This is a genomic window from Microbispora sitophila, from assembly GCF_014892245.1.
GTDB lineage: Bacteria > Actinomycetota > Actinomycetes > Streptosporangiales > Streptosporangiaceae > Microbispora > Microbispora siamensis.
This window is the reverse complement of record NZ_JADBGC010000008.1, coordinates 210,978-325,537: the sequence shown is the minus strand read 5'-3', so window position 1 is coordinate 325,537 and position 114,560 is coordinate 210,978. Positions and strand designations below refer to the sequence as shown.

The window sequence follows — 114,560 nt, the reverse complement described above, 5'->3', positions numbered from 1 at the left end:
CGAGGAGTTCCTCCTCGGCGTACTCGCCCAGCCGCGCGTCGTCCACGGCCGCGAGCGCCTCGACGGTCTCGGACGCCATGCGCTCCAGAGCCGGCCCCTCGTCGTCCCCCACGACCGTCTCGGTGTCGCCGAACTCGCTGAGGTCGCGCCCGCTGAGTTCGGCGACCAGCGTGTCGAGCTCGTCGAGCCACCCCTTGCAGTCCACGTACGGCAGGTCGGCCGCCCCCGGTCCGGCGGACAGGGCACGCCGGGCGGACCCGTCGGAATCGGCGGTGAAGTAGTCGACCAGGACACCCATGGCCGATCACCTTAACGCCGGAGCGCTGCCGTGTCAGCGGCCGCGTCAGCACGGCAACGGCCCGGTATCAGAGCGGTCGGCGATGGTTGATCCCATGAACGGATCAGCGATCGCGGCCTCAAGCCCGGGCGAGATCCCCTCGGGCGACCCGACCTGAGCAATCCGGACATCCGGGGCGCCGCGAGGAACGCAATCCACCCCGTTCAGTCGGATTCGTGACAGCTTCGAAGGAGCACACCACCATGTCCATCACCCTCACCGACCAGGACACGCACACCCTGCGCACCGCCGCGTGGGGCGCCGTCTCGCTGATGGCCGCCGCCGGTGCCGCCGGCTCGCCCCACAAGATCGCTACCGAGGGCTCCATCGCCCTGACCTCCGCGACCGGCCTGGTCGGGCACGTGCTCACCAAGGCACCCAAGGGTGTGAACGGCAAATCCACGGCCGCACTCGCCGACCAGGTGCTGCCGGCCCTGACGGCATCCATGAGTCTGCTCAAGAAGCAGGCTCCGGCAGAGGCCGACAACTTCCGCCGCACCGTCCTCGTCGCCGTCGAAGCAGCGACCCGACCGCAGAAGGGCGAGCCCAGTCCCACCATGGCCGAGATGGCCCGCAAGATCACCGAGTCCCTCGACGCCGCTTGACGGATGTCGACCTACGCCGGCGACGGCTTGTCACGGGGTCCTCACCGGACCCCGTGACCCGGCGGGTCATCCGTCCGTCATGGGCGCAAGGTCACACGAGGGTGTAACCGGCTTCCTCTACGGCCTTGCGCACGGCGTCGTCGGCGACGTCGCCGGAGACGTCGAGGCGGCCGCTGCCGAGGTCGACCTCGACGCCGGTGACGCCGGGGATCTCGCCGACCTCCTCCTTGACCGAGCTCACGCAGTGGCCGCAGGTCATGCCCTGCACGGTGTACGTCTTGACGCTCATGGCGCTCTCCATTTCCGGGAGAAGGGGATTCATGCGGTGCGGCCGACGATCTCGCGGACCGAGCCGTAGCCGTGCCGTCGCAGCCTGCGGGCGAGCTGCCGGTTGATCCGGGACGGCCACAGGGGGCCCTCGTAGATCAGGCCGGTGTATCCCTGCACGAGGGTGGCGCCGGCCAGCAGCCGCTCCCAGACGTCGTCGACGTCCTCGACGCCGCCGACCGAGACGAGCGTGAGCCGGTCGCCGGCCTTCTGGCGCAGGCGGCGCAGCACCTCCAGCGAGCGGGCCTTGAGCGGCTGTCCGGACAGACCGCCCGCCTCGGTGCTCGCGACGCCCTCACGGCTGATCGTGGTGTTGGTCGCGATGACGCCCGCCAGCCCGAGATCGGCGGCGAGCTCGGCCACGGCGTCCACATCCTCGTCCGCCAGGTCCGGCGCGATCTTCACGAGCAGCGGGGTGCGGCCGGCCGCCTCCTTCACCGCCGACAGCAGCGGGCGCAGGCGGTCCACGGCCTGCAGGTCGCGCAGGCCCGGGGTGTTGGGCGAGCTCACGTTGACCACGAGGTAGTCGGCGAGCGGCGCGAGCCTGCGGGCGCTGTCCACGTAGTCGCGCACGGCCTCGGACTCGGGCACCACCTTGGTCTTGCCGATGTTGACGCCGACCACGGCCGGGATGTGCCGCACCCTGCCCAGCCGCTTGGCGGCGGCCGCCGCCCCGGCGTTGTTGAAGCCCATCCGGTTGATGATCGCCCGGCTCTCGGGCAGGCGGAACAGCCGCGGCCGGGGGTTGCCGGGCTGGGCGTGCGCGGTGATCGTGCCGACCTCGACGTACCCGAACCCGAGCGCCGACAGCGGCTCGGCGCATCCGGCGTCCTTGTCGAACCCGGCGGCGAGCCCGAACGGCGAGGCGAAGTGGACGCCGAACGCCTGGACGCGCAGCGATTCCGCCCTCGGCGCGAGCAGCCGGTGCAGCAGCCGCACGAGGGGCGGGAACATCCCGAGCAGGCGGAGCAGCCTGATCGTGAGGTGGTGGACGGCCTCCGCGTCGAAGCGGCTCAGGACCTGCGTGAACACGAGTCGATACATCACGGCAAGACTATCGCCCGGTCACGGCCCACCTCGGCCCGCCGCCGTACGTTCGCTCAGTTGGGCCGAGGACGGGCCTCGGCCGTGGGCTGAGGCAGCGGCACGTGCGACGCCGTACGGATGGACAGCCCGGAGTCGAAGCCCAGCAGCCGCAGCAGCCTCAGCACCTGCCGAGAGGGGCGGACGAAGGTCACGTCGCCGCCCCACTCGTGCACGCGCGCGTCGGCCCACAGCAGACTCCGCGCGCCCGCGCAGTCGAGGAAGCCGACTCCGGCCAGGTCGACCTCGACGTGCCCCGGCCGGTAGGTCCCCAGCACCTGCCGCAGGCAGGCATGGAGCTCCGGCACCCCCGACACGTCGAGGTCGCCGTCCACGGCAATCCGGATGCCGGTCTCAGACGACGTGGTCTGGATTCGCAACATTCCTCTGGCCCTGCTCGCCCAGCAGTTCGGCCGCGAGCTCGGATACCTTCCGTCTGCTGTCCCTGGCCTGCTTGCGCAGTCCGGTGAACGCCTGCGATGCCGTCAGATCGTGCTTGCCCATGAGATAGCCGATGGCCCGCTCGATCACGACGCGGTAGTCCAGGGCGTACTGGAGCTGGTCGGCGAGCACCGCCTTCTCGTCCGCCTCCATCGACGCCACGAGGACCTGCTCGATCACGTGGGCGTACGCGTGGAGGGCCTGGGTGTCGCTCTCCTGCCACTCGTGCGGCGCGTCCTGGTAGACGTTCAGGGTGCCCACGGGCACACCGCCGAGCCGGATCGGCACTCCCGCCACCCCGCGCACCTCGGGGTGCAGCAGTTCACGCAGGGCCGGCCACCGACGGTCGGTCCGCACGTCGACGGTCGTCACCGCGGTGTCGCCCACGTACGCCGCGACACACGGGCCCTGGCCCGTCACCGCCTGAGCGCGTTCTAGACTGCGGCCACGCTCGTCGGTGGCGAAGAGGTAGCGAAGTGTGCGGTCCTCCTCGGCGAACATCAGGCCGGCGCCGGAATATCCGAAAAGCCGATCGACCACTTGGACGATGCGCTCAAGGTGGTGCACGATCCCGGTCGCCGACCTGTCCTTCTGCAGGCGTCGCAGGCTGGCGACAAGAGCCTCAGGATCGATATGGGTCATTCCGTATCCTCTCGTGAACCTCACCTCGCACCGCCATGGCCTGGGGGAGAGGCACCGATTCGGCCATCACAACTGCCCGGAGGGGGCCCGATCAGTCCTGATCTCTGCCAGGACCTGAAGAACGATGACCATCAGCTCGCCGAGACGGGAACCCGCCTCCGCCTCCGTGCGGTCCCAGACCCGCCCGTCCCGGGCGTAGAAGTCCAGGACCCCGATCAGCTCGGAGTCCTCGATGAGCGGAACGGAGAGGACGGCCCGGACCGGCGGGGCGTGGACGGCCACGTGCGGGAACCCCATGGGCCTCGCGGCGTGCAGATCGGGGATCGCGACGAGGCCGCCGCTGGCGGCGCTCTCGATGGCGGGACCGTCGCCCACGGACTCCTGGGCGAACTCCAGCAGTACGCCGTCGTCGTCGGTCGCCCCGATCGCGCGGAGGCGGTCCTGGCCGTCGAGCAGCATCAACGCGGCGCCGTCGACCCCGAACAGGTCGGCCATGCCGGTGAGGACGTTCTCGAGAACAGACGCGTCCGATGTCATCGCGAGCCCACTTTCAAACGATCAAGCGGCCGCGGACACAGGGCGGAGTGCCCCTAAGCCTAGTGGGCTCCGAGCAGTGGTAGCCAGGCGATCCACCAGGGTTGCCGACACGGTTGGCCGGCCGGGCGGGAAGGACATGAGAAATCCGCCCTCCCGCAGCGGGAAGGCGGATCGGAAACAGGCCAGGAAACGGGGTTATTCGCCCCAGAACGCGTCGACCTCGTACTGGTCGCGGCTGTGCAGCCACGACTCGGCGATCCTGCCGTCGCGCATGGTGATCACGTGTGCGAGGTTGTTCTCCGGCGGCACCTCACGGTCCGGCCGCGTCGCGGTGTACGTCGCGAGCGCGACGGCCGCCTCGTCGTCGGCGAGGACGCGGTGGACGTGCAGCTTGAGCGTCCCCTGGCTGAGCGCGGCGGCCTTGACCACGAAACCGATCACGGCCTCCCGCCCGGCGTAGTCGCCGGTGTTCGCGCTGCGCGGGCCGGGACCTGCTCGAGCGCAGCGTGGAGGACCACGTGCGGGGGCTGGAGTCGCTGCTGGCACTGCTGTCGCCGGACGAGCGCGAGCAGTTGTCGGCCCTGCTCGCCCGGCTGCTGCACAGCATGGCCGCACTCCGGAACTAGCGCTTGGCCTTCTTGCCTTCGGGGGTGACGGCGTACCACTCGCCGCCGAAGTCCTTCAGGTCCTGGCCGAGCACGTCCCCCGCCTTCTGGTCCTTCGCGTAGTAGTAGAGCGGGTGCTTGTTGTAGGTCACCTGCATGGTGCCGTCCTCCCGGTGGAGCGTCCCGAGCAGGTTCGCGTGCACGCCCGTACCGGCCTGGGGCGCGCCGGCGGTGAGCACGGGCGGCCACGCGGCGGCGCACGCCTGGGTGCAGGCGGAGGCGCCGCCCTTGTCCTTCGTGAACAGGTACACCGTGCGGCCCTCCAGGCCGACCAGCACGCTGCCGAGCGAGGTGGGCGCCGCGTCGATGCGCGCGGGCCCCGTGGGGGACGCCTGGACGGGAGAGGTCGGCGACGCGGAGTATCCGGTGGCGGACGGCGTCGCCCCCGAGGGGTGCTCGGAGGGCTCGGGCGTCTGCGACTCGTTGAGCTGGTCGTTGGCGACGCGGCTGGCGTCGTCGCCGGCACCGCCGCATCCGGCGGCCAGCAGGCTGATCGCGACCGCGCCGGCATACAGCAGTTTCCTCATGTTCGGCCTCCTGGGAAGTGAGCGAGTCGGCTCCCAGGACACACGTGGCGACGGCAGCCCCGCCGCCAGGACGCGAAGATCCGGGACAGGCCTTTGCCGTTTCGTGGGTTCCGCCTCACGGACCTCTCGCCGCCCTCGGGGCGAATCAGCGACGGCTGCGGATGAACCGCCAGATTCGGGGAAATCGGAGTAAGCCGTACGGGCGCGGCGGTGCGCCCCGACACGCGAACCGATCGCGGGGAGGTGCCGAGGTCACCGGCGCGTGCGATGCGATGCTGAGGCTGCGACGCCCGCCGGCGCGGCCGTCCGGCCCGCGGGGGGCGACGTTCCTGGCGAACCGCCCCCCTTCGCCCGATCTCGCGACAGACAAGGAGCGTCCGGATGGCCGAGCGCACGCAACCACCCACCGCGGAACCGCCCATCGTGGGATCGGCCGAACTGAGGCGCCGCCTCGGCCGTACGGGAGTGTGGCTGTCCTCTCTGGCGGCGATCCCGGCGGCAGGGGCCAGGAAGGCCGCGGCGGAGATCGAGGAGCTCGGATACCCGGCACTGTGGATCGGTGAGACCCCGGCCGGGCGGGAGGCGTTCACGCACGCCGCGCTGTTGCTGTCGGCCACCGGGCGGCTGCACGTGGCCACGGGCATCGCCAACATCTACGGCCGCGACCCCGTCGCCGCCGCCAACGGTGCCGCGACCCTCGCGGAGGCGTGGGACCAGCGGTTCGTGCTCGGCCTCGGCGTCAGCCACAAGCCGCTGGTCGCTCCTCGCGGCCACGACTACTCCGCGCCGCTCGAGTACATGCGGGACTATCTCGACGGGATGGACCGGGCGTCGATCGAGGTGCCGCAGGCGGAGACGCCGCCCCGGGTGCTCGCGGCGCTCCGGCACCGGATGCTCGAACTGGCGGCGCGGCGCGCGCAGGGAGCGCACACCTACTTCGTGCCGCCCGAGCACACCGTGAAGGCCCGCGAGATCCTCGGCCCGGACCCGGTCCTCGCCCCGGAGCAGGCCGTGGTGATCGAGACGGACCCGGGCCGCGCACGGGAGATCGCCCGCGAGTACGCCGCCATGTACCTCTCCCTGCCCAACTACACCAACAACCTGCGCGAACTGGGCTTCTCCGAGGACGACTTCGCGGGCGGGGGCAGCGACCGGCTCATCGACGCGATCGTGGCCTGGGGCGACCCGGAGACGATCGCCGAGCGGGTACGCGCCCACCACGACGCGGGGGCCGACCACGTGTGCGTCCAGCCGCTCGCGGACTCGGTGGGCACACAGATCGAGCACCTTCGGCTGCTGGCCCCCGCCCTCTTGGGGTGACGGCGTGACCGCGGCGACTCCCGGGCGGGGGCGCGGAGACCATGGCGGGCAGAACGGGCAAGGGCAGGACCCGCTGACCCCGCCGGACCCGACGGGCCTGGAGGCGTGGATACGCCAGGTCCTCGGCCTGGCCGGCGCCCGGGCGTCCACGTTCACCCCGCCCCTGCCGTCGACCCCGTCCGTCGACCCGGAGGACGCGGGCGGACCGGACCCCGGCACGAACGCGAAGTAGCCCGAGCAGGCCGGCCGGGAGGTCAGGCCGCCTGACGCACCTGCTCGGCCAGCCGTTCGAGGCTGTCGTCCAGCGCCTGCTCCACCGCCTCGGCCGGGGGCGCGTGCCGCTCGTCGAAGAAGGACAGGTGGACCGTCACGTCGCTGCTGTCGTCGTCGATGCCGGCGACCTGCAGCCATCCGGCGTACCGGTCCACGTCACGGGTGCCCCACTCCATCCGCAGCTGGTCCTGCTCGGCCCGCAGCAGCGCGCGTTCGTCCTGTCCCGTCTCGTCCTCGTGGACGGTGACCGCGGGCGGCTCCTCGGCGTGTACGTGCAGCTCACGGGGCATCCAGAGATCGAGTTTGCCGACGTCGCACGCCTGGCGGAACACCTGGTCGGCCGGCGCGGGCATCCTGCGGGACCGCTCGAACTCGGTCATGGTCCGTCACTCCTCCCTCTGTCGACGTAGGGAGCCCCTACCCGCCGCGCTCCGGTCCATCCTCCGTCTCGCCACGCGAGGCCGTGCAGCGGGCACCCCCTCCCCGGGCTGATGCGCACGGCGGCGTAGGGTCCGGTGCATGACCGATCATTACGATGTCGTGGTCCTCGGCGCCGGGCCGGGCGGCTACACCGCCGCGGTCCGTTCGGCCCAGCTCGGGCTCAGCACGGCGGTCGTCGAGGAGCGCTACTGGGGCGGTGTCTGCCTCAACGTGGGCTGCATCCCCTCCAAGGCCCTGCTGCGCAACGCCGAACTCGCCCACATCCTGACGAACGAGACCAAGACGTTCGGCATCCAGACGGACGGCCCGATCACGCTCGACTACGGCGCGGCCTTCCGCCGCAGCCGCCAGGTCGCGGACGGGCGTGTCAAGGGCGTCCACTACCTGATGAAGAAGAACGGCATCACCGAGTACGACGGCCGCGGCACCTTCATCGGCCCGAACGCCATGGAGGTGCGTGGCGCGGACGGCTCGGTGCGCACGGTGACGTTCGACCACTGCATCATCGCGGCCGGGGCGACGACCCGCCTGCTGCCGGGGACGTCCCTGTCCGAGCGCGTGGTGACGTACGAGGAGCAGATCCTCAGCGAGACGTTGCCGGGAAGCGTGATCATCGCGGGCGCCGGCGCGATCGGCGTCGAGTTCGCGTACGTGCTGCACAACTACGGCGTGAAGGTCACGATCGTCGAGTTCCTCGACCGGATGGTCCCGCTGGAGGACCAGGAGGTGTCGGCGGAGCTGGCCCGGCGCTACCGGCGGCTCGGCATCGAGGTGCTGACCTCCACCCGGGTCGAGTCGATCGACGACAGCGGCGAGAAGGTGCGGGTCACGGTCTCCAGGAACGGCGAGACCTCCGTGCTGGAGGCCGACAAGGTGCTGCAGGCCATCGGCTTCCAGCCGCGCGTCGAGGGATACGGCCTGGAGAACACCGGCGTACGGCTGACCGAGCGGGGCGCGATCGCCGTGGACGGCCGCTGCCGCACCAACGTGCCGCACATCTTCGCCATCGGGGACGTCACCGCGAAGCTCATGCTGGCCCACGCCGCCGAGTCGATGGGCATCATCGCCGCCGAGACGATCGCGGACGCGGAGACGATGGAGCTCGACTACGTGATGATCCCCCGGGCCACCTACTGCCAGCCGCAGATCGCGAGCTTCGGCTACACCGAGGCCCAGGCGCGTGAGCAGGGCTTCGACGTCAAGGTGGTCAAGTTCCCGTTCACGGCCAACGGCAAGGCACACGGCCTGGGCGACCCGGGCGGGTTCGTCAAGGTCCTCAGTGACGCGAAGTACGGCGAGATCCTCGGCGCCCACCTCATCGGGCCCGAAGTGACCGAGCTGCTGCCCGAGCTGACCCTGGCCCAGCAGTGGGACCTCACCGTGCACGAGGTGGCGCGCAACGTCCACGCCCACCCGACCCTGGGCGAGGCGGTGAAGGAGGCGATCCACGGCCTGGCCGGCCACATGATCAACATGTGACGGTGGCGGGCGGTCAGCGCCCGGTGGGCGGGCCGTCAGCGCCGGGGGCGACGCTCCTCCCGTGGCCGCGACACCACGCGGCCGCCGAGCCAGAGGAGCGAACATGACGACCCCATCGGTTCTGATCTCCGGCGCGAGCATCGCCGGGCCCGCCGTCGCCTACTGGCTGCGTAGGCACGGCTTCGCCCCCACGGTGGTCGAGCGGGCCCCGGCCCTGCGCGAGGGCGGCCAGGCGGTCGACTTCCGGGGGGCGGTCCACATGAGCGTGCTGCGGCGGATGGGCGTCCTGGACGAGATCCGCCGCCTGCGCACCGATCCCGGCCCGCTGCGGGTGGTCGACTGGCGCGGCGAACAGGTCGTCGCGCTGCCCGCGGAGTTCACCGGCGGCGAGGTGGAGATCCTGCGCGGTGACCTCGCCCGCGTGCTGTACGACCGGACCAGGGACGACGTGGAGTACGTCTTCGGCGACTCCATCGCGTCCATGACCGAGACCCCGGACGGCGTGGAGGTGACCTTCGAGCGCGGGGCGCCACGGACGTTCGACCTCGTGATCGGCGCGGACGGCCTGCACTCGAACGTGCGGCGGCTTGCCTTCGGCCCCGAGACGCGGTTCGTGCGGCCGTCCGGCTACCACGTCGCGATCTTCAGCGCGCCCGACCGCCTGGGGCTCGGCCGCGACACGCTGCTCTACAACGAACCCGGCCGCGGGGTGGCGGCTGCGGGCGCCAGGGACGGGGCGACCGCCGGGGTGATGTGCGTCTTCCGGGCCCCGGGCCTGGACTTCGACCACCGCGACGTGGCACAGCAGAAGAAGATCGTCCTGAACGAGTACGCGGGAGCGGGCTGGGAGGTCTCCCGGCTGCTCGAGGCCGTCCCGGACGCGTCCGACTTCTACTTCGACTCGATCAGCCTCGTCCACATGGACCACTACACCAGCGGGCGGATCGCGCTGCTCGGCGACGCCGGCTACGGCGCCACCTGTGGCGGCATGGGGGCGGGCATGGCCGTCGTGGCCGCGTACGTGCTGGCGGGCGAACTCGCCGCCGCCCGCGGCGACCACCGTGCCGCGTTCCCCGAGTACGAGCGGCTGATCAGGGGGTTCGCCAAGGCGTGCCAGCGGGTCGCGGGCAACGCGGGCTCGTTCCTCGCCCCGGCGACGCGGGGCGCGATCCGGCGGCGCAATCTGGCCTACCGGGTGCTCACCGCCGGACCGCTGATGCGCGTGCTCGACAAGATGAGCACCAAGGCGGCCACCTCGATAACACTCAAGGACTATGCGGCCTGAAATGCGGAAATGCCGATTACCGAACAGGCATTCGGCTTGCGCGACTATTCACTAGGAAACACTTCCCACGGCGTCGATGAATGGTCGGCTACGCTGGGAATCAGGCCGTGCGCGAAACGCCGTGGCCGCGTACGGGCGAACAATGCGAGGGCGGCCCGATGGCGAGGGACGACGCGAATAACACCGGCTCCCCGGTCGGCGCGAACACTCTGATGGCCCTCATGCGTGAACTGGTCTTCCCGCCGTGTGTGATCGAACGTTCCTCGGTGGTGCCGCAGGACGTCACCCGGCGCGAGAACGACGCGGAGCACTCCTTCGCCCTGGGTCTGGTCGCGGTCTGTCTCGCCCCGCTGATCGACCCGGCCCTGGACCCGGGCAGGATCGCGAGGTACGCGCTGGTCCACGATTTGCCCGAGGTCCACGCGGGGGACGTGTCGGTCTACGCCGACCCGGCGGAACGGGAGAAGAAGGCCGTACGCGAGGAGGAGGCACGGGAGATCATCACCCGCGACTTCGGCGGGACGTTCCCCTGGCTCGTCGAGGACCTGTACGGCTACAAGGCGCAGCACGATCCGGAGAGCAGGTTCGTCTACGCGCTGGACAAGCTGCTCCCCCACGTCAACGTGCTGCTGGCCGACCACCACCCGCTGCGGCCGAGCTGGGCGGCCTACAAGCACACCGAGATCACGGCCAGGCGGAAGATCCGCATGAGCTGCCCGGCACTGCTGCCGTTGTTCGACGAGCTGTGCCGGGAGTTCGCTCGGCGCCCGCACCTGTTCTCCGGTGGGGTGTCACCTGGCGTGGGAGATGACGATGTTCGCGACGGCGAGCAGCGCCGCTCCGCAGACGGCGCACAGCACCCTCAGTGGCAGGCCGGCGCCCGGCCCGAGCACGGCGGGCAGGGCGACGAGGAAGGCCCCGGCCGCGCTGGCCGACACCCGCGTGAGGAGGCGCGACCGCGAGCGCCGCACGACCACAGGAAACCCGGCGCTCGTCGTCAGTGAGTCGCCTCCCGGCATCGGGCCCGCCCGGGTGTCGACGGCCAGCGTGATCCCGACCCGCGCGAGCGCGTCGAAGCCCAGCATCTCGGGCCGCAGCCAGAACTCCACGGTGTCGTATCGCGACGCCACGTCGTAGGAGTCGTCGGACGCGATCTTCAGGAAGGTGCCGTCGGTCGCGCAGACGAGCCGCTTCGCGGTCGGCGTGTAGCCGTCGGAGTAGAAGCTGACCCGCATCTTCACCGAGTCGCCGTCGCTCAGGTGCAGCCGGCCCTCGGCGTCGAGCCTGCCCGTCCTGTCCTTGTTGAGCAGCGGTTCCTCGGTGCGGACGAAGTAGGAGGACCTGTAGGTGGGATGCCGGGCGAGCCGCCGGGCCACCCCGAGCCACAGGATGGGGTCGTCGCCCTGCTGCTCGTGCAGGTGGAGGTCGGGGAAGCGGGTGGTGGCCGGATACCAGCGCCCGCCGTTGGCCTCCGCCAGCCTGTCCACGAACCAGCCGCCCTTGGCCCTGATCTCCGCCTCGGCCAGCGGAAACTCCTCCAGGTTCGCGTAGTCGTCCACCCGCAGCCGGAACACGGCCATGTCGGCCACGCAGGCGGTCGTCACGACCGTGGCGAAGCGCACGGGCACGACGAACGGCTCCGCGTCGGGCGACTCCCGGTCGGCCAGGAAGGCCACGAGGCACCGCCGGCCGACGGCGGAGCCGTTCGCGATCGCCTGTTGCAGCGCGCCCGCCACGTAGTCGGTCTCGTACCGGAACTGGATGATCGCCCCTCTGGGCAAGGCCAGCGCCCTCAGGACGTCCTCCGCGTACCGCCGCCTGCTGTCGGACGACAGCAGCAGCACCGAGGGCCGGACCCCGGTCATGTCCGCGATCATGTCCGCCCCTCTTCCATGCCACGCAGGCGGTCCTCGAGCGCGAGGAAGCGCGGCCACACCCGGTCCCTCGGCAGTTCGTCGAGGCGCAGGCTCGCCGCGGTCTCGTACCGCAGCCCCCGCTCCGCCAGCGCCCGGTGCTCGCCCAGGATGATCGGCTCGCGTACGCCGTCCGACTGGTCGCCGGTCAGGTCGATGACGAACCGCCGGGGGTCGTGGGCCGGGCCGATCTCGACCCAGCAGTGGTGGCTGACGTCCTCGGCGTCGTCGCGGCCGACGCGCAGCCTCCCGTAGCAGTAGACGGGTTCGAGCAGCAGGTCGGTGCGGAGCCTGCGGGCGAGCCAGACGGAGGTGACGCCGCACTGGCCCCGGGGGTCGCCCGCGGCGACCGGTGACTCCTGATAGCGCGGATGCACCGTGCGGTCCGACCAGCAGGACTCCAGCATGCGGCGGTAGCCGAGCAGGCGCTCCGTCCACTGTGGCGAGGTGAAGTCGGCGTCGACGGGTCTCACGTGGTCGCCGCCCGAGTGGGTCCGGCGCGACACCCTGATCAGGCCCTCGATCGCGCCGACGCTGCGCTTCGCGGCGGAGGTGGCGCCGAGGACCATGAGCACGTTGTCCGGGGTGTCCAGGAGTTGCGGCACCGACTCCCCGGACATCCGGCGTGTCTGGAAAAGGCCTTTGTCGTCGTAGCGGTAGGCCACGGGCGACAGGGCGATCGGCCTGAATCCCGACGCGAGAAACGAGGTGCCGTCGAAACCGAGCATGGGGTTGTATGCCGTGATGACATAATCCCCGGCATTTTTCGCCCTGATCTCCCGGACCGCGCGGGCGATCGTCAGGCTCATGAGGTTCGCCGGAATTCCCGCCAGCCCGTGCATTCTTGTCAGAACCATTATCCGGCCGGGATTCACGTCCAGCCCGTGCCCGGTGAGCGCGTCCAGGACGTACTGGCGGTCGCACCGCGAGAAGGCGACGTATGTGATCGGCATCGTCGCGCCCGGCAGGAAGAGCCCGAACTGGAGGACGGTGTCGGCCCTCTCACTGTGCAGGTAGTGCAGTCTCGACTGGACCAGATGGCCGACGCCGGGCTTGACCTCGGCGAAGCGCAGGCAGGTACGGTAGCCGTCGCCGAACGACAGGCTCAGGTCGCGGTGCGCCTTGTTCACGTTGAGGAGGACGGAGGCATGGGCCTGGTACGCCGCGTCCTCCGCGGACTGGCGCACCTGAGCCGCCCGGACGACGGCCTGCAGCCGTATCTCCTCGTACACCTTGTCCGGAGACCAGCCGGCGATGGTCGGCCTGCTCAACCGGGGCAGGTGCAGTCTTACCTGGATCTCCAGGGTCCGGAGGTCGACTCCGACCGTCTCGGCGTCCGCGCGGATGCGCGTCCCCATCGCGCCGACGAAGGTCTCGACATCCGGATCACGAAGCCCGTCCACTCGCGCGCCCTCGCTTCGCGCTTTTTCCCTTCGCAGCGTACGCGTGGTCTGGGGCACTTCTTCTCCCGCAATCCGCGAGAATCTTGTCAGTGACGCCGTCAAGGATAGAACTCGAAGCGCACCCTGTCAGGGCGCTCGCCGAGTTGGTATCGCCTTATATCGGGCCCAAGCCGCAATTACGGCCACTTTTTCATTGGATCCTGGAAGGCGGTGGATAGAGGGCCGCAAGATCATGCGCTGCCGCCGCCATCTCGCGCCGCAGCTCGACCGGTTCCAGGGCCTCCACCTCGGCCCCGAGCTTGAGGAACTCCGTCCGCGCGTGCGTCATCGACTCGATGGGCACGGTGGCGGTGATCCACCCCCGCTCGTCCGGCGGGCCCGCCGTCTCGTCCACCGCGCGGGCGACGGCCGAGCTCATGACCTCCGTGAGCCGCTCCCGGCCCCGCGGCGACAGCCGGATCACCGCGTGGCCGCGGAACAGCCGCGACCGGAAGCCGGCCAGGTGCTCGTGCCAGTGTCCCGCCAGGTCGAAGCCTTCCGGGCGCTCGAACGTCTCGCCGGTCACCGTGAGCGCGAGGATCTGGCCGACGCGGTAGGTCCGCAACGCGCCGTCGCACCGCGCCACGAGATACCACTTCCCCGCCTTCAGGACCAGCCCGTACGGCTCCAGCCTCCGCTCGACCTCGCAGGGCTCCACCCATCGGCGGTAACGGATCCGGACGACCCGGGCGTTCCAGACGGCCTCGGCGACCTCCCGTAAATACGGCGACCGGTCGCCTTCGTAGTACCAGCCGGGCGCGTCGAGATGGAAGTGCTCCCGCACCCGCCGCGCCTCCTCCCGCAGACCGGCCGGGAGCGCGGCCTCGATCTTCAGCTCCGCCGCGGCCAGCAGAGCGCCGAGGCCGAGGTCGGCGGCCGGTCCCGGCAGCCCGGACAGGAACAGCGCCCCGGCCTCCCGCTCGGTCAGGCCGGTGAGCCGGGTGCGGAAGCCGTCCATCAGGCGATAGCCGCCCTCGTGCCCGGCCTCGCCGTACAAGGGGATGCCCGCGGCGTGCAGCGACTCGACGTCCCGGTAGATCGTGCGGACGCTGACCTCCAGTTCGTCGGCGAGCTGCCTGGCCGTCATCCGGCCGCGCGACTGCAGCAGCAGGAGGATCGACAACAGGCGGGAGGCGCGCACAGCACCAGCATTCCACTGCCATGCTTCCACTGCCAGAAGGTGTCAGTGAAGCGGTCCTACCGTTCCCGTCATGGCTTTCGCGGAGAAACTGCTCTTCGTGCCGCCCCCGATCCAGGTGAGCGGCTACCACGTCAAGCGTTACCACGTCACCGCCGACCCGGCCGGGATCGACCCCGAGGTCGAGAAGGCGGCGTACGCCGTCCTGCCCGAGTTGCTGCCCGAACCGGACGGCACGCCCCCGGCCGCCTTCGTCGTCCTGCACAAGGGCGGGGACGACGGGGCCTACATCAACGCCTACACCTGGGCGTGGGACAACGCCCTGCACTACGGCAACGCGGTGGCCGGTCAGCCCGCGCTGGGCTGCCCCGACCGGGATCCCACCCACTTCATCCGACCGGAACGCCCGCTCATCGGCTGCGTCTGGGAGCTGCCGCCGATCCTGCACGAACGCGACGCGTGGGTGCGGCACCTGCTCGCCCCCGACCGCCCCGACCTCGACGCCTACCTCGCCGACACGCTGCCCGAGGGCACGACGGGAGACCGCCGATGAAAGAACCACGGGCCCGGCGAGCGCACTGATCAGGGGCGACGTCCCGCTCACTTGACCAGGAGATCGCCGCGGTCGATCGTCGGGGCCTGGCCTCACGAACCGGTCCCCCTTCGACACCGGAGTGATCGATGCGCAGAGCCCTGGCCGTTCCGCTCGCCGCGTTCCTGGCCGCCTCCCTGCTCGCGGCGGCGGACCCCGCCCAGAGTCCGCCGCCCGCTCCACCGGGACAGGCCGGCGCCGTCGAGATCACGGTGAACGCGAACGCCGGGCTCGGCACCCTCCACGAGGCGGCGTACGGCGCCAACGCCGCCGTCTGGGACCCGCACATGAACGACCCGGAGGTGGCGCGGCTGTACAAGCGGGCGCACATCGCCGCGGTGCGGTACCCCGGCGGGTCGTACGGCGACCTCTACCACTGGGAGACCCACACGGCGCCGGGCGGGACCGTGGCCCCGGGCACGGGTTTCGACCAGTTCATGGGCACGGTCAGGGCGGCAGGCGCGCAGGCCGTGGTGATCGCGAACTACGGCACCGGCACTCCGGAGGAGGCCGCCGGGTGGGTCCGGTACGCCAACGTGACCAAGAAGTACGGCGTGAAGTTCTGGGAGGTCGGCAACGAGCTCTACGGCAACGGCCACTACGGGGCCACCTGGGAGGCCGACGACCACCCGGACAAGAGCCCCGCGGCGTACGCCCGCACCACGCTCGAGTTCGCCCGCGCGATGAAGGCCGTCGATCCCACGATCAAGGTCGGGGCGGTGCTCACGATCCCCGGGAGCTGGCCGGACGGCGTGGTCGCCGCCGGTGACTCGGCCAGCTGGAACCACACGGTCATCCCGGTGGTGGCACCCGAGATCGACTTCTTCACCGTGCACTGGTATCCGGGTACGAGCATCCCGGATACCAGTGGCGACGTCGTCGGGCTGCTGGCCTCTCCGCCGGGGCTCGCCGAGATGCTGGCCCAGGTGCGGGCCGACGTCGCCGCCCTGGGCGGGCGCGACGTTCCGCTCGCGCTGACCGAGGTCGCCTCCAACATCGGGCGCAACACACACGCGGCCGGGCTGTTCGCCGCCGACACCTACCTGACCGCGCTGGAGAACGGCGTCTTCACCGTGGACTGGTTCGACACCCACAACGCGGTGGAGAAGGTCGGCACGATCGACGGCGAGACCGACTATCAGGACATCGGCTTCCTGTCGCTCGGCCAGTGCGCCGACGGCGTCTGCGAGCCCCCGCTCAACACGCCGTTCCCCTCCTATCACGGCATCGAGATCCTCCACACGGCCGCCGGACCGGGGGACGGCCTGGTCAGGGCTGCCTCGGACCAGCCGAAGGTGGCCGTGCACGCCGTACGGCAGGCCGGCGGCGACCTGGCCGTCGTGATGATCAACAGAGACCCGGCCACCGCCTACCCCGTGCGACTCCGCTACACCGGGTTCACCCCCTCCGGCCGGGCCCCGGTGACGTACGCCTTCACCCGGGGGGCCACCGGGATCGTCCGCGCCGAGCAGGGCGACGCGTACGCCCGGACGCTTCCGCCGTACTCGATCACCACGATGACCGTGCGGGCGGCGAGGGGCCCGAAGCCCGCACCCGCCCCGGGCACGCCGACGGCGCGCGGCACAGCGGACGGTGTCACCGTGAGCTGGCCCCCAGCCGGTCGCAAGGCGGACGGGTACGAGGTGTACCGCCAGACGGGCGCGGACACCGTCCTGCTGGGCACGACCCGGGGCACCTCGCTGACGCTGCGCGACCTGGAGCCCGGCGCCTCCTACACGGTCAACGTGCTGGCCAGGGACCGGACCGGGCGGCTGTCGCGGCCGTCCGCGCCGGTGACCTTCACCGCCCCCACGCCGCCGGACAGCACCTGCGCGGTCCGCTACCGGGTGACGCAGGGCTGGGGGCGGGGCTTCACCGCCGAGGTGACGGTCGCCAACCGCGGCGCGGCCGACGTGGCGGATGGGGCGCTGACGTTCCGGTTCCCGGTGGCCGGGGAGCGGGTCTCCAGCGGATGGGGCGGCACGTGGACAACTGAGGGGACGTCCGAGGGCCGGGACGTGCGGGTCGTCCCGGGTGGGCAAGCAGGTGAGCAGACCAGGACGATCCCGGCAGGTGGTTCGGTCACCGTCGGGTTCGTCGGCGCCAACGAGGGGGCCTATCCCTCTCCCACCGTGTTCCGCCTGAACGGCACGATCTGCTCGACGCTGTGACGGTTTTCTTTGGGCGACCATGGAGTTGTCTTGCACGCGGCCGAATGCAGCGTTTGTGGGCCGAATGAGAGACTTCTGAGCAAGCGCCTGCCATGTCAGGCGCAAACCCCGCGGCCCATCGCCAGAAAAAGCCGCCCGGTGTGGTAACGGCGAAACCGCTGGAAGCCCGCCCTCCTCGCCGCGAAGGCCGAGGAGGGCGGAGCCCCCATCAAGGGAGCGCGATTGCGGTGGGAGCGCGGCAGCCGAGGCCGCCCTCCGGGGGCCCGTATCCCCCGCCGCCGGGTGTCTCGATCTCCAGCACGTCGCCCGGCTCCACCCGGACCGAGTCGCATCCCGCGAGGTGGACGACCTCTCCGTCCGCGCGCCGCACCCGGTTGACGCCCAGAGCGCCGGGGGCGCCGCCGGCCATGCCGTACGGCGGCACGCGGCGGTGACCGGACAGCACGCTGACCGTCATCGGCTCGCGGAACCGGATGCGGCGCACCGCCCCGTCCCCGCCGCGCCACCGTCCGGCGCCGCCGCTGCCGCGCCGGATGGAGAACTCCTCGAGCAGCACGGGGAACCGCCATTCCAGCACCTCGGGGTCGGTCAGCCGGGAGTTCGTCATGTGGGTCTGCACCGCCGCCGCCCCGTCGAATCCGTCCCCCGCCCCGGACCCCGAGGCGACGGTCTCGTAGTACTGGCGGCGTTCGTCGCCGAAGCTGACGTTGTTCATCGTCCCCGACCCCTCGGCCTGGACGCCCAGCGCGGCGTAGATCGCGCCGGTGACGGCCTGCGAGGTCTCGACGTTGCCGGCGACCACGGCCGCGGGGTACGCCGGGGCCAGCATCGACCCCTCCGGAATGACGACGCGCAGGGGCCGCAGGCAGCCGTCGTTGAGCGGGATCTCGTCGGCCACCAGGGTGCGGAAGACGTACAGCACGGCGGCGGTGACCACGGCCGACGGCGCGTTGAGGTTGGTGCCCAGCTGGGGCGAGGTGCCGGTGAAGTCGATCGTGGCGGTGCGGCGGGCGCGGTCCACCGAGACGCGCACCGCGATCACGGCGCCGGAGTCGGTCTCGTAGCGGTAGCGGCCCTCGCTGAGGGCGTCGATCACCGCGCGGACCGCGCTCTCGGCGTTGTCCTGCACGTGCCGCATGTAGGCCCGCACGACGTCGAGGCCGAAGTGGCCGATCATCGCGCCGACCTCCTCGACGCCCTTGGCGTTCGCGGCGATCTGCGCGCGCAGGTCGGCCAGGTTGGTCGCGGGGTCCCTGGACGGGTACGGCCCCTCGGTGAGCAGCCGCCACGTCTCCTTCTCGCGCAGGCCGTCGCGGTCCGCCAGCAGCCGGCAGTCGAACAGCACGCCCTCCTCGTGCACGCTCCTGCTTCCGGCGGGCATCGAGCCGGGCGTCAGCCCGCCGATCTCCGCGTGGTGGCCGCGGGAGGCCACGAAGAACAGGATCTCCCGGCCCGCGTCGTGGAAGACGGGGGTGACGACCGTGATGTCCGGCAGGTGGGTGCCGCCGTGGTAGGGGTCGTTGATCGCGTACACGTCGCCCGGCCGCATCCCGCCGCCCCGGCGGCGGACCACCTCCTTGACGCTCGCGCCCATCGACCCGAGGTGCACCGGGATGTGCGGCGCGTTGGCGATGAGGTCGCCGCCCGAGTCGAACAGCGCGCAGGAGAAGTCGAGCCGCTCCCGGATGTTCACCGACTGCGCGGTGGACCCCAGCCGGGCGCCCATCTGCTCGGCGACGGACATGAAGAGGTTGTTGAAGACCTCCAGCATCACGGGGTCGGCCTCGGTGGTCACACCGGCGGCCCGGGGGCGCGCCCGCACCCGTTCCAGGAGCAGGTGCCCGTACCGCGTCACCCCGGCCCGCCAGCCGTCGTCGACCACCGTGGTCGCGTCGGCCTCGGCCACGATCGCCGGGCCGCCGAGCGTGTCGCCGGGGCGCAGCCGTTCCCGCCGGTAGAGCGGCACCTCGCGCCACGCGCCGCCCGTGTACATCCGTACGGTGTCCACCGGCCGCCCCTCGGCGGCGCCGGATCCGGAGGCGAGGCCGGAGAGGTCGGGCTGCTCGGTCAGGCCCACCGCCTCGACGGAGACCGCCTCCGCGACCAGCGGCCGGTCCATGAGGAAGGAGTACGTCCGCAGGTGGGCGGCCTCGAACGCCGTCACCATCGCCTCCGTCCCGGCCAGGTCCACCGGCAGCGGCGTGTCGGTGCCGTCGTAGCGCAGCCGCACCCGCCTGCTCACCCGGATCCGCCCGGCCGGCACCCCCTCGTCCGACAGCTCGCGGCGTGCCGCCGCCTCCAGGGCGTCGGCGAGACCGGTCAGGCGCCGCGCCGCGGCGGGCTCCAGCCGGGCCTCGACCGACTGCTCCCGCATCACGGTGGTGTCGGCCAGCCCGATGCCCAGGGCGGACAGCACGCCCGCCATCGGCGGCACCAGCACGGTGCGGATGCCGAGCGCGTCGGCCACCGCGCAGGCGTGCTGCCCTCCGGCGCCGCCGAACGTGATGAGGGCGTATTCGGTGACGTCACGGCCCTTCCGCACGGAGATCTGCTTGATCGCGTTGGCGATGTTCTCGACCGCGACCCGCAGGTAGCCCTCGGCGACCTGCTCGGGGTCGCGCTCGTCGCCGGTCCGCGCGCGGATGTCCGCGGCCGCCTCGGTGAACCGCCGCCGCACCTCGCCGGTGTCGAGCGGCAGGTCGCCGTGCGGGCCGAAGACCTCGGGGAAGTGGCCGGGCTGGACGCGGCCGAGCATCACGTTGGCGTCGGTGAGGCACAGCGGGCCGCCGTTGCGGTAGCAGGCCGGGCCGGGGTCGGCCCCCGCGGAGTCCGGGCCGACCCGGTAGCGCCCGCCGTCGAAACGCAGGACGGACCCGCCGCCCGCCGCCACCGTGTGAATGGCGATCATCGGTGCGGACAGCCGCACACCGGCCACCTGGGTCTGGACCACCCGCTCGTACACGCCCGCGTAGTGGGACACGTCGGTCGAGGTGCCGCCCATGTCGAAGCCGATCACCTTGTCGAAACCGGCCAGCCGGGACATGCGCGCCATGCCGACGATGCCGCCGGCCGGCCCGGACAGGATCGCGTCCTTGCCGCGGAAGTGCCCGGCCTCCGCCAGCCCGCCGTTCGACTGCATGAACATCAGCCGTACGCCGGGCAGTTGCCGGGCCACCGCCTCGACGTACCGGCGCAGGACGGGCGAGAGGTAGGCGTCGACCACGGTGGTGTCGCCGCGCGGCACCAGCTTCATCAGCGGGCTGACCTCGCTGGAGCACGACACCTGGGCGAAGCCCGTGCGCCTGGCCAGGCTCCCGATCGCCCGTTCGTGCGCCGGGTGCAGGTGGCTGTGCAGGCAGACCACCGCGACCGCGCGGACGCCCTCCTCGCGGAGGCGCCGCAATCGCGGCGCGAGGCCGTGGAGGTCGGGCGGCCGGAGCACCACGCCGTCGGCGGTGATCCGCTCGTCCACCTCGGTCACGCACTCGTACAGCATCTCCGGCAGCACGATCCGCCGGTCGAAGATGCGCGGCCGGTTCTGGTAGCCGATGCGCAGCGCGTCGGCGAACCCCTTGGTGATCACCAGCGCCGTACGCTCGCCCCGGCGTTCCAGCAGGGCGTTGGTGGCGACCGTGGTGCCCATCCGCACCGACTCGATCCGCTCGACCGGGATCGGCTCGCCCGCCTGGACGCCCAGCAGGGCGCGGATGCCCGCCACCGCCGCGTCGGGGTAGCGCGCCGGGTTCTCCGACAGGAGCTTGCGTGTCACCAGCCGCCCGTCCGGGCGCCGGGCGACGACGTCGGTGAACGTCCCGCCGCGGTCCACCCAGAACTGCCACCGGCCTCCAGGCATGGGACCCCCCTCCGCACGCCCGTACATCCCTTGTATCAGGGCCGCACGCCCCGGGCTTAACAGGGAGACACATCACCACATGCCGGACATATCATCGAGTGCCGTTTCCCGGATCACACCGGACCGGCGTGAGGGGAAGGTGGTCCCGGCAGTGATGTCCGTGCCGAGCGTGGAGCGCAATAGGGGCATCGGTGCCCTCGTCACCGGCAACCTGCTCGGCGGCGTCGCGGTCGCCTCCGGCATCGCGGTCGGCGGGCTGCTCCTGGAGCGGCTGGGCGGCACGTCCGTCGCGGGGCTCGGCCAGGCCGCGAGCGTGCTCGGCGCGGCGGTCGCCGCGGTGCCGCTGGCCGGGGTCGCGGCCCGGCACGGGCGGCGCCGTTCGCTCGCCCTCGGGTACGCGATCGCCGTGCTCGGCGGCGTGCTGATCGTCACGGCCGCCGTCGTCGCACAACTCGCCGTGCTGCTGGCCGGACTGGCCATGTTCGGCGTCGGGCAGGCGGTGAACCTGCAGTCCCGGTACGCCGCCGCGGACGGCGCGGCCCCGGGCGCCCGGGCCAGGGCGATGTCGATCGTCATCTGGGCGACCACGATCGGGTCCGTGGCCGGCCCCAACCTCAGCGAGGTCGCCGACCGGTTCGGCCGGTGGCTCGGGCTGCCCGGCCTCGCCGGTCCCTACGTGTTCTCGGTCGTGTCCTTCGCCCTGGCGGGCGCGGTGGTGGCGGTGTTCCTCCGGCCCGCCGTACGGTCGTCCGCGCCGGCCGGCAACGAGGCGGACAAGAGCCGCCGTACGGTGGGAGCGGTGGCGGCGCTGCGCTGGGCGGCGGCCGACCCGGCGGCGCGGTTCGCGGTCGTGCTCATCGCGGTGGCGCACGCGATGATGGTCATGGTCATGGTGATGACGCCGCTGCACATGCAGCACCACGGCATGTCACTGCAGCTCGTGGGCGTGGTGATCAGCCTGCACGTGCTCGGCATGTACGCCCTCAGCCCGGTCTTCGGGTGGCTGGCCGACCGGATCGGCGCGATCCGCACGGCGTGCGCCGGGATGCTGATGCTCGGGGCGGCCGTCGTGCTCGGCTTCGTGGCCGCGTCCGCCTCGGAGGGCAGCACCCTCACCGCGCTCGCGCTGATCGTGCTCGGCGTCGGCTGGTCGGCGTCGATGATCTCCGCGTCGGCGCTGCTCGCCGGCACCGCCGCGGACCACGTCCGGGTGCCGCTGCAGGGCGCCACCGACGCCGGCATGAACTACGCGGGCGCCGCGGCGGCCGCGCTGGCCGGGCCGATCCTCGCCGCCGGCGGCTTCCGCGCGGTCAACGTCGCGGCGGCGGTCATCCTGGTGCCCGCCGTCGCGACGGCGGTCGCCGCCCTGCGCCGGGGCCGGGCGACCGGGGACGAGGCGGGGGACGAGGCGGGGGACGACGGGCACCGCCCGCAGGCCGCCCATCCTGTCGACACCGGCTCAGGGTGATCGGGAGGTCCCGGCTCAAGACGAAGTCCGGCCGAAACTGACGAAAGGGCCCTCCCGCCGTCGTCTCAGCCTCGGGCGAGGGCCGCGTGCGCCGGCTCGGACTCGCTCTCGGCCCCGGTGGCGGCGAGAAGCTTGGCGGCCAGCGGCAGGGTGCCCGCGAGTTGGACCAGCGCACCCGCCACCGTGACCGCGGGATTGAACTCCCCGCTGGAAAGGACGAACCCGGCCACCAGGAGAGGGGCCGTCCAGCGCGGCAAGACGCCGGTACGCAGGATCGCGGCGGCCTGCGTGACCAGGCCGATCACGGCCGACGCCAGCATGGGCAGCATGACCCCACCGAACCATGCCGAGCCCTGGTATCTCTCGTATGCCGCGACCGCCTCGGCGACTGCTCCGCCTTCGGGCGCCAGGCCCAGCACGACCGGTCTCATGCCCGACACGACCAGCCCGAGCGCGCCGGACAGGGCGAGCAGCAGCCCGGAGATCGTCCCTGCCAGCGGCGCCCGTTCGCGTAGCACCCGCATCACCGCCAGGCCGCCGGGGATGGAACTGCCGACGAAGATCATGTAGAGCAGAGTGCCGAGAGCGTAGCCGTCCCGGTCGGCGGCCACCTGGCCGAGGTAGTCCGCCGCCGCGGTCCGGGGCAGGCCGACCGTGTCGGCCAGGTGCCACACCAGTGCGGCGAACGGGCCGGCGACGACCGCCGCCGCGAGCAGGTAGGGCTTGCGGGAGGTGGAGGACGTGCTCATGGGTTGGTGCTCCTTCTTGACGTGCGACCCGTCTGGCCGCACTCGAACACTGGCGCGGCCGTGTCCCGGGCGGCCTGAGCACGCAGTCGCCAACTACAAGAAGGACGATTTGTCCCATGCGGACGGGACATCAGATAACGGACAATTCCCCTTGTGCGTTCGCGTCTGGTGCTGACCGGGGAGTGGGTCGCGGGAGCCGCGGCGGCGGCGACCCTGGCCGGGTTCGGGCTACGGCTGCGGTCATCCGCGGGGTTCTCCGACGACTACTGGCTGTGGATCTCGGTGACCGCTCTGGTGTACGGCCCGCCCGGCGCGTTCCTGATCCGGCGCGGCCGGACGGTCCTTGGCCGGCTCTTCGTCGCGGTGAGCGCGAGCGCCGCGACCGGCGCCCTCGCGGCGGAGTACGCCGCCACGGCGGCCGTGCTCGGCTGGCCCGGCCATCTGACCGTGCTCTGGCTGTCGGTCTGGAGCTGGCTTCCCGCATACGCGATCGTGGCGGCCGTCGTTCCCTACTGGCTGCCGTCAGGCGAGCGGCCGGTGGGGGTGTTCCGCCCCCTCATGTACACCGGGTGCGTCGCCGTGGTGACGGGGTCGGCCGCCTGGGCACTGCTGCCCTGGGAGCACAGCGACGATCCGGCGCTGGCCGAAAGCGGCCTTGTCAACCCCCTGGGGGTCGCGGGCGCGGAGGCGCTCCTTCCGGTCAGCCTGATCCTGATCGCCGTCGCGGCGCTGGGCGGGCTCGCCTCCCTGGGCGTACGCCTGCGCCGGGCTGAGGGTGACAGGCGCGGCCAGTTGGCGTGGGTCGCCACGGGAATGGCGGGCACCCTGCTCCTTCTGGCCGCTGCCCAGGCGGTGCCTGCGCGCGGCTCGGGTGTGCTGCTGGCGGCGTCCGCCGTACCGTTGCCGGTCTCCGTGCTGGCGGCGATCCAGCGGTACCGGCTGTGGGACATGGAGATCGTGCTGCGCCGCGGGCTGGTCTGGTCGCTCATGTCGGCCGAGATCGCCGTCTGCTACACGGTCGTCGTCGCGCTGCTCGGGGATCTGCTCGGCCGCACTGTCGGCGCTCCCCTCGTCGCCGCGGCGGTGGTCGCCGTCAGCGTGGCTCCTTTCAACCGGCTGTTGCAGCGGGGAGTTCGGCGGCTGCTGTACGGCGACGCGGCTGATCCGTACGACGCGCTGGGGCGGCTGGGGGCGACACTGGAGACGGCGGCGGCCCCCGCCGAGGCACTGCAGCGGCTGGCCGGGGACGTCGCCAGGATCCTGCGGGTGCCGGCCGTGTGGGTGCTGGTCCTCGACGGGCCGCAGTCCCGCCACGGCGACGATCTCGGCGCCGATCCTGTGCGAGTGCCGCTTGTGCACGCCGGAGAGGCGGTGGGAGAGCTCCTGCTGACCCGGCCGCGCGCCGGGGAGTTCCGCCCCGCCGAGGCCCGGCTGCTGCACGTGCTGGCCCGGCAGGCGGGCGCGACGGCGCACGCCGCCCGGCTCGCCTCGGACCTGGACCGGTCACGTCGGGCGCTGGTCGCCGCGCGCGCCGAGGAACGCCGCCGGCTGCGCCGGGACCTGCACGACCATCTCGGACCGAGCCTGTCGGCCGTTCAGCTGCAACTGGAGACCGTCCGCGACCTCGTGACCACCGACCCGGCCGGGGCGGGTGAACTGGCCGACCGATGCGCCGCGTGGCTGGCCGGCGCCGTGAGCGACGTCCGCAGGATCGTGGACGGCCTCGGCCCGTCCGCCCTCGACGACCTGGGCCTGGCCGAGGCGCTGCGCGCACAGGCGGCGGCCTTCGACCGCCCCGGCCTCGCCGTCCGGCTACGCCTGCCCGAGCAGGGCCTGCCCCCGCTTCCGGCCGCCACCGAGGCGGCGGCTCTGCGCATCGTGGGCGAGGCGCTGGCCAACACCGCCCGGCACGCACGTGCCAGCGGCTGCGACATCGACGTGGCGCTGTCGCCCGACGCGCTGCACTTCACCGTACGGGACGACGGCGTCGGCATGGCCGGCTCCGGCCCGGGGTGGCGAGCGGGCGTCGGCCTGGAGTCGATGACGGAGGCCGCCGCCCAGCTTGATGGGAAATGCGAGATTCTTGCCCCGGTGGACGGCGGCACCGAGATCCGCGTGCGGCTGCCGAGAGTCGAGGTGTGAGATGCGCGTGCTGATCGTGGACGATCACCCCATGTACCGCGAGGGGCTGATCGCGGCGCTGTCCGGCCGTCCCGACGTCACGGTCGTGGGCGAGGCGGGTGACGGGGCGGCCGCCGTCGAGCTGGCGGTCCGGCTCACGCCCGACATCGTCCTGATGGACCTGCACATGCCGGTCATGAACGGCGTTGAGGCCACCGGGAGGCTGCGGGCAGAGCTTCCGGGCGTCGCCGTCGTGGTGCTGACGATGCTGGAGTCCGACGAGTCGCTGGCGGCGGCCGTACGGGCGGGCGCCCGCGGCTATCTTCTCAAGGGGGCGGGCCGGGCCGAGATCCTGCGGGCGCTCGAGGCATGCGGGGACGGCGGCGCCTACTTCGGCCCGAACGCCGCCCGGGCACTCGCCGGGCTCGTCGGCGCCGAAACCCGGCGGCCCGTGGCCAACCCGGTCCTGCCCGAGCTCACCGAGCGCGAGGTGGAGATCCTCGACCTGATGGCACGCGGGCTGTCCAACGCCGCCATCGCCTCCCGGCTCTACGTCTCCGACAAGACGGTCCGCAACTACGTGAGCGCGGTGTACGGCAAGCTCGGGGTGAGCGACCGCGCCGCCGCAGTGGCCCGCGCCAGGGACGCCGGGCTCGGCGCCGGCCTTCCCGGCCGGCGCTGAGCCTCGCCGAACGGGATCAGGACTCCCGCTTCGGGATGATCCGCTTGACCGCCACCGCGGCCGAAACCAGCGTGAACAGGCCCAGGGCGATCCAGAGCGCGTTCCAGCCCATGAACGGGGCGGTCAGCGCCGCACCGCCGAAGCCCGCCGCGACGCCCCCGATGGGTGGGTTGTTGTACATGTTTACCATTTCCTTTCCCGACGCCATGCGGCGTCCCAGAAGGCTTTCGCCTGTGCGATCTGCAGGAAGACGTCAAAGATCATTTCGACGAACAGCAGGGCGGCGACGGCCATCTGCCTGCCGCCCCTACTCCGTACGGTCACGATCCGCTCGACCATGAAGACGCCCGTCACCGCCATCCAGAGCGGATGGAAGTTGAGCGTGCCCGTGACCGCGATCGACCAGGCCGTGGCGCCCAGGTACGCGAAGATCACAATGATCCCGATCAGCGACAGCAGCTGACGGCCCCAGTAGGGCAACGTGACCCGCGTCCAGCCGTAGTCGGTGAGGTTCTCCAGCGCCCCTCGCTTCCACCGCAGCCGCTGCTTGAACAGGTCCTTCCAGGTCTCCATGACCTCGGTGGTGAGCGTGCACTCCGCGGGACACAGGATGCGGAACCTCAGGTGCAGCAGCGCCAGGGTGAGCTCGTTGTCCTCGGTCAGGACGCGCACGTCGTACACCTGGTCACGGCCGGGGAGCCGGCCGCTGCGGCGGGCCCTGACGACCTCCTTGAGCGCGAGCGCGCGAAAGAGCGTCGCCGTCCCGGTGAGCACCAGCGCCTTTCCGTGCAGCCGCCGCACGTCCCGGGCGTAGCGCGCGTACTCGTTGCGTTGGAACATGCCCACCATGCCGCCGCCCGGCTTGCCGGTGAAGGTGCCTCCCACCGCGGCCAGTTCGCCGGTGGCCAGCCGGAGGACGGCGTGGTGGATGAAACCGGGATCGAGCGCCGAGTCCGCGTCCATGACCAGCACGGCGTGCCGGGATCCCAGCTGGGGCAGCAGGACCTCGAGCACCTGGTTGAGCGCGCCCGCCTTCTTATGGCGGTTGCCGACCGTCCTGATCACCTCGGCGCCGTGCGCGCGTGCGATGTCCGCGGTCCTGTCGGTGCAGTTGTCCGCGATCACGATGACGCGGTTGGGCCTGCGCCGCTGACCGTGCAGCGACGTCATCGTCTCGGCGATCTGGTCCTCTTCGTTGTGCGCCGGGACCAGCACGGTGACGTGCATGCGCGAGGGATCGACCTCCGGGAGGTCCCGCTTGCCGTCGGCGCCCTTCGCGGCCCGATGCCGGCCCGTGCCGGCCTCCGCGGGGTTTCCCGGGTGGACCGGCGTGACAGCGTGCCCGCCGCGCCCGATCTCCGGCGGCCTGGGCAGAGTTTCTGACTGAACCACTTGAAACCCGTCCAGCTCCCAGCAAACCGCCGCATTGTGGTGACTACTTCCAAGAGGTTACACGCGTGATGGGAGTGACCGGTTGACATCAAAGAGACATAAGATGTGCCGTGAGATTTCAGTACGGGAACGGTGATGAAATGGGCAGGTCGGCTGTCGCCGTCCTACTGAACCTGTCCGCGGTCACCGTCGCCGTCACGGTCGCCGCCGGGTGCTCCGGCGACCCTCAAGCGGCGCCGCCCGCGCCTCCCGCCAGCGCCTCCACTCCCCGGGCGCATCCGAAGGCCACCGCGCGCGCCCTGTCGTCGTCACCGCCGGTCATGCTGGAGATTCCGAAGATCGGGGTGCGGACCACGCTGATGACGCTCGGCAAGAATCCGGACGGGACGCTGGAGGTCCCGCCCCTCGACAGGGTCGACGAGGCCGGGTGGTATCGCCTCGGTCCGTCGCCGGGCTCGCCCGGTCCCGCGGTCATCGCCGGTCACGTCGACTCGAAGAAGGGGCCCGGCGTCTTCTTCCGGCTCGGGGACCTGCGGCCGGGCGACACGGTGAGGATCTCCAGGAAGGACCGCACCCAGGTGATCTTCGAGGTGGACTCCCTGGAGAGCGTGCCGAAGGACCGCTTCCCCACCCGAAAGGTCTACGGGATGGTGAAGTTCCCCGGCCTGCGCCTCATCACCTGCGGCGGGGCCTTCGACACCGCCAGTGGCCACTACCGCGACAACATCATCGTCTACGCCCACCTCGTCGCCGGACGCCGCCCGCAGGCCCGTTGATCAACCGCGGGGGATGGCCGCATCATCGTGAGGGCGTCCGCGGCTCTCACCTGAGCCGCCGGGCCACCCGGGTCGGAGACGAAAAGGGAGTGCGGGCATGCGGTTCGAGACCGGCGTCGACATCGACGCCTCCGCGGATCGGGTCTGGCGGGTCATGACGGACGTCGCCGGATGGCCCGAGTTCACCCCGACGATGACCACGGTCGAGCCCCTCGGCGACGGCCCGCTGGCCCTCGGCGTCCGGGTGCGGATCAAGCAGCCGGGGCTTCCCCCGATGGTCTGGCAGGTGACGGAGTTCACCGACGGCAGGTCCTTCGCCTGGCGGGCGACCGGCGGGGGCGTCACCACGGTCGCGACGCACCTGCTCACGCCCCGGGAGGGCGGGGCGTCGGTCCTGCTCGGGATCGACCAGTCCGGACCGCTCGCGCCGCTGATGAGCCTGCTGATCGGTGGCCGGACCCGCAGGTACGTACGCACGGAGGCGGAGAGCCTCAAACGGCGCTGCGAGTCCGGCGACACGGTGTGAGCAGGTGGGCCGGAGTCCGGGGACCCCGGCCCACGCGGGTGACTACCGGGCCGGGTAGTCCGTGACGTACTGCGGCGCGCCGACCTTGGTCGTGTCGGCCGCGTCGCCGACGCCGTTGACGACGTGGTCGATCGTCCCGGCGTTGAGGTTGACCGTCATGATGTGGTGCAGCTTCACGCCCGGGGTCTGCGGGACCTCGAAGCCGTTCTCGGTGTGGATCTGCGGGTTGTTCTGGTTGAAGACGTAGACGCCCGCGCCGTAGAGGTTGTGCCTCTTCACGCGGTCGCCGACCTTGTAACCGGCGTAGCCCTCCACGGAGCCGTTCATCCAGTCGGCCTGCGTGGGCGGGTCGTACGGCAGCTCGTTCTGGTAGAGGATCGTCGTGCCGTCCTCGCCGTTCCAGACCGTGTTGTAGCGCTGGAAGTGCTCGACGAACAGGCCGGTCGCCGTCACGTGGTCGCCGTTGATGACGGCGCCGTAGCGGCCGATGTTGGTGTTCCAGCGCTGCGTGTCGGTGAGGCCCTCGACGCCGTGGTCGGCGCGCCACACCCACGTGTGGTCGATGAGCACGTTGTCGCTGTCGACCTCGAGAGCGGTCTCGGTCTTGCCGACGTGCGGGCCGCCGACCCGGAAGTACACGTCGGACAGCGTCGTCGGGTTGTCCGCCGAGGTCCGGTGGCCGCCGTGCTCACTGCCCACCCGCAGCAGGGCGGGGGACTTCTGGAGACCCGCGTCGACGGTGACTCCGGCGACGACCACGCCGGGGACGTCGGCGACGTCGAGCGGGACCGCGCCGCGTACGGCGGTGAGGGTGGCGTGCCCGAGCCCGAGGACCACCGTGTCGGGGCGCTTGACCTCGATGCTCCGCGCGATGTCGTACACGCCGGGCGTGAGCAGCAGGTTCTTGCCGCGCGCGAGCTGGCTGTTGATGACCTGCACCGAGTCGGACGGCTTCGCGACGTAGAAGTCCGACAGCGGCAGCGTGCGGCCCGGCGTCATGCCGTTCGCCCACGAGACGCCGCGCGTGTTCTTCCTGGCGGCGGGCACGCGGACGTTGAGCCTGCCCTCCGCGTCGGCGTACAGGTAGGGCTTTTCCCGACTGACCGGGGTGTTCTCCACGGTGGTGTAGGGCGGGTTCGGGAACCCGGACTCGTCCGGCGCGCCGACGACGCCCGAGAAGACCTGGTTCCACACGGCGTTGGACCATCCGGCGACCTCGGTGTTCCGGGTCAGCCACTGCTGCTGGGAGCCGTTGGTGACGGACGGCAGCCGGGAGTCGGCGATGAAGCCGCCGCTGGCGTATTGCGGGCCGGCGGTGCAGTAGTCCATCAGCGACAGGGTGCCGCCGCTGACGTTGAGGCGGCGCATGGAGACCGCCTGGGAGACGGCCCAGAAGTTCGCCGACTGGCGGCAGCCGTCCTGGCCCGCCGCGTTGATGTTGATCGACAGGTTCGACAGCGTGCGCCAGAAGTTGACGAGCGCGAGGCAGTTGCCGGTGCCGTTGTTCTCCAGGCAGCGGTTGTAGACCTCGACCTTGCCGTTGATGACGACGTCGGTGGGCGAGGCGCCCAGGCCGGCGATCTCGGTGTAATAGCCGACCTTGATCTGGAGCGGGTGCTCGGCGGTGCCGTACGTGCCGGGCTTGAAGAGGTAGGCGTGGCGCTCGGTGCCCATCTCGTTGTCGACCTGCGCCGTGTGCGCCGCGTCCAGGGTCGCCTGGATCTGGTCGACCGGCATGCTCGGGTCGAAGACGGTGACGTTGGGCCCGAGGTCGGGGGCGCCTCCGTGGTTCCCGTGGTTTCCGGAGGCCGAGGCCGGGGCCGGTGCGGCGGCGGTGGCGGCCGTCGTTCCCGCCGTCACGACGGCGGTCGTGAGCACGAGACCGAACGTGAACGCCCGGCCGATCAGCCGGCGGCCGGAGCGCCGCCTCGTGGGACTCCCAGTTCCAGGAGTCCCAGTGCCAGGAGTCAGGGTCGTCATACGGTTCGTCCTTTCCGCTGCGTACACAGCCGAGAGAGCGCTCTCTCGCGGGCCCGCGCTTGTATCAAGCCCTGAAAAAATGCGTGGGACGTTTGTACCGCGCGAACCGGCCCCGGCGCCATCCCTTGATTTTCCGCAGGCGACTCCTCCGAGACACCGAACCGCCCCGGAGCGGTCGTGCTCCGGGGCGGTCCAGCGCTCGGATCAGGCGGTCTCCCTGACGAACTCGGCGTGCGCCGCGGCCAGGCGGCCGCCGACCTCGGCCGTACTGACCAGCACGGACATGTTCGCCCTGGACGACCGGCCCTCGGTGGCCGCGTCCACCGCGCGCATCAGATACTTGGTGATCGCGTTGCCGCGGACGCCGTCCCGCTCGGCGGCGGCCATCGCATCGGCGATGGCGGCGTCCACCTCGGACGCGTCGATCGCGTCCTCCTCCCGCACCGGCGTGGTGATGAGGAACGAGCTGTTGTTGCCCAGCGCCCAGTGGTTCTCCACCGCCCGGGCGATCACCCGCTCGTCGTCCAGCCGCTGCGGGCTGCGGATGCCGCTGGAGACGCAGTAGAACGCGGGGAAGTCGTCCGACCGGTACGACACCACCGGCACGCAGTGGGTCTCCAGATACTCCATCGTCAGGTTCAGGTCGAGGATGCTCTTGGCCCCGGCGCAGACGACGGCCACCTTCGACCGGGTGAACTGGATCAGGTCGGAGGAGACGTCCATCGTCTTCTCCGCGCCCCGGTGCACACCGCCGATGCCGGCCGACGAGAAGAACGGGATGCCGGCCAGCTCGGCCGCCACCACCGAGCTGGCCACGGTCAGCGCGCCGAGTCCGCCCTGGGCCAGGATCACCGGCAGGTCCCGGCTGCTGACCTTGGGGATGCCGGGCGTCGAGGCGAACCGCTCGACGTCCTCGTCGGTCATGCCGACCTTGATCTGCCCGCCTTCGACGCAGATCGTGGCCGGGACGGCGCCGCCCGCGCGGACCGCGTCCTCGACCTTCCGCGCGGTCGCGGCGTTGTCCGGATAGGGCAGGCCGTGGGTGATGACGTTCGACTCCAGCGCCACCACCGGCCGGCCCTCGGCGAGTGCGTCCGCGACCTCCTCGCTGTACACCAGCGGGACGCGTCCATGCTCCCGGGTCATCGTCGCCCCTCAGTTCGCGGCCGGGCCGTAGTTCGGCAGCTTGTTCAGCTTGTGCTTCTGGTTGAGGATCTCCGGGATGTAGACCTTCTCGTCCCACAGCTCCTTCGCGACCGGCTCCAGGATGATCGACACCGAGCCCTCCTCACAGCCGAAGGCGCTCGTCATCGCCTTGGTCACCGCGGCGACCAGGTCGGAGTGCTGCTGCTCGGTGAGGGGGACCGGGAAGTGCTTGATGCTGACGTGCGGCATGATGATCTCCTTACGGTGGGTCCCGAGACGATCCCTGATGGCTCCGACCAGCTCGTCGATCTCCGGATCCCTGAGCAGGCCGTAGTGATCGGCTTCCAGGTCGACGACGACCGGGGCCGTCGCCGAATAGCCGCTGCTGTTCTCCAGGAACGAGTAGTCGTCGCCCCTGGCCTTGAAGATGGTGATCGGTGCGTCGATCCGCCGCCGGGCCAGCTCGCGGAAGGTGTAGCTGAACTCGAAGGTCTCCCCCACCACCCGCATGATCCGGCGTACGAGGTCGATGTCCAGATCGGGGAAGCTGCGGTGGATGAAGGCGGCGAAGCTCTCCTCGTCCACGGCCTCGGCCAGGCACCGCTCCAGCAGCGGCCCCGTGATCGTGCCGGCGAAGACCGAGAAGAGGATCGTCACGTACGCCTTGTTGCCGAAGCCTGCCTCGCGCTCGTGCTCCGACGTGCCCGCCAGGTGGACCTTCGGCGAGCCCGGCGCGATCAGGAACAGGTGCTCCACCCGCTCACCGGCCTGCTCCAGCTGGTAGGCGGCCTCGAACGCGACGCGCGCGCCGAACGAGTATCCCCACAGCGTGTACGGACCCGACGGCTGCAGCCGCCGGATCGCCTTGACGTCCTCGGCCGCCATCTCGCCGATGGTCGCGTACGGGACCTCCTCGGGGTTGATCCCGTACGCTTGGATCCCGTAGAAGGGCTGAGTGGCGCCCATCCTGGCGGCCAGCGTGCGCAGGTTCATCGTGTAGCCGCCGAGGCCGGGCCAGCAGTAGACGGGCCGGCCCGCGCCCTCCCGCTGCAACGGCACGAGCCGGGAGCACGCCTCGGACTCGCGTCCGTCGACCCGCCGGGCGAGCTTCTCGATCGTGGGGCACTCGAACAGCACCTGGAGGGGCAGCGAGCCGCAGAACTCGCGGTTGATCTTGTTGATCAGCCCGACGGCGATGAGCGAGTTGCCGCCGGAGGCGAAGAAGTCGTCCTGCACCGAGACGGTCTCCCGCTTCATCGCCTTCTTCCACAGCTCGGCGATCCGGCGCTCGGTCGTGGTCCGCGGCGCGATGTACGGCCGGTCGGCGTTGTCCACGTTCGTCGCGTCGGACTCGGCCAGGGCCCTGACGTCGATCTTCCCGTTCGCCGTGAACGGGAGCCGGTCCAGCACGACGACCTTGTTGGGGATCATGTAGTCCGGCAGGAAGTTGATCAGGTCGTCCCTGATCATCTCCGCCGGTCCCTTCATGTGGACCGAGTCCTCCTTCATCCCCTCGCTCAACCGCTGCTCGTCGCTCACGCGGCCGCCGATGAAGAAGTAGGACGGGCCGGTGGGCCGGCCGAGCTCGCGGAGGATTCCGTCGATCCGGCGCGCCGAGGGCAGGTCGTCGCCGGACTTCGAGCTGTATCCGGACGACATGAACCCGATGTTCACGTCGTTCATCGACAGGCGCTGCAGCGTGCGTCCCAGGTCGATGTAGCGCAGCCAGTCCTCGTCGTTCCTGCTGATCACCGAGATGCCGAGGCTCGACCGGTCGTAGACCTGCTGGTTGATCGCGATGACCTGCTTCTTGAGGATGAGCTCGTCGGAGATCAGCCGCAGCCGGCCGTTCTCGTAGGCGTACTGCCCCGCCCGCAGGTCGGCGATCTTCCCGGGGTGCGCCTGGACGTAGAGGTCGATCTCGTCCGGGCGCGGCCCGGCGTACGGGACCAGCTCGAACGTGCCGAGGTAGTAGTCCTCGGCGGCGCAGTCCAGGTGGTCCTTCGTGGCCGGCGCGTATTCCAGGGCCCTGATGTCCAGGCCGTACTCGGGCAGCACCTTCTCGAACAGCCCGATCATGTGGCCGGTCTCGATCTCCAGGACCTCGCGGATGTTGTTCTTGTAGACCGGCTCTATCGCCCGCTTCTTGCCGACGAAGTGCAGCCTCACCCGCGGCTCCGCTCCCCCGGCGGCCGGCCCGACCAGCACGAGCCGGTGGTGCACGGGGTGGTGGTAGTAGAAGCCCGGCCGCAGGTCGCCGATCCCGTTGATCTCGAGGTAGAGCTGGGTCGCGTACAACGCCCCCGGCGAGGCGTACGCGTACTTCGGCAGCAGGCGTTCCTCGCTGAGGTGCTGGCCGAAGTAGCGCAGGATCTCGCCGAGCTCCTCCAGGCCGACGGTGTCGAGGCCGCGGGGGTCCGCGCCCGCGGGCTTCCTGGCCAGCAGCTTCAGGATGTCGCCCCGGCCGAGCTCCCCGCCCTCGTAGAACCGGTAGGTCTTGCGGGCGAACGCCAGGCCGCGTTGCCGCGCGGTCGCCTGCTTGCCCGGCAGGTCGATCACCGGCCTGCCGTCGAGCTCCGCGGCGTCCCGGACGCCGGGGTTGGACAACTGCGTCCTGACCTGGAGCCTGCTCGCCTTGGACTGGTGGTGCGCGCCGTGGTTGCCCTGGTCCATCAGCGCCGCTTCCTTGGGATTCAGCTCCACGCAGGCGATCAGGTTCTGGAACCCCGTGCGCGGGTCGTTCTTGACGATGACCGCGGCGTGCTTGACCCAGTCGTGGGTCTCGATGGCCAGCTTGATCTCGTCCAGCTCGACCCGGAATCCGCGCAGCTTGACCTGGTTGTCCGCGCGGCCGACGAACTGGACGGTGCCGTCGGCGTTCCAGTACGCGAGGTCGCCGGTCTTGAACAGCCTGCCCTCGCCGAGCGGGTTGTCCACGAACCGCTCGGCGGTCAGCTCGGGCTTGTGCAGGTAGCCGCGGGCGACCTGGACGCCTCCGATGAACAGCTCGCCGATCTCGCCGACGGCCACCGGCGCCCCGGCCAGATCGAGGATGTGGTACTCGGTGTGGTCGACCGGCGCCCCGATCGAGATCGCGTTCGGGCCCTCGTCGACGGTCGCCCGGTCCACGGTGTACGCCGACGAGTTGATCGTGCACTCGGTGGGGCCGTACAGGTTGACCAGCGCGCACCCGGACATGGTGTCGAGGAAGCTCGTCGCCAGCGTCTTGGACAGGACCTCGCCGCCGGTGAAGACCTGCGTGAGCGAGGTGCAGCTCTGCAGTTCCTCGGTGTCCAGCAGCGCCGTCAGCAGCGTCGGAACGCACTGCAGCGTGGTGACGTCGTGCGTCCTGATGACGTCGATCAGCCGCTCGGCGTCCCGGTAGACCCCGGGCGGGCCGACGACGACCACGGAGCCGCAGACCGGCGCGAGGATCTCCCACTGCGCCGCGTCGAAGCTCATCGGCGTCTTCTGCACGATGACCTTGTCCTGGTCGATCCCGTAGGCGGCCCGCAGCCACCGCATCTGGCTGACGATGCTGCGGTGCTCGATCATCACGCCCTTCGGCTTGCCGGTGCTGCCGGAGGTGTAGATGACGTACGCGAGGTTGCCGGGACGCAGGCCCGGGTGACGATCGGGGTGGCGGCCGGGGTGCCGGTCGCCTCCGGGCGAACCCGCGAACCCTTCCGCGTCCTTCAGGGTGACGATCCGCGTCCCGGCGGGCGCCAGCTCGGTCAGCCTGCCCACGAGCTCGTCCTGCGTGACGACGACCCGCACGCCGGCGTCCTCGATCATGTAGCGGAGGCGCTCTTCGGGATATTCGGGGGACAGCGGCAGGTAGGCGCCGCCGGCCCGCAGGATTCCCCACACGCCGACCATCAGGTCGATCGACGGCTCGACGAAGAGCCCCACACACTCGTCGAGGTCCACGCCGAGCTCCCGCAGGTGCCCCCCGAGGGCCGCGCCGCCCTCCGCGAGCTCGCGGAAGGTCAGCCGCCGCTCTCCGCAGACGACCGCCGTGGCGCCCGGGCGCAACCGGGCCTGAGCGTCGAGCAGATCGGGAAGACAGGTGTCCTCCGGTGGTTCCCGTCTCGCTTCAACGGCTGGAGTGGTGATCATTTCCTCCCCCTGCGATGGGCGGACAAGGGTTACTGGGAAACCGCGGCCCTCGGCGCCGTCACCCGTTTCCCGCGCTCCCCCGCGGGTGACCGGCCTGGGCTGCGCCGCAAGCCGGTCGGGCCTACCGCCGGGCCGGCGGGATGTGCACAGCCTGTGGAAGAGGCCACGTGAAACCCTGGGGTGGATTCGTCCCGGGGGCTGTCGCCGGTGAAGCAGGAAAGGTCCGACCGGCGACGGCTGGAGTCCCCTCCCCTCATGGAGGGGAGGATGTCAGCGCGTGACGTCCGTACCGAAGTACCGGTCGCCGAAGTCGCCGATGCCGGGGATCATGTAGGCGTTCTCGTTCAGCCGTTCCTCGATGGCCGAGGTGACGATCCGCAGGTTGGGGTGACGCGCGTGGACCGCGTCGATGCCCTCCGGCGCCGACAGCAGGGTGACGAAGACGATGTCGTCCTCCGCGACCCCGTGGTCGAGCAGCACCTCGATGGCGGCCAGCGCGGTCCCGCCGGTGGCGAGCATCGGGTCCAGCAGCAGCACGCTCCTGCGGTCGATGTCCGCGGGCAGCGCGGAGTAGTACAGCCGCGGCAGCTTCGTCACCTTGTCCCGCTGGATGAGGATCTTGCCGATCCGCACTCCCGGCGACATCGCCCGCAGCTCGGACTCCATGCTCTCCCCGGCGCGCAGGACGGACACCCCGCAGATCGGCAGGGCCGGCCGCAGGCCGTGGTAGGTGCGCCCCACCGGGGTCTGCACGTCGAACGGCTCGAACGGCAGGAGGTCCAGGGCCGTCTCGATGAGCTGGCGGATGATCCGGCCCGACGTGGTGACGAAACGCTCCAGGTCGGCGTCCCGGTCGCGGATGATCGTGTGCAGCGCCCGCAGCTGCCTGGTCTGCGGCAGCAGATGTACGGTGCCGGTGGCCTGCGCCGTCGTGATGGTCATGCCTTCTCACCCGCCTCCAGCTGGGCGAAGGCCCTGCGGGCCTCCTGGACGAACTTCCGCACCTTCAGCCGGTCCTTGCGGCGGGTCACCGGGTCCTCCAGACCGGTGTGCGCGTCGACGGCGGCCGGGCGGACCTCGGTGATCGCGGCGGCGACGTTGTCGGGGTTCAGCCCGCCGGCGAGCATCAGCGGCTTGGGCGAGATGCGGACCAGTTCGGCGCTGATCGACCAGTCGTGCAGCAGTCCGGTGGCGCCCTTGGCACCGGTGGCCGGGTTGAAGGTGTCGGTGATGAACATGTCGACCCACTCGGCCGCCTCGTCCACGATCGCGGCCAGCTCGTCGAGGTTGTCCTGCTTGACCACGAGGCTCTTGAGCACGTACAGGTCGGGGGCGATGCGCCGCAGCTTCCGCAGTTCCTCGCCCGTCACGTCGCCGTGCAGCTGGATCGCGGTGACGCCCAGCTCCTCGCAGAATTCCTTGATCTCCTCGGCGTCGGTCAAGTAGGTGATCACGACGCCCCTGTGCTCCGGCTGGATCTCCTTGACGATCGCCGCGGCGTCCTCCTCGGACAGGTCCTCGTTCTTCGCCGGCAGCCGCAAGGCGAAGCCGAGCCAGTCCGCCCCTTCCTCGCGGATCAGGTCCGCCTCGGCCTGGTCGATGACACCGGCCACCTGAATCAGTCCCTGCATGTTGACCCGCCTTTCGAACCGGCCTGAGCGGCCTCGGTCGGAAACGAATTGCAAACGGCCACGAACGATGGCATTGAACAGCTCGCGACAGTGCGGCCTTTCGAGAGGGAATTCGCAACGGCGCGAATACTCCGGGCCTGCGAGGCCTATTCAGAATTCGCGTCGGCGGGCTTTTCCCACAACCCCTAGCAGCCCCACAGCATGCCAGGACGATCCGGGGCACCTTTGGACTTTTCGGGTGCCCCCGGCGCGAGCACGGCAGAGACGGCCGGCAACCCCACATGACCCCTATCGACAAAGGGCCCGTCCCGAGTCGTGCGCGACTCTCGTTGACCCGCCGGGAAACGTGTAACTAGCCTCCGTTTCTGAGTGCCCCGACGAGCACGCGCGAGAAACGGCGGTGGTGAGAATGCACCACGAGCAATCGCTTTCCCCGGGTGATTCGCCGGCACGGTTCCCGGCCCCCGGGCACCGCGACCCCCGCGTCTCGCGCCCGCTCCCGCCGCCCGGATGCCGCCACCGGCCGGCGCGTCTCGAACCCGGCCGGCCTCCCGTCTGGCGGATCTCTTAGCACTAAGGTAATGTCTCTTAGTGCTAAGCGACTTCGCCTACCGCTCGTCCACGGCCGCCGGGGCCGATCGGCACCAGAGCACGACCCGACCGACGCACGACGTCAGTTCTCGCCTGCCCGACCGGGCCCACGCGCACAGGAGGAACCAGATGACAGTCATCGAGTCCGTCTCCGCCGGGACCGGCAAACCGGATCGCGTCCCCCTCAAGAACTGGCTCGCGGTGATCGCCGTCGCGCTGGGGACCTTCCTGGTGGTCACCGTCGAGAACCTGCCCATGGGCCTGCTCACGGCCATCGGGGGCGGCCTGCACGTCTCCGACGGCGAAGTCGGCCTGATGGTGACCGTGTCCGGCCTGGTCGCCGCCGTCACCGCGCCGCTGCTGCCCGTGGCGATCCGCGGGCTGGACCGGCGGGTGGTCCTGCTCGGCCTGATCCTGCTGGCGCTGGTGGCCAACGTCGTGTCCGCGGTGACCCCGTCGTACGCCGTGCTGATGGTGGCCCGGCTGTTCGTGGGCGTCAGCATCGGCGGATCCTGGGCGCTCGCCGGGGGTCTCGGCGTCCGGCTGGTCCCCGAGGCGCACGTCGCCAGGGCCACCTCGTTGATCTTCTTCGGCGCCATGGCCGCCAACGTCCTCGGTGTCCCCGCGGGCACGCTCGTCGGCGAGCTCACCGGCTGGCGCGTCGCGTTCGGCGTGGTCGCCGCGGTCGCGCTCCTGCTGGTGATCGCGCTGGCCGTGCTGCTGCCGAAGATGCCGGCGTCCGAGCCCGTCCGGCTGCGCACGCTGGGCGAGCAACTGCGCACACCCGCCGTCCGGGTCGGTGTCGCCGCCACCTTCCTGCTGGTGTCCGGGCACTACGGCGCCTTCACGTTCGTCAGCCCGATCCTGCAGGACGTCTCCGGGGTCGGCGCGGCGTTCGTCGGCCCGCTGCTGCTGGCGTACGGCGTGGCCGGGATGGCCGGCAACCTCATCGCCGGCTCGTGGGCGGGCCGCAACGTCCGCGGCACGATCGTCGCGGTCAGCGTCGCGCTCGCGGTCATCCTGGCGGCGTTCCCGTTCCTCGGCGGCAACGCGGTCACCGGGTCGATCCTGTTGATCGCGTGGGGGTTCGCGTTCGGCGGCCTGCCGGTGAGCGTGCAGACCTGGATCATCAAGGCGGCGCCGCAGGGCATCGAGGCCGCCACGGGGTTGAACACCTGCATGTTCAACCTCGCGATCGCGCTGGGAGCGCTGTTCGCCAGCCTCATCGTCGGGGCGGTCACCGTGACCGGCGTGCTGTGGGTCGCGGCGGGGCTCGTGATCCTGACGTCGCTGGTGGTGTCCGGCGCCAGGCGGGCCTAGGAAGCCCGCTCGTCGCCCAGTGACATCAGCAGTTGCCTGAGGGTCTCGGCCAGGTTCTCCCGCTGGGCGGGGGTGAGCCCGGCGAGCAGGCGCCGTTCGGTGTCCACGTGGTCGGGCAGCGCCCGGTCGATGAGCTCGCGACCGGCGTCGGTCAGATCGACGTGGACACCACGGCCGTCGATGTCACTGGGCGTCCGCGTCACCAGGCCCCGCGCCTCCAGCCGGTCGAGGCGCTGGGTGACCGCCCCCGAGGTGATCATGGCCGAGCGCATCAGCTCCGCCGGGGCCTGCCGACCGCCGCGGCGGAGGGTGGCCAGGACGTCGAACGACGAGGGGTCCAGGTCGTGCTCGGCGAACGTGCGGCGCAGCTCGTTGTTGACGAGCTGCGTCAGCCTCGACAGCCGGCCGAAGACCGCCATCGGGGACACGTCCAGGTCAGGGCGGGCGTCGGCCCACTGCTGCAGGACGTGGTCCACATGATCGGGCACACCGCAAGATTACCGCCCGCGGCACCCCCGCAATCGAGAGGAAGAAGCAGAGGCATGCGCATCACAGTGTTCGGGGCGACCGGGAACGTGGGCAGACGCGTCGTCGCCGAGGCCGTGTCCCGCGGACACGAGGTGACCGGAGTGGCCCGCAATCCGGTGCGCCTCGCCGGACTGCCCGGCGAGGCGCGCGTCCGCGTCGGCGACGCGACCGACGTGGACGACGTCGTCGCGCTGACCACCGGGCAGGACCTGGTGATCACCGCGACCTGCCCGGCGCCCGGCGACGAGAGCCAGCTGGTCACGGTCGCCACCACGCTGCTCACGGCGTGCGCCAAGACCGGCGTACGCCTGCTGCTCGTCGGCGGCGCGGGCAGCCTCACCGTCGAGGGCGGCGGCCGCCTGATGGACCAGGCGGGCTATCCGTCCTTCCTGCTGCCGATCGCGGCCGCGTGCGTCGACCAGCTGGCGGCCTGCCGGGCGAACACCGTCGTGGACTGGGCCTACCTGAGCCCGGCCGATCTGCTCGTCCCCGGTGAGCGGACCGGCCAGTACCGGGTGGGCGGCGACGAGCTGGTGGTCGACGCCGACGGCGAATCCCGGATCTCGATCGAGGACCTCGCGGTGGCGTTGCTGGACGAGGCCGAACAACCGCGCCACCACCGGACCCGTTTCACCGTCGCGTACTGATTTCCGGCAGACCACGGCTCGGCCGGGCGGACGGAAATCGACGAAGAGCGAAATCCGCCCGCCTTCGAGATCACTTCGTGATTCGAAGGCGGCAGGATTTCTGTCCCGTGCCGCGAATCAGGGAGCGATATGAAGCGCCTCAATGTGCTTGCCGTTCTGTTCGGTATGCTCGCCGCGCTGTTGGCCGGTGCCGGTGCCGCTCATGCCGCTTCCTCCGCCGACCCGGTCCACGCTCTCCGGCAGCAGTTCGCGGCGGGGCGAGGGGTTCTGGTTTCCGAGACCGCCCGGACGAGCATTTCGGGAGACAAGCAGACCTACATCCGCCGGACCACCGGCAGGATCGGATTCGGAAAGTCCGGAGTAGTCGGCTACGACCTCACCTCCCGGGGGGTGATCACCCCCGGTCTCCAGGCCGCCCTGCCCGCTGAAGAGCTGGAAGCGATGCGCACTCCCTTTCGCGCGGTCAACGTGGGCCGCTATACCTACGTCCAGGGTTTCCAATGGGGTCCGATGCCGGAGGGCAAGACCTGGGTCACGTTCGGCAAGGACAACCCGTCCTGGCAGGACTACGGCCAGCGCGGCGACCAGCTCATCGACGTCCTCAGCCCGGCGAGGCTCAGGTTCGTGATCTCGAAGGCCTCTTCCCTCCGCTCCGGCGAGTATCGCGGCACCCTCAAGACGCAGAACCTGTACAGCGAGCCGGGTGCTTTCAATCCGGAAAATCACACGGTTTCGTTCAGGTTGTTCGTCGACAAGGCCGGGTTGCCCGTCCGCCTGATCACGCGGTACTCCTCGAAGGAGGAGGACTACACCCGCGACGGCGAGTGGGTCAGCAGGATTCACCGGAACGTGGTGGACACCCGATACCGATGGCACGCGAACGTGAAGATCACGGCGCCGCCGGCATCCGCCATCGTGGAATTCAACGACCTGCCGGCGAACCGGCAGCCGAACTTCGGAATCCCGCTGGTGATTCACCCGGATGACAGAGCCGTCGCCGAATAGGCCCTCCCGAAGGGGCCCATGCCGTGGAACGATTCGCGGAGACCCCCATCGTGAAAGGTCGCGGGATGCGGGCTACCACGGACGCCGACGTACGCCGGGTGTTCGACCGGATGGCGGACAGGTACGACGATCAGATGCTGGCCTGGGAGCGCCGCCTGTTCCCGGGCAGCCGGGAGTGGGCCGTCCGACAGGCGCGCGGTCACGTCGTGGAGATCGCCGTCGGCACCGGGCTCAACCTCCCCCTGTACGGCGCCGGCACCACGGTCGTCGGGATCGAGCTGTCCGGGCCCATGCTGGAACTGGCGCGACGGCGGGTGGCGCAGGCCGGCCTCGGTGAGCGGGTGGAACTGCGGCAGGGCGACGTGCAGCGCCTGGACCTGCCCGACGGCGTCGCCGACACGGTGCTGTCCACGTTCACGATGTGCACCATCCCGGATCCGCCGGCCGCGGCACGTGAGGCCTACCGCGTGCTCAAGCCCGGCGGGCGGTTCGTGCTGGCCGAGCACGGGCCGTCGAGCAACCCGGTCATCCGGGCCGGGATGCGGCTGCTGGAACCGCTGTTCGTGCGGTTCGAAGCCGACTACCTCACCCGCGATCCCCGGCCCTACCTCGAGCAGGCCGGTTTCGCGATCGAGTCGGTGACGCGGACGACACGCGGGATCGGCTTCCGGGTGCTGGCCGTCCGGCCCTGACCCGACGTACGCCCGCCGGCGGCCACGGCCGCGCGCCGAGGATGCGCCAGGGAGTGTCTAGTCGAGCCAGAGCACGATGCCGGTCATGCCGTTGAGCACGGCGGCGGCACCCGCCCGGACGGCGCGCCCGGCGCGCTCGGGGGTGAAGCTGGCGGGATCGTACGCCGAGGACATGCCGAGCCCCTCGCCGCGGAACGACGCACCGGTCCAGTCGGCGGCGGTGACGTTCTCCGTGGGCTCGGCCAGCTCCGCGCCGACCACGAGGAACTGCTGGTCGAGGTGGTTGGGGGTGACCAGGGCCAGGGGGTCGACGAGGTCGTCGCCGGCGCTGACGATGAGGTCGGGCTTCATGCCGATCGCTTTGCCGATGGTCGGCACGAACTGGTCGGGCCGCGTGGCCGTGAGGGTCCTGAGGCTGACGCGCTCCTCCTCGGCCCACGCCGTCACCGCGCTCACCAGCGTCGTGGTCTGGCGGTCCTCTCCCGCGGTGAGCAGCACCACGCGGTAGCCCTCCGGCGGACGAACCCCGTTCCAGGAGCCGGGCCTGGGCGTGATCGTCGACTCAGGGGCGGGTGACGCGGCCGGGAAGAAGCCCGGGCCGGGGGTGCCGACTGCGGTGGGCTTCGCGTGCGGCCGGGACCAGTCGTCACCGGAGCCGCATCCGCCGGCCAGCAGGGCGGTCGCGACTGCCGCGGCCAGTGTGCAGGCAGGCAGAAGCCGAGAGCGCATGGGGATCGTCCTTCGGGGCGCCGGGAAGTGCGCCTATTTCCTACCGCATGATCTGCGGCTTTCGGCGCCGAGGCCGTCTCCGCCGGGTGTGGTTCCTCGACGGTTCTCATCCGAGATACCGCTCGTTCATCTCAATCGAGCAGATTTCGTACGCCAAAGCCGAAAAGGAGTCATATGTCCCCCGCCGCTCGGCGTCGTGTCTGTGCTGTCATCGCCGCCGCAGCCGTGGCCGTCCTGTTCAGTGCCCTCTTCGCTCTGCTGGGTGCCCTGCCCGCCCTCGCTCACGGGTTCACCTCGACGGTTTACGTCGACCTCGTCTCGCCCCAGACCGGGCACGTCCGCACCGAGCTCCAACTGGAGTACGACCTGCTCGTCGTCTCCGCCGCCGACTACGAGAAGGACGACCCGCTCTTCAAAGCCGGCACCGCGGCGTTCGAGGCCGGTGACGCGGCACAGCAGGCCGCCGCGCTCGACGCCCACGCCGGCTCGGTCGTCGCGTACGTCACCGAACGCTTCGGCGTCACCGCCGGGGGCACGGCGTGCGCCCCGGTCAGGGACGGCGGCTTCACGATCGGGCGCCGCGAGGGCGTCCCGTACGCACGGCTGATCCTCGACTACCGGTGCCCGAAGTCCGCCGAAGCGCACGAGGTGCGCAGCGCGCTGTTCTCCGGTTCGGAGGGGTACGTGCGCGACAGCAAGACGATCGTCACCTACGACCTCGACCTCAAGTCCGGAAGCACCGCCCTCGACGCTCAGCATCGGTCGTTCTCCACGCAGCAGTCCTGGTTCGAGCGGTTCTGGGAGTTCTTCCGGCTCGGAGCCGAGCACCTGCTCGGCGGTCTCGACCACATCCTGTTCCTGCTGGCGCTCATCGCGGGGTCACGCCGCCTGCGCGAGATCGTGCTGGCGGCGACGACCTTCACACTGGCCCACTCGGTGACCTTCGTCCTCGCCGCCCTCGGCCTCGTGGAGGTGCCGGCGTCGTTCGTCGAGCCCGTCATCGCCCTCTCGATCGCGGTCGTCGCGGGCTGGCATCTGTGGCGGATCTGGCGACGCCGTTCGCACGCCACAGATCTGGAGACGGCCGGTCACGGCCGCCTCGGCCTGGACCGCGCGGGCTGGACGCGGCTCGCGGTGGTCTTCTGCTTCGGCCTCGTGCACGGTCTCGGCTTCGCCGCGGCACTGGGCATCGACCAGGCCTGGTCGTGGACGCTGCTGTGGTCGCTGCTCGTCTTCAACGTGGGCATCGAGGTCGTCCAGCTGGCGATCATCGTCGCCGTCTTCCCGCTGCTCGCCCTGCTGCGTCACCGCGGGCCGATCGCGGGGCTGTGGACGACCGGGGCGATCGCGGCGGGTGTGTCCGCGATGGGCCTGGTGTGGTTCGTGCAACGCGTTCTCGGATTCTGAGATCACGCCACAACTTCCGGCAAGCGCAACGGCCCGCCTGCCCCACGTTCATCTTCGCGACACCGGATGCCGAAATCGTGCAAACCGCTCCAATACCCCCAAATGGATGGAAAGCAATGAAGCTCGACAAGGGGACTCAGGGCCCCGGGCTCGTCCTGCGCCGGGTGGCCATGACCGCCACCGCGGCGGCCCTCAGTGCCACCGCCGTGTTCGGCGGCGGCCTGGCGACCGCGGCCCACGCCGACAGCGCGACGCTCACCGGGATCGTCCTCGGCGTGGGCGCCGACGAGACGCAGCGCGTCGTGTCGTGGTACTCCTCGGCCGGCACCGCGCAGGTGGTCCAGGTCGCGCCGACGTCCAAGGTCGTCGACGGCCGGTTCCCCGCGAACGCCGTCACCTTCCCGGCCACGGTCACCGCGAACGTCGTCAACGGCGGCTACAACGCGCACGCCACGATCGACAGCCTGAAGCAGAACACCGCGTACTCCTACCGGGTCGGCGCCGAGGGCAACTGGTCCCCGGCGTACTCCTTCACGACCCAGGACTTCAACGGCAACAACCTCGACTTCCTGTTCTTCGGCGACCCGCAGATCGGCTCGTCCGGCAACGTGGCGAAGGACGGCGCCGGGTGGGAGGACACCCTGAACGTCGCCCTCGCCGCCAACCCGAAGGCCGAGCTGCTGGTCTCCGGCGGCGACCAGGTCGAGTCGGCCAACACCGAGACGCAGTGGAACGCGTTCCTCGCGTCCGACAAGCTGCGCCAGTACCCCTGGGCCGCCACCATCGGCAACCACGACGTCGGCGGCAAGGCGTACGAGCAGCACTTCTGGACGCCGAACACCGACCGTTCCGCGCCGTACTACAACGGCAGCGCGACGACCCGGTCGGGCGGCGACTACTGGTTCACGTACAAGAACATCCTGTTCATCGACATCAACAGCAACGCGTACGCCAGCGGCTCCGACGCCGCGCACATCGCCTACATCACCGATGTCGTCAACAAGCACGGCGCCGGCGCCAAGCACACGGTGCTCATCTACCACCACGCGATCTACTCGCCGGCCAGCCACGCGAACGACGGCGACAACAAGGTGCGCCGTCAGGACTTCCCGACGGCCTTTTCGAAGCTCGGTGTCGACCTGGTCCTGCAGGGTCACGACCACAGCTACTCCCGCAGCTACGTGATCAAGAACGGCCAGAAGGCGAACAAGGACGAGCAGCCCGGCGCCACCGAGGTGTCCAAGGGCCCGGGCGGCGTCATCTACGTGACGGCGAACTCGGCCTCGGGTTCGAAGTACTACGACCTCACCGCTCCGGACACGACGAAGGACCCGAACTACGGTCCCGACCCGCTGAACCCCAAGAGCCACTGGGCCAACTCGGTCGAGAACCAGGAGCACGTCCGTACGTACGTGCGGGTCCAGGTGCGCGGGAACAAGCTCGTCGTCGAGAACCTCCGCAGCGGCACCTGCGCCGCCCCGAACGCCGCGGTGGAGCTGGGCCAGGAGTCCTGGTGCGGCCCGGACAGCGGCGTCGGCGCCGCCCAGCCGGTCGGCTCCACCGTCGACAAGGTTGTGATCCACACGAACGAGGGCAAGGCCGGCGAGGAGGACAAGCAGGCCGCGTCCGAGTCCGACTGGCTCCAGTAGACGACCGCGGGGACGCGGGGTCCGTCACGACGGGTTGATCCGGCCCCGCTCCCCATTGAGGTGGGCGCCGCGAAATGGACGCCGTGGGGTGGACACCCGTCGGGCGCCCACCCCACGGCACGTCGTCCACACCGCCGCTTCCACGACCACCCGAGGACGATGCACATGCACCCGCCAAGACCGCGTACGACAACCGCAGCAGGCTCCCTCGCCCGGGCCGTCGTCGTGGCGCTGCTCGCGGCGTTCGGCCTGCTCGGAGCGGGGACGGGCCCCGCCGCGGCGGCGGACGGCGAGGTCACCTGGACGGTCGCGACGGCCTCCGGCGACTTCGGGTCCGACCGGCGGAACTACAGCTACACGCTGGACCCGGGCGGGCGGGTCGAGGACGGTCTCGTGGTGGCCAACCACGGCACGACGCCGCTCCACCTGAGCGTGTACGCCGCGGACGCGTTCACCACCGGACAGGGCCGGCTCGACCTGCTCGGCCAGGACGCGAAGTCGACCGGGGTGGGTGCGTGGGTCCACCCGGACCGGCCCGACGTGACGGTCCGGCCCGGAGAGTCGGCCGAGGTGCCGTTCACGGTCGCGCTTCCGGACGACGCCGCGCCCGGCGAGTACATGGGCGGCATCGTCACCTCGCCGGCCCTGTCCGGCGCGCCGGACGGGCGGCGTCTCGGCATCCGGATCCGCCTGCGCGTGGGCGGAGAACTCAAGCCGAGCCTTTCCGTGCAGGACCTGGAGGTGCGCTATTCCGGCACGCCCAATCCGCTCGGCACGGGCGACGCCACCGTCACCTACACGATCCGCAACGACGGCAACAGCATTCTCACCGCTCGTCAGGCGGTGTCCCTGTCCGGCCCCTTCGGGCGCTGGGACGCCCGTGCGGGACACATCGACGACTCGCCCCCACTGCTCCCGGGCGACACCTGGAAGGTCTCCGTACCGGTCCGCGGAGTGACTCCCGCGCTGCGCCTGACGGGGACGGTCACGCTCGTCCCGCTGCTCACCGACGCGGCGGGCTCGGTCGCCCCGCTCGCCGCCGTCGAGAGCACCGCGCACGCGTGGACCATCCCCTGGGCGCTGCTGCTCCTCCTCGTCGTCCTCTGCGGGCTCGTCGTCTCGGCGCTGTGGCACGCCGGCTTCTCAGAGTGGTTCCGGGGCGGTCTCGCGAAGAGGCGTGACTGTCTTCCTCGGTGACAGGCCGGTGTGCGCGCCGGCGAAGGCCAGGATGTCCACGGTCAGGGCGCGTTCCTTGCTCGCGGGCGAGGCGGCGTGGGCGGTGTCGGGTTCCCTGCGCATGAGGATCGGCCGGTCGCTGCTGGTCGCGTGTTGGAGGGCCGCGCACATCTTGGCGACATGGGCCTCTCCGGTCTGCAGGTCGGTCACCGCGCCGGTGAAGAGGAAGGCCGGGTAGGGGGTCCCGGGCGTGACGTTGTGATAGGGGGAGTACGCCAGGAGCCACTGGAGTTGTTCGGGCCGGGAAGCGCTGCCGAATTCGTCGGTCCACGTGCACCCCAGGCCGAACTGCTCGTAGCGCACCATGTCACACAGCGGGCCTTCGGCGATGACCGCGGCGTACAGGTCCGGTCGCCGCATGGCGGCGGCGGTGACCAGGAGACCACCGGCCGATTGGCCGTATATCGCCAGTTGGTCGCGGGTGGTCCGGCCTGTCTCGATGAGCCAGGCCGCGGCGTCGTTGAAGTCGCTGATCGCGCGGTGTTTGTGTGGTCCTCGGCCGGCGTCGTGCCAGCGTTGGCCTTCCTCGCCGCCTCCGCGTACGCAGGCGACCGCGTAGGTGCCACCGGCGCCCACCCATGCGGCCGCCAGGGGGAAGTACCACGGGCGCATCGGCATGCCGAAGCTGCCGTAGCCGTACAGGAGGGTGGGACGCGGCCCCCGGTGTTCCTCGTCCGGAGTGAACAGGAACAGCGTGATCTCGGTGCCGTCACCGGCGCGGCAGCGCGCGGCGCGGCTGCGGATCTGCGGAGTACGCCCCGCTGTCGCGGCGCCGGCTTCCTGTTCCGTCGTGCCGAGTACGGCGTCGTAGCGATGGATGGTGGGAGGCGTGGTGGCGTCGCAGTAGCTGAACCACGCCTGGTGCCCGTGGGGGACGCTCGTGCGCAGGGAGGACACGACGCCCGCGCCGGGAAGGGGCAGCGCGCCGAGCGGCCGGCCGTCGGCCAGGTCGTGCAGTGTCAGGGCGGAGGTGCCGTGGCGGGCGCGCGCCACCAGCAGGAGGGGCCGCGCAAGCGCCGGGCCGTCCAGGACCAGGCACTCGTCCAGGGGAGCCTCAGGGTCTTCGGCTATCAGCGTGCGCCAGGCGGCCGGGTCGGTGTCGTGCCCGTCCGCCACGCAGACGCGGCCGCACGGGGCCCGGTAGTCGGTGACGAGCAGCAGGGTGCCGTCCGCGAGGAAGCGGGGAAGGACACGGGCGCCGATGGCGCCTCCGTCCACGACCTTGACGAAGCACGGAGCTTCCGGATCGACGAGTTCCGCCACGTACACGTCGTTCTGCGCGGCGGGTCCGGCCATCGCGGTGACGGCCAGACGACGGCCGTCCGCGCTGACCGTGAGCCCGTAATAGTGGTCGGGGGTGTCCTCGCCGCCGAACACCACCGCGTCGGCCTGCCAGGGCGTTCCGAGCCGGTGCAACCGCACGCGCCGGTGCAGGCGCATGTCGTCCGGGGCCAGTTCCTCGTCAGGGACTCGGCTGACGTAGTAGAACGCGTCCCCTCCCGGCAGCCAGGCGAGCGAGGTGTTGCGGGCGCGCGGCAACGGTCCGTCCACCACCTCGCCGGTACGGACGTCCAGCACCACGATGTCGCTGCCGGGTTGCTCGGCGACCTCCATCTGCACGGCCACACGTTCGCCCTCGCGGGACGGCCACCAGGCGTACAGCCCGGTGTGGCCGGACGGATCGATCTCCACGGGATCGACCAGCACTCGCCTGTTTCCCTGGGCGTCGACGACGAGCAGACGCCGCTGCTCGTCCCCACGGAGTTGCTCGGTGAGGAACATGAGCGAGCCCCGCACCATCGGAGGCTCCGACACGCCGAAGGAGGACGCCTCGTCCACCAGAGACGCCCAGGATTCCTTCTCACGCCATTCGTCGCGACAGTCGCGGAAGAGACGATCCTGGGCCGCGGCCCAGTCCCGCACGCGCGCGTCATCGCCGTCTTCCATCCACCGGTACGGATCGGACACCGGGAATCCGAACAGGTCCTCCACGACATCGCTGCGCCGAGCGGCAGGGTAGAACAATCGCGCCATGAAAGCCTCCCCGCCTCTGAATACGTCCCGCAACAGGTCGAGGCACTGCGGCCTTGATGCGCCGCAGTACCTCGATTCACTCAGCTACGACTCGCCGCGGAGAATGTCCGCCTGCCAGCCGCGTACGCCGCCGATGCGGGCAGCGGGAGTGGAATCGCGATACGGCAGGTATCCAGTCATGTCAGCCTCCTGGATCCATCGACTCACCCGGTATGGGCGATTACGACGGCAACCGTCCCCGCGCCCGGGATCGATAAACACCTCCGCCACTGCGGTGGTGGGCGCCGATCCTCCCAATTGACGGCAGCACGGACAAAACTTCGGGCAAGACAAACAGGCATACCGGAATGCCACACCAAGATTGATTTCTGCGCGCAAGTAATTCGACGTTTCTCGAGGGTAGATCCAAGGGCTGACATCTCGCGGCCGACAGCAATACGGCCCGGCGGGGGCGCGGCCCCGGCCGGTGACGAAGCGGGATGCCTGCGCGAGGACCACCTCGACCTCGGCGTACGCCTGTACGGCGCGAGGAGCGCTCGGACGAGGTGGTCCCGGGGAGAGCGAGGACTTCGCCCTTCTGCCATCGACTCGTCCCGCAGTGACCACATGAAGGGGTGCGGGCGAAGATCAGCAGTAGTCGAAGTAGACCTGCTTGACGATGCTCTCGCGGACGCGGTTCCGGGCGTTCTCGGCGAGGCTGGAGGAGTTGGATATCGCGGTGACAGTGAAGTTGATCTTGGCAAAGGTGTTGGGGTTGTAGCTGGTCTGAGCCGGGGCGAAGGAGACCTCGACGGTGGTGGTGCCATCGGTGCCGAGGACGGCGTTCGGCGGGTTGTAGGCGACGGCATAGCCGTAGCGGCGCAACGCGCCCTGGGCGAACGAGCGAGCGTCCTTGTAGCACATGGTCTTGGTGAAATAGCCCGAGTGCCAGGCCAGCGGAGCGGCGGACGTCGTGGTGGCGGTGGTCGCGGCGGAGGCGGTGCTCGCCGTGGCGGCGGAGGCCGGGATGATCGCCGAGGAGGCCACGGCGATCGCGGCGAAGGTCAGGCCCAGTCGGGTCCTGCGCGTGATGTTCGTCATCTTTCCTCGTCCCTTCCAATCGATGTGCGCCGCCGGGAGCCGGTGGCGATTCTTCCTCACCTGCGCGGAAATGGTTCCGCACGGAGAAATAACGGCTGTTTCCGCAAGACCGTCGTACGTCCACATCCGCCCGACTTCTCGGTGCCGGTTCCGATCGGCCTTCGCACGACCAGTTGTAGGCCCGGCTTCTTGCAATGCGCTTTCATCCTGGATACGGCCTGCTGTAAGGCGAATCTGCTTCCATCCGGATCGCGGCCGGAACAAGAAGAGGCGGCATCGCGTTCCGGCCGCGGACGCGGCGAGCCGAGGGCGGAAGTCGACGCCGGGGATACGGACGAGGGCGGCGCGGAGCCGAGTCACCAGGGGAAAGAACCATGGCGCCCGCGGCCGATGCCGCGGGCGCCATGGTTTCCGAGTCACTGTGGAGGCCGGGCTCCCTCCGGCCGATACCTCACGGAGTGACGGTCACCTGGACCGCCGGGGCCGAGCCGACCTGGACGTCCAGGGTGATGGACTTACACACCGTCTTCTTCGCCGAGCAGATCCGGCGCGCTCAGCAGAACGGCGAGGCGCCGGCCGATCTGGACCCCGAGCGGGAGGCGGTGATCCTGTTCGCCATCACCCAGGGACTGGTCAACCCCACGCTGATCGGCCACTACACCGAGGAGGCCGTCGTCGAGGCCGGCGACCGCCACCTGAACCGCATATTCCGCGTCCGGTAACGCCCTGGCATCGAGCGCAAGCTCGCTCAAATGCCTCGGGAGCAAGACACGTTGTTCCGCAGCCGCTGGTGATCTCCCCTTTCAGTCGCGCCGCGGTCACGCGAGCCTGATCATCATGTGCCGGACGCGGCGAAGACCGGGTCGCGCACCATGAACACGTCCACCTCGTCCTCGCTCTCGACCGTGAACCCATGCCGCTCGTACAGTCGCCGGGCCGAACTGCCCCGCAGCACGTTCAGCCGGACCACGGCGTCTTCGCGGTCGCACCGGTCCAGCAGCCCGCGCAGCACGCCTGAACCGATGCCCCTGCCCTGCAGACCCGGGTCCAGGTAGAAGTGCTCCAGCCAGTAGGCGTCCTTCACCGGCCGCAGCGCCACGCAGCCGGCCCAGGCACCCGCGACCTCGATCACCCAGGTGTGAGCCGGCATGAACCCGTCGCGCAGCCGCTGCCGCACCCGCTGCTCGTCGTACCGCCCGAGCCGCTCGAGATCCGGCCTCAGCACCACGGCCCGCAACTCGGCCACCGCCTCGACGTCCGCCGCCGAAGCCGACCGAAGCTCCCAGACTGCCACGATCGGGATCGTATCGCCCCGTTCCTGCCGGCCCGGGAGCCTTCGAAGCAGCTGTCGATATCTGGCTCAGGAGATGCTTGCCATGGCCAGGGTGCCGCGGCGTTCCCGGAGATGGGCCCATGCCATGAGGCCGAGCAGAACGGCGAGGAGGACGGCGGAGGAGCCGGCGGTTCCGAGGTCGAGACCACCCTTGGTGGCCGGCTTGGTGAGGAGATCACCCGCGGTGGCGCCGAAGGGCCGGGTCAGGACGAAGGCGAGCCAGAACAGCAGCACGTTGGGCACGACAGGGACGTACCTCAGAGCGAGGAGCAGCGCGAGCAGGGCGGTGATGAGCGCCACGCCTCCGCTGTAGCCGAGACCTGAGCTGTCGGAGAGGAAGTCGCCCAGGGATGTGCCGAGCGTGTTGGAGACGAGGATCGCCGACCAGAAGAGGGCTTCGCCACGGAAGGTGTCGATGCCGCGGATCGCGAAGGTCAGTCCGGTGAACTTCCAGATGACGAAGATGGCGATGAGGATCGAGATCAGGATCGCGGCACCGACGGGGTAGCCCAGACCGAGGCCCTGGGGCCCCCAACCCAGCGACGTCGCTCCTTTGGGCAGGTATTCGGCACTGGCGTCGCGGTTCATGAAGTCCGACATCGTGGTGCCGGCCATGCTGGTGGACAGGATGACCGTCCAGTAGAAGAAGGGGTTGTACCGCTTCGAGGCGAGCTGGATCACCACGGTGGCAAGGAAGATCAGGAACAGCGCGACCGTGGTGAGGAAGTAGCCGATCTTCAACGTCTGGGCGAACAAGTCGCCGGCGGTCTCGCCGAGGGTGGTGGCGGCGACCTTCATGATCCAGAAGACCAGCGTGACCTCGGGCAGTTTCTTCATCACATAGGTGCCGGGACGCTGTATCCCGTGCGTGTCCACACACGGTGTCCGGTCGTCGTTCCGCACGGTCTGGTCCTCCCACTTCGCGTGACTGATGCCTTGCGGGGATGCGGCATGACGCTCCAGAGCACCCGGCACTAACAGTATTCACAACATCACGCAAGGCTACAGGTGCAGGTCAGGCGGCGCGGGAGGATCGGGTAGGCGAAGACGCAACTCCGGCCCAAGCACGGTAGGGCGCTGTTGCCATGCGCCGGTGACGCCGACGCACCAGGCAGGGCTCCCCATACCTGACATAACATCCTTCTCTTGGGCAAATACGCAGAGTACCTATTCATATACGAGGAGTTGTGATGACATAGTGCCCGATCCGCCTAGCCCTGTGCCGGGCGCGCTAGGTGGACCCTGGCCGAGACAGCAAGCCGACCGGCGAAGTGCCGAGTCGTGGTGGACCCGAGCAGGAAGGGCGACATGAGCGCGGACGACCCGACAGCGGAGCAGGCATGGCCGGAGCACGCGGCGGCGGTGGTGGGCGTGGGGTGCCGCCTGCCCGGTGGGATCGTGAGCCTGGACGGGCTCTGGCAGGCGTTGCGACAGGGCGCCGATCTGGTCGGCCAGATCCCGCCGAGCAGGTTCGAGGCCGATCGGTTCGTCGACGACACCACACCGAGGCCGAACAGGAGTTACACCCGGGCCGGAGGCTTCCTCGACGAGGACATCACCGCCTTCGACGCCGCCTACTTCGGCATCTCCCCCAAAGAGGCCGCCTCGATGGACCCGCAGCAGCGGTTACTCCTGGAGATGGCGGTCGAGGCCCTGGACGACGCGGGCATCGATCCGGCGGCGCTGGCAGGCACCGACACGGGCGTGTTCATCGGCATCTCGGATCCCGCCTACGGCACGATGCAGGCGTTGGAGCCGGGTGCCCTGGGCCCGTACTCGATGTCGGGGGGAACCCTGTCCATCGCGGCCAACCGGCTGTCGCACTTCTTCGACCTGCGCGGGCCGAGCATGAGCATCGACACCGCGTGCTCCTCGTCGTTGACGGCCGTAGAGCGGGCCTGGAGGTCCCTTGCGGAGGGATCCAGCCGGGTGGTGCTGGCCGGTGGGGTCAACCTGCTGCTCAGCCCGGGTCCCTTCATCGGTTTCAGCCAGGCGTCGATGTTGTCGCCGACCGGCCGGTGCCGGGCGTTCTCCGCCGACGCCGACGGGTTCGTACGCGCGGAGGGCGGCGGTGTGGTGGTGCTCAAGCGCCTGGCCGACGCGCTCGCCGACGGGGACCGTATCCACGGCGTCATCGTCGGCGCCGCCGCCAACAACGACGGCCACACCATGGGGCTGGCGTTGCCGAACGCCGAAGCGCAGGAAGCCCTGTTGAGGCAGGTGTACACCACGGCGGGCATCAGCCCCGACGAGATCGTGTACGTGGAGGCGCACGGCACCGGCACCCAGGCCGGTGATCCGGCCGAATGCCAGGCGCTGGGGCGGGCGCTGGGCAGCCGGCGCACGCGCGGAGTCCTGCCCATCGGCTCGGTGAAGTCCAACCTGGGGCACCTGGAGCCCGCCTCCGGCATGCCGGGGCTGTTCAAGGCCCTGCTGGTACTCCGGCACCGGATGATCCCGCCCTCGTTGCATGCCACCACGCTCAACCCGCGTATCGACTTCGACGCCCTGGGTCTGAGTGTCACCGTCGAGCCGCGACCGCTGGACGAAGCAGGCGAGCGGCCCGTGGCCGGAGTCAACTCCTTCGGGTTCGGAGGCGCCAACGCCCACGTGGCGCTGGCCGCACCACCCGCGCCTCCACCACCCGCCGCCAGGGCGGCCGGGAACGAGCCAGCGGCGCCCCCCGCGGGAGCGCTGCCCGTCGTCGTGTCCGCGCGCAGCCGGTCCGCGCTGCGGGAGGCCGTGGAACGGACCGCCGCGCATCTGATGTCACTCGAGGAACGAGATTTCTACGATGTGGCCTACACCGCGACTCGGCGGCGCGGCGGCCACCGGCATCGTGCCGTGGTGCTGGCCGATACCGCTGCGGGGGCGGCGCGGGCGCTGGCGAGCCTGGCGGACGCCCCGGAGCCGACAGGCCCCGCCGGTGCGTCCGATGCGGGCAGGCCCCTCGGAGCCAGGGACGCGGCGGTGGCGGAGTCGGAGGCGGTGGAGCACGGGCGGGTGGCGTTCGTGTTCTCCGGCAACGGTTCGCAGTGGGCCGGGATGGGCGCCGATCTGCTGTCCGACGAGACCTTCCGCTCGGCCGTGGAAGCGGTCGACGACGAACTGTCCGACCGGCTCGGCTGGTCGGTGCTCAAGGAACTGTCCCTGCCCGCCGATCAGTCACGGCTGTCGGCGACCGAAGTGGCGCAGCCGTTGCTGTTCGCCGTCCAGGTCGGTCTGGTGGAGATGCTCAAGGCGGCGGGCGTGCGGCCCGGAGCGGTGCTCGGCCACAGCGTGGGCGAGGTCGCCGCCGCCTACACCGCCGGCGCCCTGTCACTGGCCCAGGCGGCGCAGGTGATCTCCGAGCGCGGCATGGCGCAGTCGGTCACCCGGGGGCGGGGCCGGATGGCCGCGCTCGGGCTGCCCGAGACGCCGGCCAGGCAGATCCTGGCCGGCTACCCGCAACTGGAGGTCGCGGCGGTCAACTCCGACCGCGACGTCACGATCGCCGGACCGGACGGATCGCTGAAGTCCCTGGGTGAGGACCTCTCCTCGCGCGAGATCTTCTTCCGCGAGCTGGACCTGGACTACGCCTTCCACAGCGGCGCCATGGATCCCGTGCGGCAGCCCTTGGCCGAGGGACTCGCCGGGCTGCGGCCCTGCCCGGCGCATCTCCCTCTGGTGTCCACGGTGACAGGCGGCCTGGTCCGGGGGACGGAGCTGGACGCGGCGTACTGGTGGCGGAACGTCCGAGAGCCGGTGCGGTTCGCAGCGGCGGTCGAGCGGGTGCTCGGCGACGGCTTCGACGTGCTGCTGGAGATCGGCCCGCATCCGGTGCTGCGCTCGTACCTGCGCCGCATAAGCGGCACCGCGCGGGTACGCGCGGCCGTCGTGCCCACCTTGCGCCGCGACGAGCCAGGTCCGGCGCGTGTCCGCCGCGCGGTCGCCGAACTCGTCGCGGCCGGTGCGCGGCTCGACTGGGATCGGTACTTCCCCCGCCCCGGCGCGGTGCGATCGCTGCCGGCCTATCCCTGGCAGCGCGAACGGCACTGGATCGGAGGCCCGCACACCTGGGTGCAGACCAACGTCGACACGACGATCCAGCATCCGCTGCTGGGACAGCGGATGCCGGTGCTGGACCCCACCTGGCAGGGGGAGATCGACCGGGCACGGGTGCCCTGGGTGGCCGATCATCGGGCCGGCGGTGCCGCCGTCATGCCGGCCACCGGCTACGTGGAGATGGCCGTCGCCGCCGCCCGGCTGGCCATACCGGACGCCGCCGAGGCGGTGGAGGTCGACAGGGTCGACATCAGCCGGGCCATGGTGGTGCCGTCCCAGGCCGCCGCCGATTCGTTGTACGTGCAGACCTCGCTCTGCGCCGAGACCGGGGTGGTCACCGTGGCCAGTGCCGGGCGGCAGGCGGAGCAGCCCCGCGAGCACTTCCGGGCCCGGGTACGGCCGCTGCTGCGCCGGAACCCGCCGCCGCTGGACGTGGTCGCGCTGCGCGCTCGCATCAACAGGGGGGTGGACGTGCCCGGCTACTACGCGCGGGCCGCCGAAGGACAGATGGTGTGGGGGCCGGAGTTCCAGGTCCTGACCGAGCTGTGGATGGGCGAGCGGGAGGTGCTGGGCGCCTACTCGTGCCCGGAGCAGGGGCAGGGGCGCTACCAGATGCATCCGGTGGTGCTGGACAGCGCGCTGCAGGCCGGCGTGCTGTGGCTGGTGGAGTCGCTGCGATCGGGCCGCGGCTACATGCCCGCCGCGATCGGCTCCGTCCGCCTCTGGGGAACGCCCGCGGCACAGGGGCTCGTGCACGTACGGGAACGTTCCAGCAGTGCCGAGGAGGTCTGCTGGGACATCGTGGTCGCCGACCACGACGGCCGGATCGCCGCCGAAGTGGAGGGCTGCCGGCTACGCCGGATGCCCGGTGTCCACATCACCCCGGTCACCCGTTATGAGATGGCGCTACGGGCCGCGCCCCGGGCCGGCACGCCCGCCGGGCCGTGGCCGGCCCCCCGCCCCGGGCAGATCCTGTCCGGCGCGGCCGAGCAGATCGACCGGCTGCGCTCGGCGTGGCACGAGCTGGACTACCCGCGGTACGCGGCACGGCTCGAAGAGGTCTTCGCCCGCACGCTGGCCGGCGCGCTCGGCGAGCTGACCGCCGAGCGGTCGATCGGCATCGAGGAACTGATCGAGGCATGCCCGGGGGCGCACCACCGGCGGATGCTCCATGCGGCACTGCCGCTGCTGGAACAGCACGGACTGCTGGAGCGGCCGGTCGAGGGCGGCCCTCGCCTGATGCCGACGGGTGCGGACCCGCGCGAGCCGCACCGTGACCACCACCGTGACCACCACCGTGACCACCACCGGGACATCCTCACCCGGGGAGCCGCCTTCGCCGCCCAGAGCGCCCTGTCCGTACTGGCCGGCCGGTGTCTGCCCGAACTACTCGCAGGCAGGCGTTCCGGCTCCGACGTCCTGAGCTCCGGCGGCGGTCATGAGCTGATGGAGCAGTTCCACGACGTCGGGCCGGTCAACCTGTTCACCAACCGGATCGCCCGGGCGCTCGTCGAGCAGATCGTCCGGCGATGGCCGGCCGACCGGCCGCTGCGTGTCCTCGAAGTCGGTGCGGGAACGGGCGGCACCACCGCCATGCTGGTGCCCGTCCTGCCCGCCGACCGCACCCGCTACCTGGTCACCGACCTCGCCGAGGCGGCGTTGACCCGGCTGCGGCAGCGCTTCGCCGGCTTCGACTTCGTCGATTACGCCGTCCTCGACCTGGACGCCGACCCGGTCGAGCAGGGACTGACCGCGGGCGAATTCGATCTCGTGGTCGCGGGGAACAGCCTGCACCTGGCCCGTGACCTGCCCGCCGCGCTGCACCACCTGTCCACCCTCCTGGTTCCCGGCGGCCAGTTGCTCATCACCGAACCGCACCGGGTGGGGACCCTGCTGCCGTTCCTCGGCATGCAGGAGGAGTTCTGGGACTTCACCGACCGGCACCTGCGCCCGCGCTCGCCGCTGCTGTCCCGGGAAGAATGGCCGGAGGTGCTGGCGGAGGCCGGCTACACCGAGGTCGTCCAGACCGGCGACGACGACGAACTCGCGGCCGGCGACTTCTCGGTGATGCTGGCCACCGCTCCGGCCACCGCTCCGGTCACCACGGGGGGCGCTCCGGCCACCGCGCACTCCTCACCGGACGCCGCCGGCACGTGGATCCTCGCCGGTGAGGACGGCACCGGCGCTCTGACCGCCGAGCTGCGGACGCTGCTGCGAACCCGTGGCGGCGACGTGCTCCACTCGCCGCTCAGCGACGATCCCGACCACTGGATCGATCACTTCCCACCCACCGCCCAGACGGTCACCATCGCGGTCATCCTGGGCGGAGCGGACGGCAGCGAGCTGCGTGGAGCCGACGACACCGAGCCGAAGGCGACCATCGACGCCGAGCCGAAGGCGACCGTCGAGCAGATCACTCGGCGGGCCGCGGCGCTGCGAGCCATCGCACTGGCCTGCGAGCAACTGCCCGAGCACGTCGCGACCACGGTGTGGCTGGTCGCCCGCCCCTGTGCCGCGCTGCCGGAACCCCGCCTCACCGACGTCCGGTTCCACCCCGAGGACGCGGCGACCTGGGGGACGATGCGCTCGCTGAGCAACGAGCAGCCGCGGCTGGCGATACGCAGGCTCTGCCTGCACCCCACCGGTGACGCCGCACAGGACGCCGGTCGCCTGGCGGCGGAACTGCTCGCCCCGGGCGAGGAGGACGAGATCCTGCTCACCCGTCGAGGGCGTTTCGTGCCGCGGCTGCGTGAGTCAGGCGAGCACGCCCGCAGCCTGCCCGTCGGCGCGGGCGGCGCCTATCGGCTCAAGGTGTGCGATCCGGGGCTGTCCTACACCCTGGCCTGGGAGGAGATCCCGATGCCGCAGCCGGGGCCTGACGAGGTCGTGGTCGAGGTGCGGGCGATCGGGCTGAACTATCGCGACGTGATGCGCGCGGTGAACCTGCTGCCCACCGAGGCCGTCGAAGCGGTCTTCGGCGGGCACGAACTGGGCCTGGAATGCGCCGGGATCGTCACCGCCGTCGGCGCCGCCGTCACCGGGACCCGGCCTGGCGACCGGGTGATGGCCGCGGGACCCGTTGGATTCGCCAGTTACGCGAGGGTCAAGGCATGGGCGGCCGTCACCCTCCCCGAGGGGATGACCTTCACCGAAGCCGCCACCATGCCGATGGCGTTCTCCACCGCGCACCATTCGCTGGGGTACTGCGCACGGGTCAAGGCGGGTGAGACGATCCTGGTCCACGGCGGCGCCGGTGGAGTCGGCCTGGCCGCGCTGCAGTACGCCCGGCACCACGGAGCCCGCGTGATCGCGACCGCCGGCACCGCCGCCAAACGCGACCTGCTGCTCGCGATGGGAGCCGACCACGTCCTGGACTCGCGCAGCCTGCGTTTCGCCGAGCAGGTCAAGGAACTGACCGGGGGCCGGGGAGTGGACATCGTCCTCAACTCGCTGGCCGGTGATGCCGTCAACCGGGGCGTGGAATGTCTGCGGCACGGCGGCCGGTTCATCGAGCTCGGCAAACGGGACATCTACCAGAACAGATCCCTCCTGCTGCGCCCGTTCTCCGACAACATCGCGTTCTACGGCGTGGACGTGGGCACTCTCATGTGGAAGGCGCCCGAGTTGATGGCCGAAAGCACGGCGCAGGCCGCGCCCCTCTACCACTCCGGGCGGTTCCGGCCGCTGCCGCACACGGTGTATCCGGCCGCCCGCGTCGCCGACGCCTTCGCCACGATGCGCCATTCCCGGCACATCGGAAAAGTCGTGGTGTCCTTCGACCCGCGCGACGAACCGGTCACCGTCCAGCCCCAGCAGACGGCGCCGCGCCTGGATCCGGAGGGGACCTACCTGGTCACGGGCGGCCTGGGTGGGTTCGGCGCGGCGACGGCTCGCCGCCTCGCCCAGCGGGGTGCCCGCCACCTGGCCCTGGTCGGCCGCCGGGGCGCCGAGGCGCCCGAAGCTCCCGCTCTGCTGGAGGAACTGGAGAGATCGGGAGTGGAGGTCCGCGCGTACGCGGCCGACGTGGCCGACCGCGACGCGATGCGGCGGATCCTGCACGACCTGGACGCCGGCGGCCACCCGCTGCGCGGCGTCGTACACGCGGCCATGCACCTCGACGACGGCCCGCTCGCCGACCTCGGCGACGACCGGATCCGCGCCGTCCTGCACCCGAAGGTCGCCGGCGCGATGGTGCTGGACGAACTGACCCGGGATCGTCCCCTCGACCTTTTCGTCATGTACTCCTCCCTCACCACCATCGGCAACATCGGTCAGACGTCGTACGTCGCCGCGAACCTGTTCCTGGAGGCGCTGGCCCGGCAGCGGAGCCGGCGGGGCCTGCCCGGACTGACGGCCTGCCTGGGCGCGCTCGCGGAAACGGGGGTGCTGACCCGAGGCAGGCAGGGAGAGGCACTGGCCAAGGCAGGGATCCCGCCGATGCCTCCCGCCCGGGCGCTGGACGCCGTGGAGGCCATGCTCGGCGAGCACGCCGACGTCGCCCTGGTGGGCCGCTGCGACTGGGGCCGGTTGCGGCAGGTCCTGCCCAGCCTGCAGCGCCCGTGGCTGTCCCTGGTGCTGCCGCCCGGTGCGGAGCAGCAGGGCCCCGACCTGCTGTCGCTGCTGGCGGAGATGAGCTACGAGCAGCAGTACGCGTACATCACCGAGCAGATCACCCGGCTGTTGTCCACCGTGCTGCTCATCCCGGCCGACCAGATCGCCGAAGACCGGCGGCTGGACGAGTACGGACTGGACTCCCTGATGGCCACCGAACTGCTGACCTCCATCCGCGGCCGGTTCGGCATCGACATCCCGCCCATGGAGCTGATGCGCGGCGGCGGCACCGTCGCCGACATCGCTCACAGCATGCTCATCCGCCTCGGGCTGCGCGGCGGACAGCAGCAGCCCGCCGGTGCGAGCCGGCAGAAGTGAGGACTGCATTGACCCACCTGCACACCCGGATGGCGGGGGTGGCCGCCCACCTGCCGGAGACCACACTGAGCACGGCTGAGCTGGAAGACCGGCTCGCCGACCGCAACCCCACCCTTGACCTGCCCCGAGGGCTGATCCACGACCACAGCGGAGTCCGGCGCCGGCACATCGCCCTCCCTCACGAGAAACCGTCCGACCTGGCGGCGCACGCCGCCCGCCGAGTCCTGGAGGACAACGGCCTACAGGCCGCCGACCTCGATCTGCTCATCTACGCGGGAGTGTCGTCCGACGCCGTGGAGCCGGCCACCGGACACGTCGTCGCCGCCAAGATCGGGGCCTGCTGCCCGGTGTTCGACGTACGCAACGCCTGCAACAGCGTGCTGAACGCCATCCAGGTGGCCGACGCGCTGATCTCCGGCGGCCGTCATCGGCGGGTCCTCGTCTGCTGCGGAGAACTGCCCACCGCCGGCACACCGTGGACCCTGGCCGACGCCGAGGAGTACATCACGGTCGCCGCGTCCTACACCGTCTCCGACGCCGGCGCCGCGTTGCTGCTGGAGGCCGGTACCGAACCGGGGGTGCTCGCCCACCGGTTCTCCGCGTACTCCGCCGGATGGCAGGCGGCGGTCTCCGCGGTGGACAACCTCACCACCGACCCGTGGGCGGGCCGGCCCACCATCGGCCCGCTCATCGTCGACTCCGCCCGGTTGGTGCGCGGCATCGAGAACATCGATTACGCCGTCTTCCACAAACCCCTCGCCGATCTCGGGCTGACCTGGGACGACTTCGCGGCCGTCTGCGTGCACCAGGCGACGCTGCCGACGCTGTGGTGGTTCTGCGACCAGGTGCGCATACCGCAGGGCAAGGTCGTCGTCACCATCGCCCAGCACGGCAACCTCGTCGCGGCGACGCTGCTCGTACAACTGGCGCGGGTGGTCGCCTCCGGACGGGTACGGCGCGGCGACCTGGTCGCCCTGGTCGGCCTGGCCAGCGGGGCCAGTGCCGGAATCGTCGTCGTGCGGTGGTGATCGGTGACCACACAGGCGACCCCTCCCAGCGAATCCGGGCCGAGCGGTTCCGGCCCGGCCGAGCCGGTCAGCGAGCTGATCGTCCGCGCCGAGCGCTGGTTTCGCGAGCAGCCCGACGTGATCGCCTGCCAGGTCGGTGGCCGCACCCCGGCGGCCACCACCTACGGGCAGATGTCGCGGTCGGTGGACCGTACCGTCGCGGCCCTCGCCGGGGCCGGGATCCGCCCGGGCATGCGTACCGGCCTGTTGGTGCCGCCGGGTCCGGAACTGGGCGCGCTGGCCGTCGCCCTGGTACGGCTCCGCGCGGTGCCGGTGCTGGTCGATCCCGGGCTGCCGCTCGACGCGATCAAGCGGTGTCTGCGCCAGGCCGCGCCCGAGGCGTTCATCGCGATCCCCTCCGTGCAGCTGGCCAGGAGGCTGCTGGGCTGGGCTCCTGACGTCCGCGTGTCCATCACGGTCCCCTTGCGGCGACTCCTCCGCTCGGCGTGCCCGTCAGACACAGGGCCGTCAGACGAGCCGGGACGCGGTTTGGGGCCCGGCGAGCCGGGAGGGTGGCCCCCCGCCGGCCCCGACGACCTGGCGCTGATCGCCTACACCTCCGGATCCACCGGCCCGCCCAAGGGCGTGCCGCTGCGTCACCGGCACCTGGCCGCGCAGCTCGACCTGCTGGGCGCGCTGGGTACGGTCGAACCGGGAACGCCCGTGTTGTCGACGTTCGCGCCGTTCGCCCTGGGAGCGGCGGCGTTCGGGGCGACCGTGGTGATCCCGGACATGGATCCGCGGCATCCGGTGCGGGCCGACCCGGCCGCCCTGGTGGCCGACGTCCAGCGGTATCGCGTGGCCGGGATGTTCGCCGCTCCCGCGCTGCTTGACCGGCTCGCGCGTCACTGCGCCGCCCATGGTCTGGTGCTGGACACGCTCGGCGACGTGGTGTCCGCCGGGGCGCCGCTGCCGATGCCGGTGATGGACCGCCTGCGCGGCTGCCTGCGCGACGACGCGCGGGTGCTGTCCGTGTACGGCGCCACCGAATGCATGCCGGTGGCCGCGATCGAGAGCCGCCTGCTCGCCGAGCACGCCGCGGCCACCGCAGCCGGGGCGGGCACCTGCCTGGGTCCTCCACTCCCGGGCACCGAGGTACGCGTCATCGCCGTCAGCGACGACCCCATCGAACGGTGGAGTGAGGATCTGGTCGTGCCGCCCGGCACCATTGGGGAGATCATCGTGGCCGCGCCCACCGTCAGCGACCCCTACCTGGACGATCCGGAGGCCACCGCGCTGGCCCGGATCGGCGATGGGGACCGCACCTGGCACCGGATGGGCGACGTCGGCCGGTTCGACGGGCAGGGACGGCTCTGGTTCGCCGGACGCAAATCCGAACGGGTCCGCACCGCCGGCGGCGACCTGTACACCGACCAGGTCGAACCCGTCTTCGCCGCCGTGCCGGGGGTCCGCCGCACCGCACTGGTCGGCGTCGGTCCCGCCGGCGCCCAGCGTGCGGTCCTGGTCGTGGAGTGCGAATCGGGATCCCGGGACAACGCTCGCGTGAAGGCTCGCATGAAGGCCGACATCCTGGACGTGGCGGCCCGCCGACCGCACACCGCCGAGCTTCGGGAGGTGCTGTTCCACCCCGGGTTCCCGGTCGACGCCCGGCACAACAGCAAGATCCGCCGGCACGAGCTCGCCCTGTGGGCCTCGCGACGCGTCCGGGCGGGCCGATGACGAGGGTCCTGGTGACCGGAGGCGGCGGCTTCCTGGGAGAAGCCGTCTGCCGGCGGCTGGCCGCCCGCGGCGACACCGTCCACGCTCTTCAGCGCCACCACAGCCCCGCGCTGGCGGCTCTCGGGGTCACCCAGCACCTGGCCGACGTCCGCGACCGCGCGGCCGTGCTGGCCGCCGTCGCCGCATGCGAGGCGGTCGTGCACTGCGCCGCGAAGGCCGGCGTACACGGACGGGACCGGGACTACGAGGAGATCAACGTGACCGGGACGCGGAACGTGCTGGACGCCTGCGCGCGCCACGGGGCACGCCTGGTCCACACGTCCTCACCGAGTGTCGTCCACGACGGGCGAGACCTGGAGGGAGTGGACGAGTCCGTGCCCTACGCCCGCCGTTTTCCCGCCGCCTATCCGCGGACCAAGGCCGAAGCCGAACGGCTCGTCCTCGCCGATGCGGCGGCCGGGCGGGTGACGGCGGTCGTGCTGCGCCCGCATCTCATCTGGGGGCCGGGAGATCCGCACTTCCTGCCCAGGCTGGTGGCACACCGCCGCCTGCTGTGGCTGCTGGGCGAGACCGACAAGACCATCGACACGGTCTACATCGACAACGCCGCCGACGCCCACCTGCTCGCTCTCGACCGGTTACGTCCCGGTTCACCGCCGGCCGGCCGGGCCTACTTCATCACCCAGGGCCGGCCCTGCGGTTTCGGGGAATGGCTCAACCTGCTGCTGCGCGCCGCCGGGCTGCCTCCCGTGACACGCCGGGCACCGCTCGGACCGGTCCTGCGGGCGGCCCGCCTGCTGGAGCAGGCTCGCCGGCTGCCGTGGGCGCGGCACCTGCCACCGCTGATGTTCCTGGTGGAGCAGGCGTCGACGGCGCACTGGTTCGACATCTCCGCGGCCCGTCGCGATCTCGGCTACCAGCCCCGGGTGAGCATGGCGGAAGGACTGGCCCGGCTCACCGCCCACCTGTCCGCGGAGAACACGCGGTGACCGAATTCCCGGACTACCCGTTCACCTCCCGGTGGTTCGCCCACCCGCGTCGTGACGGCCTGCGCCAGCACTACCTGGACGAAGGGGCGGGACAGCCGGTGCTGTTCCTGCACGGGAACCCTTCCTGGAGTTACCTGTGGCGGCGGCCGATCCTCGCACTGCGCGAGGAATTCCGTTGCATCGCCCCCGACCACATCGGCATGGGCCTGTCGGACAAGCCAGGGGCCGACCGTTACCCCTACGACCTGGCCGCGCGGGTGGACGACCTGGACGCCTTGATCGAACACCTCATCGTCGACGGCGTCGCCCCCGAACACGGGTGGACACTCGTACTGCACGACTGGGGCGGGCCGATCGGCATGGCCTGGGCCTGCCGCCACCCCGGCCGGGTCGCCCGCCTGGTCGTGCTGAACACCGCGGCCTTTCCCAACCCGCACGGCGAACGCGTACGTCCTCTGCTACGGCTGCCGTTCCGGGTGTTGCGAGACACCCGGCTGGGAACCCGCCTCTTCCTGCGCCACAACCTCTTCGCCCGCGGCGCCACCTGGCGCCCACTGGGAGTCCGGCGCCGGATGCCCGCTCCGGTGCGATCGGCGTTCCTGGCCCCCTACGACCGGCCCGAGCACCGCGTGGCCATCCAACGCTTCGTCCAGGACATCCCGCTGCGCCCCGGCGACCCTTCCTGGCCTGTTCTGCAGAGTACCGGCAGGTCGCTGACGCAGTTCGCCGACCGGCCCACGCTGATCGCCTGGGGACTGAGCGACCCGGTCTTCGACCGCGCCGTGCTGGGCGAATGGCGACGGCGTTTTCCCGCCGCCCGGACTCGCCTGTATCACGGCGCAGGCCACTACCTGCTGGAAGACGCGCACGCCGACCTCGTCCCCGCTATCCGCTCGTTCCTGCGCACCCCGCCTCGTACCGATGGCTGACACGAGGTTCGTCGATGAAGGAGTTCCAGTTCGACGTCCCTGCCCGTCATGGGGTGGTGAGACGGGCGTAGAGGATGACGTTGTCGGTGTAGTGGCCGATCCGGCGGTCGAACACACCGCCGCACGTCACCAGGCGAAGGCCCGCGTGGTCCAGTGGGCCGTACACGCGACGGGTGGGGAACCGCTTCTTCGGCACCGTCTCCACCGACTCGACCACGAACCCGGCCACCGAGCCGTCCGCGCGGCCGACCTCGACGATGTCTCCGGGTCTCATCCGCCCGAGGTCGTAGAAGACTCCTTTGCGGCCCGCACCGTCGACGTGGCCGAGGATGACCGCCGCCCCGCGCTCGCCGGGGGTCGCTCCGTGCGCGTACCAGCCGGCCTCCTCGGGGTGGTCCACCGGCGGGACCTGCACCGTGCCGTCAGGATTGAGCCCGAGCCGGCCCAGCGCCACGTGGACGCCGATCTTCGGGATGTCCAGGCGGCGCGGCTCGGACGGCCCGAGCGCAGGGCCGCCCGAAGAGGAGATCCGCTCCGCGACGGCCGTCTCCCCGTCGACCGCCGCTGGCCGGGCGGCCTCGGGTGGCGGGACCGGAGGCCCGTCCGCCGGCAGGACTCCGCGGCCCACGAACACGGCGCCGGTCAGGACGACGGCGGCCGCCGCCACGCCCAGGACGCGACGGCCGCGGTCCGTCCTCGCACCCGGCATGTCAGGCACCCGCGCGCGACCTCCGGCGCAGTGCCAGCACTCCCATCCCGGCCCCCGCGGCGAGAAGGGCGGCACCCGCCGGGACCAGCACGGTCGCGGTGTCCGAGGGGCCGCCACCGGTCTCCGGGGCGCCTCGCGGCACGGTCCGGGGGCGCTCGGCCGGGGCCTGACCCTCCTCGCTCGGCGGCGCCGGCGCGGCCGACGGCACGGGCGTGGGCTCCTGCGGCGATGCGGGCTTCGGGGCAGGCGAGGGCGCGACGGCCACCGGCCGGGCGTCCGCCATGGCGGGGCTCACGGGCACGGTCAGTACGGCGATGCCGAGCACCGAGGCGGCCAGCGCGGTACGGATCAGTCGCATGCTTCCTCCTTGCGCGGCGGCGAGGCGGGAGGGTTTCCCACCAGGCGCACCGCAGGTCACCGATCTGGGAATGGCCTCGATGCTGGCAGGGGAATGTCCGCCGGCCATGATCGGAATGTCATGAGCATGTAATGGATGTCGGCATTCACAGGAAGCAAAACGGACATGCCGGATACTTGAACGGTGGCCCGGGTGATGCTGATCGAGGACGACCACTCCGTACGGGAGAGCCTGCGCCTGTCATTGGGCCGGAGCGGGCACGACGTCGAGGTCGCGCGGACCGGTGAGGAAGGCCTTCGACGCATGTCCGCCGCCCCCGCCGACATCGTCGTGCTCGATCTGATGCTTCCCGGGCTCGACGGATTCGAGGTGTGCCGCCGCATCCGAGCGGGAGGGCCCACGCCGATCGTCATGCTCACCGCCCGCGGCGACGACCTCGACGTGGTCAGCGGCCTGGAGGCGGGTGCCGACGACTACGTGGTCAAGCCGGTCCGGCCGCGCGTGCTGGAGGCGCGGATCCGCGCGGTCCTGCGGCGCGGAGGACCCGTCGCGGCGGCGGCCCCCGCGTCAGCCGGACCGGAGACCCACGGCGACCTGACCATCGACCGGGGCGCTCTCACCGTGGCCAAGGCCGGGGTTCCGATCGCCCTGCCGCCGACGGAGCTGCGGCTGCTGCTGGAACTGTCGGCGGCCTACAGCCAGGTGTTCAGCCGTCAGCAGCTCCTCGAGTCGGTCTGGGATCTCGACTTCCTGGGTGACTCCCGGCTGGTGGACGCGTGCGTGCAGCGGCTGCGCTCGAAGATCGAGGACATCCCCGCCAAGCCCCGGTACATCCAGACGGTGCGCGGGTTCGGTTACCGGTTCGGCCCTCTGTGAGGCGAGATCGCGGGGACGGCCGGCTCTCCGGCTGGGTGCGCGGGCTGCGCCCGCGGCTGATGATCGTCTGTGTGCTGCTCGCGGTGCTCAGCGCCGTGACCGCCGCCGGGCTGGTGTACCGCCAGGCGCGTGACCTCATGCTGGCCCGTACGGAGTGGTCGCTCGTCAACGAGTTCCGGCTGCGCGTCGCGACGCTCACCGAGAACATGCAGCACCCGCCGGACCGGCCGGCGCTGCAACGGCTCGCCAACGGCGTCGCGCCCTCGTTCCTCGATGCGACCGGGGCCGCCGCCTACCAGGGCGGGGGGCTGGTCGCCTCCGGCGACGACACAGGGGCGATCACTTCCGAGCTCCGCCGTACCGTCCTCCACCGCAACCGCCTCCTCTACCAGCGCGTCGTCAGGTCCGGCATGCCGTACCTCGTGGTCGGCACGCCGGTGATGCTCGGCAAGCAGGCCGCATCCTCGGGCGTCGAGGTGTACCTCGTGGCCTCCCTCGCCAAGGAGCAGCGAGAGGAGGAGCTTCTTGTCACGGCCGCGCGGGACGGGACGATCCCCGTCGTGCTGCTCGCCGTGGCGCTCGCCCTCGTGGCGGCGCGCGGCGTCCTGCGCCCGGTCCGGGACCTCGACCGGGCGGCGCGCAGGCTCGGCGCGGGCGAGCTGGACACGCGTCTGAAGGCGACTGGCGGCGACGAGCTGGCGCGGCTGGTCGAGACCTTCAACGCCACGGCCGCAGCCCTGGAGGCGAACGTCTCGGAACTGCGGAGCATGGAGGTCCAGGCCCGCCGATTCGTCGCCGACGTGTCGCACGAGCTGCGCACCCCGTTGGCGTCCATTCTCGCGATGGCCGACGTGTTCGAGGAGGAGGCCGGCCACCTGGAAGGCGACCTCGAGAAGGCGGCCCGCCTGATGAACCTCGAAATCGGCAGGCTGGTGCGGCTCGTCGAGGACCTCATGGAGATCTCCCGCTTCGACGCCGGCGCGGCGAGGCTGGTCCTGGACGACGTCGACGCGGCGGACGCGGTCCGCGCCTGCCTGCGGACCCGCGGCTGGACCGGGCGAGTGGGCCTCGATCTGCCCGCGGACATGCGTATCCGGCTGGATCCGCGTCGATTCGACGTGATCATGGCGAACCTCGTGGGCAACGCCCTCCGCCATGGTGCGCCCCCGGTCACCGTACGGCTCCGTGGGGGGCCCGAGACCGTCGTCATCGAGGTGCGGGACGCGGGCGCCGGGGTGGACCCGCGGATCCTTCCGCATGTCTTCGATCGTTTCTCGAAGGCCGACGAGGCGCGGACCAGGTCGGACGGAAGCGGCCTCGGGCTCGCCATCGCCCGCGAGAACGCCCGGCTCCACGGCGGCACGATCGAGGTCGCGAATCCGCCGGAAGGCGGAGCGGTGTTCACCCTCACGCTGCCCCGCCACCCGCGGTCGCCCCAGACCGGCCCCGGCGACGCCTCGCCGATCCGGAGGCGCGAGCCGTGATCTTCCGTACCAGCCGTGCGGCCGCCGCCCTCGCAGTGGTCATCATGTGCACGACAGCGGCAGGTTGCGGCATCGCCCCGACCGGCGTCAGGGACGGAGGCGAGCCCGCGGTGGGGTTCCGCCCGAGCACCCGGCTCTACTTCGTGTCGGGCGCGCGGCTCCGGGCCGTGATCCGTCCCATCCCGCCGCTCACACTGAAGGAGACTCTCGACCTGTTGATGGATGGTCCGAGCGCCGACGAGCGCAAACGAGGGCTGCGTACCAACCTGCTTCCCGACGTACACGGGCCGCTGAAGGTCAGCGCGGGCCGGGCGAGGGTCCTCATCACGCTCCCCCCGCCCAGGCCGACCCCGGCGGAAGTGCCGCAACTCCCCTCCACCGACGTCCCCCGTCCCGAGCTGTCACTGGGCCAGCTCACCTGCACCGCCGCCGGCGCCGTCGCGGCCCGGGAGAACATCGATCCCGACGCGGTCACCGTCGTCTTCCGGGAGCCCGGGATCAGTCGGACGGAGTCGTTCCACTGCTCGGAATTCCCCCGAGGCTAGGGGGTGCGTCCCCCGCCGGCCCACCCCCCGGTACGGCAGGCGCGTGCGGGAGACCGTCTAGCCCTTGCGATCCGGCGCCGGGGAGGCCGGCGACTGCTCGTGGGGCAGCAGGTAGCGCCAGGAGAGCGTGAAGACCGCCCCCGAGCTGGTCCTGAAGAGCGACCGGTCGTACCTCTGCCCGGCGGGAACCGCCTTGGTGATCGCACTCACCGCCGCCCCCTCGACGTCCTTCTGCCAGACCGGATCCACCACGCCCGAAGGCTCCGGAACGCCCTCGGGCCACGGCGACGGCTTGCCCTCCGCCGACTCGGCCCCTTCCGCGACCATCCGGACGCGGGTCGCGACGTAGTCGGCGCCCTCCGCGGCGGCCCGGGTCGCCAGGCCCTCCATCAGCTTCTTCGCGTCCACCAGCTGCTTCGGGTAGAAGTCCGCGAGCTGTTCCAGGGCCGGGACCCGGACCTCCAGCATCTTTCCGTCCTTCCCGCGTACGCCGAGGACGGTGTCCGGCACGTCCGTCACCGACGGTGCACCTGGCTTCGGCTTCGCGGTCGGGGGTTGCCCGCCCAGGTCCTTCTCCATCCGCGCGACCACCTCGCCCGCCTCGGCATCGCTGAGCGTCATCTGCGTGCTCGCGTCGACGATCACCAGGCCGTCGCCGTACAGCACCACCCTCGGCGGACGCAGCGCGTTCATGGTCGCGGTCACGTACCCGCCTTCCGCGCCCCACAAGGCGACCGGCTCCGCCGGCCCGTCGTCAGCCGCGGCCGCCGACGTGTCCGGTTCCACTCCTCCACAGGCCGCGGTCAGCGCCGTCACCGCCATGAGCAGAATCATTCGCAGTCTCATGCCTCCACCACGTAAGCACCCTCGCCTTGGTTCATCCTCGTGCGGCCCCCTTCGGATCGCCCGCGCTGCGCTCGGCTGCGCCGTCGAAGCCGGACAAGAACGCCCCGGCCGTAGCCCGGAAGCACCATTCGGAACATGACCATCTTGGGCGCTTGATCGCCGGCCAGCAGGCTGGGTTCGGTCAGCCCTGTCGACTTGGTGAACTCTTGAACAATTCACGATCGAGCTGTTACCGTCAGCAACCAACTCTAAAGGCTTGATTCGGGGCGATTTCGGGCTTTCGAAATCGGGGCCAGCCAGACCGCGGCGATGGTGCCGCGGTCTCACCGTTCGAGGAGCAACGCATGCAGCATGCCCTGCCCAAGCGACGCCTCGCGGCCACCGCCGCGGCGTTCGCCATGGTGGGTGCCGCCTTCCTTGGAGGCGCAACCGACTCGGCCAGCGCGGCCACCACCGACGAGCCGACGTCGACACCGGTCAACGTGGACATCCCGGACGGGATGCTCATGAGCTACGTCGTCAACGCCCGGATCGCCAACCCCGGCCAAACTCGTCTCGTTGAGCGCGCGGTCGAGGCCGCCGGAGGTGTCGTCGTCCAGTCCTGGCCCGAGATCGGCGTGGTCGTCGCCCACTCCGACCGCGCGGCCTTCCGCGTGAACGTCACCGCCAAGGGCGGCAACGCGGTCGCCTCCGTCGGCGCCACCCGCACGGCGGGGGTCTCCGAGGGGACGCCGGCCGACCTGGCCCCGCCGTGGGGCCCCGGCGCCAACGGGTACAAGAAGGGTGCCAAGAAGCCGGACAACGGCGACATCCCCTCCGACCCGCAGCCTGGCGAGAGCCTCGACCCCAACGAGGGCGTCCAGTGGGACATGCAAATGATCAAGGCCCCGCAGGCGCAGGCGATCTCCGACGGCAACCGCAACGTCCTCGTCGGGGTGCTCGACAGCGGCATCTCGCCGACACACCCGGACCTCAAGGCCAACATCGACGTCGCGAACTCGGTCAACTGCAGTGACGCCGGCCGCCCGGACCAGACGCCGCTGGCGTGGCGCCCGACGGCGAGCGACCACGGCACGCACGTCGCCGGCACCATCGCCGCCGCCCGCAACAACATCGGCATCGTCGGTGTCGCGCCGAACGTGCGCCTGGCGTCCGTCAAGGTCGTCAACGACGACGGCTTCATCTACCCGGAGTACGCCGTCTGCGGCTTCATGTGGGCGGGCCTGAAGCACATGGACGTCACGAACAACTCCTACTACGTCGACCCGTTCGAGTTCTGGTGCGACGACCAGCCCGACCAGGCCGCCAGCAAGGAGGCCGTCCGGCGCGCCGTGGAGTGGGCCACCACGCAGGGCGTCGTCAACGTCGCCGCGGCGGGCAACTCCAACTACGACATGGCCAACAAGACCGTGGACAAGGGCAGCCCCAACGACGCGCCGGAGCCGACCGTGCGCACGATCAACAACCGCTGCAACGACATCCCGGCCGAGTTGGACGGTGTCGTGACGGTCGCATCCCTGCAGCGCGTGGGCACCACGCTGGACAGCGTCCGGTCGTCCTTCTCCAACTACGGCCTCGGCAAGATCGACGTCGCGGCTCCCGGCTCGTCGATCTACTCGACGACGTATAACACCCGGACAGGGGCCGACGGCTACGGCACCAAGAGCGGTACGTCGATGGCGAGCCCGCACGTCGCCGGCGTCATGGCGCAGATGAAGTCGGCGCACCCGTCCTGGTCGCCGGCCACGATGATCAGCGAGCTCAAGGCGCGGGCCGTAGCCAAGCCGTGCCCGCTGAACACCGCGGCCTGCACCGGCACCGTCGACGACAACAGCTTCTTCGGGGCTGGTGTCGTCGACGCCCTCGCAGTCATCAAGTGAACTGACCCTCGTATCACCTGAGTGACACCCCGCTGGGCCTGACCGTCATGACGGTCAGGCCCAGCGCCGTACGGCGGCCAGGAGCTGGACCGGCGTTCTCCCCATGCCCGTGGGGGGTGATGAGCCCTGTACAGGGGTCAGCGCGCTCGGGCTGCTCGGACCCCGTCGGCGCGTCACAGTCCCTCGGCAAGCCCAGGGTCTTCGGGGGCGCGTGCGGGGTTTCGCGAGAGAGTGGCGCGGGAACGGTGTTGCGGCGTGTAGTGTCGAAAGCAGGTTGTGTCGAAGTCCCAGTATGCGTCAAAGCGCCTGCTGAGTTATGACAGCGGGCGTTACCGTACGGAGCCGAGGCTTTCCCAAGGCGGTCGGTCGCAGCAGCCCGAGGATCACATCCGTGGCTCTCGAGATCGTCCTATCAAGGAGAAAGCATCATGGCTCAGGGAACCGTCAAGTGGTTCAACGCCGAGAAGGGCTTCGGCTTCATCGCCCCCGACGACGGCACTCCGGACGTCTTCGTCCACTACTCGGCCATCGACGCCGGCGGCTACCGTTCGCTGGAGGAGAACCAGCGGGTTGAGTACACCGCGGGCCGGGGCGCCAAGGGCCCGCAGGCCGAGCAGGTCCGCCCGCTCTGAGCAACGCTTCGCACCGCCGATGCCGGGCACACGGAGACGTGGCCCGTCACCCGACGGCATCCGGCCCCGGGCTCCTCACGGAGTCCGGGGCCTCGTCATGCGGACGCACGATCCATAGCGGCCGAGGTCGCCGCTCCCGTCTTTTCCGGCGCCGAAGTGGTGATCACGGGCAGGGCGGACTGCTGCGCTATTCCATATCGGCCTTACTTCGGTGGCGATCAGGGTGTAGCAGCCGCCGCGGGACAGACCTCCCGGTAGCTCAGGTCTGCTCCGACGTGCTCGCGCCACTCCTCCTGTGCGAGCGGGCGCCCCGCCCGCTCGCACACGGCGGGGACGGCCTTCGCAGGGTCGGCCGGCAGGTCCTGGAACGCGCCGTCGTGCCCTACCACCCGAAGGAGTGAGCTGTCGGCCGTGAAAGCGAGCGCGGGCATAGGGTCGGCCATCGCATACGGATCGAACGTGCCGGTGGTCACGGTCCAGCTGACGCCGAGTTGGCGGCCCGCGACCGTGTCGAACAGCGTCATCCTGGTGTCGTGGGCGACGGCCAGGATCCGCCCGTCTGGGGAGAACCTGGCCCCCACCACGTCTCCCGGCACCCTGAACACCTGACTCGTCGTACGCCAGGTGCGGGTGTCCCACAGGGCCACTGCTCTGCTCCCGTACGGTGAAACTCCAGCTGGCCCTTCGGCGCGAGCGTCATCCACCTCTCCGCGAGCGTGCCGGGGCCTTCCGGAGAGGGAAGCACCTTACCGGCCACGAGGTCGATGACGTCGGCGCCCCCTCGGTCGGCGGTTACGAGGAACCTGCTGTCGGAGCTGAAGACAGTGCGCCTCCCGCGACCCTGCCGAACCGCATCACCTGCTTGCGTTGCGCGAGGTCGACGATGACGACGCTGCCCCGGCCGTAGTAGTCGTCAGGCAGGGTGTGGCTGATAGCGAGCAGACGGCCGTCAGGGCTGATCTGCATGTCCGCCCTGTCGTACTCCGAGGTCACGGGCACCTCGCCCAGCTTGCGCCCAGACGCCGCGTCCCAGAGTGTGGGGCCCTTCTGTTGCAGGTTCTCCGGCGTCGTCTCCGAGGGGACGGCCAGGGTGAAGTCGGTCCCGGCATGGCCGAGAACGGGGAGTACTCCAGCACGTCGATTCCTACGCCGCCGCCACCGCCCTCGCGGACGCCGATCCCTGACGTGGCTTCATCGGCTCCATCCAGGCCGTCCGTTGCCATGCAGGCCGCCGACCGCGGCTTCGCCGACGTTCTCACCATGACCTTCCCCGTCGCCAAGACACTGGAAGCCCACCGCGCCGGGGCTTACAACGGCTTCCTCGAACTCATGACCCGCGGCAACGCCACCGGCCGACTGCGCGCCGACTTCACCGCCGAAGACCTCGTCATCCTGCTGATGGCCAACGCCGGCGTGGTCGCCGCCACCGGCGACGCCGCCACCGACACCTGGCGCCGCCTGGTCGGCCAGATGCTGCGCGCCTACGCCGCCCCCGGCACCGACCTACCCGCACTGGAGCCGGCCCCCGCACCCGCCGCCCTGCACCGCGCCATGATTCGCCTCACCCGCCCTGCACCGCGCCATGATTCGCCTCACCCGCCCCGCCCCGGCACCGGTGGAGACACCAAGCGACACGGCGACCGTTGACGCCGGCTGAAACGCCTCGGCGATCGACCGCGTCATCGACCAGCTGAGCCGCGGCTGGTCGCTGGACGAGGTCACCGACGCCGAGATCGGCCAGGCGCTCGCCGAGCTTTGGGGGAGAGCGCGCCGACCGCCTGGAACCGCAACTGCGCCGCCATCGCCTCCTGGCTCACCTGGTGCCGGACCAAGAAGCACCGGCCGTCCCCTCGATGCCCGCCGACGCCGCGTGCTGCCGGGAAACCCCGGGCGAGACCCGCGCGATCGCCAAGACGACCCTGCACCGGCTGCTGTCGCGCCGCGACATCCCGCTGCGGGAAAGACCCACTGGCGGATGCTCTACGAGACCGCGGCCGGAGCCTCGGAGGTCCTCGCACCTCACACTCGCCGGGCGCCGTCGCGACCGTGGAGCGCGCACGTTACCGCCGCGGAGGACAGAGTGCCGAGGTCAGCAGGGCCATGGCCGCCCGCTTCCGATCGTCGGAGTACGGGGTCATCGACAGCGCGAGCTGGCGCGTGCCGTCGGGGGAACTGAACGCCACCGTCGAGTAGCCGTTCGTGCCACCGCCATGGCCGTACGCGATGCCGCAGGGCAGGGAGACCACCTCGAGTCCCAGCCCGTACTCCTTGGCGCCGCCGGGGTCCTTCATCTCCTTCAGCAGAGCTGACCCGAGCAGCTCGCCGCCCAGCAGGGCGCGGTAGAACCGGTTGAGGTCCCGGGTGGTGGAGATGATCGAACCGGCCGCGTCGGCGACCGTCGCATTGAATCTCGTTACGTCGACGGGGACGACCTTGCCGCCTTCGACGACCCGCACATAGGCGTGCGCGTGGGGGCCGGGCACCTCGGAGGACGTGCCGGGCAGACGGGTGTGCCCAAGCCCCAGCGGCCGCAGGATCCGCTCCCGGATCTCTGTCGCGTACGGTCTGCCGGTGACCCGCTCGATCAGCATGCCGAGCACGATGTAGTTGGTGTTCGAGTAGCCGAACCTGCTCCCCGGCGGGAACTCGTGCGGGAGTTCCTCCGCCCTTTCCACCAGTTCCCTGGCGGTCCAGGTGCGATGACGGTCCTTGAGGACGCCCTCCTCGTCGAACAAGCCTGTCGCGTAGTCCGGGATGCCGCTCGTGTGCTGGAGGAGGTTCCTGATCGTGATCGTGCCGCCTTGGTCGACGAGTCCGGGCAGCCACTGCTCCACGCTGTCGGACAACTTCAGCTTCCCTTCTCCTACGAGCTGGAGCACCACGGTGGCCGTGAACGACTTGGTCACGCTTCCCACGCGGAAGCGGCCGTCCGCCCTGGCCGGCTCAGGGCGGTCGATCCTCGCTCTGCCTGCGGCTCCCCGCCAGGTGGTGCGTCCGTCGCGGACCTCGGCGATCGCGGCGACCGCTCCTCCGGCCACGATCCGGTCCAGCAGTTTCTGCAGGCTCGGCTGGCTGTGATGACGCGGCGTGACGGCCGCGACGGCCGGCGCGGCGAACGCCGCCGGCATCGAGACGCTCACACATAGCGCGACGGCGACGTGGACGTGTCGTACTTTCACCTGCTCCTCCGATCCGCGAAGTCCGGGTTCCCGGTTTCGCAGCACCACGATCGGACGTACGAGGGGGCCGTCACATCGGAGGGATCACCCACGAAACCCTGAACCGAGCGCGGGCGGTCTCCGACGTGAGGAGGAGCGCCGTCCGGCCGATGGAGTGAGGGCGCCACGGCCGATCGGAGGAGGCGCCGCCGGAGGTTCCGAGCATGACGTTTGCGGCTGATGACAGGGAGTCGAGGAACATCGGTGTCAGATCACGCGCCAAGAGGCCACTGAAGATCTTGCGTATTGGAGATGAAAAACGTCCCGGGCCGTGATCGGCTCAGGGCGTTTGAGTTGTTCAAGAGTGGTGGTCAGGGGCAGGGTCGAACTGCCGACCTTCCGCCTTCAGGGCAGACCGACCGCCCTGCTCCGCTCGACCGACACGAGGCCGGAAGGCTGTGGACGGCTGCCGCGGTGTGCTCGTGGTGGCCGACATGTCCTGTAGTCGGCGGCACAGGCTCGAAGCGTTCCGAGAATCCTCGATGTCAACACCAACCCCCGCCGCCGGTCATGGAAGAGGTCACGTCTACGTCGTAGTCATCGCTGTACTCGCCACCCTCCGCCTCTACGAAGCACACAGAGAAGCCAACATCGCTACCACCGACGGACTTGACTAAAGCAGCTCACCCCTTCGCCTTCATCCCCCGGAGGGGGCTTTAGTCATCCGTGATTGCGGCGTCTCGATAGAAGGAGCAGGCGGGACCGGCGTCGGCGGGTGCGGGCGGGACTGCGCCGGCGGGCCAGGGGCGGGCGTTCAGGGCCTCGAGGGCCTGGCGGGCCATGGCTAGCTTCTCGTAGACGAACAGGACCGGGTGGCCGGCGGCCATCGTGACCGCGATACGCAGGGCGGCCTGCGGTCCTTCGGCGGTGGCGAGGCCGATGCCGGGCCGGGCCCGGCGCATGGCCGCGGTGATCAGGCCGGTCATCTCGCCGGGCCGGCGGCCGCGCTTGTCGGCGTCCTCGTAGACGACGACCCGGCCGAACCACGCGGCGACGGCCTCGGCCGAGCGGGCCACCAGGTCGTCGCGGCGGTCGCCGGGCAGCGTGATCGCGGCCACGGGCTCGCCGCCCCAGACATCGCTGATCATGCGGCCGGTCGCGTCGAGCGCGGCGGCGTTGTGGCCGTAGTCCAATATCACCGGGCCGCCGCCGGTCAGGTAGACGTGGCCGCGCCCCGGGTTCGACTCGCCCGGCGTGAACGTGCCCAGCGCGCGCCGGATGTCCTTGGCGCTGACCCCGAGCCCTCGGCACGCCGCCACCGCGGCCAGCGCGTTCGCGATCATGTGCGGGGCGAGCCCGCCGAACGCGCCGGGCAGCTCGACCACGCTGAGCAGCGCCCGCTCCCGGTCCGCGTCGAACTCGACCAGCTCGCCGTTGCGAAGCTCGTAGGCCAGGCCGCCCGCCTGCCGGTGCCGTTCGATGACCGGGTTGCCGTTCACCAGGCTGAAATATCTGATCACGGACGCGTGCCTGCGCACCCGCGGCCGGTCGGCGAGCGCGGCGACCACCGGATCGTCGGCGTTCAGCACCACGGTCCCGCCCTCGCGAACCTCCTCGGCGACCAGCGCCTTCACCTCGACCAGCTCGTCGAGATCTTCCACGCCGTCCGCGCCCAGGTGGTCGGCGGTGATGTTGGTGACCACGGCCACGTCGGCCTGGTCGTAGCCGAGCCCACCGCGGATGATCCCGCCGCGCGCCGTCTCCAGCACCGCGGCCTCGATGCTGGTGTCGTCGAGCACCATGTCCGCGGACCGCGGGCCCGAGGCGTCGGCGTCGTAGACCAGCCGGCCGCCGGAGTAGACCCCGTCCGTGGTGGACATCCCCACCCGCATCCCGGCCTTGCTCAGGATGTGGCCGATCATGCGGACCGTCGTGGTCTTCCCGTTGGTCCCGGTGACCGCGACGACCGGGACCCGAGATGGGGCGCCGGGCGGGTACAGGCTGTCGATCACCGCGCCGGCCACGTCCCGCGGCGCTCCCTCGGCCGGGGACAGGTGCATCCGCAGCCCCGGGCACGCGTTGATCTCGATCACTGCCCCGGGCTCAGCCCCGCCGTGACCGACCCCGCCGCACCGCATCGGTGCCGCGATGTCGGCCAGCCGCACGTCGATGCCGCAGATGTCCAGGCCGACCACGGCCGCGGCCCGGCGGCACACGTCGGCCACGTCCTCGTGCACGAGGTCGGTCACGTCGCGGCTGGTTCCGCCGGTGGACAGGTTCGCGTTCCGACGCAGGGTCACGAGCTGGCCGCGGGCCGGGACCGACGCCGGGCCCAGGCCCTGGGCCTCCAGGTGCGCGAGCGCGCGCTCGTCCAGTTTGATCTTGGTCAGCTCTCGGGAGTGGCCCTCGCCCCGGCGCGGGTCGGCATTCACCACATCGACGAGTTGGGTGATGTCGGAGGCACCATCGCCGGTCACCGAGGCCGGCCGCAGCTCGGCCGCGGCCACCACCTGGCCGTCGACCACCAGCACCCGGTAGTCGGTGCCGGGCACGAACTTCTCCACGATCGCGCCCTCGCCGCCGGCCGCCGCCTGGGCGTAGGCCGCGGCGGCGGCCGCGGCGGTGGTCACGCCGACGGTCACGTTGGCACCGTGGCTGCCGCGGAGCGGCTTGATCACGACCGGCCCGCCGAGCCGGCCCAGCGCCCCGGCGGCGTCGGCCGCGCTCCAGGCCACCACCCCATCGGGCACCGGGATGCCCGCGTCGGTCAGCAGCTGCTTGGCCAGCATCTTGTCGGCCGCGATGTCCACACCGATCACCGACGTCTGCTCGGTCAGCGCGGCACACACCAGCCGGCGATAGCGTCCGTAGCCGAGCCGCAGCATGCTCAGCTGGCCGACCCGGCGGACCGGTATTCCCCGGCGGCGGGCCGCGCCCGCGAGCGCGGCCGTGCTCACGCCGAGGCGCTCCCGCTCCACGACTCGAGCGATCCTGGCCAGTTCGAGCGGCAGGTCGGGGATGCGTTCAAGAAGAATGTGCTTGACCGTGGTGATGGCCAGTTCCAGCAGCTCGGCCGGCACCGAGGACTGCGCGGGCTCGTCCTGCGGGCACTCGGTCATCACGTCGTAGCGGCCGTCGGCGCCGGCCCACATGGTCCGGCCCAGGTGCACGTCGCGGCCCACCAGGCTGGACAGCTCCAGCGTCACGTGCTCGGTGACGTGGCCGAAGTAGGTGCCCCGGGCCATCGCCTCCAGGAACCCGCCCGGACGCCCGGCCGCGCAGTGGTGCTCGGCCAGCCCGGGCAGGGCCGCGGTCAGCCGCCCGGCGAAGCCCGGGTACTCGGTGGTGTTCCGGCCGGTCAGCTCCTCGAGCTCGAGCCGCGCGACGGTGACCGGCCGGGTGCTGAATGAGTTGGGTCCGCTCAGGTGACGCAGGTCGTCGAGACGCACGTGACACTCCCCAAGGGTTGGGCGGATGGGCGGGCTGGCGGTGATCAGTACCGGTCGTGCGCGGGCCCGATGGTGGCCTCGCGGGTCGCGATGTCGAAGACGCACCCGGCGGGCAGCAGGTGCAGCCGGACGCCGAACAGGGTGATCGGGTCTTCGTCCCGGGCGGCGTGGATGACCGTGGCGTTCCGCCCGTCAGCCACCGTGGCCACGCCGGTGCCGAGCACCTCGAAGCGGGTGCCGTCGACCAGGATCCCGGTGTTCTCACCGATGCCGACGCCCAGGTACTCCAGGTCGAGCGCCATGGCGCTGAGCAGCCGGGGGAGCCGGCCGCGCTCGCTGAAGTGCATGTCGATGATGAGCGCCTTCGGGAGCAGGCCGAGCCCGGGGCCGGTGCGGACCGTGGCGGCGGACACGCCGGGGCCTTCGCCGCCGAGGATCATCGTGCGGCCCATGGCGGTGGCGCCGGCGCTGGTCCCGGCGATGACCGCGCCGCCTGCGCGCAGCCGGTCGCGCAGGATCTCGTTGGCCCGCGAGCCGACCAGGGCGCGCAGCCGCGACTGGTCGCCGCCGGAGAAGAACACGCCCGTGGCGTCGTCGAGGAGCTTGGCCGCGTTGTCGCCGTCGGCGTCGGAGCGCCCGCGCAGCCGCAGTTCCCTGGTGTGGTCCACGCCGAGCTTGCGGAACACCCGCTCGTAGTCGGCGTGCACCTCCTCGGGCGCCCCGGTGGCCGTAGTGACCAGCACGATCCGGGCCGCCTCGCCGCCAGACAACTCCACGAACCGCTCGAGCAGGCCGGAACCGCGACACTCGGCGCCCCCGATGATAAGCAGGCGGCCCCGATTACCAGGTTTATCCCCTTCGTCCGCGTCCATGCTCCCTCCTCGACCAGTTGTTACCCTTAGGCGTCGAATATCATCCGAGAGCAACCAGTTCGGCCCGTATGGGCCGGTTTGGGAGCGCGGGTGCTCGCGTTACTCGGAGCGCAGGGCGCCGCGGACGTGCCGGCCGTGCCCCGGGCCCGGAGCGCTGCCTGGACAGCTCCTCGGGCAGCTACAGCGCACCCTGCCCGCACCATCACCAACCCCAGCCTCCATACGCGCCCCGGTTGACTGTTGCGGCACTTCTACGCGGTCCGGAAGCGTGCCGGGCTGGAGACGTACACATCCGGCACACGGCCGTCTCGCTCCTCCTCGATCTGGGCGTGCCTCCGCACGTGGTCCGCGAGATCGTCGGAAGCGCCATAGAGGTCACAATGGACCTGTATGCGCACGCGTCATTGGAGGAGAAGACAAAGGTGCTCAAGCGGCTCGGAAAAGAGATCGCTTAGTGGTTGATGTGCTCGTTGATGTAAAAACCCCGAACCAAAAACATGGTTCGGGGTTCTCCCTGGTCAAAATGTGGTCAGGGGCAGGGTCGAACTGCCGACCTTCCGCTTTTCAGGCGGACCGATCAGCCTGCTCGACTGATCAAGACAGTGGTCAGGAACGTGTGGATGGTAGCCGCAGTGCGCCCGTGTGCGGGGACGTTGCTGTCAGCACTGCTGTCACCAGCCAATAAAGCTTCCAAGATCGCTCAAGTGTGCGGGACCATGTCCTCATGTCAGTGACTGAGTTCGCCGGCGTGACCAAGGACAAGGATCGTGGCGTCACCTCCAACGGAGGACTGTATGAGTTCTGGACCGAGGACTCCGCCCACATCTATCTGCACGACACCGACTTCAGACGCTTGACCTACCAGCCCGGCAGGCCGCCAGCGCTGGAGTTGGAGTTCGTCTACGACCCGCAGTGGGCTCCACCCGAGCTGTCGAAGACACCTGTCGTGGTCTTCCGGTTCGAAAATGTCCGCCTCGTCGAATGGCGCGAGGATCAGGGAGGCCACGACTGCGTGACCTCTCACCGTGATGCTCCGCCTGGACAGGTCGAGCTCTTTGACTGGAACGGCGCCGACTTGTTCACCCTGTACACCTTCACGCTGTGCCTGACCTTCCGTGCATCGTACGCAGAGGTGGCCGTACGCCCAGAGTAGAGCGGGGAATCCTTCACGCCCTACCTAGTCGAGCCGCGGACCACTTCAATACGAGTGAGAACGAGATCGTCCACAGGTGTCCACGCCCCCCTGACAACCCAGCTCGCGCGTCACCATGAGGGCCTGGTCATCCACGAGTGTCGCTGATTGTCCAAGGCCGTTGTTAGCACCCGCGTTAGCAAGATCACGACACCTGGGTCACGACCCTCTCCTTAGCAGGAGCCACGTGAACTGCCAGATCTTCGATGCCTCGCGAGGTGCGCACCGAAATTGTCGGCCCTGTAGTCCATGATCAGTGACGCATGTGTCCCTCGCGTTGTCCAAGGAGTGCCATGGATGCTACCGACGACGTCGGATGGTGGATCGTCGGCTATGACGGGTGGACAGATCTCGACCTGATCCGTGAGCGGCTCGCCGCGGGCGCGGATCCCAACTCCGGCGTGCGCATCTTTGACAAGCCGCTGCATGTCGCGGCTGAACAGGGATCGCCTGAGGTGGTCGCCGAGCTGGCCACGCGTGTCGACGACGTCGACGCCGAGCATCGAGGCCGTACGGCGCTCTGGATGGCCGTCTTCGAAGGCCGCGTAGACAACGCCCGAGTCCTCGTCTCCGCTGGAGCAGACCCGTGGCGCCCCATGATGGACGGCTGGTCCCCCGGCCGCCTCAGCCTGGCCGGCCCCACTCCCGACCTCTTCCCCGCCCCCTCACCGGAGATCGGTCTCTCCGAGGCCGAGGCCGCCACCACGGCGGAAGCCAAACGTCTGATCCCCGCGCTGGGAGACTTCTACTACGACGGCCTGAGCCTGGCCTGCGTAGCCGACGTCAGCGCAGCCGAGGCGGCAGCGCGCCTGGAAGCCACTCCTGCCGACGACGTGAACATCGACGCCCTGTACGAGGCCTGGTATAACGTCCCGGACGCCGACCGGATCGTCGGCATCACCGACGTGCCCGGCGGCTGCGTCATCACCCAACCCTGGGGATACACCCCCGACACACCCGGCCTCGGCAAGCGCGTTTCGCTGGGCACGGTCTGCTACAGCATGTACTCCAATCCCAAGGGCGGCATCAGCGGACACGTCGCCCGAGACCGCACGGTCTCAGCTTGGGAGACGCATACCGCCTACATGACTCCCCCTGATGCCCCTGCTGAGGAGATCCTCGCCGCCTACCTCTACCGCAACCACCCTCCAGCGTTTTGCTGCGCCGGTGCAGACCTACACCTGGCCGACGCCCGGCCGATCACCGGCCTACCTGGCGCCTGGCTGCAACTGCCCGAGCGGGACTACTGGGCCTGACGTATGAAGTAGAAGCGATGCAAGACCCGATTCCAACCAATCGGGCCGTTGCCCACATGCGAAGCAGATCAACTTCGAACCGGTGACACCCTTCGATGCGAACCCCGGTGCGACGTGCTGCTCCTGATCGCCGGATGCCATCTGGTGCTGTCAGGTGCCGCAATGGTGATGTCCGCTAGTCTCGTCTGCGCTCCCGTGTTAGCGGGTCCGCTGATTTTTCGCTGACTCCGGACTACGCTCGCCCGCCTCGCCTGAGAGTTATCGTGCATCCATGCGCTCAACAGATGGCCGAGTTGGACGCTCTGCTCGCGCCCGCCTGACTCCGCTTTATGGCGAAGAAGTCGACACGGCGTTCGACTGCCTTCGCCCTTGGTCAGCTACGAGCGCCAACCCGAACCCAGTCGATTCTCGGGCAGCGGCACCGTCACCATACGGCCCCGAGAGAATGACTAAGCACTGAACAACGAGAAACCCGTTACTGCTTCCACCTAACAAGGATTGGACCGCTGCTTATAGTGACCAGCGGTTAGGTATCACGACCCAGACGTCATCCGTAGTATTGCGTAGTTACGCTGTCGATAGTCTCATACTCTTCCGAGCGCCAACTAAATCCGCCGTCAATCGCTCGATGCTGTGGCGCCGCTTCACCGAAGCCCTCCGCCGCCGCGTCGCCCGCATCGAGCCGCCCGGGACCACCGGCTCTACGCCCTGTACGTCCTGGCGCTCTGCCTCGGCCTGCGCCGTGGGGAACTTCTCGGGCTCCGCTGGACGGATATCGACCTTGAGGCCGGCAAGGTGGAAGTGGTTCAAAGCCTCCAGCGGGTCGGGGGGGCGCCTCCAGTTCGTCCGACCCAAGACTTCCGACTCGGAGCGAACGGTTCCGCTGCCGCCCATCTGTGTGGAGGCCCTGAGGGAGCACCGAAGGAAGCTGTTCGCCGAACGCTCCGACCGCGGGGAGGAGTGGACGGAACACGGCCTCGTCTTCCCCTCCCACTGCGGTACCCCGATGGAGCCGGACAACCTACGGCGAAGTTGGGGAGCCATCCGGAAGGCCGCCGGCCTCGGCGAGATGAGATTTCACGACCTCCGCCACACCTGCGTGACACTCCTGCTCAACCTCGGAGTCCCGCCCCGCGTCGTCCGCGCCATCGTCGGCCACAGCGACATCGAGGTCACCATGACCATCTACGCCCACGCCTCCCTCGACGACAAGCGCAACGCACTCCGGAAGCTCGGAGACACGCTCAAGTAGCATCCCGTCATCCTGCCAGCGCCCCAATTCGGAAACCGATTGAGGCGCTGAGTGCGTTTGCTCCACACTCAGCCTCATGGATTTCGAAACGGCCGACTGGATCACACCCTGGCCGAACACAAAGAGCAATCTACGCGCGATAGGGGACGAATCCATGGTTGCCTACCCGACGTGGCGGCGCTCGCCTGAAGATCCATGGTTCGGATATGTGGACGGTTACCGTCTGGCTGCCCAGGCGATCATTGATAGGGCCATAGCCGAAGGCACGGATCACGACTCCTTGATCTTCCCGTTCCTCATGTGTTGGCGGCACTACGTCGAGATCCGTCTCAAGTCTCTGATCAATCTGATACAGCACGGCCTTGGACTTGAGATCGACATCCCCGGCACCCACAGTCTGGCCAAGTTGTGGGAGAAAGCTGAGAGTCTGATCGTTGAGACGAGCGCCTTCGAGGACGATCAGTCGACCCGGCATGTCAGACGGTTGATACTCCAACTCCACGCGCTGGATGCCACAGCCCAGGAGGCTCGGTACCGATCACAACCAAGGGTCTGCCCACCTTCGACAAGGTGGACAGGCTCGATATGCGCGCCATCCATCTAGCCATGGAAGGTGTAGCCAATTACCTCACCGGTACGGACGTGGGGCTGACGGAACACTTCAGGTACCGCCAAGAACTCGCTGAGGAGTACCGCTACGACTGGTGACGTTGCTGTCACTGTTGCTGTCAGAGGAGATCAAAAAGCCCCGAACGGTAATCCGCTCGGGGCGTTTAGGCTGTTCAAGGGTGGTGGTCAGGGGCAGGGTCGAACTGCCGACCTTCCGCTTTTCAGGTGTAGCAGTCACCCAGCTCGCCGTCGTTGGCCTGTGCGTGGAAGGTGGTCGGTGGTGCCCAGAGCGTGCTACTGGTGGCCGACGTTGCCGTCAGCGTTGCCGTCACCTCCGCCCGGCCGTCCCGGGCGGCAAGGACCGATGGGAGGAGCCACGGCAGCAATGCGTTCAGCCCCATAGGATGCGGTCCGAAGGCAGCAACGGTCACGGCCTCTCGCAGAGAGCAGGTCTTCCGGTCCGGAGGGCACGGAAGCCTATCATCTTCTACTCCATCAGCTTCAACGCTGGAAGCCTCTCGACTGTCTTAATGGTTTCCATACTGACAGTGACGATGCGCTTAAGCAGGTCAACGATATAGCGGGGATCGGCGATCTCGGCCGACCAGAGGTTGGGATCGTTGACGATACCGCTTGCCTTATCCACTTTTACCTGATAGCGGTCCATAATCCACTCGATAGCGGATCGCGAGCCGAGCATGTAATCGTATGCCTCAACTGGGATTCCAGCGAGCGTTACATTGTTGTTGTAGATAATAGTCGTCTTGTCGACACTCTTACCCCGTTTTCCGAAAACCATCTTTTTCACTCGATAGAATTCTTCAGGCGAAATCCCGTTATTCAACTTCAAGGCTTCGTGAAGCGGGTACGGCTCGACACTTTCATAGTCGATGTGCAGATTAGCGAGCTGGCGCCCGGCCGCGACATAGGCTTTAAAATCTTCTACGGTAGCAACTTTGGGAATGCGCGGAAGAGTTTTCCTCAGGTTGGCAGCGAACTCCATTCGATAGTCGGAAGAGTGGAGCAGTGCGTATATGTAGTGAAAGATATCGTCCTTGCTGATTTCCGGACCATAAGTGGCTCGATAATCGGACAGGATTGCGTCCGTGATGTTGTCGATGCGCTGATATTCGGGATTGCTCTCGTCGCTGAAGAGGTCTGCCTCGCCCGTCATTTTCTCATACACGTAGCGAGGAAAGAGCTGTCCGGCGTCCATAAACATTCCGATGTCCGGAATCCCGTTTACTGCGATCAACGAAAACGGCGTTCTCGGGGTTGGCGCCAGGATATATATACCGACATTCGCGATATCCGGCTCGGGAAAGATCCGAGGAATCTGCCCAGCGGCATCTGACAGATCGCGATCAAAGTAGACATACTGCTTAGTAAAAGGCCTATAGATGGCGACCCTCATGGCGTCTTCGCGCGCCGAGTAGCGAATCCCTTGTGCTAGCCGAGCCAAATCGCTCCGATTCCAGTTTATTTTGAGCGGATCGCGGTCGATGAAATCGTCTACATGCGTCCTAGAATCGGTTATTCCCTTGCTGGAACAGAACCGGACGAAGTCTTCGACTTGCGAATTATAGAAGGAGATCATGCGATGTGCATTATGTTCAGCGGTGGATCTAGAGTAGTTATAGAGCCAGGCATCTCGATTCGTCTTGAGTCCACTTGAATAGACACGAAAGACTGTAAGCGGCGCCGATCCAGTCTTGACGGCGATGGGAGTAAATCCATCGAAGGATGCATTACGCTGGTTGATCCAGTCGCCTTCAGGGTTAGGCACGATCGGTTGCCACTGGATGCCGTCGAGCACGCTGTCCGCGATAATTTGGAGTTTCTGCTCCCTGGTCAGGTAGTCACCAATGTCGCGGTAGAAAATCTGTGCATTCGTGACCGGCTCTGGCTTCTTTACAAGAAGCAGGATGGCCACTGTACTGCGACTTCCCTGACCGAAAATCTTTCCACCCTCCTTGCGGGAGAGCTCGCCGGCGGTTCGTTGGTTGCCTCGAAGATTGAAGCAATAGATAGTGTGGAACTCTTTGAAGAGGGATTTACGAAGGCCGTCGGCGGTGTTGGCGTCAATGTATCCGCCGTTGGTTACATAGCAGATCACACCCCCGTTTTCGGAGGCGTTAATACGGTTCGAAGCCCAACGGATGGCGCGAATATATGAATCGTAGAGCGAGTTTTTCAAGGTTGCGGTGGACTGTGCCGCATAAGTGTCTGCGATTGAGGCGTCTAGGGTGGGGTACTTCTGGTTTTGGTTACCGTCGTTCTGACTGGTCTGCCCGGCGGAGTAGGGCGGATTGCCAATGATAACCCTGATGTCTAAACTCTTCTGGTGAGCAACCCGTTCGTTGTTCTGTGGAAATATCAGCTCGTCCATCGAGTCGTCGGCTTCAGACATTTGAAATGTGTCGGTTAGGACGATGCCATTGAAAGGGATATAGTCTCCCCCTGCAATTCCGTGATACGTGGCCTCAATGTTGATCGCAGCGATGTAGTATGCCAGCAGAAGGATCTCGTTAGCGTGTAGCTCATTTGTATACTTGCGAAGCAAGTCATCAGGGCGAATGAGCCCGCTTTGGAGTAGCCGGACGATAAAAGTTCCAGTTCCTGTAAATGGGTCCAGAACATGTACGCCGTGATTGCTGAGCGAGGCGCCGAACTCGGCCCGGAGTACGGACTCGACACTGCGGATGATAAAGTCGACGATCTCTACCGGCGTGTAGACGATTCCAAGGGACTCAGCAGCGCGAGGGAAGGCGATCTTAAAGAATTTCTCATACAGCTCGGTGATGATCTTCTGCTTGCCCTCGGCGTTATCGATACCCTCGGCACGTACGCGGACGCTATCGTAAAACTTTTCGAGCGTCTCCGCCTCTTGGTCAAGGTTCTGCTCGTCAAGCGCATCCAACATCCCTTGCATGACCTGAGAGACCGGGTTGTGCTCCGCGAAGGAGTAGCCCTCGAACAGAGCGTCGAACACCGGCCTTGTGATCAGATGCTGCGCCAGCATGTCGATAGCGTCGCTGGGCATGATGCCATCGTTGAGGTTAGCGCGGAGTCCTTCGAGAAACCTCTCAAAGGTTCCTGCAACCTCGAGAGAGGGATCGGAGAGCAACGCCTTGATGCGCGTGGTATGGCGTTCTGCGATAACGGAAACGTCTTTCGCCCAGTCCTCCCAGTAACGCCTGTCGCCGACTTTCTTGACGATCTTGGCATATATAGCATCGCGCCACTCGTCGAGCGGGAAGCTAAGGGTGTCCTGCACCCAAGTCTTGCTAGCATCGGTTGGTGCTCCGCCGCCCTGCTCGCCCTCGAAACCGCTAACGCCAATGACCTGAAGCTTTTCCGTCTTGCTCTTGTTCAGCTCAATCCGGTTGATCATCGCGTTGAAACGCTCGTCATGAGCACGCAGTGCCCGGAGCACCTGCCAAACAACCTTGTACTTCTCGTTATTGGCAAGCGCCTGCTCTGGTGTCATGTCGGCTGGAATGCCGATCGGCAGGATCACGTATCCATACTGCTTGCCTGGTGCCTTGCGCATGACGCGGCCCACTGACTGCACCACGTCGACGACGGAGTTACGGGGGTTCAGGAAGATCACCGCGTCTAGCGCTGGGACGTCCACACCTTCGGCCAGGCAGCGCGCGTTGGAGAGGATTCGACAGTGATCGGGCTCCAGGGGGGCCTTGAGCCAATCGAGCCGCTCGCTGCGGCGCAACACGTTGAAGGTACCGTCAACGTGATCTGCCTCGCAGCGTAGCGGCCGGTCCTGAGCTGTCGGGTCGTCAGTGTCGTCGTCTGCGGCGGGATCGTGGGAGTCCACGTACTCATCCACGATGCGGGTGAAAAGCCGGGCGAACTTCCGGGAGTCCTCGATAGAGCGGGCGAACGCCACAGCTCGACTCATGGGGCTTGGATCAGGGCCGAAACCTGATTCGGCTCTCCCCCGCTTGGCCAGACCGTTCCAGCAGCCTACGATCTTCGCGGCATCGTCAATTCTGAGCTCGTTGTTCTCATCGGCCAACTGTGCTTGGAAGGTCGCGCTAACCGCCTGCTCGTCAACCGCGAGCACCAGCACCTTGTAGTCGGTGAGCAGGCCTTTGTTGACGGCTTCGCCGAAGCCCAGACGGTGGAACTCTGGCCCGTAGAGGGCCTCGTCGTCCATGGACGCGAGCACCGCGGAGCCGTCTTCGGCCTGGGACCTGCTGTTGTCGTCGTAGATACGTGGTGTGGCGGTCATGTATAGGCGCTTGGCGCCCATCACGTATTGCTGGTCGTGGACTCTGACGAAATTTGACTCGTTCTGGCCGGCCAGGGTGACACCAGTGGTGCGGTGCGCCTCATCGCAGATGATCAGGTCGAACTCTTCCAAGCCCCTGCGCTGGGCCTCGGCGATGACCGGCAGCGACTGGTAGGTAGAGAAGACTACCGTGATCTTCTCCGCGTCGTCTCCGCCCGTGATCCTGGCGTACAGCTTGCCGGCGTCGGTAGTGGCGGGGAAGGCAAGATCGTAAGGGGAGATGTCTTCGTTGTCGGTGCGCTTGCCCGCTTTGGTGTCTGAGCACACGGCGAACGGCCGCAGCGGTACCTCGGCCTCTGCTGTCCATTCTTTGAGCGTCTGGGAAAGTAGGGAGATGGAGGGGACCAGTAGCAGGACAGTGCCGCCTGGCGCCACCATATCCTCGGCGATACGTAGCGCTGTCAAGGTCTTTCCGGTGCCGCACGCCATGATGAGCTTGCCCCGGTCATGAGCTGTAAAGCCCTCGCGTACCTTGGCCAGCGCCGTCCTCTGGTGGTCGCGCAGGACTTTCTTGTCCTTGAGCTCCATCACCTCGGGGGTGCGAAGGCTGAAGTTCGACCAATCGATGCTCGACTCGTCGAGATCCTGCACGCGGAGCCGTGTTACTGGGATCTGCTGACCATGCAAGGCGTCCTCAGCGTGGACGCTCCACTTGTCAGTCGTGGATACGATCAAGCGTGCGGTGAACTCTTCCTTGCCAGACGCGGTGAAGAACGAGTCGATGTCGGTCTTCTGGAGTGTGTGAGTCGGCGCATAGAACTTGCACTGGATGGCAGTCAGGCCGCCGGTCTCTCGCTCCTCGGCTACAAGGTCGATTCCCGTATCCGGCTTGCCGTGCCGTCCTGGCCAATCGCTCCAGAGCCAGACGTTGCTGAACCTGTCAGACCATGAGACATCCGTGCGCAGGTAGGCAGCAATAAGCCGCTCGAACTTCTCTCCCTTATCTCGCTCATCGGTGGCCGAGACGTACAGCTCCCTGAGGATGTCATGGATGGTCATCGCCACTTCTTGGCTCCCGCTCTTGTACGTCCCTACCCGCGCTGTGTAGGTCAGATTAGAGGAGTTGTCCTCCATGTGTTGCCCGGAAACCACTTGCTGCCGCGGGCGGCGCAACCACCTCAGGGGTCATCTCCTCGTCGGGCAAGCGTAGCCATGCCGGGCCGGACGCCTGGGGTCAAGCCGTCGTTCGCGTGTACATGCCTCCCGGTGACCTTCCTCCCCTGCTGGTTGTCCTGCCCGCACTCGACGGCTTGACCTTGGGCGGCTGGTCTGGCATCCCTTCGGGGGCCGGCGAGGAGATGACCACCGTCCCACCCGCACTGTCCCGGCTCATCTCCGAGACCTCCCACGGGGGTTGGCTGTCAAGCGCATCTCCGTCGGAGGGCCGGGGGTGCAGGGGGCGGAGCCCCCTGCGATGGTGGTGACGTCATGGTTTAGCGCGTTTGGTCGGCAGCCATGACGTCAGGAGCGGCGCCAAGGCGTTGACCAGCGGGTCGCCGAAGATGCACAGGGTCTGTTCCCACGGGTGGCCGAAGGTGCCGGTGGTCATGTCCTCAGACAGGAAGACGTAGTAGTCCCCGTTGGGGAAGATCTCCACTGGCCAGCCTGGTTCGGGATCGAGGGCCTGACGGTGGGGCCAAAACCACCAGCTGGGGTGCTGCCAGTCGAGCACGAGCAGCCGTTGTGAGGCGGGCAAGGCGCGGGTCATGGCGAGCAGGCCGAGCGCGTTGATGGCGTCTACGGCGGCGGCGAACTGGGCCGGCCCGCCGGCGAAGATGGGGGCCAGGTCGACGGTCACCGACGGGATCGGCTCGTTGATCGCGGCTTGGTCGTTCTGCTCGTAGCCGGGCCGGAAGCTGAACCGGGCGTCGAAGGGCGCCCAGAAGTCCTCGTAGCGTTCCGGCTCGATCTGCTGCCAGGCGGGGGCGGTCACGAGGTGACCGTAAGCGATGGGTGCCGGCGGGTCCGGGGCGAGACCTGCTCGTGCCGGTGGTTGTGGCCAGAGGGGAAGGCGGTGGCTTCGTCGTAGGTCTGGCCGGTGGTCAGGCAGTGGTGGACGATGCCGAGCATGCGGTTGAACAGGTTACGTTGCGCTGCGGCGTGGCGGTCGCCGTATTCACGTCGTCGCCGGTAGTGGGCGAGCGCGCCGGGTGAGGTGGTCAGGAGGCAGAAGGCCCACTGGTAGCCGAGGGAGGCCAGGCGCTGGTTCTTGGCCCGGCGGTTGAAGACGGCGTGGCTCTTGCCGGAGGCGCGGGTGACGGGGGCGCTGCCGGCGTAGCACTTCAGGGCGCGGGCGTCGGGGAAGCGGGAGCGGTCGTCGCCGAGTTCGCCCAGCAGGCGGGCGCCGAGCATGGTGCCCAGGCCGGGGAAGCTCGCGATGATCGGTGCGTCGGGGTGCTGTTCGAACGCCTCGACGGTGGCGGCGGTGAGTTCGTCGCAGCTGGTGATGGTGGCGTTGAACTGGTGTAGCAGGGCCAGTGCTTGCTGGCCGAACGCCCGTTCGACCGCTGGTGGCTGGCGCATCTGCGGGGCCTGGAACAGCTCATGCAGGCGTTGGGCGGTCCTGGTGATGTAGCGCTGCCGTCCGGCTTTGATGAGCAGGTCGGCGATCTGCTCGGGGGTCAAGGCTGCGGCGGTGGCCGGGTCGGGTGCGGCTTCCAGCAGCGTGCGGGGGACGGCACCGGCCAGGCCTTCGTCGGTCTTGCCGAACGCCTGCAAGAACGCGGGGAAGTACTCGCGCAGCAGGCTGCGTAGCCGCAGCAGGAGTTGGGTGCGGTCCCACACGGCGTCTTGCTGGGCGCGGGCCAGGACACGGATCGCCTGGAGCTGCTCGGAGTCGTCGGGAAGCTGTCGGTGCGCGGCGGCGTCCGTGCGCAGGATGTTGGCCAGCAGCATCGCGTCCCCCGCGTCGGACTTCTTACGCGCCATCGAGTAGCGCTCGCGGTAGCGGGCGACCGCGAGCGGGTTGATCGCGTATACCGGGCGGCCGGTCGCGCGCAGGCAGGCCACCAGCAGCCCGCGTGAGGTTTCGATGGCGACCGGGATCGGATCGTCAGGCGTGTCGCCGTGCTGGGCCAGCAGCGTCAGCAGGGCGGTGAAGCCTGCAGCGTCGTCGCTGATGCGTAACTTGGCCACGCGCGTGCCCGCGGCGTCGACCAACGCGACGTCGTGATGGTTCTCGGCCCAGTCGATCCCGCAGGTGATGTCCAACTTCTCCCCTTCTACTCGCGTAACTGCTGGTCGAAGCCGTACGGGGCACGCGTCGTCCTAATAGCAGGGCTCTTGGCCCGACCTCCCACAAGCCGTTCGTGACCCCAGCAGACCGCAGGGTCCCCCGTTTCGATTAAGAGCTCATCGGCTCACGGAACGGCAGAGGTAGCCCTGCGGGCGGCTCCGGACACGAACTTCCACCACAACCAACGGTGATCGCTAGGGGTTATGGGACGGACGCGCTGCAGTCTCAGAGAAGGGTTCCAACCCCGGGAGGGCCGTAGGCGTCGATACCCGCCCACTCCTTCCTAGCGATCACCGTTAGCCCCTCTATTAGGAGGGCCGGGGGTGCAGGGGGCGGAGCCCCTTGCGGCACTTCCCTCCGGACGTCTCGGCGAGTTGGACCGCGTCGCCCTGGTCGTCGTCCTGGCCGCGGTGCTCTTCGATCGTCTGGCGTCTCGCCTCGATGGTTGGGAGCGCGTGGGCGGCGCCGGCCGGGACCGGCCGGAGAGCCGCAGCCCGGCCGGCTGGCCGACTGGCGCGCGACGCGGGCCGCCGTAGGCGGGCCGCTTTAACGACGTAGAGAAAGTACTCATCCACCACGGCTGGCATCGGGCGACGAGACGCAGCGCGTTGATTCGCTACGGTTGAACGGGCCGGTGAGGAGTTTACGATCGCAATCAGTCTGCAGCTACCTGCCGGAGGGGCTGGCCGCCGTGTGCGGCCAAGAGCCGGCTGCGGATGGTGAACCCAGGTAAGCCTGCCGTGCTGGCTCCCCTAACCGGCTCCCGGCTGAGCGCCGGCCGCCTGCCGGGCGGGCATCTGACCCCCACCCACTACATCGGAAGGACATCCGCGATGCTCGACTTCGAGGCGACCGCCGGCCGCGTGCCGCTTGACGCCCTCGCCGTCCCCCGCAGGTCGGGCACCGAGCCTTTCACACTGGCCGGAGCGGCGGCTGGTGCCGTCCTGACGGACTTCTGGGCGTGGGCGTGCTCCGACGTGATGAGCAATAGGCTGCGCGGTGTCCTCGCCGAGTACATTGTCGCGTTGGCCATGGGTGCTGGCGATGGTGTCCGCACGGAGTGGGACGCAGTCGACCTGCGGCTGCCTGGCGGGCTGGACATCGAGGTCAAGTCGGCGGCTTACATGCAGTCGTGGAGTCAGCAGCGGCCGTCACGCATCGAGTTCAATGTCGCCCCCACCAAGGGTTGGGATGCCCGGACGGACTCCGTCGCGGCCGTGGCACTCCGACCGAGCCGCGTTTACGTCTTCTGCCTCCTCCACCACACCGACAAGGCGACAGTCGACCCGCTCGACCTGGACCAGTGGGAGTTCTACGTCACGCCGACCGCGGCGCTGGACGCGGCGTTGGGCACCCAGGCGCGAGTGTCACTGGCGCGACTGCGGACCATCACCCCAACCTCCGTGACGTTCGGCGAGCTCGAAGCCCGCATCACTGAGTGCGCCGCGACGCCGACCTGACCCGTACCGTATTTCCGGTCGAAACACAGCGGGACGACCCGCACCGCATCTAGTCGTCCACCTCGTCGGATGGGCTGACGATGGAGCCTTTGCCCGGCTTGGTGGTGATCAAGCCTTGCTCCCGGAGGGCCTCCATCGCCTTGCGAACGGTGACGCGGGCTACGTCGAACTCCTCCTGAAGCTTCACTTCGGAGATCAGCGACAGGGGCGGGTAGGTGCCGTCCTTGATTCGCTCGGCAACGGTATTGGCTATCTGCTCCCACTTGTAGAGCCTGGGGTCCCACTCGATCACAGGACGACCCTAGGTATGCCCCTACCTGCGAACATAGAACAGCAATTCCTAGGAATGGTGTAGACAGGTTAAGACAGGTTGGCCTACTCTCGGCTCATGGCGACAGTGGGCTACGACCTCGACGAGGTCCGGAACACCTTCCCTGCGTGGGCGGTCTTCTGTAGTGACGCGGGCTCCTTCTACGCCACCCGGCGCGGCGAGCGGCTCTCGGCTGAGCAGCTCACAGCGGGTCTGGAACAGACCATATGCGCGGACGATCTGCCGTCGTTCGTGAGCTTGTTGCGTGAGCAGGAGTCCCGGCGGGCGTGCTCGTGACCAAGTCCCTACGTCTGCCGCCTGAGTATCACGGCATCCATCCCGCGGCGGCCCAGGAGGGCCACGAGGAGGTGGTCTGGCACAAGTGCCAGCCTCGCGTCAGCAGGGTCCGCGTCCGCAGGCACACCTGTGGGTGCAAACCGCTGATGTTCGAGCTGTGCCAGGCGGGTGGGTTGCTGTTCGTCCGGCGCACCGAGAACCGCACGACCGTCACCGAGACGGAGTGGCTCCGTGCCGCCCTTGCTGAGCAGCTCTGGCACAAGATCCTTTTAGGCCAGGCGAGATGACCCCCATGTCGGTCGAGTCGGGGAGGAGGTAAGGCACGCCGGAGATACGGCGTGACCGACTAGCCGGCGCCTTCCCCCGTGGCGGCGTTTCGCGTCAGCCGTACGACTGTCAGTGACAACTTCATCACTGCCGTTTCCGCAGGTCAGGTCATGGCCTGCGGTTCGGCGCGCGCACTGACTGGCAGTTTTTCTGCCAGTGACGTACTTCACTCGCCTTATCGTCAAGTCAGATCGACGAGAAGGAGGGTGGAGACGTGGCAACCGAGCACATGACCACGGGCCAGCGGATCGCGCGGGCTCGTCATCGGAAGGGCTGGGATCAGGCGACGCTGGCCGAGAAGATCGGCCGTTCGGTGTCGTGGCTGTCCAAGGTCGAAAACGGCCGTCTCCCCCTCGACCGTATGAGCGTCGTGGGTCAGGTCGCCGAAGCGCTCGGCGTCGAGATCTCCGAACTCACCGGGCAGCCGTACCGGCACGAGACGGCCGAGCTGGACTCGGGCCACTCGGCGATTCCGGGACTTCGGCTCGCGCTTCAGCAGGCAACCATTCCCAACGGGGCGGCGCTACTGGGTAACCGGGAACCGCGGGGCCTGGACGAGTTGGAGGCGAACGTTCGGCTTGCCGAGCGGCTGCGCCAGGACGCGAAGTTCACCGCTCTGGGTGAGGTGCTCCCGAGCATCATCACCGACCTGTTGGTCATCGCCTCCGGCTCCTCGCCGGACCGTGACCGGGCTGAGGCGTTGATGCTGCGCGCATGCCACATGGCACGCGTGTCCGCGAACCTGCTCGGGCATCACGACCTGGGGTGGACGGCCGTTCAGCGGGAACTCGTCGCCGCGCAGCAGGTCGGCTCCCCTGAGCTCGTGGCGGCGGCCTCGTGGGATCTGTGCGGGGTGTGGTTGCACGAGGCGTCGATTGACTCGGCGAAGAACGCGGCCCTGGTCGCGCTCGATCAGCTTGAGCCTCATCTCGGATCGGGCGGCGAAACCCTGCGGGCGCTGTGGGGAGCGCTTCATTTGCGGGCGGCCGTCGCCTACTCCCGGTTGTGGTCTCAGGTCGACGCCGAGAGCCACTTGGAGGAGGCGCGGCGGATAGCCGAGGTCCTGCCGGCCAACGGGAACGTCTTCCAGACCCAGTTCAACCGGGTCAACACCACCATTCACGCCGTTGAGATCAGCATGGAGCTGGGGCGGCCTCGTGAAGTGATCACGCGGGCAGAACATGTAGAGATCGCCGAGATTGCCTCGTCTGAGAGGCAGGCGCATTACTGGACCTGCACAGCAGCGGGTTACCACATGAACCGCAAGGAGAACGAGGCGGTGGACGCGCTTCTTCGCGCGGATCGCATAGCTCCTCAGCACGTCCGTAACCGCCCTCTGGTCCGCAACCTGGTGCGTGACCTTCGTGACAGCGGTAAGCATCGGCGCCAGCGTGAGGTTTCCGGCCTCGCTCAGGCGATGCGGCTTGCCTGATCAAAGCTCAACGGTGGGCCTGTCCGCGCAAGGCTCCCCCATCCATCAAGGTTGCCCGGGGCGCGCCCGTGCCCTGCCGTAGCGATTGGGGTAGTACCCGTGGATCTCAGTGAGATCGAGCGCCAGGTCTTGTTGCGGGAGCTGGCCGAAATCTCGATGGAACTCGTCGACCTCCAGCACCGGGCCGCGCGGCTCAGCGCTCGGGTTGGCGAGGCTGCGAGCGAGACTCTAGGTCGTCCAGCCTAGAGCCGAGCTTACGCATGTGCTCGCGGATCTCTTGGAGCTGCTCGGAGAGGATCCGGAACTCGTCACTCGGGCCTTCGGGCCGGCTGTCGGCGTCGCCTGCGGGCTGGCCGATCACGAAACTTCCCGCCCCCTGGCGGGTCTCGATTAGGCCGTCATCGCGAAGAACGGCGAGGGCGTTGCTGATCGTCATCATGGCGACGCCGTACCGCTCGGCCAGCTCGCGGGCTACCGGGAGCTGCTCGCCCACGGCGTACCGGCCAGCCGCGATTTCGCGGCGGATGTCATCGGCGATCCGTAGATAGGGCCGTCGCCGGTCGGTACTGGCCATAACACCACAGTAGCGGTTCTAGGCATCTAGGTCTCTGGGCAACTTGTAACGAACTCGCGAACCAACTTGGCCGAGTCGCTTTACAAAACTAGATACCTAGGTATCTTTCTAGCTAGCAGAGTCGCTCAACCGGAGGTTCCAAATGCGCACCATCCCCATCCCCGTCGACGTGTCCAAGCTGCACATCACCTGCGCCAAGGCCGCCCGTCCTCGTCTGGTCAGCAAGGAGACCGGCGAGATCAAGCGGGACCGGGACGGCAACACCATGTACGAGGTCACGCTGCTGATCGAGGACGACAACGGCCGCATGGAGCTGGTCAAGGTCAGCACCACGCCCGAACCGTCCATCGCCCCGGGGGACGAGGTGGTCCCGGTCGGCCTGGTCGGCTTCGTCTGGGAGCAGGCGGGCCGGTGGGGCATCTCCTACCGCGCGCAGTCGTTCCTCCCCGCGACCGCGGCCGCGTACGGGGCGGGGGTCGAGCGATGATTCACCTGCCCCGCCCGGTGCTGCTCGCCGTCGCCGCCCTGGTCGTTCTCGTCCTGTGGCGGCGGTGGGCGCCGGCCTCGTACTGGTACCTGTTCGTCTTCCCGCGCAAGGCGGTCTGGCTCCGGTGGTCCTGGCGGCACGTGGCCTCCGGCTGCGGGCTCACCAAAAAGCGCCACCGCTGGTGGTTCACCACCGTTCCGGGCCTAGTGGCCTCGACCGGAGTCGTACGGGTCAAGCGGCGCTTCCAGCGGGTCGCCGTCGACACCAAGCCGTGGATGAGCATGCCGCGCCCGGTCCGGCACGGCTTCCGCATCACCTTCCACCTGCTGGACGGACAAATTCCCGACGACTACGCCAAGGTGTGCGATCGGCTCGCACACGCCTGGCGCATCGAGGCCGTCCGCGTCGTCGGCTCCCGGCCCGGCCGCGTCACCCTCCAGGGGATCACCCGCGACCCTTTAGCGCACGTCGCCCCCGCCACACCGCCGCCTGAGCCGCGCGAGGGATGGCGAGGGGAGGACCTACTGCGCCCGGTGGTGGGGGTGCTGGAGACCGGCGCCGCCTGGCGGATGGACTTCCGGCTCATCCCGCACTGGATGAACGCCGGAGCGACGCAGTCGGGCAAGTCCAACCTGATCAACGCCCTCATCGTCGGGCTCGCGCCGCAGCCGGTCGCCCTGGTCGGCTTCGACCTCAAGGGCGGGGTGGAACTCTCGCCCTACGCGCCACGGTTGACCGCGCTCGCCACGACGCGGGCCGAGTGCCTCGACCTGCTGGCGGACCTGATCGCGGTCATGGGCGCCCGGATGCTGGCCTGCCGCCGGCTCGGGGTGCGCGACATCTGGCAACTGCCGGACAGCGTGCGGCCCATCCCGGTCGTGGTCCTGGTCGACGAGCTGGCCGAGCTGTTCTTGACCGCCGACAAGGCGGAAAAGGATCAGGTCACCCGTACGGCTACCGCCCTGCTGCGCATCGCCCAGCTCGGCCGCGCCTTCGGCATCCACCTCGTGTTGTCCGGTCAGCGGATCGGCTCCGACCTCGGCCCCGGCGTGACCGCACTGCGCGCCCAGATCGGCGGGCGGGTCTGCCACCGGGTCAACGACCCCGAAACCGCGGTGATGACCCTCGGCGACCTCGACCCTGACGCGCTCGTCGCCGCCCGGTCCATCCCGCCGGAACTGCCCGGCGTCGCGGTGATCACGGGCAGCGATGGCCGCTGGTACCGCGCCCGCTCCGGCTACGTCTCCACCTTCGCGGCTGAGCAGGCCGCCGAGAGCTACGCCGACATCACGCCGTCGTGGGCGCAGGTCGCCGCCTCCGGCCTCGGCCACGAACTCCCCGGCGGCGCCGAGAGCCCGCAGATCGCCGCCTGACGCATCGAAAGCGTGAAGGGAGAGAGCTACATGGGAGCGACCGCCTCTCACCTGCTGACGCGGCTGGCCGACTCCGCGCCGGTCCTGGTCCTGGCTGCCATCGCCGGGGCGGGCAGCTTCACCCACATCCGCGACACCGCCGCCGCCAGCGGCCAAAGCGGTTGGATGTCGTGGGCCGTGGCCGTCTGTGTCGACCTCACCTGTGTCATGGCCGCCCGCGAACGCCAGCGGGACAAGAAGACCGGACGCGTGCGGCGGGGCTGGATCTCCTGGCCGACGCTCGTCCTCGTCGCCGGCATCGTGTTGTCGCTGGCCGCTAACCTCCACCAGGCCGACCCCACCCTGTGGGGCTGGCTCACCGCCGCAACACCCGCCGGGGCCTTCCTGGTTGCGGTCTCGATGCTGGAACGCCGGGCCTCCGGCCCTTGCCTCGACCCGTCCCCGGCTCCGTCCTCGCCAGTCGTCGCCTCGTCCTTGGCGGTCGGGGCTTCGTCCTCGGTCCCCGCGCTCGTCCCCCTCGACCACGACGGCGCGGACGGCAACCAGGACGGCCCGGGACCGTCCCCCGCGCTGGTCGACTACGCCCGCCGCGTCGCCGACGAACACCACGCCAAGCACGGCAAGCCAATCACCCGCGACCTGCTACGCGCCCGCCTGGGCGTGTCCAACCAACTCGCCTCCGACCTGCTCCGCACCCTGCGGACCACACCGGACGCCCTTTGAAAGGAGACCACGTGTCCACCACCGACCACCGCACCGCCACCATCTCCGGCCTCCGCGCCCTGGCCAACTTCTTGGAGGCCAACCCCGCCGTCCCCGTCCCGCGGGGCTCCATTCGAGTCAGCTACTTCCCGAAGCGGGCGAGCGACGCCGAGATGCGCGCCGAGATCGACCACCTGACCGGACTACTCGGAACCGCGATCGAATCGCCATCCCTGCCCTATGGCCACTACTCGACCGGACTCGACTTCGGCCCGGTCCGCTACGAGGCAATCGCCATCCTCGCCGACGCCCGGGCTCGGCATGAGGCGCTCATCTCCTACGACGGTTGCGTCACCCCTGACACCGACACCAACGACGACCCGGCTCACGCCGCCTGATCCCTGGAGGTACAGCAATGCGTATCCGCCTCGACGGCACTCACGCGGAGATTGCCTACAGCATGTTCCGACTCCGCGAGATCTTCACCGTGACCTCGGTCTCCCGGGCCTACCCGGACCGGACCCGGCCCAGGAACTACCGCGTCTTCGTCAGCATCATCCCCCGGCAGGTCAAGGGATGGTGACCGACGTGGACGAGGACCTTCCGGTGATCCGCTACCGCTGCTGCACCTGCGGCGGTACCGGCCTCGACAGCCCCGGCAACACCTGCGCCGACTGCGACGGCGCCGGAATCGACAACCACGGCGCATAAGCCGTGAGCGCCCCCCGCCTGGCTACAGAACCGCCAAGTTCCGCGCCAGACCGGGGGCCATCCCACACAGATGCCTCTGCACAGGACGGACTCCATCTTGCCCATTTCGAGCAGTCCACACGCTGTGGCCGGGCTGATCACCCGGCTCCACGATCCGCAATACGCCCGCTGGGCGGCCCAAATCCGCCGGACCGGCGGCTGCCGCCAGCCGATCCACCTGCGCGGCAAGGTCGAGCACTACGACCGCGCCACCGGCCAACTCCTCCACCGCTACAGCACCCACCTCGAACCGGACGGCCTCCTGCGCGTCCCGTGCAAGACCCGCCGCGCCTCCCGCTGCCCCTCCTGCGCCGAGACCTACCGCGCCGACACCTACCACCTCGTCCGCGCGGGCCTCGTCGGCGGCAAGGGCGTCCCGGAGACGGTCGCCTCGCACCCGTGCCTGTTCGTCACCCTGACCGCGCCCTCCTTCGGCGAGGTGCACTCCCGGCGGGAGAAGGACGGCCGCGTTCTGCCCTGCCATCCCCGGCGTGACGCCGAGACATGCCCGCATGGGCGGGTCATGTCCTGCACCGCCCGACATGGGACCGACGAGGCATGCCTCGGCGAGCCGCTGTGCCCGGACTGCTACGACTACACCGGCTCGGTACTGTTCAACGCCACCGCGCCGGAGCTGTGGCGCCGCTTCACCCTGGCGCTTCGCCGGCACCTGGCCAAGCTCGCCGGACTCACGCAAAAGGACCTCGCCAGCCAACTCGTGGTGTTCTTCGCCAAGGTCGCCGAATACCAGCGGCGCGGCGTCGTCCACCTGCACGCGGTGATCCGCCTCGACGGCCCGGACGGCCCCGTTTCCCCGCCCCCGGTCTGGGCGACGGTCGACATGCTCACCGATGCCGTCCAGCACGCCGCCACCGTCGTCACGGCCAAGGTCCCCGCGTACGACGGCCAACCCTCGCGCGTCCTCCGGTGGGGCGCCCAGCTCGACACCCGACCGATAACCCTGCACGGGGAGCTGACCGACCAGGCCGTTGCCAGCTACATCGCCAAGTACGCCACCAAGGCGGCCGAATGCGTCGGCACCCTGGACCGGCGCATCCAACCCCTGGAAAACCTCAACGCCCTGTCCATCCGTGAGCACGCCCGGCGGCTCATCGCCGAATGCCTGCGCCTCGGCGCCTTCGACGAACTGGCCGACCTCCGGCTGACCCACTGGGCGCACATGCTCGGCTTCCGCGGCCACTTCTCCACCAAGTCCCGCCGCTACTCCACCACCCTCGGTGCGCTGCGGGCCGCTCGGGCCGCGCACAGGCGCGACGAGCAAATCAGTACGGGACGGCTCCCGCTCTTCGACGAGGACACCGTCCTCGTCATCGCGGACTGGCAATACGCCGGACAGGGCCTCTCCGCCGGTGACGCCATCCTCGCGGCTGCCATTACCGGTACCCAGATCAGCAACTCACTACATGAGTTGGAGGCCGCGCATGGATGACGAGCTACTCCTGACCGTCGACGAGGCCGCGGCTCGTCTGCGCGTAAGCCGCTGGACTCTCTACAACCTGATCCGCTCCAACGAGCTCCGAACCGTGAAGATCCGCCGTCGTCGGTTCGTCCCGGTCTACGCCCTGGTCGAGTGCATCGACAACCTGATGGGGGCAGCGTGACCACCAAGACCGCACTCGGCACCCCCGAGGAAGAGCCCAAGCGCCGTACCAACCGGAGGGCGCGCAAGCGCTCGAACGGTGAGGGGACGATCTACCAGCGCAAAGACGGCCGCTACGAGGGGGCTGTCTTCGTGCTGACCACGGCCGGGACCTACAAGCGGGTGCGCGCCTACGGCCGTACCCACGAGGAGGCGCGCAAGAAGCTCACGGCGCTCATCTCACAAGCTGATCAGGGTATTCCAGTCGCCTCCGAGAACTGGACCATGGCGGAATACCTCGCCTACTGGCTCAAGCACATCGTGATGGAGGAGCGGCGGCCAAAGACGTACCAGGGATACGAGAGCGTCGTACGGCTCCATCTCGTGCCAGTGCTCGGCAAGAAGCGCCTTGGCAAGCTCAACGCCCAAGACGTCCGCATGTTCATCAACCGCGTCCGCAAGGAATGCCAGTGCTGTAAGCACGGGTGGGACGCTTCCCGCGAGCAGCCCAAGTGCTGCGCGCTCAAAGGCGGCACCTGCTGTGAATCTCACCTCTCCACACGGATGGTGCAGTCAATCCACGCCATCCTGCGAAACGCGGTGGAAAGCGCGGTCAGAGAGGAAATCATTCCTCGAAACGTCGCCAAGCTCGTCACAGTCTCGGTCCCGTCCTACAAGGTGAACCGCGGCCTCACGACCGAGCAAGCCCGCCGAGTCCTCCGGGCGTCGGAGCAGGACCGTTTCCACGCTCTCTACGTCCTGGCGCTCTGCCTCGGCCTGCGGCGCGGGGAGCTGCTCGGGCTCCGCTGGGAAGACATCGACCTCGACGCGGGCACTCTGGAAGTCGTCCAGACTCTCCAGCGGGTGAACGGCGAGCTTCAGTTCGTTCGCCCCAAGACTGAGAGTTCAGCGCGCACGGTCCCGCTCCCTCAGATCTGCCTCGACGCTCTCAGAGAGCACCGGAAGCGGCAGTTCGCCGAACGCTCCGACGCCTGGCCTGACTGGAAGGATCACGGGCTCGTCTTCCCATCCCGTCGCGGAACGCCTATGGAACCGGACAACCTCCGCCGCAGTTGGGGGGCGATCCGCAAGGCCGCCGGCCTGGGGGACATGCGGCTTCACGACCTCCGACACACCTGCGTGAGCCTCCTCCTCGATTTGGGTGTTCCTCCGCACGTCGTCCGCGAAATCGTCGGGCACTCCGATATCGAGGTCACCATGACGATCTACGCTCACGCCTCGCTCGACGAGAAACGCAAGGCCCTTGGCAAGCTCGGAAGCGCGCTTAGCTGACGCGCTTACACCGGACGCCTCACAGCATCCCCGCTGCGAGGCGTTTCGGCGCTCGCGGGAGGTTGCGGCCAAGAGCTCCAAGGGCTACGATCCTGCAGGCTATCTAGAAAACCAGGTACCTAGGTTATTTTTCATAGGAGGCATTATTTATGAGATCCGCCGAGCTTAAGTTGATTATTAATTTGCTTGAAAAGCTCCTTGACTTCTTAAGGAAGCTTCTTATGCAGCAAGAGCGCGAAGAGTTCCGCGCTGGCCTTCCAGTCCTTGTGCGCAGCTCACCGGGTGGTCACGGTCCCAAGACCGTCTGTCATGTAGCCGAGCACAGCCTCCAATGCGATCGAGCTAGCAAGCTGATCAAGCCCGACCCAATGAAGCTGGGCGAGGCGTTGGCGCAGGGCCTGGAACGCTGCTCTGCCGTCACTTGCAACTGGTCTGTGTACGAGCTGTGGGCACGTAGGAATATGCACCCGGAGGACGACACCGGTACCGCTAGCTGACGTTGCCGTCACCGTTGCCGTCAAGGGCAATAAAAAGCGCCCCGGAGCGATCATGCTTCGGGGCGTTTGGGCTGTTCAGAGAGTGTGGTCAGGGGCAGGGTCGAACTGCCGACCTTCCGCTTTTCAGGCGGACGCTCGTACCAACTGAGCTACCTGACCTCGGCGGCTGCCGCCGTACGCGGTCCTGACGGGACTTGAACCCGCGACCTCCACCTTGACAGGGTGGCGAGCACTCCAAACTGCTCTACAGGACCTTTATGTCCGGGGGGCTTTCGCTTCCCCGTGTTGTTCGGCTCGCCTAGCTTACCAGGTTCCGGGAGGTCTTCGACCTTCCGTCTTCCGGTGCGCTCGACGCGCTCCACGTGCCCCCAACGGGATTCGAACCCGTGCCGCCGCCTTGAAAGGGCGGTGTCCTAGGCCGCTAGACGATGGGGGCTCAAGGCTTTCGCCCTGTTCCGTGACGCCTTCCGTCGGAGACCTCTGAAGCATAGGGGACGTTTGCCCCTGATGCCAAAGCGGTCGGCGACGGCGAGCCGCTACGGGTTGCCGTCGGCGACGGTGCCTGCGGCGACTCGGGAGAAATTGTACGGCCAGGGTCCGGCTCGATATGACGCTCACACTGGATCCACTGCTCGCCGAGGCCGCCGACGGTGATGTCGTCCCAGGCCTCCAGGCGGTGGCTGCTCTTGCCGAAGTAGAGCACCGAGGCGGTCAGCGGGGTCGGCTCGTCGTGTTCCAGGCCGCGCAAGCCGGCGCCTCCGGTGGACCCCTGGATCATCAGGCGGGTGCCCGAGGGCAGCAGCTCGGTGGACCGCGCGTGGACGTGCCCGCTCAGCACGAGCGGCGCATACCCGGACAGGCCCCGGCCGACGGTCGGGTCGTGGACGGCCACGACGTCGGCGGCGATCTTGTCAGGGGCCGAGGTGGAGGCGGACCTGGGCCACTCGCGCGGCGCCAGCTTGGCCGCGTTGGCCCGGCCGAGGTCGAGGAGGCTCTTGCTCTCGTCCCCCGCCGCCTGTACGGACTTGTCGGGGGTGAACCTCGGGTCGCCGATGCCGTAGATGCTCAGCCCCTTGACCGTGGCGGCGGTGCCGTCCAGCACGATCGCGTTCTTCTGCTTCTCGACCGCCCGCTGGGTCGTCATCGAGTCGTGGTTGCCGCGCACGTAGACGTACGGGACGCCGAGCGAGCCGATCTCCTTGACGAACTCGTTCTCGGCCTTGGTCCCGTGGTCGCTGATGTCGCCGGTGTCGATGATCAGGTCGACCTTGAACTGGTCCTTCAGCGACTTGATCACGTTCCAGCCCAGCGGGTTGATGTGCAGGTCGGAGACGTGCAGCACGCGGATGGTGCCCGGATCGGGGTCGAAGATCGGCAGGTTCGACCCCGCCTCGTACAGCTGGGACACGTTGGTCACCAGCTTGGCGAGCTGGCCGCGGTATTCGGAGAACTTGGTCACGATCGACTGGGCGCTGCCGACCAGGGACGGCACGCCCGTGAGCAGGCCGGTGTACCGGGGCTCGGCGATCGAGCGGGGGTTGAACGTCAGCGCCGAGACGCCGCCGAGGACGACGACCATCGCCAGCGAGCCCACCGCAGTCCAGGCCGCCCGTGACAGCCGCCGGAAGGCGACCAGGCCGGTGAGGAACCCGGCGGCGACGGCGAACAGCGCCGCGCGCACGGCGAGGCTCCGCAGCCCGGAGATGACGTCGGTCTCGATGGTCGTCGGAAGCCGGTCGGCCCACCGGGGGTTCTTGAGGATCTCCTCCGCCACGTCCGGGTGGACCGCCTCGATCGTGAGGTCGAGCCGCAGCGGGCCGTTGTGGCTGTCGAAGCTGAGTGTCCCGAGGGGCCGTACGTCGATGACGGTCTCCCCGCTCCAGGACGGGGTCAGGGACATCCCGATGTCGGCGGGCCCGACCGCTGTGTCCACCTTGGCGCCGAACGCCATCCCGAGCCATCCACCGATCACCGCTGCCAGCACGACCGCCAGCACACGGGCCGACACATGGGCGAGCCGGCTGCCGACCGTCTTCCGGGCCAACGCCCTCAACCGCGAGTTCTCCATCCCTTCCTGACTACCCGAAGACGCGACCTTTTTGGTTACCAGAACACGGTGTTCCGGTTACCGAACGTCCGGCTGGGCCTCCAGACGTGCCCTCATACCGGACAAAATCAGCGCTATGCCGTGCTCGAAGGACGCGTCCGTCTGCGGGCCGCCGGTCTCGGCCATGACCGCACGTACGTTCGGGTACGGCGCGAGGCTCTCCAGCGCCTCCTCGAACAGAGCCGGGTCGGTCGCTCCCCGCTCCTGGTCGGCCTGCTCCTCGAGCACGAATCCCCCGAGGAAGCTCGCGAGCGTGCCGAGACCCCACATCGCGTCCGTACGGGTGAATCCGGCCCGCTGCAGCGACTCCAGGATGGTCTCGACGGTCTGCAACGTGGCCGTGCCGGGGTGGGTGCCCGCGGTGAGGCGCGCGGTGTCGCGGTGCGACTTGAACGCGCGGCGCTGACCCCTGCACCACTCCGCCAGCCACTCCTCCCACGACTCCCCCTCGGCGAGCGGCCGCAGCGGCTCCTGTGCGGAGATCACCTCGGTCATCTCGTCGAGGAGTTCCTGCTTGTTCCTGAAGTGCCAGTAGAGGGCGGGAGCCTGCACGCCCAGCTCGGCCGCGAGCCTGCGCAGGGTCAGCTTCTCCAGCCCCACCTCGTCGAGAAGCCGGATGGCGGTCCTGACGATCGTGTCGCGTTCGAGTGCCACGGTTGACAGCTTAACGGCGTTCAATGCATCCTTAACATCGTTAAATTTAACTCTCTTAAGGAGCTGTCGGTGATCCATGCGGAGGGAGTACGCAAGCGGTTCGGCACGACCGAGGCGCTGCGGGGCGTCGACCTCGACGTGCCGCGCGGCTCGGTGTGCGGCCTGCTCGGGCCCAACGGCGCCGGCAAGACGACGATGGTGCGGGTCCTCACGACGCTGCTGCGCCCCGACGGCGGCTCGGCCCGGGTGGCCGGCTGCGACGTGGTCGGGGACGCCGAACGGCTCCGCTACCGCATCGGCCTCGCCGGCCAGCACGCGGCCGTGGACGAGCTGCTGACCGGACGCCGCAACCTGGAGCTGTTCGGCCGGCTCTACCACCTGCCCCGCCGTACGGCCCGCCGCAGGGCCGAGGAGCTGCTGGAGCGGTTCGGCCTGACCGAGGCGGCGAACCGTCCGGTGCGGACGTATTCGGGCGGCATGCGGCGCAGGCTCGACCTGGCCGCCAGCCTGATCGTCTCCCCGCCGGTGCTGTTCATGGACGAGCCGACCACCGGCCTCGACCCCCGCAGCCGTCTCGCGCTGTGGGACGAGCTGCGCGCGCTCGTCGCCGAGGGGACGACCCTGCTGCTCACCACCCAGTACCTCGACGAGGCCGACCACCTGGCCGACCGGATCGCCGTCATGGACGCCGGGCGGGTGGTCGCGGCCGGGTCGCCGTCCGCGCTCAAGGCGAAGGTGGGCGGCGACCGGGTGAGCATCGCGTTCCGCGAGGCCGCGGACCTGGCTCCCGGCGTCGAGGCGGTGCGCGGCGTGCTTGCCGGGGAGCCCGAGATCGACGCCACTGAACGGCGGCTCGTCGTGCCCGTCTCGGACGGCGCCGCCTCCCTGGTCAGGGTCGCCGCGGCCCTCGACGCCGCCGCGGTCGGCGTGGAGGACCTGGGGCTGCGCCGGCCGACGCTGGACGAGGTGTTCCTGGCGCTCACGGACGCGCCCGCCAGAGAGAAGGAGGCGGCATGATCAGCGTGGAACCCCCTGCCACGAGGGCGGAACGGCTGCGCTGGGCCCTGAACGACACGTTCGTCATCGCCGGGCGCAGCTACTCGCAACTACGCGCCCAGCCCGGCCAGATCGCCGCCGAGCTGGTCGCCCCGGTCATCATGACCATCCTGTTCGGGTACGTCTTCGGCAGCGCGATCAGCCTGCCCGGCGGGGGCGACTACCGGAACTACCTGATGCCCGGAATCTTCATGCAGGTCATGGCGCTGTCCGCGGTCGCCGCCGCCACGTCGGTCGCCGAGGACATGGCGCGCGGCATCATCGACCGCTTCCGCGCCCAGCCCATCGCGCGCGGGGCCCTGCTGGCCGGGCGGAGCCTCGCGGACCTGTCCAAGGACTGGCTGTCGCTCGCGATGATGGCCGTCTGCGGCCTGCTGATCGCGGGATGGCGTCCGCGCGGCACCCCTCTGGAGACGCTCGCCGGCTTCGCGCTGCTCGCCCTGTTCGGGTACGCGATGATCTGGCTGGGCACGTACATCGGGCTGTTCGTCAAGAACGGCGCGCAGGCGGACGCCGCCACGTTCGGCTGGCTGTTCCCGATGACGTTCCTGGCCAACGCGTTCGTGCCGCTGGAGGGGCTGCCCGGATGGCTGCGGGCGATCGCGGACTGGAACCCGATGAGCGCGGTCGTCTCGGCCGCCCGGGAGCTGTTCGGCAACCCCCGCTCTGCCGCCGCCTCCTGGCCTCTCCAGCACCCGGTGACCGCGTCGCTGTGCTGGTCGCTGCTGATCATCGCGGTGTTCGCGCCGCTCGCCGTACGGCGCTACCGCACAGCCGCCTCGCGGTGACACGATGAGCACGTGATCGACGTCCCGCTGAAGAGGTTCGAGGAGCTCGTGGCCGAGGCGCTCGACACGATCCCCCCGGATCTGGCCAAGGTCATGGACAACGTCGTGGTCGTGGTGGTTGACGACCCGCCCGAGCCCGGCCTGCTGGGGCTCTACACGGGCATTCCGCTGACCGAGCGGGGCGACTGGTACTCGGGGGTCCTCCCGGACCGCATCGAGATCTACCGGAACCCGACGCTGGAGATCTGCGAGACCGAGGACGACGTGGTCGAGGAGGTCCGCGTCACCGTCGTCCACGAGATCGCCCACCACTTCGGCATCGACGACGAACGGCTGCACGAGCTCGGCTGGTGACATCCCCTTTTCCGGGCGTCTCCGCTCGTCAGGGTGGCGATCAGCGTTCGCGCCGCGCGAAATGGGACCGTCAGCGGGTTGCAAAAGTCGCATCCGGCGGGCACTGTAAGTAACATGTTGACCACGGTCTGTCAGATCCAGCCGCTCCGGCGGACACCGGCGGCCACGGCCGGCGGAGCGACCTCTGCGGAGTGAGATGGCGGCCACCAAGCCCGGCAGGCTGTCCGGCCGACACCGCCGTCCCCCGGAGGTGCGGACCACCTACCGGGAGGTCGCCGCGATCCCCGAGTTCCGGGCCCTGTGGCTCGGACAGGGCATGTCGCTGCTCGGCGACCAGCTCGCCCAGGTGGCGCTCGCGGTGCTGGTCTACAGCCGGACCGCGTCGCCGTTGGCCACGGCCGCCGTCTACGCGCTGACCTACCTGCCGCCCATCCTCGGCGGGCCCCTGCTGGCGGGGCTCGCCGACCGATACCCGCGCAGGCGGGTCATGCTCTGGTGCGACGTGCTGCGCGCCCTGATGCTCGCCGTGATGGCCCTGCCCGCCACGCCGTTTCCCGTGCTGTGCGCGCTGGTCTTCTGCGTGGTGCTGCTCGGGGCGCCGTTCTCCGCCGCCCGTGCGGCGTTGCTGCCCGAGGTCCTGGAGGGCGACAGGTACGTCGTGGGGTCGGCCCTGCAGAACGTGACCAACCAGGCCGTGCAGATGCTGGGGTTCGCCGCCGGGGGCGCGGCGATCGCGGTGCTCGGGCCCTATCGGGCGCTGGCGCTGGACTCCGCGACGTTCCTCGGATCGGCCCTGGTGATCGTCGCGGGGGTGCGGCACCGCCCGGCGCCGGCGCGGGAGGACGGCGAGCGGCCGTCCATGTGGCGGATGACGCTGTCCGGCGCGCGCCTGGTGTTCGGCGAACGGCGGCTGCGCACGCTCGTGCTGTTCGCCTGGCTGTGCGGGTTCTACGTGATCCCCGAGGGCATCGCGGTGCCGTACGCCGCGGCGCTCGCCGACGGGAGGCTGCCGGTCCCGGTGATCACGGGTCTGCTGATGGCGGCGATGCCGACGGGCACGGTCGTCGGCGCGTTCTTCTTCGGGCGGTTCGTCACGCCGTCGGGGCGGCTGCGGGGCATGGGCTGGCTGGCCATGCTGACCTGCGCGCCGCTCGTGCTGTGCGTGATCCGGCCGCCGCTGGAGGGCGTGCTCGCCCTGTGGGTGCTGTCCGGCATCGGCGGGGCCTACCAGCTCGCGGCCAACGCGGCCTTCGTCCAATGCGTCCCGGCGTCGGGACGGGCCGCGGCGTTCGGGCTGGTGCAGTCGGGCCTGCTGGCCGCCCAGGGCGTCGGCATCCTCGTCGGAGGCGCAGCCGCCCAGCGGCTCGGCCCAGAGCCGGTTGTGACGCTGGCGGGCGTGGCCGGGCTGTGCGCCGCCGCCGTGCTCGCCATGCTCTGGACCGAGTCGCGCAGGGAGATCATCGCCAAGGTCCGGGCCGCCGCTACCTGAGTCAGGCCTGCGGACCCTGGTTCTGGGAGTCGCCGGCGGAGGGCCGGCCGTAGGGGTGCTGCTCGTAGCTCGGGGCCTGCGGGGGGTAGGGGGTGCCGGTGGAGCGGCCCTGGTTCCAGCCCTGCTGGACGTTGTCCCACTTGGCCTTGGCGTCCTGCCAGACCCGGCCGTCCTTGTTCTTGTCGATGAGGTCCTGGACGATGGAGGTGTTCTTGTCCTCCTCGGGGAGGAGGAGCCAGGCGACGGCGTAGATGCCGACGCCGAGGCCGCCGAAGAAGCTCGCGACGGCGAGCCCGAGGCGCAGGATGTTGGCGTCGATGCCGGTGTACTCGGCGACACCCGAGCACACCCCGGCGACGATCCTGCCGTTCCGAGTGCGGCGGAGCTGCTTGACCGAACCGTTGGTGTTCATCTCGTTCATACCTCCACAGTGCCTCTCCGGGGGGTGGGCGCACATCGGGATTCCCCCTGGCCCTACCCCGAGGGGGCCCGGATACCCTGACGCCATGGACGACCTCCTCGAACTCGACGACCAGCTCGACCCCGAGCACCGCATGATCAGGGATTCCGTAAGGGAACTCGTCTCCGGCAAGGTCCTCCCCCACGTCGGCGAGTGGTTCGAGCAGGGCACGTTCCCCGCTCGCGAACTCGCCCCGGCCCTGGGCTCGCTCGGCCTCCTCGGCATGCACCTGGAGGGATACGGCTGCGCCGGGCTCGACGCCGTCTCGTACGGCGTGGCCTGCCGGGAGCTCGAGGCGGGCGACTCGGGGCTGCGGTCGTTCGTGTCCGTGCAGGGGTCGCTGGCGATGTTCCCGATCTGGAAGTACGGCTCGGACGAGCAGAAGGAGGAGTGGCTGCCCCGGCTTGCCTCAGGGGAGGCCATCGGCTGCTTCGGCCTGACCGAGCCCGACCACGGGTCCGACCCCGCCGGCATGCGCACCACCGCCAAGCAGGACCCGTCCGGCGACTGGATCCTGAACGGCGCCAAGATGTGGATCACCAACGGCTCGATCGCCGACGTGGCCGTCGTGTGGGCGCGGACCGACGAGGGCATCCGCGGCTTCGTCGTCCCCACCTCGACCCCCGGCTTCTCCTCCGCCGAGATCCACCGCAAGCTGTCGCTGCGGGCCTCGATCACGGCCTCCCTGTACTTCGACGACGTACGACTGCCCGCCTCCGCGGTGCTGCCGGGCGTCGCGGGACTGAAGGGCCCGCTGTCGTGCCTGACGGAGGCGAGGTACGGCATCCTGTGGGGCGTGGTCGGAGCGGGCCGGGCCTGCCTGGAGGCGGCCGTGGACTACGCCACCACGCGCGTGCAGTTCGGCAAGCCGATCGGCGCCTTCCAGCTCACGCAGGAGAAGCTGGCCTGGATGGCGGTCGCGCTCGGCCAGGCCGGGCTCACCGCCCTTCACCTGGGCCGGCTCAAGGACGCCGGGAAGCTGAAGCCCCACCAGGTCAGCTTCGGCAAGCTGGCCAACGTCCGGGCCGCGCTGGACATCGCCCGCGAGGCGCGTACGGTGCTCGGGGCCAACGGCGTCACGCTGGAGTATCCGGTCATCAGGCACATGACCAACCTGGAGTCCGTGCTCACGTACGAGGGCACCCAGGAGGTGCACCTGCTGACGCTGGGCAAGGCGCTCACGGGCCTCGACGCCTTCCGCTGACGCCTCTGTTCGCCGCGATAGGGGACAATCGCGTCGCCGAAGACGCGGTACGCTCTGTACCCTGCATCTTGGGGAGTGTTCTGCGGATCACACCGCGACGCGGGCGGGATCCGAGGGGCACGACCAAGGGGTGCTAGCTCAATGGCAGAGCTGCGGACTTTTAATCCGTCGGTTCAGGGTTCGAGTCCCTGGCGCCCCACCCTCAATGAGCTGGGCAGACTCCCGAATCATGATCGATCGGAAGCCTGCCCGGTTGCATTTCTGGTTGCAGTTGTGCAGTCGCCGGTTCACTCGTCCCACAGCGCCCGGCCCATCCTCGCCATGGCGTCGCCGGCCAGGTTCTCGGTGACGTGGGTATAGCGCTTCGTCGTGGTGAGCTGGGAGTGCCCGAGGATCACCTGAACGACCCGCATGTCTATCCCCTGCTCCAGGAGCAGCGTGGCCGCCGTGTGCCGGGCGTCGTGGACCCTGGCGTCCTTCTCGACCTCCGCCAGACGGAGCAGTTCCTTCCACTCCTCCCAGTCCTGCCGGGAGTCGATCGGGCCGCCGTCCGGCTCACACCAGACGAGGTCCCGGTCCTGCCACTTCTCCCCCGCCGCCACCCGTTCGGCCTCCTGGGCTTCACGGTGCAGCTTTAGGAGCGGGATCAACGGCGGAGGGAGCGGAACGACTCGCCTGCTCTTGCCCTTGGGCTTCACGAAGGTCCACCCGCCGATGCGTTGGCGGCATGACGGCGCGTGCTTGGTGCAGCCGGGTTCGCAGAACTTGGGGCACTTGCCGCCGTGCCGGTTGCAGGAGGCCGGACACCGCTGCTTGACGCAGGTGTGCCGCCGTCCGGACGTCCGCTTCGCCTTGGGGCAGTCGGCCGGGCACGGATACCGGTGGAGAGCGGCCCCGCAGGCGTGTGGATCTGCGCAGCCGTGCCGGTAACGCTGGTGCTTGATCTGCCAGAAGATCCGGAGCTGCCCCCGCTTCAGGTCCACGTACTTCCACCGCAGGCCAAGCCTTCACATTGCCGAAGACCGAGCGCGAGCGCCACCGACCAGCGCGTCCCGTTCCGGCGATCCTTGGCGACGTCGAGGATGTCGCGTGCCTCGTCCTCCGACAGCGGCTCTATCTCGACCTCCTCCCCGGTCGGTGCGTCGATCAACCCGCAGACGTTCCGGGCGACGATCTCCCGCCGTACGGCGAGCTTGATAGCGCGCGACAGGATGCGGTGGATCTGCAAGATCGTGTTCGGCCGGAGGTCCTGCTTGTTCAGCCAGCCGTAGAAGGCGTCCAGGTGTTCCGGCCGGAGCCGGTCGAGCCGATGAGCACCGAGCCGGGGAATGATCCAGTGCTCGACCTTTGGCCGGTAGGTGCTGACGAGGGTGGACTGACTGACGTTCAACGGGGCGATCTCGTCGAGGTAGACCTGCATCCACTCCTTGACCGTCGGCACCTTGCCCGGCTTGTCGATTTTCCCCGAGTCGCGCGCTTTCTCCAGCTCTTGGACCTTGCGGGTGACTTCCGCTTCGGTCTTGCCGATGCGGTGCCGGCGGTCGGGCGTGCCGTCGTCCTTCACGCCCATGGTGACCCAGCCGTGCCACTTGCCGTCCTTGCCGAAATCAAGCAGCGGCGCTCCGCGCCGCCTCGCGGCCCTGCGCCCGCTCGGCGGCCGGGCATGCGGCCTGGGGGCCACCCCGCCGCACCAAGGCCGCGCTGCCACCCCAGGTCAAAGTACTTTCGTGCCTCCGGCGGGGGCCTCCGGTTCCGGGTGATCATCCGCGCACGAGCCGGGGCGTAGGTGGTTGCGGTGCTGATCGTCACGCCACCGTCGCCCAGGACAAGCCGAGCAGACCAGGGCCACGGGGCCAAGGTTGTTCGTCCAGTAGGGCGCTCCACCTTGGCCCCGTGGCCCTGGCCCGCTCCCCTGACGGGTGGGACGACGGCGACGGGACGATCAGGAACGGGGCGACCGCCTCACGATTCATTGACACTCGTCTGATGACTGAGAAGGAGCGCTTGCGCTTCATTGGATGCTGTTTCCGCCTCGGCGGGGCGGCCGAGCTCCGAAAAGGTGGAGCCGAGGTTGTTCAGCGAGGTAGCGAGGTCGGGACGGTACCGGTCGGGGTAGGCCTCGGCCAGCTCCCGATAAATGCTCACCGCCTCCTGCTCGACCGGCAGAGCATCAGCGAGCCGGCCCAACTCCCAGAACCGCACGCCGAGGTTGGACAGCGAGGCGGCGAGATCGGGACGGTACCGGTCGGGATAGGCCTCAGCCAGCTCCCGATAGATGGTCACCGCCTCCTGCGTCGGAGGCAGGGCATCGTCGGGCCGGCCCAGCTCCGAGAACCGGACGCCGAGGTTGGACAGCGAGGCGGCGAGGTCGGGACGGTACCGGTCGGGATAGGCCTCGGCCAGCTCCCGGCGAATGGTCACCGCCTCCTGCGCCGGGGGCAGGGCCTCAGCCAGGCGGCCGAGCTCCGAAAAGGTGGAGCCGAGGTTGTTCAGCGAGGTAGCGAGGTCGGGACGGTACCGGTCGGGATAGGCCTCGGCCAGCTCCCGATAAATGCTCACCGCCTCCTGCGCCGGGGGCAGGGCCTCAGCCAGGCGGCCCAACGCCGAGAAGGTGAAGCCGAGATTGGACAGCGAGCCGGCGAGATCGGGACGGTACCGGTCGGGGTAGGCCTCGGCCAGCTCCCGGCGAATGGTCACCGCCTCCTGCGCCGGGGGCAGAGCCTCAGCAGGCCGACCCAGCTCCAAAAAGGTGGAGCCGAGGTTGGACAGCGAGCGGGCGAGATCGGGACGGTACCGGTCGGGATAGGCCTCAGCCAGCTCCCGAAAAATGGTCACCGCCTCCTGCTCGACCGGCAGGGCCTCAGCCAGGCGGCCCAGCGCCGAGAAGGTGAAGCCGAGATTGGACAGCGAGCGGGCGAGATCGGGACGGTACCGGTCGGGGTAGGCCTCAGCCAGCTCCCGGCGAATGGTCACCGCCTCCTGCGCCGGGGGCAGGGCCTCAGCGGGGCGGCCCAGCTCCGAGAACCGCACGCCCAGGTTGGACAGCGAGCGGGCGAGATCGGGACGGTACCGGTCGGGATAGGCCTCAGCCAGCTCCCGAAAAATGGTCACCGCCTCCTGCTCGACCGGCA

The 114,560-nt window shown here is 69.5% G+C and carries 100 protein-coding genes and 5 tRNA genes (2 of these 105 cut by a window edge); 55 read left to right on the top strand and 50 right to left on the bottom strand.

Annotation, left to right across the window (positions count from 1 at the left end):
* On the bottom strand, window positions 1–298 hold the 5' portion of the coding sequence (locus tag IL992_RS17405; protein ID WP_193204375.1) for a hypothetical protein. Its footprint begins 95 nt before the window's first position; the window shows 298 of its 393 coding nt (coding positions 1–298); it begins with the start codon at window positions 296–298; the stop codon falls past the left edge of the window.
* A gap of 242 nt (window positions 299–540) precedes the next feature.
* Between IL992_RS17405 and IL992_RS17400 the strand changes: the two genes are divergently transcribed.
* Window positions 541–942: a hypothetical protein gene (locus tag IL992_RS17400; protein ID WP_193204374.1), complete on the top strand. Its 402-nt coding sequence runs from the start codon at window positions 541–543 to the stop codon at window positions 940–942.
* A 91-nt stretch (window positions 943–1,033) separates the two neighbouring features.
* Here the strand turns inward: IL992_RS17400 and IL992_RS17395 are convergent, their stop codons facing one another.
* From IL992_RS17395 to IL992_RS17365, 7 genes are all read right to left on the bottom strand, one after another.
* The gene (locus IL992_RS17395; protein ID WP_079315216.1) at window positions 1,034–1,231 is read right to left on the bottom strand and encodes a heavy-metal-associated domain-containing protein; all 198 of its coding nucleotides are present in this window, start codon (window positions 1,229–1,231) and stop codon (window positions 1,034–1,036) included.
* Window positions 1,232–1,260: 29 nt separating this feature from the next.
* Window positions 1,261–2,313, bottom strand: a complete 1,053-nt coding sequence (locus IL992_RS17390; protein WP_193204373.1) for a quinone-dependent dihydroorotate dehydrogenase — start codon at window positions 2,311–2,313, stop codon at window positions 1,261–1,263.
* A gap of 56 nt (window positions 2,314–2,369) precedes the next feature.
* Complete coding sequence (locus IL992_RS17385) at window positions 2,370–2,687, bottom strand: STAS domain-containing protein (protein ID WP_193204372.1); 318 nt, start codon at window positions 2,685–2,687, stop codon at window positions 2,370–2,372.
* Between the two features lie 19 nt (window positions 2,688–2,706).
* Window positions 2,707–3,435, bottom strand: a complete 729-nt coding sequence (locus tag IL992_RS17380) for a GAF and ANTAR domain-containing protein (protein ID WP_079315194.1) — start codon at window positions 3,433–3,435, stop codon at window positions 2,707–2,709.
* A 66-nt stretch (window positions 3,436–3,501) separates the two neighbouring features.
* Window positions 3,502–3,972, bottom strand: a complete 471-nt coding sequence (locus IL992_RS17375) for a GAF domain-containing protein (RefSeq protein ID WP_193204371.1) — start codon at window positions 3,970–3,972, stop codon at window positions 3,502–3,504.
* A gap of 195 nt (window positions 3,973–4,167) precedes the next feature.
* On the bottom strand, window positions 4,168–4,518 hold the full coding sequence (locus IL992_RS17370; RefSeq protein WP_319018618.1) for a nuclear transport factor 2 family protein: 351 nt from the start codon (window positions 4,516–4,518) through the stop codon (window positions 4,168–4,170).
* Between the two features lie 76 nt (window positions 4,519–4,594).
* On the bottom strand, window positions 4,595–5,164 hold the full coding sequence (locus tag IL992_RS17365; protein ID WP_193204369.1) for a COG4315 family predicted lipoprotein: 570 nt from the start codon (window positions 5,162–5,164) through the stop codon (window positions 4,595–4,597).
* A gap of 381 nt (window positions 5,165–5,545) precedes the next feature.
* Between IL992_RS17365 and IL992_RS17360 the strand changes: the two genes are divergently transcribed.
* Both IL992_RS17360 and IL992_RS17355 read left to right on the top strand, forming a co-directional pair.
* Window positions 5,546–6,484, top strand: coding sequence for a TIGR03620 family F420-dependent LLM class oxidoreductase (locus IL992_RS17360; RefSeq protein ID WP_193204368.1), 939 nt, complete (start codon window positions 5,546–5,548; stop codon window positions 6,482–6,484).
* A 4-nt stretch (window positions 6,485–6,488) separates the two neighbouring features.
* Window positions 6,489–6,716, top strand: coding sequence for a hypothetical protein (locus IL992_RS17355; protein WP_193204367.1), 228 nt, complete (start codon window positions 6,489–6,491; stop codon window positions 6,714–6,716).
* A 22-nt stretch (window positions 6,717–6,738) separates the two neighbouring features.
* Here IL992_RS17355 and IL992_RS17350 read toward each other — a convergent pair whose 3' ends face one another.
* Entirely contained in the window at window positions 6,739–7,137 is a 399-nt protein-coding gene (locus IL992_RS17350) for an SRPBCC family protein (RefSeq protein ID WP_030508779.1), read from the bottom strand.
* 139 nt (window positions 7,138–7,276) lie between these two features.
* Between IL992_RS17350 and lpdA the strand changes: the two genes are divergently transcribed.
* From lpdA to IL992_RS17335, 3 genes are all read left to right on the top strand, one after another.
* A complete protein-coding gene (gene lpdA / locus IL992_RS17345; RefSeq protein WP_193204366.1) occupies window positions 7,277–8,677 on the top strand; it encodes a dihydrolipoyl dehydrogenase in 1,401 nt (466 codons plus the stop codon).
* A 103-nt stretch (window positions 8,678–8,780) separates the two neighbouring features.
* A complete protein-coding gene (locus IL992_RS17340; RefSeq protein ID WP_193204365.1) occupies window positions 8,781–9,962 on the top strand; it encodes an FAD-dependent monooxygenase in 1,182 nt (393 codons plus the stop codon).
* A 158-nt stretch (window positions 9,963–10,120) separates the two neighbouring features.
* Window positions 10,121–10,966 carry an HD domain-containing protein gene (locus IL992_RS17335; protein WP_193204364.1) on the top strand — a complete coding sequence of 282 codons (846 nt, stop codon included), beginning with the start codon at window positions 10,121–10,123 and terminating at the stop codon, window positions 10,964–10,966.
* 869 nt (window positions 10,967–11,835) lie between these two features.
* Here IL992_RS17335 and IL992_RS17330 read toward each other — a convergent pair.
* Both IL992_RS17330 and IL992_RS17325 read right to left on the bottom strand, forming a co-directional pair.
* Entirely contained in the window at window positions 11,836–13,278 is a 1,443-nt protein-coding gene (locus tag IL992_RS17330; RefSeq protein ID WP_193204363.1) for a hypothetical protein, read from the bottom strand.
* A 190-nt stretch (window positions 13,279–13,468) separates the two neighbouring features.
* Window positions 13,469–14,458 (bottom strand): helix-turn-helix transcriptional regulator, encoded by a 990-nt coding sequence (locus tag IL992_RS17325; protein ID WP_193204362.1) that lies wholly within the window; start codon window positions 14,456–14,458, stop codon window positions 13,469–13,471.
* Between the two features lie 70 nt (window positions 14,459–14,528).
* Between IL992_RS17325 and IL992_RS17320 the strand changes: the two genes are divergently transcribed.
* Together IL992_RS17320 and IL992_RS17315 are read left to right on the top strand one after the other, a co-directional pair.
* Window positions 14,529–15,008, top strand: coding sequence for a hypothetical protein (locus tag IL992_RS17320; RefSeq protein ID WP_193204361.1), 480 nt, complete (start codon window positions 14,529–14,531; stop codon window positions 15,006–15,008).
* Window positions 15,009–15,136: 128 nt separating this feature from the next.
* On the top strand, window positions 15,137–17,218 hold the full coding sequence (locus tag IL992_RS17315) for a cellulose binding domain-containing protein (protein WP_193204360.1): 2,082 nt from the start codon (window positions 15,137–15,139) through the stop codon (window positions 17,216–17,218).
* Between the two features lie 208 nt (window positions 17,219–17,426).
* Here IL992_RS17315 and IL992_RS17310 read toward each other — a convergent pair whose 3' ends face one another.
* Window positions 17,427–21,071 carry a hydantoinase B/oxoprolinase family protein gene (locus IL992_RS17310; RefSeq protein ID WP_193204359.1) on the bottom strand — a complete coding sequence of 1,215 codons (3,645 nt, stop codon included), beginning with the start codon at window positions 21,069–21,071 and terminating at the stop codon, window positions 17,427–17,429.
* 154 nt (window positions 21,072–21,225) lie between these two features.
* Here IL992_RS17310 and IL992_RS17305 point away from each other — a divergent pair, with 154 nt between their 5' ends.
* Window positions 21,226–22,539, top strand: a complete 1,314-nt coding sequence (locus IL992_RS17305) for an MFS transporter (protein WP_193204358.1) — start codon at window positions 21,226–21,228, stop codon at window positions 22,537–22,539.
* A 65-nt stretch (window positions 22,540–22,604) separates the two neighbouring features.
* On the opposite strand, the gene IL992_RS17300 is transcribed toward IL992_RS17305, so the two are convergent.
* Window positions 22,605–23,288, bottom strand: coding sequence for a hypothetical protein (locus tag IL992_RS17300; RefSeq protein ID WP_193204357.1), 684 nt, complete (start codon window positions 23,286–23,288; stop codon window positions 22,605–22,607).
* Window positions 23,289–23,441: 153 nt separating this feature from the next.
* On the opposite strand from IL992_RS17300, the gene IL992_RS48380 reads away from it, so the two are divergent.
* Window positions 23,442–25,430 carry a histidine kinase gene (locus tag IL992_RS48380; RefSeq protein ID WP_193204356.1) on the top strand — a complete coding sequence of 663 codons (1,989 nt, stop codon included), beginning with the start codon at window positions 23,442–23,444 and terminating at the stop codon, window positions 25,428–25,430.
* A 1-nt stretch (window position 25,431) separates the two neighbouring features.
* Window positions 25,432–26,091, top strand: coding sequence for a response regulator (locus IL992_RS17290; RefSeq protein ID WP_193204355.1), 660 nt, complete (start codon window positions 25,432–25,434; stop codon window positions 26,089–26,091).
* A 16-nt stretch (window positions 26,092–26,107) separates the two neighbouring features.
* On the opposite strand, the gene IL992_RS17285 is transcribed toward IL992_RS17290, so the two are convergent.
* The gene (locus IL992_RS17285) at window positions 26,108–26,272 is read right to left on the bottom strand and encodes a hypothetical protein (RefSeq protein ID WP_183543708.1); all 165 of its coding nucleotides are present in this window, start codon (window positions 26,270–26,272) and stop codon (window positions 26,108–26,110) included.
* A gap of 2 nt (window positions 26,273–26,274) precedes the next feature.
* Window positions 26,275–27,483, bottom strand: coding sequence for a glycosyltransferase family 2 protein (locus IL992_RS17280; protein ID WP_319018617.1), 1,209 nt, complete (start codon window positions 27,481–27,483; stop codon window positions 26,275–26,277).
* A gap of 140 nt (window positions 27,484–27,623) precedes the next feature.
* Between IL992_RS17280 and IL992_RS17275 the strand changes: the two genes are divergently transcribed.
* Window positions 27,624–28,259, top strand: a complete 636-nt coding sequence (locus tag IL992_RS17275) for a class F sortase (protein ID WP_193204354.1) — start codon at window positions 27,624–27,626, stop codon at window positions 28,257–28,259.
* 97 nt (window positions 28,260–28,356) lie between these two features.
* Complete coding sequence (locus IL992_RS17270; protein ID WP_193204353.1) at window positions 28,357–28,785, top strand: SRPBCC family protein; 429 nt, start codon at window positions 28,357–28,359, stop codon at window positions 28,783–28,785.
* A gap of 42 nt (window positions 28,786–28,827) precedes the next feature.
* Here IL992_RS17270 and IL992_RS17265 read toward each other — a convergent pair whose 3' ends face one another.
* The 5 genes from IL992_RS17265 to IL992_RS17245 all read right to left on the bottom strand — a co-directional run bounded on the left by IL992_RS17265 (window position 28,828) and on the right by IL992_RS17245 (window position 37,661).
* A complete protein-coding gene (locus IL992_RS17265; RefSeq protein ID WP_319018616.1) occupies window positions 28,828–30,663 on the bottom strand; it encodes an adenylyl cyclase in 1,836 nt (611 codons plus the stop codon).
* Window positions 30,664–30,969: 306 nt separating this feature from the next.
* On the bottom strand, window positions 30,970–31,911 hold the full coding sequence (locus IL992_RS17260; RefSeq protein WP_193204352.1) for a pseudouridine-5'-phosphate glycosidase: 942 nt from the start codon (window positions 31,909–31,911) through the stop codon (window positions 30,970–30,972).
* Window positions 31,912–31,920: 9 nt separating this feature from the next.
* Window positions 31,921–36,030, bottom strand: a complete 4,110-nt coding sequence (locus IL992_RS17255) for an amino acid adenylation domain-containing protein (RefSeq protein WP_193204351.1) — start codon at window positions 36,028–36,030, stop codon at window positions 31,921–31,923.
* A gap of 270 nt (window positions 36,031–36,300) precedes the next feature.
* Window positions 36,301–36,972: a uracil phosphoribosyltransferase gene (upp, locus tag IL992_RS17250; RefSeq protein WP_193204350.1), complete on the bottom strand. Its 672-nt coding sequence runs from the start codon at window positions 36,970–36,972 to the stop codon at window positions 36,301–36,303.
* A complete protein-coding gene (locus IL992_RS17245; protein ID WP_193204349.1) occupies window positions 36,969–37,661 on the bottom strand; it encodes a phosphoribosylanthranilate isomerase in 693 nt (230 codons plus the stop codon). Before IL992_RS17245 ends, upp begins: the two co-directional genes overlap by 4 nt.
* Before the next feature lie 720 nt (window positions 37,662–38,381).
* On the opposite strand from IL992_RS17245, the gene IL992_RS17240 reads away from it, so the two are divergent.
* Window positions 38,382–39,572 carry an MFS transporter gene (locus tag IL992_RS17240; protein WP_193204348.1) on the top strand — a complete coding sequence of 397 codons (1,191 nt, stop codon included), beginning with the start codon at window positions 38,382–38,384 and terminating at the stop codon, window positions 39,570–39,572.
* On the opposite strand, the gene IL992_RS17235 is transcribed toward IL992_RS17240, so the two are convergent.
* Entirely contained in the window at window positions 39,569–40,060 is a 492-nt protein-coding gene (locus IL992_RS17235; protein ID WP_193204347.1) for a MarR family winged helix-turn-helix transcriptional regulator, read from the bottom strand. The genes IL992_RS17240 and IL992_RS17235 overlap by 4 nt on opposite strands.
* 54 nt (window positions 40,061–40,114) lie before the next feature.
* On the opposite strand from IL992_RS17235, the gene IL992_RS17230 reads away from it, so the two are divergent.
* From IL992_RS17230 to IL992_RS17220, 3 genes are all read left to right on the top strand, one after another.
* Entirely contained in the window at window positions 40,115–40,747 is a 633-nt protein-coding gene (locus IL992_RS17230; protein WP_193204346.1) for an NAD(P)-dependent oxidoreductase, read from the top strand.
* A 129-nt stretch (window positions 40,748–40,876) separates the two neighbouring features.
* The gene (locus tag IL992_RS17225; RefSeq protein WP_193204345.1) at window positions 40,877–41,752 is read left to right on the top strand and encodes a hypothetical protein; all 876 of its coding nucleotides are present in this window, start codon (window positions 40,877–40,879) and stop codon (window positions 41,750–41,752) included.
* Window positions 41,753–41,817: 65 nt separating this feature from the next.
* A complete protein-coding gene (locus IL992_RS17220; protein ID WP_193204344.1) occupies window positions 41,818–42,444 on the top strand; it encodes a class I SAM-dependent methyltransferase in 627 nt (208 codons plus the stop codon).
* A 57-nt stretch (window positions 42,445–42,501) separates the two neighbouring features.
* Here the strand turns inward: IL992_RS17220 and IL992_RS17215 are convergent, their stop codons facing one another.
* Complete coding sequence (locus tag IL992_RS17215; RefSeq protein ID WP_193204343.1) at window positions 42,502–43,173, bottom strand: type 1 periplasmic-binding domain-containing protein; 672 nt, start codon at window positions 43,171–43,173, stop codon at window positions 42,502–42,504.
* 174 nt (window positions 43,174–43,347) lie between these two features.
* On the opposite strand from IL992_RS17215, the gene IL992_RS17210 reads away from it, so the two are divergent.
* The 3 genes from IL992_RS17210 (at window position 43,348) to IL992_RS17200 (ending at window position 47,426) form a co-directional block, all read left to right on the top strand.
* Window positions 43,348–44,580, top strand: a complete 1,233-nt coding sequence (locus IL992_RS17210) for a HupE/UreJ family protein (protein WP_193204342.1) — start codon at window positions 43,348–43,350, stop codon at window positions 44,578–44,580.
* Window positions 44,581–44,696: 116 nt separating this feature from the next.
* The gene (locus IL992_RS17205) at window positions 44,697–46,229 is read left to right on the top strand and encodes a purple acid phosphatase family protein (protein WP_193204341.1); all 1,533 of its coding nucleotides are present in this window, start codon (window positions 44,697–44,699) and stop codon (window positions 46,227–46,229) included.
* 165 nt (window positions 46,230–46,394) lie between these two features.
* Window positions 46,395–47,426 carry a WxL protein peptidoglycan domain-containing protein gene (locus tag IL992_RS17200; protein WP_193204340.1) on the top strand — a complete coding sequence of 344 codons (1,032 nt, stop codon included), beginning with the start codon at window positions 46,395–46,397 and terminating at the stop codon, window positions 47,424–47,426.
* Here the strand turns inward: IL992_RS17200 and IL992_RS17195 are convergent.
* Together IL992_RS17195 and IL992_RS17190 are read right to left on the bottom strand one after the other, a co-directional pair.
* On the bottom strand, window positions 47,373–49,499 hold the full coding sequence (locus IL992_RS17195; protein ID WP_193204339.1) for a prolyl oligopeptidase family serine peptidase: 2,127 nt from the start codon (window positions 49,497–49,499) through the stop codon (window positions 47,373–47,375). The two genes, IL992_RS17200 and IL992_RS17195, sit on opposite strands and share 54 nt — an antisense overlap.
* Before the next feature lie 627 nt (window positions 49,500–50,126).
* Window positions 50,127–50,579 (bottom strand): hypothetical protein, encoded by a 453-nt coding sequence (locus IL992_RS17190; RefSeq protein ID WP_193204338.1) that lies wholly within the window; start codon window positions 50,577–50,579, stop codon window positions 50,127–50,129.
* 458 nt (window positions 50,580–51,037) lie between these two features.
* On the opposite strand from IL992_RS17190, the gene IL992_RS17185 reads away from it, so the two are divergent.
* Window positions 51,038–51,301: a TetR family transcriptional regulator C-terminal domain-containing protein gene (locus tag IL992_RS17185; RefSeq protein ID WP_193204337.1), complete on the top strand. Its 264-nt coding sequence runs from the start codon at window positions 51,038–51,040 to the stop codon at window positions 51,299–51,301.
* A gap of 113 nt (window positions 51,302–51,414) precedes the next feature.
* Here IL992_RS17185 and IL992_RS17180 read toward each other — a convergent pair whose 3' ends face one another.
* Window positions 51,415–51,873 carry a GNAT family N-acetyltransferase gene (locus IL992_RS17180; protein ID WP_193204336.1) on the bottom strand — a complete coding sequence of 153 codons (459 nt, stop codon included), beginning with the start codon at window positions 51,871–51,873 and terminating at the stop codon, window positions 51,415–51,417.
* A 66-nt stretch (window positions 51,874–51,939) separates the two neighbouring features.
* The gene (locus tag IL992_RS17175) at window positions 51,940–52,815 is read right to left on the bottom strand and encodes a COG4705 family protein (RefSeq protein ID WP_319018615.1); all 876 of its coding nucleotides are present in this window, start codon (window positions 52,813–52,815) and stop codon (window positions 51,940–51,942) included.
* 405 nt (window positions 52,816–53,220) lie between these two features.
* Here IL992_RS17175 and IL992_RS17170 point away from each other — a divergent pair, with 405 nt between their 5' ends.
* The 5 genes from IL992_RS17170 to IL992_RS17150 are packed head-to-tail and all read left to right on the top strand — an operon-like array spanning window position 53,221 to window position 65,550.
* Window positions 53,221–60,885, top strand: coding sequence for a type I polyketide synthase (locus IL992_RS17170; RefSeq protein ID WP_193204335.1), 7,665 nt, complete (start codon window positions 53,221–53,223; stop codon window positions 60,883–60,885).
* Complete coding sequence (locus tag IL992_RS17165; protein WP_319018614.1) at window positions 60,882–61,913, top strand: 3-oxoacyl-ACP synthase III family protein; 1,032 nt, start codon at window positions 60,882–60,884, stop codon at window positions 61,911–61,913. Before IL992_RS17170 ends, IL992_RS17165 begins: the two co-directional genes overlap by 4 nt.
* A 3-nt stretch (window positions 61,914–61,916) precedes the next feature.
* Complete coding sequence (locus IL992_RS17160; protein ID WP_319018613.1) at window positions 61,917–63,632, top strand: fatty acid CoA ligase family protein; 1,716 nt, start codon at window positions 61,917–61,919, stop codon at window positions 63,630–63,632.
* Window positions 63,629–64,621 carry an NAD-dependent epimerase/dehydratase family protein gene (locus IL992_RS17155; RefSeq protein WP_193204334.1) on the top strand — a complete coding sequence of 331 codons (993 nt, stop codon included), beginning with the start codon at window positions 63,629–63,631 and terminating at the stop codon, window positions 64,619–64,621. The genes IL992_RS17160 and IL992_RS17155 overlap by 4 nt, the downstream gene beginning before the upstream one ends.
* On the top strand, window positions 64,618–65,550 hold the full coding sequence (locus IL992_RS17150; protein ID WP_193204333.1) for an alpha/beta fold hydrolase: 933 nt from the start codon (window positions 64,618–64,620) through the stop codon (window positions 65,548–65,550). The genes IL992_RS17155 and IL992_RS17150 overlap by 4 nt, the downstream gene beginning before the upstream one ends.
* A gap of 46 nt (window positions 65,551–65,596) precedes the next feature.
* Here IL992_RS17150 and IL992_RS17145 read toward each other — a convergent pair whose 3' ends face one another.
* The gene (locus IL992_RS17145) at window positions 65,597–66,259 is read right to left on the bottom strand and encodes a class F sortase (protein WP_193204332.1); all 663 of its coding nucleotides are present in this window, start codon (window positions 66,257–66,259) and stop codon (window positions 65,597–65,599) included.
* Between the two features lies 1 nt (window position 66,260).
* Window positions 66,261–66,617: a hypothetical protein gene (locus IL992_RS17140; protein WP_193204331.1), complete on the bottom strand. Its 357-nt coding sequence runs from the start codon at window positions 66,615–66,617 to the stop codon at window positions 66,261–66,263.
* 183 nt (window positions 66,618–66,800) lie between these two features.
* On the opposite strand from IL992_RS17140, the gene IL992_RS17135 reads away from it, so the two are divergent.
* From IL992_RS17135 to IL992_RS17125, 3 genes are read left to right on the top strand one after another with little or no spacing between them, the layout of a single operon-like run.
* Window positions 66,801–67,493, top strand: coding sequence for a response regulator transcription factor (locus IL992_RS17135; RefSeq protein ID WP_319018612.1), 693 nt, complete (start codon window positions 66,801–66,803; stop codon window positions 67,491–67,493).
* Window positions 67,490–68,977 carry a HAMP domain-containing sensor histidine kinase gene (locus IL992_RS17130; protein ID WP_319018611.1) on the top strand — a complete coding sequence of 496 codons (1,488 nt, stop codon included), beginning with the start codon at window positions 67,490–67,492 and terminating at the stop codon, window positions 68,975–68,977. Before IL992_RS17135 ends, IL992_RS17130 begins: the two co-directional genes overlap by 4 nt.
* Window positions 68,974–69,522 (top strand): hypothetical protein, encoded by a 549-nt coding sequence (locus IL992_RS17125; RefSeq protein ID WP_193204330.1) that lies wholly within the window; start codon window positions 68,974–68,976, stop codon window positions 69,520–69,522. Before IL992_RS17130 ends, IL992_RS17125 begins: the two co-directional genes overlap by 4 nt.
* A gap of 57 nt (window positions 69,523–69,579) precedes the next feature.
* Here IL992_RS17125 and IL992_RS17120 read toward each other — a convergent pair whose 3' ends face one another.
* Window positions 69,580–70,368, bottom strand: a complete 789-nt coding sequence (locus IL992_RS17120) for a hypothetical protein (protein ID WP_193204329.1) — start codon at window positions 70,366–70,368, stop codon at window positions 69,580–69,582.
* 344 nt (window positions 70,369–70,712) lie between these two features.
* On the opposite strand from IL992_RS17120, the gene IL992_RS17115 reads away from it, so the two are divergent.
* Together IL992_RS17115 and IL992_RS17110 are read left to right on the top strand one after the other, a co-directional pair.
* Entirely contained in the window at window positions 70,713–72,248 is a 1,536-nt protein-coding gene (locus IL992_RS17115; RefSeq protein ID WP_193204328.1) for a S8 family peptidase, read from the top strand.
* A gap of 428 nt (window positions 72,249–72,676) precedes the next feature.
* Window positions 72,677–72,880, top strand: a complete 204-nt coding sequence (locus IL992_RS17110; RefSeq protein ID WP_079315033.1) for a cold-shock protein — start codon at window positions 72,677–72,679, stop codon at window positions 72,878–72,880.
* Between the two features lie 218 nt (window positions 72,881–73,098).
* Here IL992_RS17110 and IL992_RS17105 read toward each other — a convergent pair whose 3' ends face one another.
* Together IL992_RS17105 and IL992_RS17100 are read right to left on the bottom strand one after the other, a co-directional pair.
* Complete coding sequence (locus IL992_RS17105; protein WP_193204327.1) at window positions 73,099–73,527, bottom strand: WD40 repeat domain-containing protein; 429 nt, start codon at window positions 73,525–73,527, stop codon at window positions 73,099–73,101.
* 145 nt (window positions 73,528–73,672) lie between these two features.
* The gene (locus IL992_RS17100) at window positions 73,673–73,879 is read right to left on the bottom strand and encodes a hypothetical protein (protein WP_193204326.1); all 207 of its coding nucleotides are present in this window, start codon (window positions 73,877–73,879) and stop codon (window positions 73,673–73,675) included.
* A gap of 222 nt (window positions 73,880–74,101) precedes the next feature.
* On the opposite strand from IL992_RS17100, the gene IL992_RS17095 reads away from it, so the two are divergent.
* Window positions 74,102–74,527: a hypothetical protein gene (locus tag IL992_RS17095; RefSeq protein ID WP_193204325.1), complete on the top strand. Its 426-nt coding sequence runs from the start codon at window positions 74,102–74,104 to the stop codon at window positions 74,525–74,527.
* Window positions 74,528–74,940: 413 nt separating this feature from the next.
* Here the strand turns inward: IL992_RS17095 and IL992_RS17090 are convergent, their stop codons facing one another.
* The 4 genes from IL992_RS17090 to IL992_RS17075 all read right to left on the bottom strand — a co-directional run bounded on the left by IL992_RS17090 (window position 74,941) and on the right by IL992_RS17075 (window position 80,956).
* Window positions 74,941–76,059 (bottom strand): serine hydrolase domain-containing protein, encoded by a 1,119-nt coding sequence (locus tag IL992_RS17090; RefSeq protein WP_193204324.1) that lies wholly within the window; start codon window positions 76,057–76,059, stop codon window positions 74,941–74,943.
* A gap of 695 nt (window positions 76,060–76,754) precedes the next feature.
* Window positions 76,755–79,487 carry a cyanophycin synthetase gene (gene cphA, locus IL992_RS17085; RefSeq protein ID WP_193204323.1) on the bottom strand — a complete coding sequence of 911 codons (2,733 nt, stop codon included), beginning with the start codon at window positions 79,485–79,487 and terminating at the stop codon, window positions 76,755–76,757.
* Between the two features lie 44 nt (window positions 79,488–79,531).
* Window positions 79,532–80,359: a cyanophycinase gene (locus tag IL992_RS17080; protein ID WP_193204322.1), complete on the bottom strand. Its 828-nt coding sequence runs from the start codon at window positions 80,357–80,359 to the stop codon at window positions 79,532–79,534.
* A 526-nt stretch (window positions 80,360–80,885) separates the two neighbouring features.
* Window positions 80,886–80,956 (bottom strand) — tRNA-Phe (locus IL992_RS17075).
* Between the two features lie 127 nt (window positions 80,957–81,083).
* Between IL992_RS17075 and IL992_RS17070 the strand changes: the two genes are divergently transcribed.
* From IL992_RS17070 to IL992_RS17060, 3 genes are all read left to right on the top strand, one after another.
* The gene (locus IL992_RS17070) at window positions 81,084–81,512 is read left to right on the top strand and encodes a hypothetical protein (RefSeq protein WP_193204321.1); all 429 of its coding nucleotides are present in this window, start codon (window positions 81,084–81,086) and stop codon (window positions 81,510–81,512) included.
* 332 nt (window positions 81,513–81,844) lie between these two features.
* On the top strand, window positions 81,845–82,807 hold the full coding sequence (locus tag IL992_RS17065; RefSeq protein WP_193204320.1) for an ankyrin repeat domain-containing protein: 963 nt from the start codon (window positions 81,845–81,847) through the stop codon (window positions 82,805–82,807).
* 628 nt (window positions 82,808–83,435) lie between these two features.
* Window positions 83,436–84,059: a tyrosine-type recombinase/integrase gene (locus IL992_RS17060; protein WP_226873155.1), complete on the top strand. Its 624-nt coding sequence runs from the start codon at window positions 83,436–83,438 to the stop codon at window positions 84,057–84,059.
* Window positions 84,060–84,189: 130 nt separating this feature from the next.
* Here the strand turns inward: IL992_RS17060 and IL992_RS17055 are convergent, their stop codons facing one another.
* On the bottom strand, window positions 84,190–84,561 hold the full coding sequence (locus IL992_RS17055) for a hypothetical protein (protein WP_193204319.1): 372 nt from the start codon (window positions 84,559–84,561) through the stop codon (window positions 84,190–84,192).
* Between the two features lie 68 nt (window positions 84,562–84,629).
* Here IL992_RS17055 and IL992_RS17050 point away from each other — a divergent pair, with 68 nt between their 5' ends.
* A complete protein-coding gene (locus IL992_RS17050) occupies window positions 84,630–84,767 on the top strand; it encodes a hypothetical protein (protein ID WP_193204318.1) in 138 nt (45 codons plus the stop codon).
* Between the two features lie 388 nt (window positions 84,768–85,155).
* Here the strand turns inward: IL992_RS17050 and IL992_RS17045 are convergent, their stop codons facing one another.
* From IL992_RS17045 to IL992_RS17035, 3 genes are all read right to left on the bottom strand, one after another.
* On the bottom strand, window positions 85,156–89,979 hold the full coding sequence (locus IL992_RS17045; protein ID WP_193204317.1) for a DEAD/DEAH box helicase: 4,824 nt from the start codon (window positions 89,977–89,979) through the stop codon (window positions 85,156–85,158).
* A gap of 427 nt (window positions 89,980–90,406) precedes the next feature.
* Window positions 90,407–90,913: a DUF2716 domain-containing protein gene (locus IL992_RS17040; RefSeq protein ID WP_193204316.1), complete on the bottom strand. Its 507-nt coding sequence runs from the start codon at window positions 90,911–90,913 to the stop codon at window positions 90,407–90,409.
* Window positions 90,910–92,190, bottom strand: a complete 1,281-nt coding sequence (locus IL992_RS17035) for an IS110 family RNA-guided transposase (RefSeq protein ID WP_226873153.1) — start codon at window positions 92,188–92,190, stop codon at window positions 90,910–90,912. Before IL992_RS17035 ends, IL992_RS17040 begins: the two co-directional genes overlap by 4 nt.
* Window positions 92,191–93,048: 858 nt before the next feature.
* On the opposite strand from IL992_RS17035, the gene IL992_RS17030 reads away from it, so the two are divergent.
* Window positions 93,049–93,675 (top strand): hypothetical protein, encoded by a 627-nt coding sequence (locus tag IL992_RS17030; protein ID WP_193204315.1) that lies wholly within the window; start codon window positions 93,049–93,051, stop codon window positions 93,673–93,675.
* A 49-nt stretch (window positions 93,676–93,724) separates the two neighbouring features.
* Here the strand turns inward: IL992_RS17030 and IL992_RS46270 are convergent, their stop codons facing one another.
* Window positions 93,725–93,967 carry a GntR family transcriptional regulator gene (locus IL992_RS46270; RefSeq protein ID WP_193204314.1) on the bottom strand — a complete coding sequence of 81 codons (243 nt, stop codon included), beginning with the start codon at window positions 93,965–93,967 and terminating at the stop codon, window positions 93,725–93,727.
* Between the two features lie 96 nt (window positions 93,968–94,063).
* On the opposite strand from IL992_RS46270, the gene IL992_RS17020 reads away from it, so the two are divergent.
* The 3 genes from IL992_RS17020 (at window position 94,064) to IL992_RS17010 (ending at window position 96,041) form a co-directional block, all read left to right on the top strand.
* The gene (locus IL992_RS17020; RefSeq protein WP_193204313.1) at window positions 94,064–94,282 is read left to right on the top strand and encodes a hypothetical protein; all 219 of its coding nucleotides are present in this window, start codon (window positions 94,064–94,066) and stop codon (window positions 94,280–94,282) included.
* The gene (locus IL992_RS17015; RefSeq protein ID WP_319018610.1) at window positions 94,273–94,569 is read left to right on the top strand and encodes a hypothetical protein; all 297 of its coding nucleotides are present in this window, start codon (window positions 94,273–94,275) and stop codon (window positions 94,567–94,569) included. Before IL992_RS17020 ends, IL992_RS17015 begins: the two co-directional genes overlap by 10 nt.
* A gap of 254 nt (window positions 94,570–94,823) precedes the next feature.
* Entirely contained in the window at window positions 94,824–96,041 is a 1,218-nt protein-coding gene (locus IL992_RS17010) for a helix-turn-helix domain-containing protein (RefSeq protein ID WP_193204312.1), read from the top strand.
* Between the two features lie 193 nt (window positions 96,042–96,234).
* Here the strand turns inward: IL992_RS17010 and IL992_RS17005 are convergent, their stop codons facing one another.
* Window positions 96,235–96,615, bottom strand: coding sequence for a GntR family transcriptional regulator (locus tag IL992_RS17005; protein ID WP_193204311.1), 381 nt, complete (start codon window positions 96,613–96,615; stop codon window positions 96,235–96,237).
* Window positions 96,616–96,757: 142 nt separating this feature from the next.
* Between IL992_RS17005 and IL992_RS17000 the strand changes: the two genes are divergently transcribed.
* The 9 genes from IL992_RS17000 to IL992_RS16970 all read left to right on the top strand — a co-directional run bounded on the left by IL992_RS17000 (window position 96,758) and on the right by IL992_RS16970 (window position 102,820).
* Window positions 96,758–97,102, top strand: coding sequence for an SCO3933 family regulatory protein (locus tag IL992_RS17000; protein WP_193204310.1), 345 nt, complete (start codon window positions 96,758–96,760; stop codon window positions 97,100–97,102).
* Window positions 97,099–98,475, top strand: a complete 1,377-nt coding sequence (locus IL992_RS16995; protein ID WP_193204309.1) for an FtsK/SpoIIIE domain-containing protein — start codon at window positions 97,099–97,101, stop codon at window positions 98,473–98,475. The genes IL992_RS17000 and IL992_RS16995 overlap by 4 nt, the downstream gene beginning before the upstream one ends.
* A gap of 30 nt (window positions 98,476–98,505) precedes the next feature.
* Window positions 98,506–99,198, top strand: coding sequence for a DUF2637 domain-containing protein (locus tag IL992_RS16990; RefSeq protein ID WP_193204308.1), 693 nt, complete (start codon window positions 98,506–98,508; stop codon window positions 99,196–99,198).
* Between the two features lie 11 nt (window positions 99,199–99,209).
* A complete protein-coding gene (locus IL992_RS16985; protein WP_193204307.1) occupies window positions 99,210–99,575 on the top strand; it encodes a hypothetical protein in 366 nt (121 codons plus the stop codon).
* 62 nt (window positions 99,576–99,637) lie between these two features.
* The gene (locus IL992_RS47645) at window positions 99,638–99,760 is read left to right on the top strand and encodes a hypothetical protein (RefSeq protein ID WP_264295015.1); all 123 of its coding nucleotides are present in this window, start codon (window positions 99,638–99,640) and stop codon (window positions 99,758–99,760) included.
* The gene (locus IL992_RS47640) at window positions 99,754–99,888 is read left to right on the top strand and encodes a hypothetical protein (RefSeq protein ID WP_264295014.1); all 135 of its coding nucleotides are present in this window, start codon (window positions 99,754–99,756) and stop codon (window positions 99,886–99,888) included. Before IL992_RS47645 ends, IL992_RS47640 begins: the two co-directional genes overlap by 7 nt.
* Before the next feature lie 70 nt (window positions 99,889–99,958).
* Window positions 99,959–101,377 (top strand): replication initiator, encoded by a 1,419-nt coding sequence (locus tag IL992_RS16980; RefSeq protein WP_404804758.1) that lies wholly within the window; start codon window positions 99,959–99,961, stop codon window positions 101,375–101,377.
* Window positions 101,370–101,549, top strand: a complete 180-nt coding sequence (locus tag IL992_RS16975; protein ID WP_193204305.1) for a helix-turn-helix domain-containing protein — start codon at window positions 101,370–101,372, stop codon at window positions 101,547–101,549. The genes IL992_RS16980 and IL992_RS16975 overlap by 8 nt, the downstream gene beginning before the upstream one ends.
* Entirely contained in the window at window positions 101,546–102,820 is a 1,275-nt protein-coding gene (locus IL992_RS16970) for a tyrosine-type recombinase/integrase (RefSeq protein WP_193204304.1), read from the top strand. Before IL992_RS16975 ends, IL992_RS16970 begins: the two co-directional genes overlap by 4 nt.
* Window positions 102,821–103,402: 582 nt before the next feature.
* Here the strand turns inward: IL992_RS16970 and IL992_RS16965 are convergent.
* From IL992_RS16965 to IL992_RS16945, 5 genes are all read right to left on the bottom strand, one after another.
* A tRNA-Phe gene (locus IL992_RS16965) sits at window positions 103,403–103,476 on the bottom strand.
* A 20-nt stretch (window positions 103,477–103,496) separates the two neighbouring features.
* Window positions 103,497–103,571: transfer RNA gene (locus tag IL992_RS16960), tRNA-Asp, on the bottom strand.
* A gap of 109 nt (window positions 103,572–103,680) precedes the next feature.
* Window positions 103,681–103,753, bottom strand: a tRNA-Glu gene (locus IL992_RS16955).
* Entirely contained in the window at window positions 103,754–105,370 is a 1,617-nt protein-coding gene (locus IL992_RS16950) for a metallophosphoesterase family protein (RefSeq protein ID WP_226873151.1), read from the bottom strand.
* 72 nt (window positions 105,371–105,442) lie between these two features.
* Window positions 105,443–106,078 carry a TetR/AcrR family transcriptional regulator C-terminal domain-containing protein gene (locus IL992_RS16945; protein WP_193204302.1) on the bottom strand — a complete coding sequence of 212 codons (636 nt, stop codon included), beginning with the start codon at window positions 106,076–106,078 and terminating at the stop codon, window positions 105,443–105,445.
* Window positions 106,079–106,147: 69 nt separating this feature from the next.
* Here IL992_RS16945 and IL992_RS16940 point away from each other — a divergent pair, with 69 nt between their 5' ends.
* The 4 genes from IL992_RS16940 to IL992_RS16925 all read left to right on the top strand — a co-directional run bounded on the left by IL992_RS16940 (window position 106,148) and on the right by IL992_RS16925 (window position 109,765).
* Complete coding sequence (locus tag IL992_RS16940; protein ID WP_319018608.1) at window positions 106,148–107,095, top strand: ATP-binding cassette domain-containing protein; 948 nt, start codon at window positions 106,148–106,150, stop codon at window positions 107,093–107,095.
* Entirely contained in the window at window positions 107,092–107,922 is an 831-nt protein-coding gene (locus IL992_RS16935; protein ID WP_193204301.1) for an ABC transporter permease, read from the top strand. Before IL992_RS16940 ends, IL992_RS16935 begins: the two co-directional genes overlap by 4 nt.
* Window positions 107,923–107,934: 12 nt before the next feature.
* Complete coding sequence (locus tag IL992_RS16930) at window positions 107,935–108,276, top strand: metallopeptidase family protein (protein ID WP_030512067.1); 342 nt, start codon at window positions 107,935–107,937, stop codon at window positions 108,274–108,276.
* Between the two features lie 196 nt (window positions 108,277–108,472).
* A complete protein-coding gene (locus tag IL992_RS16925) occupies window positions 108,473–109,765 on the top strand; it encodes an MFS transporter (RefSeq protein ID WP_193204300.1) in 1,293 nt (430 codons plus the stop codon).
* A 1-nt stretch (window position 109,766) separates the two neighbouring features.
* On the opposite strand, the gene IL992_RS16920 is transcribed toward IL992_RS16925, so the two are convergent.
* Window positions 109,767–110,186, bottom strand: a complete 420-nt coding sequence (locus IL992_RS16920) for a PspC domain-containing protein (RefSeq protein WP_193204299.1) — start codon at window positions 110,184–110,186, stop codon at window positions 109,767–109,769.
* Window positions 110,187–110,271: 85 nt separating this feature from the next.
* Between IL992_RS16920 and IL992_RS16915 the strand changes: the two genes are divergently transcribed.
* Both IL992_RS16915 and IL992_RS16910 read left to right on the top strand, forming a co-directional pair.
* Window positions 110,272–111,429 (top strand): acyl-CoA dehydrogenase family protein, encoded by a 1,158-nt coding sequence (locus tag IL992_RS16915; RefSeq protein ID WP_193204298.1) that lies wholly within the window; start codon window positions 110,272–110,274, stop codon window positions 111,427–111,429.
* A gap of 127 nt (window positions 111,430–111,556) precedes the next feature.
* Window positions 111,557–111,628 (top strand) — tRNA-Lys (locus IL992_RS16910).
* 88 nt (window positions 111,629–111,716) lie between these two features.
* Here IL992_RS16910 and IL992_RS46265 read toward each other — a convergent pair.
* The 3 genes from IL992_RS46265 to IL992_RS16900 form a co-directional block, all read right to left on the bottom strand.
* A complete protein-coding gene (locus IL992_RS46265) occupies window positions 111,717–112,412 on the bottom strand; it encodes a tyrosine-type recombinase/integrase (protein WP_319018607.1) in 696 nt (231 codons plus the stop codon).
* Entirely contained in the window at window positions 112,403–113,110 is a 708-nt protein-coding gene (locus IL992_RS48375) for a site-specific integrase (RefSeq protein ID WP_319018606.1), read from the bottom strand. The genes IL992_RS46265 and IL992_RS48375 overlap by 10 nt, the downstream gene beginning before the upstream one ends.
* Before the next feature lie 281 nt (window positions 113,111–113,391).
* A protein-coding gene (locus IL992_RS16900) for a tetratricopeptide repeat protein (RefSeq protein WP_193204297.1) crosses the window boundary here: on the bottom strand, window positions 113,392–114,560 show its end. Its footprint extends 2,773 nt past the window's final position; only the last 1,169 of its 3,942 coding nucleotides appear in the window; its start codon lies beyond the right edge, outside the window — the gene reads right to left on this strand; it ends in the stop codon at window positions 113,392–113,394.

Excerpts from the sequence above, each read along its gene's own strand:
- upp (WP_193204350.1), bottom strand. The coding sequence starts at position 36,972 with ATGACCATCACGACGGCGCAGGCCACCGGCACCGTACATCTGCTGCCG.
- IL992_RS17270 (WP_193204353.1), top strand. The coding sequence starts at position 28,357 with ATGCGGTTCGAGACCGGCGTCGACATCGACGCCTCCGCGGATCGGGTC.
- IL992_RS17360 (WP_193204368.1), top strand. The coding sequence starts at position 5,546 with ATGGCCGAGCGCACGCAACCACCCACCGCGGAACCGCCCATCGTGGGA.
- IL992_RS17190 (WP_193204338.1), bottom strand. The coding sequence starts at position 50,579 with ATGACGAACATCACGCGCAGGACCCGACTGGGCCTGACCTTCGCCGCG.
- IL992_RS17065 (WP_193204320.1), top strand. The coding sequence starts at position 81,845 with ATGGATGCTACCGACGACGTCGGATGGTGGATCGTCGGCTATGACGGG.
- IL992_RS17230 (WP_193204346.1), top strand. The coding sequence starts at position 40,115 with ATGCGCATCACAGTGTTCGGGGCGACCGGGAACGTGGGCAGACGCGTC.
- IL992_RS16935 (WP_193204301.1), top strand. The coding sequence starts at position 107,092 with ATGATCAGCGTGGAACCCCCTGCCACGAGGGCGGAACGGCTGCGCTGG.
- IL992_RS16995 (WP_193204309.1), top strand. The coding sequence starts at position 97,099 with ATGATTCACCTGCCCCGCCCGGTGCTGCTCGCCGTCGCCGCCCTGGTC.
- IL992_RS17320 (WP_193204361.1), top strand. The coding sequence starts at position 14,529 with ATGGCTTTCGCGGAGAAACTGCTCTTCGTGCCGCCCCCGATCCAGGTG.
- IL992_RS17060 (WP_226873155.1), top strand. The coding sequence starts at position 83,436 with ATGCTGTGGCGCCGCTTCACCGAAGCCCTCCGCCGCCGCGTCGCCCGC.
- IL992_RS17275 (WP_193204354.1), top strand. The coding sequence starts at position 27,624 with ATGGGCAGGTCGGCTGTCGCCGTCCTACTGAACCTGTCCGCGGTCACC.
- IL992_RS16975 (WP_193204305.1), top strand. The coding sequence starts at position 101,370 with ATGGATGACGAGCTACTCCTGACCGTCGACGAGGCCGCGGCTCGTCTG.
- IL992_RS17400 (WP_193204374.1), top strand. The coding sequence starts at position 541 with ATGTCCATCACCCTCACCGACCAGGACACGCACACCCTGCGCACCGCC.
- IL992_RS17395 (WP_079315216.1), bottom strand. The coding sequence starts at position 1,231 with ATGAGCGTCAAGACGTACACCGTGCAGGGCATGACCTGCGGCCACTGC.
- IL992_RS17285 (WP_183543708.1), bottom strand. The coding sequence starts at position 26,272 with ATGTACAACAACCCACCCATCGGGGGCGTCGCGGCGGGCTTCGGCGGT.
- IL992_RS17200 (WP_193204340.1), top strand. The coding sequence starts at position 46,395 with ATGCACCCGCCAAGACCGCGTACGACAACCGCAGCAGGCTCCCTCGCC.
- IL992_RS16980 (WP_404804758.1), top strand. The coding sequence starts at position 99,959 with ATGCCTCTGCACAGGACGGACTCCATCTTGCCCATTTCGAGCAGTCCA.
- IL992_RS17335 (WP_193204364.1), top strand. The coding sequence starts at position 10,121 with ATGGCGAGGGACGACGCGAATAACACCGGCTCCCCGGTCGGCGCGAAC.
- IL992_RS17350 (WP_030508779.1), bottom strand. The coding sequence starts at position 7,137 with ATGACCGAGTTCGAGCGGTCCCGCAGGATGCCCGCGCCGGCCGACCAG.
- IL992_RS17240 (WP_193204348.1), top strand. The coding sequence starts at position 38,382 with ATGACAGTCATCGAGTCCGTCTCCGCCGGGACCGGCAAACCGGATCGC.
- IL992_RS17145 (WP_193204332.1), bottom strand. The coding sequence starts at position 66,259 with ATGCCGGGTGCGAGGACGGACCGCGGCCGTCGCGTCCTGGGCGTGGCG.
- IL992_RS17045 (WP_193204317.1), bottom strand. The coding sequence starts at position 89,979 with ATGACCATCCATGACATCCTCAGGGAGCTGTACGTCTCGGCCACCGAT.
- IL992_RS17245 (WP_193204349.1), bottom strand. The coding sequence starts at position 37,661 with ATGCAGGGACTGATTCAGGTGGCCGGTGTCATCGACCAGGCCGAGGCG.
- IL992_RS16925 (WP_193204300.1), top strand. The coding sequence starts at position 108,473 with ATGGCGGCCACCAAGCCCGGCAGGCTGTCCGGCCGACACCGCCGTCCC.
- IL992_RS17220 (WP_193204344.1), top strand. The coding sequence starts at position 41,818 with ATGCGGGCTACCACGGACGCCGACGTACGCCGGGTGTTCGACCGGATG.
- IL992_RS17340 (WP_193204365.1), top strand. The coding sequence starts at position 8,781 with ATGACGACCCCATCGGTTCTGATCTCCGGCGCGAGCATCGCCGGGCCC.
- IL992_RS17390 (WP_193204373.1), bottom strand. The coding sequence starts at position 2,313 with ATGTATCGACTCGTGTTCACGCAGGTCCTGAGCCGCTTCGACGCGGAG.
- IL992_RS17170 (WP_193204335.1), top strand. The coding sequence starts at position 53,221 with ATGAGCGCGGACGACCCGACAGCGGAGCAGGCATGGCCGGAGCACGCG.
- IL992_RS17080 (WP_193204322.1), bottom strand. The coding sequence starts at position 80,359 with ATGGACGCGGACGAAGGGGATAAACCTGGTAATCGGGGCCGCCTGCTT.
- IL992_RS17375 (WP_193204371.1), bottom strand. The coding sequence starts at position 3,972 with ATGACATCGGACGCGTCTGTTCTCGAGAACGTCCTCACCGGCATGGCC.
- IL992_RS17260 (WP_193204352.1), bottom strand. The coding sequence starts at position 31,911 with ATGACCCGGGAGCATGGACGCGTCCCGCTGGTGTACAGCGAGGAGGTC.
- IL992_RS17115 (WP_193204328.1), top strand. The coding sequence starts at position 70,713 with ATGCAGCATGCCCTGCCCAAGCGACGCCTCGCGGCCACCGCCGCGGCG.
- IL992_RS17000 (WP_193204310.1), top strand. The coding sequence starts at position 96,758 with ATGCGCACCATCCCCATCCCCGTCGACGTGTCCAAGCTGCACATCACC.
- IL992_RS16920 (WP_193204299.1), bottom strand. The coding sequence starts at position 110,186 with ATGAACGAGATGAACACCAACGGTTCGGTCAAGCAGCTCCGCCGCACT.
- IL992_RS17140 (WP_193204331.1), bottom strand. The coding sequence starts at position 66,617 with ATGCGACTGATCCGTACCGCGCTGGCCGCCTCGGTGCTCGGCATCGCC.
- IL992_RS17215 (WP_193204343.1), bottom strand. The coding sequence starts at position 43,173 with ATGCGCTCTCGGCTTCTGCCTGCCTGCACACTGGCCGCGGCAGTCGCG.
- IL992_RS17155 (WP_193204334.1), top strand. The coding sequence starts at position 63,629 with ATGACGAGGGTCCTGGTGACCGGAGGCGGCGGCTTCCTGGGAGAAGCC.
- IL992_RS17020 (WP_193204313.1), top strand. The coding sequence starts at position 94,064 with ATGGCGACAGTGGGCTACGACCTCGACGAGGTCCGGAACACCTTCCCT.
- IL992_RS17205 (WP_193204341.1), top strand. The coding sequence starts at position 44,697 with ATGAAGCTCGACAAGGGGACTCAGGGCCCCGGGCTCGTCCTGCGCCGG.
- IL992_RS17310 (WP_193204359.1), bottom strand. The coding sequence starts at position 21,071 with ATGCCTGGAGGCCGGTGGCAGTTCTGGGTGGACCGCGGCGGGACGTTC.
- IL992_RS17290 (WP_193204355.1), top strand. The coding sequence starts at position 25,432 with ATGCGCGTGCTGATCGTGGACGATCACCCCATGTACCGCGAGGGGCTG.
- IL992_RS47645 (WP_264295015.1), top strand. The coding sequence starts at position 99,638 with ATGTTCCGACTCCGCGAGATCTTCACCGTGACCTCGGTCTCCCGGGCC.
- IL992_RS17110 (WP_079315033.1), top strand. The coding sequence starts at position 72,677 with ATGGCTCAGGGAACCGTCAAGTGGTTCAACGCCGAGAAGGGCTTCGGC.
- IL992_RS17120 (WP_193204329.1), bottom strand. The coding sequence starts at position 70,368 with ATGAGACTGCGAATGATTCTGCTCATGGCGGTGACGGCGCTGACCGCG.
- IL992_RS17030 (WP_193204315.1), top strand. The coding sequence starts at position 93,049 with ATGCTCGACTTCGAGGCGACCGCCGGCCGCGTGCCGCTTGACGCCCTC.
- IL992_RS17225 (WP_193204345.1), top strand. The coding sequence starts at position 40,877 with ATGAAGCGCCTCAATGTGCTTGCCGTTCTGTTCGGTATGCTCGCCGCG.
- IL992_RS17210 (WP_193204342.1), top strand. The coding sequence starts at position 43,348 with ATGTCCCCCGCCGCTCGGCGTCGTGTCTGTGCTGTCATCGCCGCCGCA.
- IL992_RS17305 (WP_193204358.1), top strand. The coding sequence starts at position 21,226 with ATGTCCGTGCCGAGCGTGGAGCGCAATAGGGGCATCGGTGCCCTCGTC.
- IL992_RS17255 (WP_193204351.1), bottom strand. The coding sequence starts at position 36,030 with ATGATCACCACTCCAGCCGTTGAAGCGAGACGGGAACCACCGGAGGAC.
- IL992_RS17095 (WP_193204325.1), top strand. The coding sequence starts at position 74,102 with ATGCAGGCCGCCGACCGCGGCTTCGCCGACGTTCTCACCATGACCTTC.
- IL992_RS17380 (WP_079315194.1), bottom strand. The coding sequence starts at position 3,435 with ATGACCCATATCGATCCTGAGGCTCTTGTCGCCAGCCTGCGACGCCTG.
- IL992_RS17005 (WP_193204311.1), bottom strand. The coding sequence starts at position 96,615 with ATGGCCAGTACCGACCGGCGACGGCCCTATCTACGGATCGCCGATGAC.
- IL992_RS16990 (WP_193204308.1), top strand. The coding sequence starts at position 98,506 with ATGGGAGCGACCGCCTCTCACCTGCTGACGCGGCTGGCCGACTCCGCG.
- IL992_RS17300 (WP_193204357.1), bottom strand. The coding sequence starts at position 23,288 with ATGAGCACGTCCTCCACCTCCCGCAAGCCCTACCTGCTCGCGGCGGCG.
- IL992_RS17365 (WP_193204369.1), bottom strand. The coding sequence starts at position 5,164 with ATGAGGAAACTGCTGTATGCCGGCGCGGTCGCGATCAGCCTGCTGGCC.
- IL992_RS17315 (WP_193204360.1), top strand. The coding sequence starts at position 15,137 with ATGCGCAGAGCCCTGGCCGTTCCGCTCGCCGCGTTCCTGGCCGCCTCC.
- IL992_RS17195 (WP_193204339.1), bottom strand. The coding sequence starts at position 49,499 with ATGGCGCGATTGTTCTACCCTGCCGCTCGGCGCAGCGATGTCGTGGAG.
- IL992_RS17070 (WP_193204321.1), top strand. The coding sequence starts at position 81,084 with ATGTCAGTGACTGAGTTCGCCGGCGTGACCAAGGACAAGGATCGTGGC.
- IL992_RS47640 (WP_264295014.1), top strand. The coding sequence starts at position 99,754 with ATGGTGACCGACGTGGACGAGGACCTTCCGGTGATCCGCTACCGCTGC.
- IL992_RS16915 (WP_193204298.1), top strand. The coding sequence starts at position 110,272 with ATGGACGACCTCCTCGAACTCGACGACCAGCTCGACCCCGAGCACCGC.
- lpdA (WP_193204366.1), top strand. The coding sequence starts at position 7,277 with ATGACCGATCATTACGATGTCGTGGTCCTCGGCGCCGGGCCGGGCGGC.